The following is a 115,343-nucleotide window of genomic DNA, read 5'->3' as shown; positions in this document are numbered from 1 at the left end:
TGTTCGCGGGTATCGCTGTGTGGGGGGGCAGATTTATTCATAGGGCGAGATTAATAGACCAGTCGGTCCAGGTCAACCGTCACCGGCGATATTTGGCGCTAATTTCCTCTTTGTGAACGAAAGATGGCACATATTGATAAATGCGGTATAAAATATAGGCAATTGCTGCGCGTTTGTTACGTGCTTAATCGTGAATACGGAGAATTTTTTGGCTCAGCAGCTTGAGTTTTTCGAGATCCCCAGCCCATGCCGTGGTATTTGCCAGTCTGGGCCCAACGGCTACTGTCACGGTTGCTTTCGCAGCCGTGAAGAGCGTTTTGGCTGGTTGAACATGAGCGATGTCGAAAAAAGGCAGGTATTGAGACTGTGTCATCAGCGTTTCTTGCGTTTGAAACGTGCCGCCAAACCGTCAGACGATCCCCTTCCTGAGCAGCCCTCACTGTTTTGATCTTGCCTAGTGCGTTAATCTTGTGGCATTTGCTGATTTGGCATCAATGAAAATCTTTGGCAACAAGCTATGCTGGCCACAATAAAATAACGAGATAAGGAAACAGTAAATGGAACAACGCACGCGTATTTCAGCCCAGGGTCCGGAATTTTCTTCCATGATTTGTGGGTACTGGCGTTTGATGGAGTGGCAGATGACACCACAGCAGCTGTTGGCGTTTATGCAACAGCATGTGGAATTAGGCATCACCACGGCCGATCATGCGGATATTTATGGTGGCTATCAATGTGAAGCGGCCTTTGGCCAGGCGTTGCGTCTGAAACCCGCGCTGCGCCAGCAAATGCAACTGGTCAGCAAATGCGGTATTGCCACCATGGCGGCGTCTGGTAACACTATCGGTCATTATATTACTGATAAAGACTATATTATTGCCCAAACCGAACGTTCTTTGCGCAATATGTATACCGACCATCTCGACCTGTTACTGATCCATCGTCCTGACCCGTTAATGGATGCCGATAATACCGCCGAAGCCTTTATTGCTCTGCATCAAAGCGGCAAAGTGAAACATTTTGGTGTTTCCAACTTTACCCCCTCACAGTTCAGCCTGCTGCAATCGCGATTGCCTTTTGCGCTGGTGACCAATCAGGTAGAAATTTCGCCGGTGCATCAACCTGCGTTACTTGATGGCACGCTGGATCAGTGCCAGCAGCTGCGAATGAAACCGATGGCCTGGTCTTGTCTTGGCGGTGGTAGTCTGTTTAGCGAGGCTCAATACCAGCCGCTGCGCGAAGAGCTGCAGCAGGTGGCACAAGAGATCGGCGCAGAAAACATCGAACAGGTGGTTTACGCCTGGATTATGCGTCTGCCGTCACAACCGTTACCTATTATTGGTTCCGGTAAAATTGAACGGGTGGCGTCGGCCTGGCAGGCTCTGTCGTTAAATCTCAACCGTCAGCAATGGTTCCGCATTCGCAAGGCGGCGCTCGGCTACGACGTGCCTTAATTCAGGCAGATTTTTCGCCTGCGGGCGGGGGATCCTCAATATTGATGGCGGACTGTAACTGCGATAACGAACAGTACAGACGCCAGATCACCCCGGCCAACTGGCGTGCCGAAGGATCCGGATGCCGCGCCAGCGACTCACTGATACGCAGCAGTTCGCTTAGTGTGGCATCCAGTTTCGGGTGGCTTACCCCGCGCTCGGTCATAATGCCGCGCAGGCAATGAATGCAGATATCACGTACTTTCGCCAGCGGATTTGAACCGGTTTCCCAGTCGCGCAGCTGCCAGACAATATGGCTACAGTTGAGCAACACCACACCCCAGCGCAGTAACCAGGTGCGGGAAAGCTGATCTTTACTCTGATTAAGCTGGTTGATGCGGTAATAGATCAGCGACTCAAATTGCAAATGTGTCAGCTGTGGCTTGCGGCTGAGCTGGTCGATAAAATCCCGGCGCAGGGCGTGGATCAGGCGACGGCTTTTGCGTTGGTCAGAGCTGGGGCGCAACACCTGAAAGGCAATACCCGCCAACATGATACCGGCAATTTTTGCCAGTCCGTCATTGATAAAAGATTGATAGTCATAGCTTGGCGGATTAGTGATCGCCAAAAATGACCCACCAAATACAATCAATTGTCCCCACAGGCTGGCATAGCGCTTAAATTGCAGCTTAAACAATTGCATAGTGGTTAACATTGGCAGCAGCAGGGCGCAAAACAGCCAAAAATCATTGATCCGTACCATCAGGCCAAATTTCAAAACATAGCAGCCAATGAACAACAGGATCAGCGATTTGGTCAACAGGGTAATGCTGTTGATTGGCGACGCGGTCGATGAATAAAGCACACAGCCTATCGCAGCCAGAGTCACGCCTGCTGCCCCTGAATCCCACTGAGTGTTGATCCAGTAAGCACAGGCCAACACAATACAGATAAAAGTGCGCAGGCCACTGTAGGCCGCCTCATAGCTGTCAGCATGGTGGGTCAGCCGACTGACTCGCGGTGCCTGTATCTGTTCCATCGCCACCAGATTGGCATTTTCAACCCGTTGCAGCAGGCGCTCGGTGCGCAGATATAACCAGCAAAAATCGCGCAGGCGTTGCCAAAAGGCCTGATGACGAAAGTCGGCCAGGTCACGGGGGCGGATCAGGTTAAGGGTTTGGGCTAACTGGTATTTGCTGATCTGCGGATTTCTCAGCTGTTCGAGCAGCAGGTTGAGCACCTGATTAAGTTGCTCCGGGGGATCTGGCCAATTGAGCAGCATTCTGCGCAGGCTGGAGATATAGCTGGTCATGCGCAGCTGTTGATGCAGCAGGAAATTAAGCAAATTATTCTGTTGCCGTAGACGATAGTGGCTCCAGAAGGCCTGGATGCGCAGTAGATTAAGGGTGAGGATTTGGCTGATCACCCCTTCATGGGAGACGCGGATCTGGTTGCTGACTTCACTGCGCCACAGCAACTGGGCATGTTCCAGCAACTGACTGTGCATTTTTCGCAGCGAAGTCAGTAGCGCATCGCCGTCTGAGGTGCTGGGCAGCACCATCATCATAAAGCCGCCGCATAAAATACCACTGATCACTTCGCAGACCCTGGCCTGGGCAATGTCAAAAATGGTCACCGTATCGGTAACGTTCACCGTCGAGAAGGCGATAATTGCCGCCGTATAACCAGCCAAGGCAAAAGCGTAGGAAACGTTATTCTGATAGAGATTGGCGGCGTAAGTGCAAATACCTAACCATGAGGCAATGGCCAGGGTAAACAGCCAGGGGTCGTTAAGGCAGTGTCCTGCAATAAGCACCGCCGCTGAGGCACCCAGCAGACTGCCAAACACCCGGCCAATACTTTTACTGATCACCCCGCCGACGGTAGGAAAACTCACTACTGCCGCCGAGGTCATGGCCCAGTAGGGTTCATCAAGCTGCAGCACAAAGGCCAGCCACAGTGCCAGACACATGGCAATGGCATTACGCAGCGCATAACGCCACTGGCCGGAGGTTGCCTTCCCCCAGGGGGTATTTTTCCACTCCAGCCACGAAAAATTCACGGTATGTCCTTAATAGTGAATAGCAATCGTGCAACTGGTACCGGCGACCAGCACCAAATTTTGCGGTATATGATCGAGGCTGATGCGTACCGGTACGCGTTGGGCTAATCGGACCCAGGGAACATTGGGTTTTACATCCAATAATAAACCGCCAGAGGTTTCGACACTCTGGTCATATATTGCCCGACCAATACTTTCGACTTGTCCTTTCAAGGGAACATTGCCGTTGTACAAAATAATATCGGCCTGGCTGCCAATATTAATATGTTTAAGTTTTGTTTCTTCAAAATAACCTAAAACATAAAATGAATGGGCATCGATCAGTGCCACCAACGGTGTTCCGGTGGTGGCATAGTTGCCTTTGCGCGCCTGAAGATTTGTTATATAGCCATCGGTGGGCGCGACAATGGCGGTTTTGCTTAAATTCCAGCGCGCCTGATTGAGGTTGGCTTTAGCTGCTTCAAATGCGGCCTGCATCGATCGCGCTTCCAGATTGGCCTGATCGAGAGATTCGCTGGAAATCACATTCCGACCCAGGGCGCGTCGGCGCTGCGCTTCATGATTGGCTTTGTCGAGATCGGCCGCCGCTTTATCCACTGAGGCTTGGGCGTTATCGACGGCAATTTTAAAAGGCTCCGGGTCAAGATTAAACAGTACCTCACCATTTTTGACATATTGATTGTCATGAACCGCAATGTCGGTGATCCTTCCCGACACTTCGGGGGTGATGTTGACCAGCTCTGCTCGTACTTTTCCATCGCGAGTCCAGGGCGACTGCATGTAATAGTTCCACATCCACCATCCTGCGCATAAAGCAATCGCCAGGACAAATACCGTTGAGAAATACTTAAGTGTCTTGAATTTCATGTTTTTACTCATTGACGATCAGTAACAAGGCACCACATATTGAGATGACAAAGAGAGATAAATCCATAAGTGCAGGATGCCAGATTTCACCCGAATAAATCCGGTCGCGTAGCAGGTGGTGGATCAGTAACCAAATAAACAGTCCAAGTAAAAATGCTTTAAAGATAGGAGGGAAATATAGCGAAGCACCCAGAACCAAATCCTGGAGAAGGGGGCCTGAATGGAACATTTGGCTAATCACAATATTAATCTCTGCATCAGGTTGTGTTATAAATAACCGGGCTTCTGGGTGCATTTTGGCATTTAGGGCATCAGATCTCAGATTAATTGTATTACGTATTCTGCGGATATTTGTAATTTTACGATTAAATCCACGAGAACTAAGCTAAACTCTGGGGAGTTATCTTAGCATGCTAATTATAAGGAGGGGGCATTGGAATCGAACCTAGGGTCAGATCTCGCACGATTAGTTCGTGTCTGGCGTGCATTGATCGACGATCGGCTTAAGCCATTAGAGCTCACGCAGACGCATTGGGTGACGTTACACAACATCAATATTTTGCCACCTGAACAGTCGCAAATTCAGCTTGCAAAAGCGATTGGTATTGAACAACCATCATTGGTCAGAACCCTTGACCAACTGGAAGAAAAAAAGCTGATAACCCGTCAAACCTGCGCCAGCGATCGTCGTGCAAAACGCATTAAACTGACGGAAGAGGCAGCACCAATCATCCATCAGATGGAAACGGTGATCGATGATACTCGTCAGGAAATTTTATCGGGAATGTCTTCTGAAGATATCCAACTGTTGCTGAACATGCTGGCAAGATTAGAAAAAAACATTGCGTCATTGCACAATAAATCTTAATGAATGACCGTCGTGCCCATTCCTGATAAAACCGGAACCCTGTTGCCAGGCGTTCCGGTTTTTTTATAAGACGAAGGTGGCGGTTATACGCCTGGAGAGACAGTGACGGTACTGCCGCTGCTGGCCAAACTGACACGCTGACCTACGTAGTAATGGGTATTGCTGTCGGCTTTTTGCACTACCATGATGGTATTGCCGTCATCTTTGCGGATTTGCAGCTCTACGCCGTTAGAGCGGTTCATCGCGCTGGACACACCCTGTCCAGCCACGGCACCGGCAACGGCACCGCCTGCGGTTGCCAGACTGCGTCCGGTACCGCGGCCAATGGTGTTACCGAGGAACCCGCCTAACACTGCGCCACCGATGGCGCCAATCACATTGTTTTCATCGCCACCTTGAATTTGTACCGGGCGTACAGACACCAAAGTACCATAAGTCACGTATTGAACCTGTTTCGCCTGTGAAGCCGAATAGACATTACCTGACAAGGTATTATCGCTGACACAACCCACCAGGGTGGTGCCAACCAGTGCAACGATGAGAATACGCTTAATCATAAAAAACTCCTGTTTAATGACACACCGATCTTGCCTGCGTCGTTCGCGCGTCCAGATGCCAAAGGCGCTAACCATCCCTCTCAGGCACTTAACGCAAGCGCATGAGTACGGACTGAGTTGCTGCCAACCTGGATCCGGAAGGCTTTTGGGTAGACTCGTTCAGTGTTGTAAATCGGGACACATTTCACATCAGGGTAGGCAGTGCCAGCTATTATCATAACGCAAACTGGCGAATATCTTATAGACACACCCATCAACTAATACTAAACATTGGTTTAATTTTGCCTCAGTCGCAAGGGATCGTTGTTAAGTAAGGCACTTTTCATACTGCTTTACGTGGTGAAATTATTGAAAAAATCAGGTTCGTCCTCACACCTTTAAAAAAAGATAAACTAAAACAGAGCCTTGCCTTGATAATTTTGTTTTATAACCGTCATACTTCAAACTGTATCCTTACTGGCTGCTTCCGGTCACTGCGTGAGCGATGTGCCTGGGGATTGCTGTTGTTACCGCCATGGGGCAACGCAAATTATTTTGGATATAGTGAATTTTTATTCTTTCCGGTTCGATAAGGGAGCTAAAAAAGATGCTATCGATGAAGTCAGGTCGCTACATTGGCGTGATGTCAGGCACCAGTCTTGATGGTGTTGATGTCGTATTGGCCGCGATAGACGAACGTATGGTTGCGCAGCAGGCGAGTTATTCGCATCCCATCCCGCAAGCCATTAAACAGGCGATACTCGGCATGTGCCAGGGACAGGCCGTGACGCTGGCTCAGGTAGGAGAGCTGGATGCACAGCTTGGCACCCTGTTTGCCGAAGCCGTTCTGGGTTTGTTGGCGCAGTCGGGGGTGGCCGCCGAAGAGGTGACGGCTATTGGCTGTCACGGGCAGACTGTCTGGCATCAGCCGCAGGGCGAGACGACTTTTTCTATGCAGCTTGGTGATAATAACCGTATTGCCGCAATGACCGGTATTACTACTATTGGTGATTTTCGTCGTCGGGATATGGCCTGGGGGGGGCAGGGTGCACCGCTGGTTCCGGCTTTTCATCAGGCACTACTTGCCCATCCCTCCGAGCGACGGATGATCCTTAATATCGGCGGTATTGCCAATCTGTCACTTTTGCTGCCCGGTCAGCCTATTCGCGGCTATGACACCGGGCCGGGAAACATGCTGATGGATGCCTGGATCTGGCGGCACCGGACCCTGCCTTATGATAAAGGGGCGCAATGGGCAATGCAGGGCAAGGTCAATGCCTTGCTGCTGCAGCAAATGCTGGCTGACCCTTATTTTGCCATGCCCGCTCCCAAAAGTACCGGACGCGAGTATTTCAATCATGCCTGGCTTGAACGTCAATTGTCGCGTAATGAACCCCTGCCACCAGAAGATGTCCAGGCTACCCTCGCCGAGCTGACGGCTACCACTATTGTCAACCAGGTAAAACTGGCCGGGGGCTGTGAACGTTTGCTGGTCTGTGGCGGCGGGGCGCGTAATCCGCTGATCATGGCTCGGATGTCGGCAATGTTGCCGGGAATTGAAGTCAGCCCAACCGATCTGTTTGGCGTCAGTGGCGACGATATGGAAGCGCTGGCCTTTGCCTGGCTGGCATTTCGCACTCTGTCAGGACAGCCGGGAAATCTGCCTTCGGTCACCGGTGCCAGCAGAGAAACAGTGCTAGGTGCGATTTATCCGGTTTTTTCAACGGTCAACCAGCAGTAGGCTAAGATGACTGACGGTAATATTGCCTCACCACAGGGAAAAAAAATGAAACACGTGATGATTGTTGTGGCCGGTATTGCTCTGGCAGGTTGTAGCCAAATAGCCCATAAGCCAGCCGAGCCTGTGCAACTACACTATCAGTGTGGTACCACGCCATTGACCGTGACCCTCGACAAACCGGCGCAGCGGGTAGATATGCTGCTTGACGGTGTTCAGTTGCATCTGCCACAGGTGCAGGCCGCGTCGGGTACCCGCTATAGCGATGGTCACTACACCTTTTGGTCGAAAGGGACCACTGCCAAGGTTCAACGGGGTGATGATGTGATTATTGATGATTGCCAGTTGCGTTAATTCTCACCGACAGCGCTGCCAGGGTAAGCCGCTGATTGAGAAAAGAGATCGATGATGGAGAGGATTGTTATCCCGCCAACTCTGGCGCAGAATAACCCTGGTCGTATTTGATGCGCTGCGGCCTTTGTGCAAACGCTCCCCCGAGGCCTTTGTACAAAGGGATTGCACCGTGCAGCCGCACTGTCAAATACTGTTGGGTATAGATCCCCCCATTACATTCTGCGTATTGAACTTATATGACTGAAAAAAATCAATTTGATGTCGCGGACCTGCGGCGTGAATATACCCGTGGCGGATTACGCCGCAAAGATCTGACCGCCGAACCACTGGCGCTGTTTGAGCAGTGGCTCAAACAGGCTTGCGAGGCAAAATTACCTGATCCGACGGCGATGTGTGTCGCTACCGTCGATGAAAATGGTCAGCCTTATCAACGCATTGTGTTACTTAAACATTACGATGAACATGGTATGGTGTTTTTCACCAACCTCGGCAGCCGTAAAGCGCAGCAACTGGCGCTTAATCCACGCATCAGCCTGCTGTTTCCTTGGCATATGCTCGACCGCCAGGTGATTGTCCTCGGCCAGGCCGAACGCCTGCCAACCTTCGATGTTATGAAATACTTCACCAGCCGTCCCAAAGACAGCCAGATCGGTGCCTGGGTCTCCCAGCAGTCGACTCGGATCTCAGCGCGCGGCATCCTGGAGAGCAAATTCCTTGAGCTTAAGCAGAAATTTAGCCAGGGCGAAGTGCCGTTGCCGAGTTTCTGGGGAGGATTTCGCGTTAAATTTGACTCCATGGAGTTTTGGCAAGGGGGCGAACATCGCCTCCATGACCGCTTTATTTACCAGCGGGAAGAAGCATCGGCGGCCAGTAGCCCGACAAGCGGTTGGAAAATAGACCGATTGGCCCCTTAAGCGGGTAAAAATTGTCTGAAAACCTAGCGCTTGCCTCGCGAGCGCTTTATTCTATGGCTCTTACAATTTCCTGTTCTGTCGCCGCCGGTAAATTTCAGCGGGCAGGGCTAAGATATTTGTATTCCTTAAAGTGCCCGGCGTGCTGAAACCGACCCTGGTCCGGATGTTCAGGCGTTGCGGGTGCTTATTAAATATCGATAAACGATTTCGCAGAATTGACGGAGTTTTTGATGGCAAGCAGCAACTTGATTCAACAATTGCAGGAGCGGGGGCTGATTGCCCAGGTGACGGACGAAAAAGCGTTAGCAGAGCGACTGGCGCAAGGGCCAATTGCACTCTATTGCGGTTTCGATCCTACCGCTGATAGCCTGCATTTGGGCCATCTGGTGCCATTGCTCTGCCTGAAACGCTTCCAGTTGAACGGTCATAAACCCGTTGCGCTGGTGGGCGGTGCCACCGGTTTGATTGGTGATCCGAGTTTTAAAGCTACCGAACGCAAATTGAATACCAGTGAAACCGTCAATGAATGGGTTGAGAAAATCCGTAATCAGGTTTCGCCTTTCCTCGATTTTGACTGCGGCGAAAACAGCGCGATAACGGCCAATAACTACGACTGGTTTGGCAATATGAACGTGCTGACTTTCCTGCGCGATATTGGCAAGCATTTTTCTGTTAATCAGATGATTAACAAGGAAGCGGTCAAGCAACGCCTTAATCGTGATGACAGCGGTATCTCCTTTACCGAGTTCTCCTACAACCTGTTGCAGGGCTACGATTTCGCTTCACTGTACGACCTGCATCAGGTGGAACTGGAAATTGGTGGCTCGGATCAATGGGGTAATATTACTTCCGGTATCGATCTGACCCGTCGCCTGCATCAAAAACAGGTGTTTGGTTTGACTGTTCCTTTGATCACCAAGGCTGACGGCACCAAATTCGGTAAAACCGAGGGCGGCGCTGTCTGGCTGGATCCGAAGAAAACCAGCCCATATAAATTCTATCAGTTCTGGATCAATACCGCGGATGCCGACGTTTACCGCTTCCTGAAATTCTTTACCTTTATGAGTATTGAAGAGATCAATGCGCTGGAAGAAGAAGACAAAAACAGCGGTAAAGCACCTCGTGCGCAGTATGTTCTGGCGGAACTGGTCACCGGTATGGTTCACGGGGAAGAAGGTCTGGCCGCGGCACGTCGTATCACCGCCAGCCTGTTCTCCGGCGCAGTGAGCGATATGACCGAAGCGGATTTTGCCCAACTGGCGCAGGACGGTATGCCGACTCTGGAGCTGGATGGTGATGCCGACTTGCAGCAGGCGCTGGTGAGCGCTGAGCTGGTGCCTTCACGTGGGCAGGCTCGTACCATGATTGCCTCTAATGCCATCAACCTTAACGGTGAAAAGCAGGCTGATGCGGAATACCGCTTTAGTGACAGCGACCGTTTGTTTGGCCGCTACACGCTGCTGCGTCGTGGTAAAAAGCACTACTGTCTGATCACCTGGAAATAATCTGAACCGCCGGCAAGCACCGTCCAACCTGACTTGCCGGCTTTCTCTCCCCCCGTTGCGCCATCTTGGCTGATGACGTTGGCATCGGACCCCAGCATGAAAAATATTCTCTCCATTCAATCCCATACTGTTTTTGGTCACGCGGGTAACAGCGCGGCAGAGTTTCCTATGCGTCGTATGGGCGCAAACGTTTGGCCACTCAATACAGTGCAGTTTTCCAACCATACTCAGTATGGTCATTGGACGGGTTGTGTTATGCCCGCCAACCATTTGACCGAGATTGTGCAGGGCATTGCCGATATTCATCGTTTAAAAGACTGTAACGCCGTACTTAGTGGCTATATCGGTTCTGCAGAACAGGGTGAACATATCCTGCAGATTGTCAGTCAGGTGAAAGCCGCCAATCCTGATGCCTGGTATTTTTGCGATCCGGTGATGGGTCATCCGGAAAAGGGCTGTATTGTCGCCCCGGGTGTTGCCGAGTTTCACTGCAAACAGGCGCTGATCAACTGCGATATTATGGCACCCAATTTGCTGGAGCTGGAAATGCTCAGCGGTCATGCCATTGGCAATGTGCAGGAAGCGGTAAGCAGGGCTCGCGAACTCTGTGCCAAAGGACCAAAAGTAATATTGGTCAAGCATTTAAGCCGCGCCGGATATCATAGCGATCGTTTTGAAATGCTATTGGTGACTGCCGAAGAGGCATGGCATATTCATCGTCCGCTGGTGGATTTTGGTGTACGTCAACCGGTAGGCGTTGGCGATCTGACCAGCGGGCTATTACTGGTGAATCTGCTAAAAGGCGAAGCGTTGGATAAAGCACTGGAGCATGTTACAGCGGCAGTTTATGAGGTGATGTTGACTACTCATGCCATGGGGGAATATGAACTGCAGATCGTTGCCGCCCAAGATAAAATCGTTAAGCCCGAGCACCATTTTACCGCAGTAAAGTTATGACATTAATGCAGTAACCAGGCACCGCTATCGGTGCCTCAGACTTCGATCGAAGCGGCATCATTCTCATCAGGTTTTTGTAAGCCGAGAAGAACCCGCGTGCATTCCTGAACGTTGCTCAAGTTCGGCATCAGGCTGCCAGTTTCGATAACTGCGCTGCGGTCTGGCACTCTCGACAAGCATTTTTTGCAGTCTTTCCGGTGACAAGCTGCGAGCCTGGCTGGAAATGGCCATCTTGAGCATCTGTGTTTCAACAAATTCTCTAATGGCAGCGCCGGGTCTGGATGAGTCATCCCCATAGAGGATATTGTTATTATTTACGAAGTCTAAAACTTTTCTATATTCCGGCCGAAGGATATCCGCAGACAGGCTGCATTTCATTGCTACTGTCTCCGGCATATGATTATTTGCGAGGCTAACGTCTGTGCTGGCAAAAGGTGTGGGAACACGTCTGTTTTTGAGCGTGTCAGGATAGTTTTTTTTAACCATATACCCTCCCCAAAAGGCGAATTAATAGCAAAACATTACCACGGCGGGTTATAAAACGTCCATTTTGTGATTAAAGCTTTTTGACCAGCGAGTTAGCGCGAATTTTACAGTTACGCCTTTCCCGTTGCAGATCAGCATCATTGAGTTCATATCCAAAACTTCGATAATATTTAATTAAATGTCTTTCCGGTCGGCATACCATGACTTGATATGCACCGTAGGAAACGGCAAAACTCTCGGCGATAATAAGGCCAACGGGGATAACTTTACCCGACAGCGGATGGCAATAAGGATTCGACTCGAGATATCGCAATGCGACGTTAATACTTTTTCTGGATAATTTGGCCAGAAAAAGCCCGCATAAAACTCCCTGTGACCAGATGCTGACATCTAGCTTATCGCGTCTTTTATTGCGGTGTGCCAACCAGTTAAATTCAATTTTTAGGCCTTTGCGTACCGGATGTCTGCGTCACGCATGGCGAACAAGTACCCACTCTGTCTCTTTTATTCTTTCAAAATTAATATTAATAAGCTGCAATTGGATGGCTATTTGCGTTGTTGCGAGAGTCAATGCTTCCTCTCTTATCGCGAAGTGTTCTCTGGGTGTGCGCATACATTTCCCTCGCGATTGCCAAGAATGAATAGTGGCCTTTGTTGGCACCATAAGGGAGGAGGGACCATTTCAAATGGGGATTGCAGTAGGGCGGTTTGTTTTAACATGGCAGTCAGTCCGTTAAGTGCACTGACCTTATTAGGACAAAGTCCCGGCTTTTCGGCCAGGACTTTGTCTGCAGTTTGGGAGATGTCTTCCGACCTTCTTATACCTGCAAGGGCATTACTTCAGGCCTTCGGCCACCAATGCTGCATCCACCGCAGGACGCGCGGCAACGCGTGCCAGCCAGGCGTTAAGATCGACAAATGCCGACAGATCAAACTTCAGCGCTTGTGCCCAACGCATTACGGTAAACAAGTAGGCATCGGCGACGCTAAAGTGGCTGCCGAGCAGAAAGTTTTTGTCTTTTAATGATGCATTGACATAGGCAAACTTTTTGCTGAGTGCTTCACGCATCAACGATTTAAACTCATCCGGGGCTTTAGGGTTGAACAGTGGGCTAAAACCTTTGTGCAGCTCAGTGGCAATATAGTTAAGCCATTCCAGGGCATGATAACGCGCCAGCGTACCTACTTCTGGCATCAACTGACGATCGGGTTTTTGATCGGCAATATACTGCACGATAGCCACGCCTTCGGTCAAAAGTGTGCCGTCATCAAGCAGCAGGGTTGGGATTTGGCCTTTGGGATTGATCTTGAAGAAGTCATCACCTTCTTCGGTTTTTTTGCTGCTCAAATCGACTTTTTCAATGCTGAAATCGACGCCGGCTTCACGCAAAACGATGTGTGGAGAAAGGGAACAGGCACCCGCTTTGTAATAAAGTTTCATACGCACTCCGTCAGATAATGTCGTCCCATCCACAGGATGGGCGAGGAAATGTCAGTAGCTAAAATAATATCGCTGCTTATTATAAGCTATCTGCTTAACGTATTGAGATAATTAACGATCGCCGTTTCCACTTCAGCCGGTGCCGCCAGCAGCGGGGCGCGAAGCTCGTTAACCATCAAGCCGTTCAACGAGAGGGCGTACTTGATTGCCGCCGGGTTTGGCGCAGAGAACATTAAACGGATCAACGGCAGCAGTTGATAGAAATTTTTCCGTGCCAGCGGTAAATCTCCGGCCTGAACCTGTTTGACCAATTGCACAAATTTATCGGTGAAAAGATGGGCCGAGGCGGCGATAGCACCGCTGCCACCCATACATAGCGTCGAAAGAATTTGCCCATCTTCGCCGCAGAGTACGTCCAGCTCACCATCGGCAATCAGCGAGTAGGTGAGGTCATTACTGCCGCCACAGTCCTTGATTGCCACAATGCGCGGATGTTTGGCCAGATTACGCAATGTCTGTAGCTCAAGATGGATGCCGCTGCGGTAAGGGACGTTATAGACAATAATCGGTATATGAGAACGATTGGCGATGTCGGTAAACCAGGCTTCGAGTGCGGCCTGAGACGGCCGAATATAGTATGGGGCAGGCAGCAAAATGCCAGCCACGTCGCGCAGGGTAATCGCCGCCAGCATGGACAGCACGCTTGGCATATGCGTGCCGGAAAGGCCCATCATCACCTGACTGGCTGGCACCACCTGTAGCACGGCGTCGAGCACTTGCAACTGCTCTTCTTTAGACAGCATTGGAGCTTCACCGGTAGTACCGCAAACAACAACGCCGTCAACCCCTTGCTGCATCACATGATGACAGAGGGCGGTTAATGCTGGAAAGTCGATCTCGCCTTGTTTAAAAGGCGTGACCAGTGGAACCCAAATACCTGAAAATGTAGACATGTTTAAACCCGAACACCCGTTTGGCGATCAAAAAATTGGCAGAGAAAGGCAACTAATAAACCATTCATAATTGGCGGCATTTACGCTTGTTATAGTCTGCGGTAAAAATCTCGTGCCGGCTAATGGTATGATTTAATAAGCCGGCTAGCATTATTGATATCGCTAATGTCAGGCATTAAGTTTGTGATCCTGATCTAATAACGAAAGCAGTATGTCGATTGTTACCGGACGTGAGAACAGATAACCCTGCAAGTGTGAGCAGCCAGCCGAGATCAGAAACGCTTTTTGCAGTTGGTTTTCTACCCCCTCGGCAATCACGTTAAGCTTCATTTTATTGCCCAACTGTGACACCGCCGAAACAATCGCTGCCGTATCATTGACTTCGGTCACGTATTGCACAAAGGAGCGGTCAATTTTCACACTATCAACCGAAATATCTTTCAGCAGGCTAAGGCTGGAGTAACCGGTACCAAAGTCATCCAGAGAGACTTTGACGCCTAACTGCCGCAGTCGTGACAAATGCGTCAGGCTGGTGGCATTGGCGTTCATCACCGAGGTTTCCGTCAGCTCAAGTTCCAGTCGGGTGAAAGGGAAATCCTCTTCGTTGAGCAACGAGATAATACGATCGGCAAAGTTGGCTTCGCCCAGTTGTACCGCGGAAACATTGATTGCCAGATTCAATGTATTAATGTCCTTAATTTCCCGGCACGCCTGACGCAGGATAATCTCTCCGAGTTGGATAACCAACCCGGTCTCTTCAGCAAGGGCGATAAACTGCACCGGGGAGACGGCACCCAGCACCCCGTGGGTCCAGCGCGCCAGCGCTTCGACGCAGACCACTTTTTCATCATGGCTGCGTAAAATGGGCTGATAAACGCAGCTCAGATCGCCTTCTTTAACCAGCGATTCCGCCAGTGCCTTGACCATGATCCTTTTGCTGACGCTGCTGGCATCCAATAACTCTGAATAGAATGAAAAAACGTTCTTCCCTCGCTGCTTGGCTTCCAGCAGCGCAGTGTTACCCCGGCGCATGATCTCTCCGGCGGTAATATTTTCAGAACCAAACATCACAATGCCAAAGGAGAGGGTCACCAGTGGATTGGCGCGGGTAAGGGTAAAAGGCTGGCGCATCATAATCAGAATTTCCAGCGCCAGATTATGCACGGTTTCCTGGGTCGGGTTATTACGCAGAATAATGGAAAATTCATCACCACCGATGCGCGAGACGGTACCGGAACCATTGACTTCATTACGTAAACGCTGACCAAACTCACAAAGAATCGCGTCCCCGGCCTGATAGCCGTAGGTATCATTGAGATAGTTAAAGTCATTCAGGTTTAACAGGATCAAGGCGTGGGGTTCAGGGTTATACATCCTTTGGGCGGCGATTTGGCTAAGATCTTCATTAAGCGCCGTGCGGTTAGGCAAACCGGTCAGCACGTCGTGACGGGCCAGATAGCGTATCTGCGCCTCTGAGCTGCGTAGCAGGGAGATATCCATGATTGAGGTTAGAATATAATTCTTGTTTTCCAGTACCAGCAACGTCTTACGAACCAGCACGTTACGGCGCTTGCCGCTAGCATCAATCAATGTCTCTTCATAGACACATTTTGTTCCGGTGGCCAATACCTCATTATCCCGATCGCGTTGCCGAGCGGCCTGATCGCCATCGTTAAAAAAAGAATACTCCTTACCGATCAATTCCTCCCGTGGACGGCCATACAGCTCACAGGCTTTTTGATTGATAAAAATCAGTTTACGCTCATCGTCTTTCAGAACCGTCGCTTCTGTAAGCGCATCTAAAACTGCCTGGCATACCCTAAGATCATTCAACATTTTTATTTAATACCCTGAGCAGAATATGAGTGCAAGCAGGTGCCCTTTGCCACGGCACGGAGTCAAAATTTGAATTACCATCGTCTTTGATTCTAATTATTACCCAGATTGTATCGAGAATATTATAGTTGTTTTTAAATTTGCTAATTCATTGAGTTATCTGGTCTTAAGTCTGGTTATCGATATATTATCCGCATGAATAATCATCAATTGAGCTCGATACGATTTTTACCTGAAGATTTCGCCTGATAAAGTGCCGTATCAGCTTTTACCAGCAGGCTGGAAAGCGTGTCCTGCAATGGCTGGCTGGCGGTCAGCCCAATACTGACGGTCATCGCAATCGCCACCTGCGATTCCTGCTCAACCTGCTGCCTGATGGTTTCCGCCAGGTTTAATGCCTGAGGCAGCGTACTCGGTGTCAGACATGCAAACTCTTCGCCGCCAATACGGGCAAAAATCTCCGGGCCTTTTAAACATCTTTCGACAATATGACAGAAATGTATCAAGGCACTGTCACCACCGTGGTGGCCAAATTTGTCATTAATTATTTTGAAATTATCCAAATCAAATAATATAAGTGTCAGTGGTCGCTGATCGCGGGACTGACGCTGTAATTGAATTTCACTTTGTTGAACAAAGGCGCGACGGTTAGCCATTCCGGTCAATGGATCGAGCAAAGACGCTTGCTTATAGCTTAACTGATCGCGTTCATACACCATGGATAAAATAATAAAAGACAGACAGACCGCGTAAAGAATGGCTTCAAAAATCAGCACCGAAAAAAAACCGCTGCTGTGACCGCCAGCCACTTCGGCATAGGGCACGCCATTATCAAAAAATGGCCGGATGGCATAAAACAAACCGTGCAAAACAATCAACGGCATGGCGGGCAGGAAGGTGACATGCAACTGCTTGCGTGCCCGCCAAAGTTCAAAACTGGTTAATGCGGTAAAGGTAATAACCAGGATTGAGTTAAGTTGAATACGTAAGGCCAGTGTCTGCATAAAAGTGGGCCAAAGACAAAACAGCGCCCATATCAGCGGACCGATTGCTACCCACTGCCACTTGGCCTTTCTGGCGGCAAACATCCGTATTGCATTCCATAATATGGCATAACAAAGAATGTTAAGCATATTTCCCAATAAAATAGGAATAAGCGGATTCGCGTTACGCATGCTGCCCAGCAGCGTACAAAGTGCACCGAGGGCCAGCATAATAGCGGTCAAACCCAGCGTGGGATCACGTCGACCACCAAGCCAGGCACACATCATGACTACCGTGAGCAGAACGAGAATAAAAAGCTCAAAAATATATAACGTATAGACGTTCAGATGCATAAATGTTGGTTACGTTTGCTATTGCGCGTTTAATATTCCGCCTGATAGATAAAACAGGCCATCCAGGTTTCTTTGCTATAAAAAACTCACTGACTTACTGGTTTACCGTCTTTACCCGCAGACTCCTGGGCTGCGGGTGGCGGTGCCGGGTCTTTGGCATACTTTTCCCGGTATTCGCGGCGGTAGGCACGAGAGCGCATGCGGCCTTTGAACCACAGATAAGTGCAGACCAGACAAACACCGCCAGAAAACACAATGTTGCGCATATCCCTGTCGTAGAAAAAAACCAGCACACAATCCAACGCTGCCACAATGGCAAACCATTTATGTACATGCGAGAGTTTTCTCGTTTCGGCATTCAGGCGTTTTAACTGACGTCCTTCATCCAGGACTTTTCTTTTTTCCATTTGTTCATCCTGGTGATAGGGGGGAACTGCCGTTATGCATGTCTGTCGAGCCATAAGCTGGCCGATTGTTTTGTGTACAGCATGCTGCTTGTACTTATGATAAATATAACAAAAACAGTATGTATTTACCGTGCGTCTATGAAAATTATTTTCATTTACTTGTTGAATTTAATGTTGCCCTTTAATGCCATCGATAAGCCTTCTCGGCAACAATCCACTGCTAACGGGGAATAATACGAGTATCTCATAAGGATTATGATTGACTCACTGACTTCCGCCAGGCAGTAATCGATTGACTTGTCGATAAAGTTTTCACTGTGATCCCCATTTTGACTGAGGATAAGCCATGAAATGTAATCAGCTCCCCCCTCTGCTAATTGATTAAAAAAACTCACCAATAAGCGCCCGGTTCTCGCCAACATCGCCATCAATTGAGTAGCGTTTTTGATTAATTCCGCTTTGTTGAAAAAATAAGCTGAAATAATACAATGCCCTGGCATAGACCAATCGCTTGAATCATAAGCCTGCTAGCTGAATGATTAAATTAATTTGTATTACCTGTGTTCGTTATGTATTGATTTGATGGGCATGAGTGATTATGGTCTAAGAATATTCTTACTAATATGGTGTGTAAATGACGGATTCTTCATCACGTAAAATTGTCGATTCAGCTAATAAGTACAACGATTTTGAAACGCGTTTTTACGAGTGGGAGGACGGGATGTCCAGTGCAGGTTTTAAACTGGAATTACCCCAACGCCATTTCGAAGAGTTTGACTGGGGCGTTACTGGCTACAATTTTGGTCGAGTAATCGGTGGCGTCCTTACTGTTAGCGAGCATGATATCGACCGGCAATACGGTAATCTGTTTGCCATGCCGGATCATATTGTGATCTTTATCGTGATCATTGGCGGTATGGATTGCCAGTGCTTTGGCAAACGCTTTCAGTTAAAGCAGGGTGATATCCTGATTCAGGATATGTCACAGCCAATCAAGATCCATGTTTTTCCTGGCGATTTGCGGCCGAGATTATGTACCTACCAGTACATAATTATGCCTAAGCACAGCTTACATTTTAATGTCGATATTGCTTCGCTACATGGCAAAACCATTCCGGCGAGTTCGCCGGTCAATATTATTTTGCGCAACCATTTTGGTACCATGGTGCAGGTGTTTGATCAAATGACCGAGCAGGAAGTGCTCAGTACCGGCGAAGGTGCGGCCAGCGTGTTTTTGCAAACCCTGCATTTGGTTGCCGGTAAAAAGGTTGAACAACCTTTTGCGCACAGTGCCCGGCTGGAGCGGATTTGCATGTTTATCGAGAACAATCTTGCGCAGGCAATCAATGTTGAACAGCTTTGCAAAGACTTTGCCATCTCACGTTCCAGTCTTTATCGACTGTTTGAGCCATTAGGCGGCATTGCACAATTTATCCGCAGCCGACGATTATTGCTCGCCAAGCGCTTGCTACGCGCCTCCAGCATGTCGGATCAAAGTCTGGCGACCATTGCCCATCAATGCGGTCTGGAGCTGAGTGCGCTGCGTCGCTACTTTCAGGAGGTATATGGGGCAACGCCGTCAGAAATGCGTACTTTGTTCCAGAAAGCCAATACAGGTCATGACATTATAGATGCAACCCACGTCAATTGGGTCAGCTCGCTATAAGCCGTCTCGCCAGACAGCGCGAGGAGATTGATGTTTCTGAAAGTTAATTTTTTTTAATGGAAATGCTAGTAAATCGCTCAGGGCTGTTACAAATAAATAACCTGTCAGTATTCTGATTTTTGACCTTCGTCAGCGGAATGTGAAGGGATTTGTCGATAAGAGCGGTAAAATGGTTGACATCATCATTGTTTCATATGAGAGCGCAATATGTTAGCACCGCATCTTGCCGCCGATGAACAGGCGCGCCAAACACTGCTGACCACGCTGGGTATCCTTGACTCTCCCCGAGTTGAAGAGCTGGACCGTATTACCCGGTTGGCGGCGCGGCACTTTCATGTCAAAGCTGTCCTGGTCTCCTTAATCGATGCAGATCGGCAATGGTTTCTCTCGTATACCGGGTTACAAATCTCCCAGTCACCGCGCGACATCTCCTTTTGTGGGCACGCCATCTTGCAGCAGGAAATTTTGGTGGTAACAGATGCGCGTCAGGATGACCGCTTCTACGATAATCCAATGGTGCTTGGTGAACCGCGGATCGTTTTTTATGCTGGCTGCCAGCTGCGCTCCAGAGAGGGGATTACGCTGGGTACACTCTGTCTGCTGGATGATAAAGCGCGCGACCTCGATACCGAGGATCAACAGGCGCTGAGTGATATGACCGCGTTGGTGCAAAGTTATATTTTCAGCCTTGAGAGACGTTTGCATACGCAAAAGGTTGAAGATGATCTGCTAAAAAGTGAACTTCTTTTTGAACAAACCTTTTCGCATGCCGCGGTAGGTTTTTCGCTGCTGGGTATGGAATGGAACTGGTTGCGTATCAACCCGCAGGTTTGCCGCATGCTCGGTTACAGTGAACTGGAGCTACAGGATAAATCAGTGCGCGATCTGGTGCATCCCCAGGATCGCCACGAAGAAACACCGTTATTGCCGCAGCTTTTAAGCGGTGAGATCGACAGTTTTACGGTAGAAAAACTGTTGATCAAAAAAGATGGCGAACCGATATGGACCAGTGTCACCGCCTCGCTGGTGCGCACCGTACAGGGTGAGCCGCACCACTATATTGTGGTGCTTAACGACATTACGGAACGTAAAAGGATAGAGCAGAGCCTGTACCAGCTGCAGCAGGATCTCGAGCAGCGAGTGATTGCCCGTACCCATGAGCTGCAGGTGGCCATTGAGCTACTGCACCAGGAAATGTCCCAGCGAATGACGCGGGAACGAGAACTGACCGAGAGCAAAAATCGCCTGCGAGCTATCACCGATAATATGCCGGCGTTAATCTGTCATGTGAATGCTGACCAGCGCTACACCTTTATCAATCAGTTTCATACCGACTGGTTTGGTATCCCGGAGCAGCAAATCACGCAAATGACCGTGCAGCAGGTGCTGGGTCAGGATAACTATCTGTTTGCCGAACCGCTGATTGAGCAGGTATTAAAGGGCAAGTCGGTGAGTTATGAAATTGAAATTCCTCGTAATCCCGAGACCGGACAGGGCGGCATCCTGCATACCACCCTGATCCCTTGCGACAATCCACAGGATGGATTCTATGGACTCTCTACCGATATTACTGAAATCAAAGAGCTGCAGGCGCAGCTGGAATATGAAGCCAATCACGACTCGCTGACCGGTTTACCTAACCGTCGCGCCTTTCAGCATATATTGAATGATATTGCCCGCCAGCAAGAGTACGCCGTTCAGGATGTTGCCCTGCTATTTTTGGATATCGATAATTTCAAAGGATACAACGATCGCTACGGTCATGAATTTGGCGATTTAGTGCTTAAGTGTTTTGGCCGGACGCTGCGTGATAACGTGCGTTCGCAGGATATCGTTGCTCGCCTGGCAGGGGATGAGTTTGTTATTCTGCTTAATCATATTGAGGCTGCCGAACGAGACGTCCCGGCCATTTGTCGTGGGCTGCTGATGGCATTGAGTGAGAATGACCGCATTGCGGGTGTGCCAATCACGCTGTCGGCAAGTATTGGCGTCGCTTACGGACATGCTCAGCATTCGATGTTACCAGATTCCATAATGGCGCGCGCCGATGCGGCAATGTATCAGGCAAAACAGACAGGGAAAGGGCGTTATATTGTCGAGGAAGGTTTGCGGATTAGCCGCCAGGGATAAAAAAACGCCCCGAGGGGCGTTTCAGACTGCTGACAAAGTCCGTTATTAGGGAGAGTGCACCGTTGGGGTCGTAGCGGGCTTGCCCGCCGGAGCGCCCCTGGGTGTGCTATGCCCGGGTATCTCGATCATCAAGACGACTTTGTCATCAAACTCAAACGCCCCGAGGGGCGTTTTATAGCATCAAGCCAGGGTGATCACGTCGAAGTCAGCTTCGGCGCTAACATCCGCATCGTAGTCAACGCCGTTAAGGCCAAAACCAAACAGACGCAGGAACTCGGTTTTGTAGCCCTGATAGTCAGTCAGTTCATAGATATTGTCATCGTTCAACTGAGACCAGATCTCGCCGCAGGTTTTTTGTACTTCATCACGCAGCTCCCAGTCATCCAGACGCAGGCGATTTTTATCGTCGGTATCCGGCACTGAGTCGTTATAAAGTTTAGTAGCGAACAGGCGCTGGATTTGTTCGATACAGCCTTCGTGGATCCCTTGCGCTTTCATGATCTTGAAAGCAATAGAGATGTACAGTGGCATAACCGGAATGGCAGCAGAAGCCTGGGTTACTACAGATTTCAGTACCGCGACATTCGCTGAGCCGCCTTTGGCTTTCAGCTTGCTGTCAATGGCCTGCGCCGCGCGATCGAGGTCTTCTTTCGCCTTACCCAGCGTACCGTGCCAATAGATTGGCCAGGTTAGCTCAGTACCGATATAAGAATAGGCGACGGACTTGGCGTTATCGGCCAGCACACCCGCATCAGCCAGCGCGTTCATCCACAGTTCCCAGTCCTGACCACCCATTACTTTGATGGTGTCGGCAATTTCTTGCTCGTTGGCCGGTTCTACTACGGCACTGACCAGTTTGTCTTTATTGGTGTCCAGGGCAGTCGACTGGTAAGGTGCGCCGATAGGCTTCAGAGCCGAACGAACCACTTCACCCGAGTCAGGCAGTTTACGCACCGGCGAGGCCAGGGAATAAACCACCAGGTCGATTTGACCCAGATCCTGTTTAATCAGATCGATAACGGTATCGCGGCATTCATTGGAGAATGCATCACCGTTGATGCTTTTGGAATACAAGCCTTCTTCTTTTGCCGCTTTATCAAAAGCCGCAGAGTTATACCAGCCAGCGGAACCCGTCTTGCTTTCGCTACCCGGTTTTTCGAAGAACACCCCAATGGTGGCAGCATCTGCACCAAAAGCGGCGTTAATTCTTGAGGCAAGCCCATAACCAGTGGAGGCACCGATGACCAGGACGCGTTTTGGTCCGTCTTTCAGTTTGCCTTGCGCTTTCACGTATGCAATTTGCTCACGCACGTTGGCTTCGCAGCCGATCGGGTGAGTGGTCGTACAGATAAAACCACGAATTTTAGGTTTGATAATCATGACAAGGCTTATCTTGGTTGCTTATAAAAGGAGGGTAATATTACCTTATTTTTGCGACATACTTAAGACTCTGCTTTTGCATGTTGGCAAAATGTGGGCAATAAATTGCAGCGAAGGTAACAAAAGAAACAAAAAGTGGCGGTTAAACCGCCACTTCAGGATGCCTGACATCGCCAACGACGTTGGCGAAAATTCACCCGCTGCGACGATATAAATCGTTCAGCAGGTGGCTTGCATTAGCAGATCAGGCTTTTGCCGCCACAATTTGCGGCTGTTTCTCATCGTTGGCCTGATCCAGCGTCATACGATGCAGTTTTGGCGCCGTCAGCAGCATCAACAGGGCAATCACCGCAGTGACAATACCAATCTGCATAAAGACATGGCTGTAGATGGCCAGTGAGGCGTGAGCATCGTTGATTTCCGCAGGCACTGCAGTCAACGCGGCCACTTTCCCGGCGATAATCGCTGCCGCAGCGGTGGTCAGGAACCATGAACCCATAATAAAGCCCATCAGACGCTGAGGGACCAACTGTGCAACCATCGCCAGACCCAGACCGGAGATCATCAGCTCACCAATACTTTGCAAGGCATAGCTGAAAATCAACCAGTTGACCGACACAATCCCGGCATCGCTGGCAAAACGAGCGCCCCACGGCAGGATCAGGAAGGCACAGGAGCAGAGCACCATACCGATGGCAAACTTGTGTGGCATCGGCATACGGTCACCCATCTTGGCGTAAATGGCGGCCAGAATCGGGCTGGCGACCATGATCCAGAATGGATTCAGCGCCTGATACTGCTCAGGCTGAAAGTCCCAGCCAAACAGTTGATGATTCACGTTATGGATGGCAAAGAAGTTGAGGGATGTCGGCATTTGGCTGTAAAGCACAAAGAACACCACCGCTTCGAGCATCAGCAGGAAGGCAACGATCATTTTACGGCGTGCAATGCCTTTTAAGGCGAAGGTCTCTTTGGTAAATACCAGAATAATACCCAGAGAAATAATGGCTAACGCCCAGCGGGCAATCGACTGGTTGTGCAGCAGGAAGCTGGAGATCGCCACCAACGCAGCAACGGCAATCAATACCATCAGCAGTTTGCCGTAATTCAGTGGCTGGAAATCGGGTTTTGAACCCTGACGCTTCACCCAACGGCGGCAGAACATAAAGTTCACCAGGGTAAGCAGCATACCGACAACGCTCAGCGAGAAAGCCACGCTCCAGCCATATTTGTCCGCCAGCCAAGGGGTTGCCAACATGGAGAAGAAGGAACCGATATTCACCGACATATAATACATGGTGAAAGCACCATCGAGACGCGGGTCATCTTTTTCATAGCAGGTTGACAGCAAAGAAGAGGGGTTGGCTTTAAACAGGCCATTACCCACGGCAATGGTTGCCATCCCCATATAGACCCAGAACAGATCATGTCCTGAATAGGCAACCTGGGCATAACCCAGCGCCAGCACAATGGCACCCAGTACGATAACGCGTTTGGAGCCTAATACTTTATCCCCCAGCCAACCGCCAATGGCAACAAAGCCATAAACCAAGGCACTAAAGGAGGAGAAAAGCGTAATGGATTCGGCCTCGGTCAGGCCAAGCATTTTGACCAGATAGACGGCCATAATCCCCTGCAGACCGTAGTAACCAAATCTTTCCCATAATTCGATGGAGAAAATAAGGTAGAAGGCCCGAGGTTGTTTGAAAGCGTTCATGCTGACGCTTTCCTGTGATGTGGTGTTTGAGTTTACTTTTGACACTGATACCTCTGTTTATCTCTTCCCGACACCAGGTCGGGCAGCACTTAAGTCGCGCAACCAGCCACGCTCAGCATTGTTATAGGATGTATGACGGCGGCTAATGTTCACTATCTTGCGCGCGGAGGCAAGCTTTGTGAAATATTCGGTTACAGTTATCCTTTCCCTGCTAGTTACGCTATACGCTATTTGTTATGCAGAATTAAAAATTATGTTTAGCATTTTTATTGAATTTTAATTCTGATGAATATTTAATCAGTCATTTTCTGGTGAAAGTAGCTGGTATGCAGGAGTAATGCAGTTTGAATGCATGAGCTGGTGGCGCATAATTGGGGCTATATGCTGCATAAGGTGTTTTTATTGGAATTTTATAAATCTATAAGATGGGCGATTTTGCAAGGGGATTTTCCATCGAGATTGTAATGCGATATTCGGCAATTTTTAACACTAAATTTTAGATAGGAAAAAAGATAATTAGAAACTCAACGGGTAGGTAACCAGAGGGATGACCAGGAAATGGTCATTGCAAAGTGATTTACCCTGGAATGACCCTGTTTACCTGTCAACTTATGCCAATCGGGTATCACCCAATGTTTGCACCAGCCGATTAACCCAGCAAAAAAGCGCACTGGCAAGCAGGATACTCACTGCCTGCTGATGATCATAGCCAGCGTCCAATAAGAGCTGCAGCGCTGCGGCATCAAATTTTTCCGGCGTCTGTGCCAGGATCTGCACGGCTTTGACCAGCGGATCCTTGTCAGTTGTCAGCCCATTACTGCCAGCCTTACCCTGAAAAAGACGCTCAATATGCCGGGATTGTCCCCCCGCTTGCAGATAGTGATGTCCATGCACCCCGGCGCAAAACAGGCAGCCATTCAGTCGTGAAGTCACCACCGCGGACCACTGTTGCAGTCGGGATTTTTCGCTGTCAGCGGGCTGCATAATTGTTGCCGCTATTGCCGACAATGCGCTTAACGAGGAGGCATCGAGCACCAATAAACGATAGAACGCCGAGTCGCGCCCGTCCTCGGCACAGTCATCAAGGATATCCAACTGTTGCTGACTGGCCTGGGCTATATCAAGCGTCGGCAAGTAGGCTTGCCAGCGGCGCGGCTGCAAAGAGAATCCCTGCGCTGAGCTCTCTTCCACATGTTGGAAACCAGGCAATACCGTGGCCGGACGCCCCGCCAGCGCATTGATAATTGCCAGCAACCGCGCCTGAAAGGTCACAAAACCAATCAGTTGTGAAAAAATAATAATATCCGTTGCGCTCAGGCCGACATCCTGCAACTGGCTTAACATTTGGCGATTGATTAAAGAAGGTTGGGTGGCGAGTAATCGGGCGTATTGGGCAAGGTGGGTTTGGCGGATATTGCTTTCGCGGGAGGCGTCGGGACAGTTCAGCGGCGCGAGACGTGCGGCGTAGTGGCTACAAAGTGGCTGGATCCCGGTGACCTGGGCGACGGTTAATGCGCTGCTCAGGCGGTCGTAAAGTGACAGTGTCTGTGTACGTGACAGCGGTACTTCCTCAGGAAACAACTGGTTATAACAGCGTTGCCCGGCGCTCAACAGGCCGCTGCGTTGAGTCAGCAAAATGCGGAATGAGGGCGCGAGCTTTTGTTCAAGGCCTAATAGAAAACTGTCAGTGGTTATTATTTGACAGGGTACTGCGGGCGTTTGCCGCTGTTGGCTGGATTGGGTTTCGTGATACCAACCATCGTGAGCGGCCCGGCGCTGTTGTTCCATGATCGAGTCCTTTGCGTAGGGCAATTTCAGACTCTATCCTTGCTGATAGTGAACGCCAGATAAAATACTGTTAAGTGATAAATCATAGCTAAAAGGAATAGCAAAACAGAAAAATAGCGAAGAAATGAACAAGGGGGGGATGGGGCTATGGCGGGTCTGGTCGTTGGTGTCCCGTTAAACGTCGGGACACCGTAGCGAATCTTCAGGTGACTTTGCCATCGCGCCGCCAGGCGTCTGCGGTCAGGGCTTCGCCAAAATGACTGGAGACCAGTCTTTTGGTCAAATCGTGCAGCGGGGCCGCCAATACTTCTGCGGTATTACCGCGTTCGACCACTTCGCCGTTGTGCATTACCAGCACCTGATCGCTGATATGTTTCATCATACCGAGATGCTGGGTGACATAAATATAAGAAATGCCGTGTTTTTCTTGCAATTCCAGCATCATGTTGATGATCTGCGACCGCATTGACATATCCAGTGCTGCCAGGGCCTCATCGGCAACAATCACTTTCGGTTGCAGGATCAGCGCTCGCGCCAACGCCACCCGTTGCACCTGACCGGAAGCCAGCATATGCGGATAATAGTTGGCGTGATCAGGTAGCAACCCCACCTGGCGCAAGGTTTGATTGATGCGCGCCTCTCGGGCTGGCGCATCCATATCGCTGGTCAGGCGCAGCGGCGATTCCAGGATCTGGCCAATGCGCTGACGCGGATTAAGCGAAGTGGACGGATCCTGAAAAATCATACGGATCATCTGACTACGCTGGCGATAATCCCCAAACACCAGGTTTTGATCGTCGACCAGAATTTCCCCGTCTGTTGGCTCTACCATGCCCGCCAGCATTTTTGCCAGCGTCGATTTACCGGAACCATTTTCACCAATAATCGCCAGCGTCTGCTTGGCTTTCAGGGTGAAATTCAGCGGTTTTACCGCTTGCAGATTCATTTTGCGAAATAGCCCGGTGCGGTAACGGAAGGTTTTGCACAGATTGCGCACTTCAAGCAGAGTCTCCGCCATTATTGCTCCTCCATATTAAGTGGGAAGTGGCAGGCATAGGCATGAGTTTTTGCCAGGCGCAGCGGCGGTGTTTCAATACATTTTCTCTGCGCATAGGGACAGCGTGGGCCAAGGCGGCAACCGATGGGCAAATGCTCAAGGGAAGGGATGGCACCTGGCAGAGTATTAAGACGGCTTTTATGCGGCAGTGAACGACCAAAATCCGGCATGGCACGGATCAGCGCCTGCGTATAAGGATGATGGGGAGCAGCCAACAGTTCCTCGCAGGTAGCGCTTTCTACGGTTTGCCCACAATAAAGCACGTTAATGCGATTAACCCATTTAGTCATCATCTGCAGATCGTGACTGATCAGCAAAATAGTGGTGTTGTTATTCTGATTCATACGCGCCAGCAAGCGAAATATCTGTGCCTGGGTGGTCGCTTCCATGGCGTTGGTCGGCTCATCGGCAATCAGTAACCGCGGCTGATTGGCCAGCGCAATGGCGATCATCACTTTCTGGCATTCGCCTTCGGTCAGTTCATAAGGGAAACTGGCCATAATATCTTTATGGTCTTTGATGCCCACGCGATGCAACAGCTCAATAGCCCGACGCTTGCGCCACATAAGACGTTGGTACCACAGACCTTTATAGGTCCAGCCGGGGATGGCCTGAATCAACTGACGACCAATGTTTTCCGAGGGGTCGAGACAGGATTGCGGCTCCTGAAAAATCATCGAAATATTATGGCCGATCAGTTTGCGACGTTCGCGCGGTGTCAGCTTGAGCAAGTCAATATCGTCAAAACGCATGCGATCGGCGGTGACGCGCCAGTTATCTTTGGTGACACCGCAGATGGCTTTGGCGATCAGGCTCTTGCCCGATCCCGACTCGCCAACCAGGCCGCGCACTTCGCCGGCAGCCAAGGTCATGCTGACGCGATCTACCGCTTTGACCGGCCCTTCGGAAGTCATAAATTCAATGGTCAGATTGCGAATATCCAGTAACGGCATTATTTGACTCCCGCGTTAATGGCGCGGCGGATACCGTCACCAAGCAGGTTGATCAGCAATACACTGATCAAAATGGCTGCGCCGGGCAGCATCACCGTCCAGGGGGCGACATACACCAGCTCCAGCGAATCACCGAGCATCGCGCCCCACTCCGGTGAAGGGAGCTGCGCGCCGAGATCGAGAAATCCCAGTGCCGCGATATCCATAATGGCCATCGACAGTGCGCGAGTGAATTCGGTCACCAGTACCGCCAGGATATTGGGCAACACGGCATAGCGCAGAATTTGCAGCGTGGTGGCACCGTCAAGGCGAACGGCGATCACATACTCTTTTTCCAGCTCATCGTGCACGGCGACATACAGCGTACGTGCCATACGTGGCAACAGTGCCATCCAAACCGCCAGCAGTGCATGTTCCAGTTTCGGGCCAATAAAGGCCACGACAACAATAGCCAGCAGCATGGAAGGGATAGCCAGCAGGGTATCAAGAATATGGTTAAGCACCGCCGAGCGCAGCCCGCGCATACTGCCCGCCAGAACGCCAATTACTACTGCAAACACCGCAGCCGCCAGTGTCACCAGGATCCCGCCACCTATTGTTGGCGCGGCACCGCTAAGAATACGGCTGAGTAAATCGCGGCCAAGATCGTCGGTACCCAAAAAGAACGACACATCGCCGTAGCGTGACCAGGAAGGAGGCAATAACTGATAGCCGAGAAACTGTTGGTCAAGTTGATAGGGGGCCAGCAGGCTGCCAAACAGGCATAAGAAAATCAGCGCAATAACGCCGTAAAAACCAATCATCGACAGGCCGTCGCGATAAAAAATGCGCCAGGTATAGAGCAACGGGCTGGCGACCTGCTTCTCAAGGTAGACGTTATCTAAGGGCATACCATTCCTTGTGTTTCAGTGGGTTCATCAATGCGCCTAAAATATCGGAGAACACATTTACCGCAATAACCAGCGAACCGGTGATCATCACACCGGCGGAAATGGCGGCGTAGTCCTGTTGGCGGATGGCGTTGATCATCCAGCGCCCCAAGCCCGGCCAGTTGAACACCACCTCGGTAATCATCGCCAGCGTCAGCATGGTAGAAAACTGCAGGCCAAGCTGCGGAATAATTGGCGGCAGGGCGTTATGCAATACGTGACGACGGATAATGGTAAAGCGCGACAACCCACGGGTGGCCGCCGCTTTAACATAGTTTTTTGACAACACTTCGTCGGTGCTGATGCGCATCAGACGGATCACTTCCGTTGTCGGAGCGACTGCCAGCGCGGCAATTGGCAGGATCAGATGTTGTACGGCGCTGACGATCATCTCATGGCGATAAGGCGAATGGGACAGCCAAGCGTCAATCACCGCAATACCGGTAACCGGCTTGAGTTGATAAAGCAGATCGATACGTCCTGACACCGGCAGCCAGCCGAGCTGCAATGAAAAGAACAGCATCAACAGCAGCGACAGCCAAAAAATGGGAATGGAAAATCCCAGCAGGGCCAGGGTGCTGATCGCCAGGTCCGGCCATTTTCCGCGCATTACCCCCGCAGTAATTCCCAGGGGAATACCGATGATCAGCGCCAGCGCAAATGCCAGAATGCACAGTTCCATGGTCGCCGGGAATACGCTGAGCAGCTGCTCGCCTATCGGCTCACCGTTAATACTCGATACGCCAAAATCGAACTGACAGAGCCCGCCAAAAAAGAAGCGGTAGGCATCCCACAGTGATGCCCCCTGCAGCGGGGCATGAGGGGTAAAATAGCTGAGGCTGAAGGCCACCAGACTGAGTAAAAACAGCGTGATAATCAGCAGCAGCAATCGACGTAAAATAAAAATAATCACGGCGCTTTCTCCTCGCTTTTAACTGGCGTCGGGGCATCATCGGTGGCACGGTAGACGCCGGCAAAAGAGGCATTGCCAAACGGACTGAGTACCAATCCTTTTATGTCATAGCGGTAGGCCTGCAGCCGCAGTGAAGAGGCCAGTGGCAAAACCGGCAACTGCTGCTCAAGAATACGTTGTGCCTGCTGATAAACGTCGATGCGCTGGGAAAGTTGTTGGGAAAGCAGCGCCTGATGCAGCAGGGCATCAAACTCTGGATCACACCAGTGAGCATAGTTGGTCTGGGAACGTATTGCCGCACAGCTCAGCACCGGGCGGAAAAAACTGTCCGGGTCGTTACTGTCGGTAGACCAGCCTGACAGCGTCAGATCGTGGTTCATCTCCATCAGACGCGCTTCCTGGAAGCGTCCTTCGACGGGGACAATAATGACTTTGATGCCCACCTGGGCCAGATCGGCCTGGATCAGTTCGGCCGTTTTCAGCGGGCTGGGATTATAGGATTGCGAAATACTTGGTACCCACAGATGCAGTACCAAATCCCCTTTACCAAGGCTGGCCAGCAATTCCCGCGCTTTATCGGGATTATATTCGGTGACCCTGGCATTGCTGTCATAGGCCCAGGAGGCGCGAGGCAGCACCGAGGCGGCAGTTTCTGCCGTACCGTAATAGATTGACTGCATTAAACGCTGGTTGTTGATCGCCAGGGCAATGGCCCGTCGTACGCGAGGGTCGTCAAGGGGCGCTTTACTGGTGTTAAATGCCAGATAAGCGACATTCATGCCCGGGCGCAGAGTCAGTCGCAGGCGCGGATCATCACGCAGAATCGACAACTGGCTGGCGGCGGGATAGGCGAGGACATCACACTCTCCGGTCAGCAGTTTTGATAGCCGCCCGGTCCCGCCAACGCCGAGATCAATCACCACTTGCTGCATACGCGGCACACCTTTCCAATATTGACCATTACGGGCCAGACGGACATATTGCCCGGCGCGATAATTGTCTAACTGGAACGGACCTGTGCCTATTGGCTGACGGTCAATCTGTTCTTCACTGCCGGTTTTTTGCAAGCTGGCGGCGTACTCTGCCGAAAGCACTGGCGCATAATGGGTCGCCAGGTGCCACAGGAAGGACGCATCCGGGTTATTGAGCGTGAACTCAACGGTGGAGTCATCAATCTTTTTGATGCTTTTAACCGTCTTGGAAAACTGCAAACTGTCAAAGTAGGGATAATCGCTGCCGTTGACGCTGTGATAGTGGTTATGCTCATCGATTACCCGCTCAAAACTGAATACCACATCGTCGGCGTTCATCATTCGCGTTGGGGTAAACCAGGAGGAGGTCTGGAAAGGCACGTCTTTGCGCAGATGGAAAACATAGGTGGCGCCGTTATCCAGCACCTCCCAATTTTGCGCCAGCTCCGGGATCAAGCGATAGGTATAGGGATCCACGTCCAGCAGGCGGTCATAAATCTGGGCGGCAAGGGTATCGATCACCAGCCCGCTGCTGGCTTTCTGCGGATTGAAATTGTTCACCATGCCGTTGACGCAGTAAACGAAGCCGGTTTGGCGGATATCGCTGACGGCCACAGGCAAGGGAGCAGAATGCGGTTTTTCGCTGACCGGAGGGGCAGCAAAACAGGCCGACGCAAGCCCGGTAAGTAACAGCATCCAAAGGGTTAAACAACGCATAAGGGCTTCAAATGTAAGTAAGCAATAGCCTAAGTGTACCGCACTCTGCCATACACCCCAATCCATTGCGTGAAACAATATTTACCGCTATTCCTCGGCATTGACCTGTATCCCCTGTTTTTTCAACATGCCGCGCAATTGATGATAAGTCAGCCCCAGCAGATCGGCCGCCCGGCGTTGATTATATTTTGCCTGTCTTAGCGCCTGTTCAATTAGCGCCTTCTCCACGCTATTAAGCCAGTTTTTACTGTCTACCGGCAATGGCGGTAAAGCCAGACCCTGCAATGAAGAGGCTGGTGCTACGGCAAGAGCTGTGGTTTCACGACGAAATGGATTTAACACAATATGGTGCAAGGGATAATCGCTGTTGCCGTGGCGGTACATCGACCGTTCTACGACGTTTTTTAACTCCCTGACATTGCCCGGCCATTGATAGTCGAGCAGTGTCTGCCTGGCCTGCGGGGTAAAACCGGGAAATAACGGCAGCGAAAGCTCGCGGCACATTTGAATGGCGAAGTGTTCGGCCAATAACATGATGTCCTGCTGACGTTCGCGTAGCGGCGGTAACTGGATAACGTCGAATGCCAATCTGTCGAGCAGATCGGCGCGAAACTTGCCCGCTGCCGCCAGTGCAGGCAGATCGTCATTGGTGGCGCAGACTAGCCGCACATCCACCTGCAAAGGCTGGCTGCCGCCCACGCGCTCTAAATGACCATATTCAATGACTCGTAATAGTTTTTCTTGCACCAGCATCGGGGCGGTGGCCAATTCGTCGAGAAACAGGGTACCGCCATCGGCTCGCTCAAAACGTCCGAGATGGCGTTTTTGCGCGCCGGTAAAAGCCCCAGCCTCATGGCCAAACAGCTCTGAGTCGAGCAGGCTTTCGTTAAGAGCCGCGCAGTTGAGGGAAATAAAGGGGCCCTGCCAGCGGCCTGACAAATAATGTAAACGGTGGGCAATCAGCTCCTTGCCGGTACCGCGTTCGCCGGTAACCAATACCGGTTTATTGAGTCTGGCAAGTTGCGAGACCTGTTCCAAGACTTCAATAAATGAATTGGCTTCGCCGAGCAGATTATCTTTGTTGACGGTCATGGTGAAATTTACCAACCCTTGGTTAATTTAATCATTCTATTTTAAGCCTAGCAGAAGACGAAATAAAAAAGCTGTTTTTATTCAGCTGGATAATAAAAATTAAAAGTTGGCACGGGTCTTGAAATAGTCTCTGCAGTGCATACAGCGCGCAGCGTTATTCAGACGCTGTCACGCTAGCGTCGTGCCAGTAGTTATTCCGTGGCAGCAAGGTGCCGGGGCGCTGACTCCGCCAGCTGATCCAACGAGTAAAACAAGTTAAAGAGGAATCGTAAAAATGGGTATTTTTTCGCGTTTTGCCGACATTGTGAATGCCAATATCAATAACCTGCTGGATAAAGCCGAAGATCCACAAAAGCTGGTTCGTCTAATGATTCAGGAAATGGAAGACACGCTGGTGGAAGTTCGCTCCACGTCTGCCCGCGCCCTGGCAGAAAAAAAACAGCTCAAACGCCGTATTGAACAGGGCGAGGCGCAACAGCAAGAGTGGCAAGAAAAAGCCGAACTGGCATTGCGTAAAGATAAAGACGATTTGGCCCGGTCGGCACTGATCGAAAAACAAAAACTGGCGGAACTGGTCACCACATTAAAAAATGAAGTGGCCGCCGTAGAAGAAACGCTGGATCGTATGAAGTCGGAAATTGGTGAACTGGAAAGCAAACTGACCGAGACCCGCGCCCGTCAGCAGGCGTTAACCTTGCGTCACCAGGCGGCTTCTTCTTCACGCGATGTGCGTCGCCAGCTCGACAGCGGCAAACTCGATGAAGCCATGGCGCGTTTTGAGCAGTTTGAACGCCGTATAGATCATATGGAAGCCGAAGCGGAAACCGTTGGCATTGGTAAAAAGAAAAGCCTCGATCAGCAGTTTGCCGAATTGAAGGCCGATGATGAAATCAGCGCCCAGATCGCCGCGCTCAAAGCTAAAATGCAGGGCAATAAGGACGCCTGATAACAGGTTAGTCCTCACCTGCAATAAAATATCTTACAGGAGTTGCCATGAGCGTTCTTTTTTTAGCCATCCCGCTGACAATATTTGTGTTATTTGTCGCACCGATCTGGCTGTGGCTGCACTACAGCAATAGGTCACAAAATGGCAGTCAGTTGAGTCAACATGAACTGCAAAATTTACAGCAGCTCACCCGCGAAGCGCAGCGCATGCGCGAACGGATCCAGGCGCTGGAAGAGATCCTTGATGCTGAACATCCCGGCTGGAGGCAATCCTGATGTCAACGACACTGTCACAAAGAAAACTCTACCGCGTTCCGGAAGAGGGTGTGTTTAAAGGGGTTTGCGCCGGGCTGGCACACTATCTGGGCGTGCCGGTCAAACTGTTGCGACTGATTGTGGTGCTGTCGCTGTTTTTCGGGCTATTTATGTTTACCGTGGTGGGCTACTTCCTGTTGGCCTGGCTGCTGGAGCCGGTACCATCACAACGTTTTGATGATGAACAGGGGCCCTCGGCTCATGAACTGCTGGCCGAGGCCGACCGCCAACTACGCGCCAGTGAACTGCAATTAAGAGAGGTGGAGCGCTATGTCACCTCGGAAACCTTTGGCGTGCGCAGCCGCTTTCGCGCGCTGTAACTCGGTGCTTGCCTGTCTCCCGGCACCTGCTGTGGTTTAACCGGCTTTGATGCAAGAGGAGCGCGTTATGCATTATGCTTTACCGGCGGCAACGTCGACAAAAAGTGGTCTGCTAAAGCGGGCGACTAAATTGACCATCATGCTGTTATTAACCTTTGCACCGGCCGGGGTGGCTGCCCGTGTGCTGGCGATGCTGGGTAAGGGGCCGCTGCGCTTTATGTTGGCCCTTGTACTGGAGCCTTTGCTTAAAAGGCTATTAACCGCGCTATTTGGGCGCTATGCCAGGGAGAGCAATGAAAAGACTGCAAAATGAATTTACCTCAATGGTTAATCGGGGTTTGGACCGTCATTTACGTCTGGCCGTTACCGGCTTAAGCCGCAGCGGCAAAACGGCTTTTATCACCTCGCTGGTCAATCAATTGCTCAATGTTCACAGCGGCGCGCGTTTGCCGCTGTTTTCTGCCGTGCGTGAAGAACGTCTGCTGGGCATCAAGCGCGTTCCACAGCGGGATTTGGGGGTGTCGCGCTTTAGCTACGATGAGGGTATTGCCCAGCTCTATGGCTCGCCACCCTCCTGGCCGACACCCACTCGCGGGGTTAGCGAAATTCGCCTGGCGCTGCGTTTCCGCTCCCAAGATTCGCTGCTGCGTCATTTTAAAGATACCTCCACGCTTTTCCTGGAGATTGTCGACTATCCCGGCGAGTGGCTGCTGGATCTGCCAATGCTGGAACAGGATTATCTGCAATGGTCGTGGCAAATGGCAGCGCTGCTACAGGGAAAACGCGCTGAATGGGCGGCGCCCTGGCTGGCCCTGTGCCAACAGTGCGATCCGCTGGCCCCGGCAGACGAAAATCTGCTGGCTGCCATTGCCCAGGCCTATACCGATTATCTGCTGCGCTGCAAAGAAGAGGGGTTGCACTTTATTCAGCCCGGTCGCTTTGTGCTGCCAGGCGATCTTGCCGGCGCCCCTGCGCTACAGTTTTTCCCCTGGCCGAGGTTCCAGCATCTGAGCGATAGCCAGCTGGCGCAGGCCGATAAACACAGCAATCTCGGTATGCTGCGGCAACGCTTTGCTTATTACTGCGCCCATATTGTGAAGGGTTTTTATAAAGAGCATTTTGTCCGTTTTGATCGTCAGATTGTGCTGGTCGACTGCCTTTCGCCGCTAAACAGCGGACCGCAGGCGTTTAACGATATGCGCCTGGCGCTGACTCAACTGATGCAGAGTTTCCACTACGGTAAACGCACGCTATTTCGCCGCTTGTTTGCCCCCTGCATCGACAAATTGATGTTTGCCGCCAGCAAGGCCGATCATATTACCGGTGACCAGCATGCCAACCTGGTCTCTTTGTTGCAGCAACTGGTACAGGAGGCCTGGCGCAATGCAGCGTTTGAAGGCATCAGCATGGATTGTGCCGGTCTGGCGTCGATCCAGGCTACCGAAAGCGGACTGGTGGATTTTCAGGGGCAGGCGATCCCGGCTGTTAAAGGTAATCGGCTACAAGATGGCAAAGCGTTGACGGTTTACCCTGGCGAGGTGCCTGCCCGCCTGCCGGAAAATGACTTTTGGCAGCAGCAGGGGTTCCATTTTGACGCCTTTCGACCAAGGCAGATGCAGGTTGACGGACCCTTGCCCCATATCCGTATGGATGCCGTGATGGAGTTTTTATTGGGAGATAAAATGCGATGAGCGAGCCACTTAAACCGCGTATCGACTTTGAGCAAGGGATCGCCTCGCCGCCGGAGCCGACATTACGCGCCGCGCAGACCTTTGATGATCTTCAGGCCGAGCACTTTCTGGCGCTGCCACAACAGGACCCGGATCAACCTGAGGATGGACAGGCTGAGGCTGTTGTCAGCCGCGTACTTAAGCCGCGCCGCAGCCTGTGGAGTAAAATGGTGCGACTCGGTGCCGCCGTATTAACCCTGAGTGTTATCGGTCAGGGCATGCAGTGGTTGCATCAGGCCTGGCTGCAGCAGGATTGGGTGGCATTAGGGGCATGTACCGCCGGTGGCTTGATGATTCTGGCCGGGGCGGGATCGCTATTAACGGAATGGCGCCGCTTATATCGTCTGCGGCAACGGGCCGACGAGCGCGACATGGCCAGTGACTTATTGCATAGTCATGCGTTGGGGCAGGGACGGGCCTTTTGCGAAAAACTGGCGCGACAGGCCGGTCTCGATCAGGGACATCCGGCATTGCAGCGTTGGCAGGCATCGCTGCATGACACCCATAGCGACCGGGAAGTGGTCGCCCTTTATGCCCGTCTGGTGCAGCCGGTACTGGACAGCCAGGCCCGACGTGAAATCAGCCATTCTGCGGCGGAGTCTGCCTTGATGATCGCCGTCAGCCCTCTGGCGCTGGTAGATATGGCCTTTATCGCCTGGCGTAATCTGCGGTTGGTCAACCGTATTGCCAGCCTGTATGGCATTGAACTGGGCTATTACAGCCGCCTGCGCCTGTTTCGCCTGGTGCTGTTAAATATTGCTTTCGCTGGCGCTTCCGAACTGGTGCGTGAAGTGGGAATGGATTGGCTTTCGCAAGATTTGGCGGCAAGACTCTCCGCTCGCGCCGCACAGGGGATTGGCGCTGGATTACTGACCGCCCGTCTGGGAATTAAAACCATGGAGCTTTGTCGCCCTTTGCCCTGGCTGGAAGGGGATAAACCGCGTCTTGGCGATTTTCGCCGCGAACTGATTGGCAGGCTAAAAACCACGTTAAGCAAAGGCAATAAACCCGCTTGATAATGGCTGGCGAAGGACTACAAGCAGATTACTGGCGAAGCCGGTATTCAGGGAGAGATCAACCTTGGGTTTGGGCTTGACCACCGTAGCGTCCCGTGGTGGGTTGTGCGCGGTTATCTCGATAATCGAATAAATGGGTTATTAAACTAAAATGGCCCTCACCGAAGTGAGGGCCATGGGCAACTAAATTCCTGTGACACATTGACGATTAGGTATTTAGCCAGTTAGAAGCTTTGTCTAACGAGTTATTAATTTGACCGTTAGCTTTGTTGATAGCGTTACTGATATCGCCTAGTGTGTCGTTGGCGTTATCCTGGAAGCGGTTCACTAAATCTGACAGACCCGCACCATTTACCATTTCGATATCTTGCTCAGTTAACTGTTTCATATTAATCGTCCTCATATTTGTTTCACATAGTCTCATTTATGAGCGGCATTAGGATTATCCAGAAACATTATCCTTAAGGAAATCCTAATACGCTTCTAGCCTAGTTCAATCGCGTTGCGAAAAAAACCGCTGGTGGGGTTTTATTTTCTAAAAAATAGTATCTTATTGTTTTTACTTGTGATTTATTTTTTAATATTAGGAATATTCTATTTAAATGGCGTTTTTATATGTCCGGCAGGGCATTTTTTGATATTTTACGGCGGGCGGTAACCTTGTGGTTTATATTGTTATATCGTTATGCGGAAATATGCTTTGGCAAAATTAATAAGTGTTTTTGTGTTTGTTATACTGGTTTTCTTTAAGATTATTCGTGGTTGAAAACATTTCAAAGCCTCACTATCTTTCATTGATTAATATTTTGAGGTTCAATGACATGCATATTGAGGTTTGCGGCTATGCTCTTTCGTAAAGAGGTCAATGAGCATCAAAAAAATCAGTGGGCAGGGAAGGCCTTGCTGCTTGCCGGATGGCCGCTATGGGCAGTGATTAGCCTGAGCAGCTGTTTTATTATCGCCTTATTGGCTTTTTTGATCTTCAGTCAATATACCCGGCGCATTAACGTTAGCGGAGAAGTGATCACTCAGCCCCATAGCGTCAATTTATTTAGCCCGGAACAGGGGGTGATTACCCATCTCTATGTTAATAGCAATCAAATCGTCAATAAGGGACAACCGCTATATGAAGTAGATGTCGGTAGAGTGACTCGCTCCGGCAGCGTCAGCACCACCACACTGGGTGCTATTGAAAAACAGCGTGCGCAGATTGATGCCATTATTGCCCAGCTTGAAAACAACAAACGTGCCACCTTGCAAAATTTGCAGCAACAGCTGGAACAGTATCAGCAGGCCCATGAAAAAACCCAGGCGATGGTCGACTCCTCGCAGCAGGGACTGGATGCGATGCGCCAGAGTATGGATTCCTATAAAAAGTATCAAAGTCGCGGCCTGATTAATTCTGATCAGCTTAATAATCAGCGTTACCTGTTTTATCAACAGCAAGGCGCTTTTCAGAGTCTGAACACCCAGGCGATTCAGGAAACGCTGCAAATCACCAATTTGCGCAGTGAACTGGTTACCCGGGCCGCAGAGTTTGATAATCAGATATCGCAATACGGCTACCAGCGTAACGATCTTGAGCGTCAATTGGCCCAGGCAGATGCCAAAGGCAGTTTGTTAATCACCGCGCCTACGGACGGGAAAATTTCCTCACTGAGCGTTACGCCGGGGCAGATGGTTAATGCCGGTGATAGCCTGGCGCAACTTGTACCTGCCAAAGATTCGAATTTCTATCTGGTTGCCTGGCTGCCCAACAATAGCGTGCCTTACGTCAAGCCGGGCGGTGAGATCAATATCCGCTATGCGGCTTTCCCCTATGAAAAATATGGGCAGTTCCCCGGTAAGATCGTTTCCATCTCCTCAGCTGCCGTGGCCGAAAAGGAGTTGGCCTCTTATGACAGCGCGCCAAAGGATAGTCATGGCGCGGTGAGCGGCCCCTACTTTAAGGTGATTGTCGCCCTGGATCAAAACAGCATGCAATGGCATGGCGAACACTTGTCATTATCCAGCGGTATGCAGGCGGAATCGACCCTGTTCCTTGAGCGACGCCCACTGTATCAGTGGATGCTCTCACCCTATTACAGTATGAAAAAAAGCGTGGTGGGCCCGATAAATGAATCCAGATAACCTGCGTGGTCTGGCTGACCGCCTGCATTTTAATTTACGTAAAAAAGTCCCCCAGGTGATCCAGACCGAAGCGGCGGAATGTGGCCTGGCCTCACTGGCCATGGTGTGCGGTTATTATGGCAAACATGTTGATTTACTCAGTCTGCGTCAGCAGTTTGGTATCTCCTCTCGTGGGGCCACGTTACGTTCATTAATGGATATTGCCCGCGCCAATGAGCTGCAATCGCGGGCACTAAAACTCGATATTGATGAGCTCAAATCGTTAAAACTGCCCTGTATCTTGCATTGGGATCTCAATCACTTTGTGGTGTTGGTCGCGGTAAAGGGCAGTGGCGTGGTGATCCATGACCCAGCCTTTGGTCGCCGTTCGCTTGGCATGCATGAAGTCTCGGACCACTTCACCGGTGTGGCGCTTGAGCTGTGGCCAGACGCCGAGTTCAAGGCGCAAAAGCCCAAAGTTCGCCTTAATCTGCGCACACTGATGGGCAATGTCGACGGACTCTTTGCCACGCTGGCAAAAATTTTCTGTTTTTCCATTATGATTGAGTCGGTCAATTTGCTATTGCCGGTAGGCTTGCAACTGGTGATGGACCATGTGATCCCGGCCAAGGATGCGGACTTGCTGACCCTGATCTGTCTTGGTTTGCTATTTTTTATTATTTTTCGCACCGGCGTCAGTATGGTTCGCGCCTGGAGCTCGCTGGTGATGAGCACTCTTATCGACGTACAGTGGAAAGCACGGCTGTTTGACCACCTGCTGAAGCTGCCGCTCGATTATTTTGAAAAGCGCAAATTGGGAGATATTCAATCGCGCTTTACCTCACTCGATACCCTGCGGACCACTTTAACCAGCAATGTGGTCAACAGCATTATTGATGGCATCATGTCCATTGGCCTGATTGTGATGATGGTATTGTACGGAGGTTGGTTAATCTGGGTGATTTTGGCATTTACCGCGCTGTATATCCTCTTTCGTCTAACCACCTACCAGGCTTATCTACAGGTTTCGGAAGAGCAGATCGTCAAGCAGGCCCGTGCCGGGTCGCATTTTATGGAAACGCTGTATGGCATCAGTACCCTAAAGGCGCTGGGATTATCCTCGGCGAGAGCTAATTTCTGGCTGAATATGAATGTTGACAGCGCCAATGCAACGGTAAGAAAAACCCGCTTTGATCTGATGTTCAGCGGCGGTAATACCCTGATTGCCACCCTCGATCAGATCCTGTTGCTATGGCTGGGGGCGACCCAGGTGATTGATGGTCATATGACGCTGGGGATGTTTGTGGCCTTTAACACTTATCGCGGCCAATTTTCCGAGCGGGCGGCCAATCTGCTGAATATGGCGCTGCAGCTACGCATGTTGTCATTACATATTTCGCGCATTGCCGACGTGGCGCTGACGGAAACCGAGAAAACCCTGCCGCAGCGTGCCTTGGTGCCCACCGGACAGCCAGCCTCACTTGAAGTAAAAGATCTCTATTTCCAATATGACAACTTATCGACACCGATTATCGCCGGCCTGGCATTAAAAGTCGCCGCTGGCGAGAGCGTCGCCATCACCGGGCCTTCGGGCCAGGGAAAAACCACGTTGATGAAGATCATGACCGGGCTGCTGTCGCCCGCCGAGGGGCGGATTTTGATTAACGGTATGGATATTAATACTGCCGGGCTTAACAACTATCGCGCCTGCATTGCCTGCGTACTGCAGGACGATACATTGTTCGCCGGATCGATTGCGGAAAATATTGCCAGTTTTGATCAGCAAAAGGATATTGAGCGCATTTATGATTGCGCCAGGCGTTGCAATATTCATGAGGATATCCAGCGCATGCCAATGGGCTATGAAACGCTGATCAGCGAACTGGGGGGCAGTCTTTCGGGGGGCCAAAAACAGCGTCTGTTAATCGCCCGGGCGCTCTATCGGCAGCCGAGCATTCTGTTTCTGGATGAAGCAACTAGCCATCTGGATCTTGAGAATGAAACGCGCATTAACCAGGCCATTGCCGAACTGGCTATCACCCGCATATTTATCGCTCATCGGCCATCGACCATTGCATCAGCGGACAGAGTGATTGAATTGGGGGGATAAAGTGTATCCAGATTGGGTAATACAGGAAGTAAAGCAAGATGGTGGTGGGGGAAGGATTCGAACCTTCGAAGTCGATGACGGCAGATTTACAGTCTGCTCCCTTTGGCCGCTCGGGAACCCCACCACGAAATTCGTGGATTTCGAATTATATACTCGGTAATCACTTGCCGCCTGGCTGTTGCGGTAAGCGGGGCGCATCATATCAAATGAAACGCTGCTGTAAAGCCTTGAAACAGAGAAAATAGTTTGATTGCCGTTTTTTTGTGCTCGGGGGCGTTTTACTGAACGAAAACGCCCCCTGACGATTATAAAATAACCGTACGATTACCGTAGACAAACACCCGCTGGGCCAGCACTTTATATATGGCGCGGCTAAGCACGTTTTTTTCCACATCCCGTCCAGCACGCATCATATCGTCGGCCGTGTAGGTATGGTCAACGTTGATCACGTCCTGCATGATGATTGGGCCTTCATCCAGACTGTCGTTTACATAGTGCGCCGTAGCGCCGATGATTTTGACCCCGCGCTCGTAGGCCTGATGGTAAGGACGCGCACCAATAAATGCTGGCAGGAACGAATGGTGAATATTAATCACCTGATGCGGATAATGTTGCACAAACCCCGGCGTTAACACGCGCATATACTTGGCCAACACCACGTAATCCGGCTGATACTGGTCAATCTGTGCCATCATGGCAGCGTCGTGCTGTTCGCGCGTCAGGCCTTCATGGCTGACCAGATGGAACGGAATATCAAAACGTTCTACCAGGGTTTGCAGCGTTTCGTGGTTGCCGATAACCGCGGCGATTTCAACGTCTAAGCCACCGTAAGCCGCTTTCATCAACAGGTCACCGAGGCAGTGCGCCTCTTTGGTCACCAAAATCACAATGCGTCGACGACCGGTACTTTGCAGTTCACGAATAGAACCTTTTGGCAAGGCGCTGTCGAGATCGGCTAATAAGGTGCTGTCATTGAAAATGCCTTCGAGTTCGGTACGCATAAAAAAACGTCCGGTACGATGATCAACATACTCATTGTTTTGCACGATATTCAGTTCATGCTTGTAACAAATATTGGTGATTTTGGCGATCAGCCCCTTCGCATCAGGGCATATCGTGCGTAAAACTTTGGTTTGTACATTCAGTTGTGACATTAGGGGCAAAATCCTGTCTTCCCTTATTTTTCTCGTTGCCGCCGGGCGTATCACCCGTTCATCACCGTATCGCCTGCGGGGTGAACGTCTTGCCTGACTGCTCGTAAAATTTTTCGGGGTAAAGTTAATTATGGGTCTCAATGATTGGCGCACATTATGCCGACTTATCTGGCACAGCACTTCTTATATTTTTTGCCTGAACCGCAGGGACAGGGGTCATTTCTGCCCACCTGCGGTGTAACGCCATCAATATAATACCAGTGTTCTTTTATCCGAAGAAAGCGCGAACGTTCGTGGATCATTACCGTCTCGGGATTATCCTGGTCGCGATAGCGGGCGGCAAACTCCACAAAGCCTTCATTGGGATCTTTTCCGGCTTGCGTGGTGATAATCTGTAGGCCCAACCAACTGGTGGTCGCGAAACCGGCCAGCAGCGCCTGGCGAAATTCAGACGCATTGCAGTCGGCATGCCAGCTGGCAATAAGGTAATCTGCATTGCCGGTAACATAGGCACTGTAGCGCGAACGCATTAATGCTTCCGGTGTTGCCGCCGGGTGCGTCCCGGTGATCGCCGGTTGGCAACACTGTTCAAAGTCGATCCCGCTGCCACAAGGGCATAGATTTTTCACATTAACTCCGCAGTCTGGCTACGCGTAGCCTGCACTATTGAATGCTCCAGTGGGATATGTTACCTAACAACGTCACCGGGTGACAACGCGCAAACAACGTTCAGCATGCGTTTATCGCGCCGAGATAGGAATAATAATGACACCACAGTTGAAAATTGGCTTGGCTCTGGGTTCTGGAGCCGCAAAGGGTTGGGCGCATATTGGCGTTATTAATGCGCTACATGATATGGGTATTGATGTTGATATTGTCGCCGGTTGTTCAGTGGGGGCGCTGGTGGGTGCAGCCTATGCCAGCGGTCGCCTGCCGGTGATGGAGGCCTGGGTCAGGTCTTTTAGCTACTGGGATGTGCTGCGATTGATGGATTTTTCCTGGCAACGAGGCGGATTGTTACGCGGCGAGAAGGTGTTTAATGCCGTCTCGCAGCTGTTGAAAATTGACGATTTTGCGCAGTGTCAGCGCAAGTTTGGTACGGTAACCACCAACCTCAGTACCGGCAGAGAGCTGTGGCTGACCAAAGGGGATATCAACCAGGCGCTGCGCGCTTCCTGTAGCATGCCGGGCTTGCTGGCCCCGGTATGGTTTAACGGTTACTGGCTGGTGGACGGTGCGGTGGTCAATCCGGTGCCGGTATCACTGACGCGCGCGCTTGGCGCGGATGTGGTTATCGCCGTCGATCTGCATCATGACGCGCATCTGGTGCAGCAAGACCTGCTGTCGGTACAGGCCGACCCCGCCAACCTCAAGGATACCAAAGAGGTCAACTGGCGTGACAAAATCCGTCAGAAACTTTCCCGCCCACTGGCGCAGCATAATAGCCAGACGCCAACGGCGATGGAAATTATGTCGACTTCAATACAGGTGCTGGAGAATCGCCTGAAACGTTATCGCATGGCGGGCGATCCGCCGGACGTGATCGTGCAACCTTATTGCCCGCAGATCTCTACCCTTGATTTTCATCGTGCTGAAGAAGCGATAGAAGCCGGGCGATTAGCGGTTGAAAAGCAGAGAGATCAACTGTTACCGCTGGTTAAAAACAATCAGTTCTGAACGGTTTAGCAACATTCATCCCTGATTATGGTAATTCTGATGGGCAAAGAAGCTCATTATAGGCCACTATTAGGGGTAATAAATCCTGGGAGGCCCTGATGGACAAGCCACTTACAAGCAAGCATATCCTGATCGTCGAAGACGAAGCCGTTTTCCGGTCGGTACTTGCGGGTTTCGTGAGTTCACTGGGTGCAACCTTCACCGAAGCGGTCAATGGCCTCGAAGCTCTGACCCTGGTTGAAACCTTTCCGCCGGATTTGATCCTTTGCGACCTGGTGATGCCAGAAATGGGCGGTATCGAGTTTGTGGAGCATCTGCGTTTGCAGGGTAATAAAATACCGGTATTGGTTATTTCGGCCACCGACAAAATGACTGATGTTGCCACCATGCTGCGTCTGGGCGTTGAAGACGTGCTGCTAAAACCGGTCAACGATCTTAATCGACTCAGAGAAGCGCTGTTAACCTGCCTTTATCCCAAGCTTTTTACTTCGCAGGCCATGGAGAAGAGCGATCTTATCCAGGACTGGGAAGCGCTGTGCCGCAACCCCCACGAAGCAGCCAGGCTGTTGCAGGAGTTGCAGCCGCCGGTGCAACAAAATTTGGCCCATTGTCGTATCAACTACCGGCAGCTGACCATGGCGCAAAATGCTGGCCTGGTGCTGGATATTGCCGCCTTGTCTCCCAAGGACCTGGGTTTTTACTGCCTTGATGTGACCCGCGCCAACGAAAATGGCGTTTTGGCGGCACTGTTACTGCGCGCTATTTTTAATGGGCTTTTGCGCGAGCATTTAAGCAACCAGAATCAGCGTTTACCGCAAATGTCGACCTTGCTTAAAGAGATTAACCTGCTGTTTAAACAGGCACGTCTCGAAGGACAGTTCCCCTTGTTGATGGGGTACTACAACGCCGAGCAGAAAAATCTTATTCTGGTTTCTGCCGGCTTGCATGCCAATATCAATACCGGTTCCAGCCAGATCCAACTGAGCAATGGGGTGCCGCTGGGTACACTGGGCTCATCCTATTCCAATCAAATCAGCCAGCGTTGTGAAGCCTGGCAATGTCAGGTCTGGGGGGCAGGAGGGCGCCTTAGATTAATGCTATCGGCGGAATAAACATTTGCCGTATAACGGTTGGATCCTCTTCGACGGTGGCTAAGCCTATTTAGCTATTGTTTTATATGTCTATTTATTTCAGATAAATCCCAGACGTTATTCCATGTCAGCCGAATGATCTGAGGCGCTAAACCCTTTTAAACTGCTATACTGCGGCCCAATAATTAACTTCGCCCTGTAGCTGGCTGTCAGGGACGCGGCTGTATTGGCGAATAGCTTGATAGTCCTATAAATTTTCGATATTGGGGAGATCCTAATGAAAGTAACCGTTTTTGGCATTGGCTATGTTGGTTTGGTGCAGGCGGCAGTGTTAGCGGAAGTTGGACATGAAGTGCTGTGCATTGATGTTGACGCTAAAAAAGTTGAGAACTTGAAAAATGGACAAATCCCGATTTTTGAACCGGGTCTTACCCCACTTGTTCAGGAAAACTTTGCCTCAGGTCGTCTGATGTTCAGTACCAATGCCGAAGAAGGCGTTGCGCATGCCCAGGTGCAATTTATTGCCGTAGGGACACCGCCAGACGAAGACGGTTCTGCGGATTTGAAATACGTCACCGCTGTTGCCCGCACTATTGCGCAGTATATGACCGAACATAAGATCGTAATTGATAAATCCACCGTTCCTGTTGGTACGGCAGATAAAGTGCGTCAGGTGATGAATGAGACCCTGGCCAAGCGCAATCTTTCGCTGCCTTTCGAAGTCATTTCCAATCCCGAGTTTTTAAAAGAAGGTGCGGCAGTAGCCGACTGTATGCGTCCTGAACGTATTGTGATTGGTACCGATAACCCTGATGGTATCGAGCCGATCCGTGAGCTGTATGAGCCTTTCAATCGTAACCACGACCGGATGATCCTGATGGATATCCGCAGTGCCGAACTGACAAAATATGCCGCGAACTGCATGTTGGCGACCAAAATCAGTTTTATGAATGAAATGTCAAATCTGGCCGAAATGCTCGGTGCCGATATTGAAAAAGTTCGTCAGGGTATTGGTTCGGATCAACGTATCGGTTACCACTTTATTTATCCTGGTTGTGGATATGGCGGTTCATGTTTTCCGAAAGACGTTCAGGCCCTGATCCGTACCTCTGAACAAATCGGTTACCAGCCTAAATTGCTGCAGGCGGTTGAGCAGGTCAATGCCCAGCAAAAATATAAATTGCCATCTTTTGTTGAACGGCATTTTGGCCAAAATTTGGCAGGTAAAACATTTGCGCTTTGGGGGCTGTCATTTAAACCTAATACTGATGATATGCGTGAAGCTTCCAGCCGGGTGTTAATGGATCAACTTTGGGCCGCTGGCGCCAAGGTGAAAGCTTATGATCCGGAAGCGATGAATGAAGCGCAGCGCATTTATGGTCCTCGCGATGATTTAGAACTTATGGGCACCAAAGAAGCTGCATTACAGGGTGCCGATGCGTTGATTATTTGCACCGAGTGGAAGAATTTCCGCGCGCCTGATTTTGATTTGATGAAAAGCACACTGAAAAATCCTGTTATTTTTGATGGCCGCAATTTGTATGACCCGGAGCGTCTGGAAAAGCGGGGCTTCACCTATTATGCTATCGGGCGCGGTGCTTCCGTGAAGCCAGTACTGTAAAGGAGAAAATATGACTTATTTAGTGACAGGTGCTGCGGGATTCATCGGTTATTACGCTTGCCTGCGCTTACTGGCCGAAGGACATCAGGTAGTCGGACTGGATAACCTTAATGATTACTACGATGTAAATTTGAAGTTGGCGCGCGTCGCGCAACTTGAGAGTAAACCGGGTTTCCGCTTTGTCAAAATGGATCTGGCGGATCGTTCAGGTATGGCAGCACTGTTTGTCGAGAATAAGTTTGAGCGCGTGATTCATTTAGGCGCTCAGGCCGGCGTACGCTATTCAATTGATAATCCGTTGGCTTATATTGATGCTAATTTAGTCGGTTTTGTAAACGTGCTGGAAGGGTGTCGCCATAATAAGGTGCAACATTTACTTTATGCGTCTTCCAGTTCCGTCTACGGAATGAACCATAAGCAGCCTTTCGCCACCGGGGATAATGTTGACCATCCCATCTCCCTTTACGCGGCAACCAAAAAAGCCAATGAGTTGATGGCTCACACCTATTCTCATCTTTATGGCCTGCCTACTACCGGGATGCGGTTCTTTACGGTCTATGGCCCCTGGGGGCGTCCTGATATGGCATTGTTCAAGTTCACCCGTGCCATGCTCGCCAATGAAAATATCGATGTATATAATCGCGGTGAAATGTGCCGTGATTTTACTTATATTGACGATGTTGCCGAAGCAATTATGCGTTTGAAAGACATTATTCCGCAGCCTAATCCTGATTGGACGGTGGAGACAGGGGATGCGTCAGCCAGCTCTGCGCCCTATATCCTCTACAATGTCGGTAACAGCAATCCGGTGCAACTAATGGACTATATTAAGGCACTGGAGATTGCGCTCGGCATTGAGGCGAAGAAAAACATGCTGCCTGTTCAGCCCGGCGATGTGCTTGAAACCAGCTCGGACAGCATGCCGTTATATAACGCCACAGGTTTTAAACCGCAGACATCTGTGCTGCAGGGAGTAAAAAGCTTTGTGGATTGGTATAAGGATTTTTATCGCTGTTAATGGCCGGCATGCATAAATCTGGTGAATAAAATAGAGGCTGCGCTTGCAGCCTTTTTTTTACGCGCAGGGTGGGGTGATAGCGCGTAAATGGTTAATTATTGTTCAGCACATGCAATAAAAAAACCACCGCTTGCGCAGTGGTTTTGAAGCATTATCTTGAGACTGGGATACAGCCGATAAAACTTACAGCAAGAAATCATCCAGCTGTTTGCCTTCTTCTTCGATAGCTTTCTTGATTACTGCTGGAGTACGGCCCTGGCCAGTCCAGGTTTTGCTTTCGCCATTCTCATCGATGTATTTGTATTTAGCAGGACGAGCAGCGCGTTTGGTTTTGCCCGTTGCTTTGGTTGCTGCCATTGTTTGCAGCAATTCATTTGGATCGATACCGTCTGCAATCAGCATTTCACGGTATTGTTGCAGTTTACGAGTGCGTTCTTCAATTTCCGCTGCAGCCTGGGAATCTTCTTCGCGGCGCTCATTAACAACAACTTCTAATTTCTCAAGCATCTCTACAAGAGTTTCCAGAGTACATTCACGAGCCTGGGCGCGGAGAGTACGGATGTTGTTCAGAATTTTTAATGCTTCGCTCATTATACTAGTCTCAATTTATATTGGTGGGGGGCGTTGCGCTAATAATAGAATGCTCTTCTGTATTCTGCAATAGCGAATTTGTTATGTTGACCGGAATTTACCATTTATAACCGATAATATTTGTCTGGCAAAAATATAACCCGGATTAAACGGTCTATTAATCTTAGGGCTATAAGGCAAATTGATGAGCCTTTTGTGCGGTGTATCCCACTCGGCAAATCGTTCCTTTTATAACCTTGGTCTGCCTGGAGACTATATCAATAGCCATCGCGTATATGTGATGGCCTACTGATACAGATAAGATTCTACCCCGCTTTAGCAATATGTGCGCCAGCGGCGATTACCCCCTGGCAGGCACCCATCGAGTTTATAAGAGGCTAAAAATACTTCAATACTTAATAATTGATTTTCTCACCAGGTTTTATGTGAGCTGACGCGGATTTCGATCGTTACTTTAACTAATTAGGATGAAGAGTAATGGCAATAACTGTTTGTAAGTATCTGTGATTTTCTTAACACATTATTGATGTGCTCATCCTCTCGCGATGGTGCCTGGAGCATGCCAATAGACGCCAAGCCTGTGATACAATTGAAACTATCAAATCTTATCGGAATTCTTTATACAGTGGAGTTGCGGGCTCATGGCTCAACTTTATTTTTATTATTCAGCGATGAACGCTGGAAAATCTACATCCTTGTTACAATCTTCTTATAATTACCAGGAACGGGGGATGCGCACGCTGGTACTTACTGCTGCCATCGATCACCGCTTTGGCGTCGGCAAGGTCAGTTCACGTATAGGCTTGACCTCACAGGCCGAGCTTTACAATGAAGAAACCGACTTGCTTAGCCTGATCGGCGAAGAACACCGTGCGCAAACGCTGCACTGCGTGTTGATTGATGAAAGCCAATTCCTTACCCGGGTTCAGGTGGAGCAATTGACTGACGTGGTCGACAGGCTCGATATTCCGGTATTGTGCTATGGGTTACGCACGGACTTTCGCGGCGAGTTGTTTGTGGGCAGCCAATATCTGCTGGCGTGGGCCGATAAGCTGGTTGAGCTTAAAACCATCTGCCATTGCGGCCGTAAAGCAAACCAGACCCTTAGGCTGGATGAGCAGGGCAAAGCCCTTCACGATGGTGCACAGGTCGTTATAGGTGGTAATGAGCGTTACGTTTCCGTCTGTCGCAAGCATTACAAAGAAGCCATGACCAGGTAAATCACCTTTTACACCGGCCTGATAAGCATCGCATTATTTTATATGAGTGATAGCCAGGCTAAAATATTAAAAAAATTAATGTTTAAATAATAAAAAAACCCGCCATTTGGCGGGTTTTTTCAGTCAGAGGAGAGACTGATTATTTTTTGCTTTTTTTGATACCAGGCGCTTTGGCTGCGGCAGCAACTTTGGTCACTGCTTCATCCTGCTCTTCTACGACAGTCAGCGGTAATTCTTCGCTGTATTTATTACCGTAGTAGGTATCCATCAGAATCTGTTTCAATTCTGCAATCAGCGGATAACGTGGGTTAGCACCGGTACATTGGTCATCAAACGCATCTTCTGACAGTTTGTCGACTTTCGCCAGGAAGTCAGCTTCCTGAACGCCTGCTTCGCGAATTGAAGCCGGGATACCAAGGTCAGCCTTGATTTCGTCTAACCATGCCAGCAGTTTTTCAATTTTCTGCGCGGTACGGTCACCGACTGCACTCAGGCCAAGGTGGTCAGCAATTTCTGCATAACGACGACGTGCCTGTGGACGGTCATACTGGCTGAATGCGGTTTGCTTGGTTGGGTTGTCATTCGCGTTATAGCGGATAACGTTGGAGATCAACATTGCATTGGCCAGGCCATGTGGAATGTGGAACTCTGAACCCAATTTGTGCGCCATTGAGTGACAGACACCCAGGAAGGCGTTGGCAAAAGCGATACCAGCGATAGTTGCTGCATTGTGCACACGTTCACGTGCTACCGGGTTTTTAGAACCTTCGTGGTAGCTTGCTGGCAGGAATTCTTTCAGCAGTTTCAGTGCTTGCAATGCCTGACCATCAGAGAATTCATTGGCCAGTACAGAAACGTAAGCTTCCAGCGCATGGGTCACTGCATCCAGACCACCGAAGGCACACAGTGATTTAGGCATGCTCATAACCAAGTTGGCATCGACAATCGCCATATCCGGAGTTAATGCATAGTCTGCCAACGGATATTTCTGGCCAGTCGCATCGTCGGTAACAACGGCGAATGGGGTGACTTCTGAACCTGTACCTGAAGTGGTGGTGATGGCGATCATCTTCGCTTTCACGCCCATTTTCGGGAACTTGTAGATACGTTTACGGATGTCCATAAAGCGCAATGCCAGGTCTTCGAAGTGAGTTTCTGGATGTTCGTACAGAACCCACATGATTTTGGCAGCATCCATCGGTGAACCACCACCCAGCGCGATAACAACGTCTGGTTTGAAGGAGTTCATCTGCGCAGCACCCTTACGCACGATTGTCAGCGTAGGGTCAGCTTCAACTTCAAAGAACACTTCTGTTTCAATACCGTGGCTTTTCAGAACGCTGGTGATCTGGTCAGCATAACCGTTGTTGAACAGGTAACGGTCGGTCACGATGAAGGCGCGTTTTGCACCGTCAGTTGCCACTTCTTCAAGCGCAATCGGCAGTGAACCGCGACGGAAGTAGATTGATTTTGGAAGTTTATGCCACAACATGTTTTCTGCTCGCTTCGCTACAGTTTTCTTGTTGATCAAGTGTTTTGGACCGACGTTTTCAGAGATGGAGTTACCACCCCATGAACCGCAACCCAGCGTCAGAGAAGGGGCAAGTTTAAAGTTGTACAGGTCACCGATACCACCCTGTGAAGCCGGGGTGTTGATCAGAATACGTGCGGTCTTCATTTTGTCGCCGAAGTAACGTACGCGTTCTGGTTGGTTGTCCTGGTCGGTATAAAGGCAAGAGGTATGACCGATACCACCCATGGTAACCAGTTTTTCTGCTTTATCGACAGCGTCTTCGAAATCTTTGGCACGATACATGGCCAGCGTTGGTGACAGTTTTTCATGAGCGAATGGTTCAGATTCGTCAACTTTGGTCACTTCGCCGATCAGTACTTTGGTAGTCGCAGGAACGGTAATGCCAGCCATTTCGGCAATTTTGGTCGCCGGTTGACCAACGATATCGGCATTCAGCCCACCGTTTTTCAGGATAATGTCCTGAACTGCTTTCAATTCTTTACCTGCCAGCAGGTAGCCGCCGTGAGATTTGAAACGTGCTCTTACCGCTTCATAGGCAGAGTCAACGACAATCACAGACTGCTCAGAAGCACAGATTACGCCGTTATCGAAGGTTTTTGACATCAGGATAGATGCAACAACACGTTTGATATCAGCAGTTTCATCTACAACAACCGGTGTATTACCCGCACCAACGCCGATAGCTGGTTTACCAGAGCTGTATGCAGCTTTAACCATGCCTGGACCACCGGTCGCAAGGATCAGGTTAAGGTCTGGATGGTGCATCAGTTCGTTGGACAAAGGTACGCTTGGCGCGTCAATCCAGCCGATAATATCTTTAGGTGCGCCAGCTTTGATGGCAGCCTGCAGCACGATATTTGCAGCGGCGATAGTTGCTTTGGCAGCACGTGGGTGTGGAGAGAAGATAATACCGTTACGCGTTTTCAGAGAAATCAATGCTTTGAAAATCGCAGTAGAGGTTGGGTTGGTAGTTGGTACGATGCCGCAAATAATGCCGATAGGTTCAGCGATGGTGATGGTGCCGTAGGTTTCGTCTTCAGCAACGACGCCACAGGTTTTCTCATCTTTATATGCGTTGAAAATATACTCAGAAGCGAAGTGGTTTTTGATCACTTTATCTTCCACAATACCCATACCAGATTCTTCAACGGCAAGTTTTGCCAGAGGAATACGGGCATCGGCAGCAGCCAGAGCGGCAGCGCGGAAAATTTTATCGACCTGTTCTTGTGTGAACTCTGCATACTCACGCTGTGCTTTTTTTACACGAGCAACAAGCTCGTTGAGTTCAGCGACGTTTGTTACAGCCATAATGTTCTCCTGGATAATGTTAAACTTTTTTAGAAAATAGCAGGGCCAGTGACCTAGTATAGCCGGGGCAGGTAAACCTGCCGTAACAAATAAAATCGACTATTATTCAATTGGTTATCTGGTTCTTTTCTTTATTTTCTCAAAAAGCTTTCTTAACTTACCAACACCACAGGACATAACTTGCTAATTTCAGAAGGGATTCAACTTTAACTTTGTTGTACCGCATCTGTGTATCTTTGCTATGAAAGAAGCTTACCTATTAATGGGGAGGCCAAATATGATCTGGATCATAAAACACCTTAATGCTGACACCATTCAGCCCTTAACTTGTTAATTTTTATAATTTAATTTTTCCAAAATGTAAAGAAATTTTGTACATCATGGGTCGTCAGGTTTAATTTGTTCCTTTAGTAGTTTTAATAACTGCTTTATTGGAAAAAGCTGGTGATACGTGCTGAACAACTTCGTAGCTTACGGACACTAATTCCAGTACATTAGCGCCCACAAATCACTTCTATCGCACTACTTATGCGGAGTTCTGCGTGAGCCAGACACTTTTGGATTTTTCAGGTTATATCAAGTTTTTCGTAGGCTTATTTGCTTTGGTTAACCCCATCGGCATCCTGCCGGTATTTATCAGCATGACCAGCTACCAGGCTGCAGCGGGTCGCGACAAGATTAATATGACCGCCAATCTGTCGGTGGCCATTATCCTGTGTACTTCGCTGTTTCTAGGGGATGCTATTCTTCATATCTTTGGCATTTCTATCGATTCATTCCGTATTGCCGGCGGAATACTGGTGGTGACCATTGCCATGTCGATGATTAGCGGCAAGCTCGGCGAAGATAAACAGAACAAACAGGAAAAATCAGAAACAGCGATCCGTGAAAACGTTGGCGTCGTGCCGCTGGCATTGCCGCTGATGGCCGGACCCGGTGCCATCAGTTCCACCATTGTGTGGAGCTCAAAGTATCATGGCTGGGAAAACTTGCTCGGTTTTACGGTGGCTATCGCCTTCTTCTCTTTTTGCTGCTGGATACTGTTTCGTGCGGCACCATTAGTGATGAAATTACTCGGGCAAACCGGTATTAACGTCATTACCCGTATTATGGGGCTGTTGCTGATGTCACTGGGGATCGAGTTTATTGTCACCGGTGTCAGGGCTGCTTTCCCCGGCCTGCTTTAAGAAGTTGCAAACTTGGCTCAGGTGAAAAGAGCGCGTCTTTTTGCCTGAGTATTACCTTCTCTTATATTGTCTCGCCTTATAATAGTGCATCTAATGTGCCGTTAATGTGCCATTGCACCGCTTTGTAGCATAAAGTCGCCTTCTGCTGACTATTTCCATTCAAGCATCTATTTATCCCGCTTTTCCTCCCTGTTTTTGTCACTTTTACTGTCTTTTATTGCCCGTTTTGACGTTATATTAATCACATCATTCTGTAGGGCTTGTACATGGAGTATCGAGATGTTATTAGTGTTTACCGGGCACTTAACAGGGGTTTATTCTTAAAAGTAAACGAATGTTAATGTAATGTATTTGCTTTGTTTTTAAGCAAGAAAATGACTTATTTTTTGCCTGGAATTTACAGAAAGTCAATTAAAACAATGTGTTGTAAGTTTTTTTAGGCTGGATGCCTATTTTCCCCTTAGTGGTTAGCGGGTAATAAAAGCGGATGGCTTAACATTTCAGTAAAATTTATTGGCGCGCGTTACAGGCTTCTGATAATTTTCAGACGGTCGCTAAACGAAAATATATTTCGCCGCATCCATAGAACGAGGATGGTTCTTGCCAGGTTTTTTGCGTGAGAGAAAGCACCTGGTGCAGCCATTTTTATTTTTCGGGAAAGCGGGAGAGTAAACAATCTGCATGCCACTAACGCTTTGCTGCCCGCTGAAAGGGCTATTCCTCAGTGGCGTTGCTGGTTGGAATAAATCATAATTTTTGTCCATATAATCAGTAGGTTTACTTATTTAATGTGCTGCTGAATCTACCGCTGTCCGCCAACTTTTTTATCGGGAGTTGCGGTGCCTATGCACATTTTCAGCATTAAAATGTGCATAAAAGCGATAGTCAGCCACTATTTATCGAGGTATTGATCGCTGTATTTGGCGATGGCATTCACTATTAATTGGGTGATCCCGTAGGACAGATGTCAACTTGGTTAACCTGTTTAACCGCCTGACTTTTTTATCCTGGTGAATGTCGCAACAGGCAGTAACAGGGGAGGGTCAACCGTTGTGGATTGACCGACTACTTGTCGTTTTTGCGTGGGCAATTCGTTCCTGTCCGCAATAAAACCAGACCCAAATGATTTCAAGGTGCAGCAAAGGGTGATACCGACCACTCTCGACGGACGTAGACAGTGAAGTCCAAGAGGTAAGTTCAGTATCCCATCGGCCTGTGGTTTGGAAGATGAAGGGGATAACCCGAAAGGGGTTAGCTTGCGCCTGACGCGCAGGTAAATAATAACAATCGGAGTTGATAGTAATGACCAACATCACAAAAAAACACCTTCTTGCTGCCGGTATCCTGGTTGCTTTAGGTGCGGTAACATCCGTAAGCAGCTTTGCCGCTGCCGTTCCTGCTGGCGTTGAACTGGCGGCCAAACAAGAGTTGGTGCGTAATAACGGCTCGGAAGTACAGTCACTTGACCCGCATAAAGTGGAAGGGGTTCCGGAATCCAACGTGATCCGTGACCTGCTGGAAGGCCTGGTAAATACCTCACCGAAAGATGGTAGCGTTATTCCTGGTGTGGCACTGAGCTGGGAAAACAAAGACTTTAAAGTCTGGACCTTCCATCTGCGTCCAGATGCCAAATGGTCCAATGGCCAACCGGTTACCGCCGCTGATTTCGTTTATAGCTGGCAGCGCCTGGCAGATCCTAAAACCGGGTCTCCTTATGAAAGCTACCTGCAATACGGCCACATTGTAAATATCGACGATATTATCGCCGGTAAGAAAAGCCCGGACACCCTTGGTGTGAAAGCTATTGATGACCACACTCTGGAAGTCACCATGAGCGAACCGGTGCCTTATTTCGTTAAAATGCTGTCCCATACCGCCATGAAGCCGGTATATAAGCCAGCCGTAGAGAAGTTCGGTGACAAATGGACCCAGCCTGAGAACTATGTCAGCAACGGGGCCTTTAAACTGAAAACCTGGACAGTAAACGAACGTATTGTCCTGGAACGTAATCCTCAGTACTGGGATAACGCCAAGACCGTGCTGACTCAGGTTACCTTCCTGCCAATTTCTTCCGAAGTTTCTGACGTTAACCGCTACCGCAGCGGTGAAATCGACATGACCTACAACAATATGCCGATTGAACTCTTCCAGAAACTGAAATCCGATATTCCGAAAGAAGTCCACGTTGACCCATACCTGTGTACTTACTATTACGAAATCAACAACCAGAAAGCGCCATTTACCGATAACCGCGTACGTACTGCCCTGAAACTGGGTCTGGACCGCGATATTATCGTTAATAAAGTCAAAGCCCAAGGCGATCTGCCGGCTTATGGCTTTACTCCTCCGTACACCGATGGTACTGGCGGCAAACTGACGGCACCTGCCTGGTTTAAAGAAACCCAGGAACAGCGTAATGCCGAAGGCAGAAAACTGCTGGCCGAAGCGGGCTATACCGCTGACAAGCCACTGACCTTCAGCCTGTTGTATAACTCTTCCGACCTGCATAAGAAACTGGCTATTGCCGCCGCTGCCATCTGGAAGAAAAACCTGGGTGTCGAAGTGAAACTCGAAAACCAGGAATGGAAAACCTTCCTTGAAACTCGCCATCAGGGCAACTTTGATGTGTCGCGTGCCGGCTGGTGTTCTGACTACAACGAACCGACGTCATTCCTTAACATCATGCTGTCAAACAGCAGCAACAACACCGCGCACTATAAGAGCCCGGCGTTTGACAAGCTGATTGCCGATGCATTGCAAGTTAAAACCGATGCAGAACGTGCTGCGTTTTACCAACAGGCTGAACAGCAGTTGGATAAAGACTCGGCTATCGTCCCGGTTTATTACTATGTTAACGCCCGTCTGGTGAAACAGTACGTGGGTGGATACACCGGTAAAGATCCGCAGGATAACGTGTTCGATAAAGATCTGTATATTATCAAGCACTAATACTGTTAAAAAGCAGGGCTTGCGCGAGCGGCCCTGCTTTTATTTATGCCGCGATCTTTTGCAAGCAATGTATGTTCAGGGTTGAGTTATCAGCCACCGTGTCGGTGTGAAAAGCAATGATTTTCAGATCCTGACACGATTAAAGCCAAAACTATCAAGCTGTAATGACAGGCTGAGAAAACAGGTACGGGCAATGTTAAAGTTTATTTTACGCCGCTGTCTGGAAGCGATTCCGACGCTTTTCATTCTTATCACCATCTCGTTTTTTATGATGCGTCTCGCCCCCGGTAGCCCATTTACCGGCGAGCGTAATCTTCCTCCAGAAGTCATGGCCAACATTGAGGCGAAATATCATCTCAATGATCCCATGTATAAACAGTACTTTCATTACCTGGAACAGCTGGCCAAAGGCGATTTTGGTCCATCGTTCAAATATAAAGATTATAGCGTCAATGATCTGGTCGCCACCTCCTTTCCGGTATCGGCAAAGTTGGGATTGGCCGCCTTTTTGTTGGCGATTGTTCTGGGGGTAACGGCGGGGGTGATCGCCGCGCTTAATCAGAACTCCAGATGGGACTATACGGTAATGGGCATTGCCATGACCGGGGTGGTGATACCCAGCTTTGTTGTCGCACCTCTGCTGGTACTGATTTTCTCCATTCTGTTGAAATGGTTACCCGGCGGTGGCTGGCACGGCGGTGGCCTCAAATATATGGTGCTGCCGATGGTGGCGCTCTCGCTGGCTTATATCGCCAGTATTGCGCGTATCACTCGTGGCTCGATGATTGAAGTGCTGCATTCCAACTTTATTCGTACCGCGCGTGCCAAGGGTTTGCCGCTGCGTAGCATTATTCTGCGTCATGCGCTGAAACCGGCTTTATTACCGGTGATCTCCTATATGGGGCCCGCTTTCGTGGGGATCATTACCGGTTCAATGGTGATCGAGAGCATTTATGGATTACCGGGAATTGGCCAGCTGTTTGTTAACGGCGCATTGAACCGTGACTATTCGCTGGTGCTTAGCCTGACCATACTGGTCGGTGCCTTGACTATCCTGTTTAACGCGATCGTCGACGTGCTCTACGCCGTTATTGATCCAAAAATTCGTTATTAATGCTGGAGCACGCCAAAGATGTTAACTAAGAAAAACAGCGCAGCTCTGGAAAGCTTTACCGAGCAGCTTGAGATAGAAGGGCGCAGCCTGTGGCAAGATGCTCGCCGACGCTTTATCCATAACCGTGCGGCGATCATCAGTCTGATTATTCTGGCGTTGATTGCGCTTTTCGTTACTTTCGCTCCGATGCTGGCGCAGTTTCGTTATGACGACACCGACTGGAATATGATGTCTGCCGCACCGGATCTCGCTTCCGGACACTATTTCGGCACCGACTCATCGGGCCGTGATCTGCTGGTTCGCGTCGCCATTGGTGGCCGCATCTCATTGATGGTGGGTGTCTCTGCCGCCTTTGTGGCGGTGATCCTCGGCACACTATATGGTTCACTCTCCGGCTATCTGGGCGGGAAAACCGACTCGGCAATGATGCGTTTGCTGGAAATCCTCAACTCTTTTCCGTTTATGTTCTTTGTGATCCTGCTGGTCACCTTCTTTGGACAGAATATCTTCCTGATTTTTGTCGCCATCGGCATGGTTTCCTGGCTGGATATGGCGCGTATTGTCCGCGGTCAGACCCTTAGCCTGAAACGTAAAGAGTTTATTGAAGCGGCGCTGGTCAGCGGAGTGTCGACCCGCAATATCGTGCTGCGCCATATCGTGCCTAATGTGTTGGGGGTGGTAGTGGTATATGCCTCGCTGCTGGTGCCAAGCATGATCCTGTTTGAATCTTTCCTCAGCTTTCTGGGATTGGGTACGCAAGAACCCTTAAGTAGTTGGGGGGCACTGCTTAGCGACGGCGCCAACTCAATGGAAGTTTCTCCCTGGTTACTGATGTTCCCGGCAGGTTTCCTGGTGGTAACGCTGTTTTGTTTCAACTTTATCGGCGACGGGCTGCGTGATGCGCTCGATCCGAAAGATCGTTAAGGAGTGTCATATGAGCACCATTAAAACGGACAATAGCACTCCTGCTGCGCCTATTTTGCTTGACGTCAAAGACCTGCGGGTCACCTTTGAGACGCCCGATGGCGATGTCACGGCGGTCAATGATTTGAATTTTGACCTGCGCGCGGGTGAAACCCTGGGTATCGTTGGCGAATCAGGTTCGGGCAAATCACAAACCGCCTTTGCGTTAATGGGCCTGTTGGCCAGCAACGGACGGATTGGTGGCTCGGCAAAATTTAACGGCAGTGAGATCCTCAACCTGCCGCAAAAGCAGCTGAATAAACTGCGCGCCGAGCAGATTTCGATGATCTTCCAGGACCCGATGACCTCGCTGAACCCTTATATGAAAGTCGGTGAGCAGCTGATGGAAGTGCTGATGCTGCACAAGCATATGAGCCGTTCCGAGGCGTTTGACGGATCGGTGCGCATGCTGGACGCGGTTAAAATGCCGGAAGCACGCAAGCGCATGAAAATGTACCCGCATGAGTTTTCAGGTGGCATGCGCCAGCGTGTGATGATTGCCATGGCGCTGTTGTGTAGCCCTAAATTGCTGATCGCCGATGAACCGACCACCGCTTTGGATGTGACCGTCCAGGCGCAGATCATGACTCTGCTTAACGAGCTTAAAGCCGAGTTCAATACTGCCATTATTATGATCACCCATGACCTGGGCGTAGTGGCAGGGATTTGTGACAAGGTGCTGGTGATGTATGCCGGACGCACCATGGAATACGGCCAGGCGCGCGATGTGTTTTATCAGCCAAGCCATCCTTATTCTATCGGGCTGCTGAACGCCGTACCGCGTCTGGATGCCGAAGGTGGCGCGTTATTGACTATTCCGGGAAATCCACCCAACTTGCTGCGTTTACCCAAAGGCTGTCCTTTCCAACCTCGTTGTCCGTTTGCCATGGAAATTTGTGCCACAGCGCCACCGCTGGAGCGCTTTGGTGATGGCCGCCTGCGCGCCTGCTTCAAGCCTGTGGAGGAGTTAGTATGAGTGAAGTGATTGAGGTAATACCTCCAGCGCCTGAAAAGAAAGTGTTGCTCGAAATTGCCGATTTGAAAGTGCACTTTAATATCAAAGATGGCAAACAGTGGTTTTGGCAGCCGTCCAAAACGCTGAAAGCGGTAGACGGTGTCACCCTGCGCCTGTATGAAGGGGAAACCCTGGGCGTCGTTGGCGAGTCCGGATGCGGGAAATCCACCTTTGCCCGTGCCATTATTGGCCTGGTGAAAGCCACCGACGGGCGTGTTGCCTGGCTGGGCAAAGACCTGCTGAATATGTCCGATGGCGAGTGGCGCAAGACGCGCAGCGATATTCAGATGATTTTCCAGGATCCGCTGGCGTCATTAAACCCGCGTATGACCATCGGTGAAATTATTGCCGAGCCGTTACGTACCTATAATCCTAAAATGCCCAAGCTGCAGGTCAAGGAGAAGGTCAAGGCGATGATGTTAAAGGTCGGGCTGCTGCCTAACCTGATCAACCGTTATCCCCACGAATTTTCCGGTGGCCAGTGCCAGCGTATTGGTATTGCCCGCGCGCTGATCCTCGAACCCAAGCTGGTGATCTGTGATGAACCGGTGTCGGCGCTGGATGTGTCGATTCAGGCGCAGGTGGTCAATTTGCTGCAGCAACTGCAACGGGAAATGGGCCTGTCGCTGATTTTTATTGCCCACGATCTGGCGGTGGTCAAGCATATCTCCGACCGTGTGCTGGTCATGTATCTCGGGCATTCAGTGGAATTGGGCACTTATGACGAGGTGTACAATAATCCGCTACACCCTTATACCCGGGCGTTGATGTCAGCGGTGCCGGTGCCGGATCCGGATAAAGAGCGCAACAAGACCATCCAATTGCTGGAAGGGGAGTTGCCCTCGCCGATTAACCCGCCATCAGGCTGCGTGTTCCGTACGCGTTGCCCGATTGCCGGGCCGGAATGTGCCCAAACGCGGCCATTACTGGAAGGCAGTTTCCGCCACGCGGTATCCTGCCTGAAAGTCGATCCGCTGTAAGTGCGTGGCTGCTGACGTGATGTCATAAAAAACCCCGCAAGTGTTAATGCGGGGTCAGACTGCTGACAAAGTCCATTATTAGGGAGAGTGCACCGTTGGGGTCGTAGCGGGCTTGCCCGCCGGAGCGCCCCTAGGTGTGCTATGCCCGGGTATCTCGCTCATCAAGACGACTTTGCCATCAAACTCACCCCGCAAGTGTTAATGCGGGGTTTTTTTATCACTGGCAGTCAACTCACTGCTTATTCTTTCCACAGGATATGGCACAGCTTGTGATCTTTTTCACGACACAGCAATACGCGCGCAAAAACGTCATTGATCGGCTCGCCGTCGGCGTCTGCCAGGCCAATGACCACTTCGGCAAAAAAGTCGGGATTCAGATCGAAATCCACATGCTCAACCCAGTCTTCTGCCGGATCGTATAGCTCGGCGCCGCCACGCTCTTCAAATTGCAGATTAAAGATCAGGATATCCGCAGGATCCAGATTATCTCCCGCCAGTTCGAGGAAGATATCGTAGGCTTGTTCAAGGGTTTCGTCTTCTGTCAGGCGATTATTCAGATCCATAGTCATCTCGTTTAATAGTTTTTGGTGCGATAAGCAAAAAGGCGGCGTGGGATTATATAAACACGCCCGGCACTTACGACATAGCCTATTAAAACACTCTCGCCGCGGCTTTTACAGTAACGGACTGAAAAAGTAAAAAAGACGTTCGACGATACGATGCCAAAATGGCCGTTTAAGCCAGACTTTGGTATCAAGCAGATGCGAGCGGGCAAGATAGTCTTCTTGTACCACCGCCAGATCGCTGCCGAAACCGGCGTCGTCAATCACCAGGGTGATTTCAAAATTGAGCCACAGACTGCGCATATCCAGATTAACCGTACCGACCAGGCTAAGCTGACCATCCACCAAAATACTTTTGGTGTGCAGCAGACCGCCTTCGAACTGGTAAATTTTCACCCCGGCTTCCAGCAGCTCATTGTAGAAAGCGCGACTGGCCCAGCCGACCATCATCGAATCATTTTTCAACGGCATAATGATACTGACATCGACGCCGCGCTGAGCCGCAGTGCAAATGGCATGCAACAAGTCATCGCTGGGCACGAAGTAGGGGGTGGTCATCACCAACTGTTCCCGCGCAGAATAGGAGGCGGTCAGCAGTGCCTGATGGATCATATCTTCAGGGAAACCGGGACCGGAGGCAATCACCTGGATAGTATGACCGCTTTCCTGCTCAAAGGGCATTTGGTTGACTTCCGGCTCTGGCGGCAGAATACGCTTGCCGGTTTCGATCTCCCAGTCACAGGAGTAGACAATGCCCATGGTGGTGGCCACCGGTCCTTCCATACGGGCCATAAGATCCACCCACTGACCGACACCGGCATCCTGTTTAAACAGCGCCGGATCGACCATATTCATGCTGCCGGTATAGGCGACAAAGTTATCGATCAGTACCACCTTGCGGTGCTGACGCAGGTCCATACGGCGCAGGAACACGCGGAACAGATTAACTTTTAGCGCCTCGACCACTTCAATACCGGCATTACGCATCATCGATGGATAGGGACTGCGAAAAAACTGCAGACTACCGGCTGAGTCAAGCATCAGACGGCAGTGAACGCCGCGGCGCGAAGCGGCCATCAGCGATTCGGCAACCTGGTCCACCAGACCGCCGGGTTGCCAGATATAGAACACCATCTCGATATTATGACGGGCCAGTTCAATATCGCGCATGATCGATTTCAGTGTGTCGTCGCTGGTCGTCAGTAGCTGCAACTGATTGCCTTTTACTCCGGCAATCCCCTGGCGACGTTCGCACAACTGGAACAGCGATTTGGCAATCTCACTGTTTTCGGTGGCGAAAATGCGATGGCAGCCCTTGAGTTCATTGAGCCAGCGTGCCGTAGAAGGCCACATCGCCTTGGCGCGTTCGGCGCGCCTTTTACCCAAATGCAGCTCACCAAAGGAGAGATAGGCAATAATCCCCACCAAAGGGATGATATAGATAACCAGTAACCAGGCCATGGCAGAAGGTACGGCGCGGCGTTTCATCAAAATGCGCAAGGTTACACCAGCAATCAGTAACCAATAGCCAAAGATGAGAAACCAACTGATTAACGTGTAAAATGTTGTCATAGGGGCGAAAAATCCTGTTCGCGAGCAATCCGGTGAGTTTTCTCAGGGCAGCAGAAGGTAAAGCCCTGCCAACCCTTCATCGTTCAAGTTGCCGTCGCCCTGGCGGCATTCACTTTGCTGTGCAAAGTGTCGGGCGGCGTGGTCTGGCTGACTTCCCGCAGCAAGGACTTGCGTGGTATAACCAATTTTACGCTATTTTTCAATCAGCTAGCTCTTAATGAATTGTCTGTAAAGGTAAATTTTCTCTCTGACCTGTCATTAAGCGTAGCTATAACTCTCAATAACAGACATAGGATCATCAGGTTATCAGTGCAAACTCTGCATATTGCCAACTTTTGGGTATATAATGTCGGCCTTGTTTAAACAGAGAACCCTTTTCAGGAAGATTTGTTGTATGAAACATAGCAGGAATGAAGTTGGCCGCTGGCGCATGCTGCGTCAGGCTCAAAGGCGCAAGAGCCGCTGGCTGGAAGGCCAGTCTCGACGTTACCGCCATATATACCGTATTCGAGAGATCCATTCTCTGCAACATCAACGTCTTTGTTTATACTCGGTAATCAACGAATGGTGGTAATACCTGGACTGGGCGCTTGATGCGCCTTTTTTACGTTGATATCAAACCACTTTAGCGGTTGTCTTCGTTCTTGCGAAAAAGCGCGCCGCATTTAGGACACACCAGGGTAGCGTTTTTACGCACCTTGCTGCTGATCTGCTCAGTCGTTGCCTGACATTGCGGACAAACGACCTTGGTGGTTTGACTGGTCAAAAACTTCAATCCGTCGAAGAATGACATAGTGGTAACCTCTGTGTTGGGGTAACCAGTCTACCACGTAAGCCTGAAGTTAGCTTGAGCTGTTAATTGTCTCCATTATGCCACCTGGGTGACAAATTAACCCCGGCCGGACGAGACGGCTTGCTGACATCTCGTCCGACACGCTGTGGTCAGATGGTTTTTTTAAAAGGTTTAACGGTAACTTTTTGATAAACCCCGGCCAGCATATAAGGATCGACATCGGCCCAGCGGGTGGCTTCTGCCAGACTTTCGAACTCGGCAATCACCAGCGAACCGGTCATACCGGCATCACCGGGTTCTTCGCTGTCAATGGCTGGAAACGGTCCTGCGAGCAGCACGCGCCCTTGTTCTTTCAAGGCTTGCAGGCGTTCAATATGGGCAGGACGAGCCTGGCGTCTTTTTTCCAATGAGTTCGGAATATCTTCTGAATAGATAACGTAAAGCATGGTTCACCTTGTTAATGGTTGTCAAAATAGCTAATCAGACCCAGCAATAGCGTCCAGTCACGTGCAATTATTTACCATATCGGAAGCCTGAGCTAAGGGAAAGTGTCCTGAATCAATCAAAAGTGCAGTATTTGAGAATAGTTTTCATCTGATTGTTGAATATGATTGCTATTTGCATTTAAACTTGATGGTTCACGGAGAATTGAAACACTATGCAGCCAAGAACGATGCCGTTAACCAATGCTATGCCGTTAAACAAATATTCTTTCATTCGCAAAGTCACCTTGCCCGCCATGGTATCTGTCGGCATCCATGGTGCCGTTATTGCGGCGTTACTCTATGTCACCATTACCGATGTGACTGAAACGCCCAGACAACAACAGCAGGTGATGAGCGTCACTATGGTTAATCCAGCGACCTTTGCTCCGCCACCACCTCCGCAGCCTGTCGTACAACCCCAGCCGGAACCTGAGCCAGAAATCAAACCTGAGCCTGTGCCAGAGCCGGTGGCTGTACCTTTGCCTGAACCCAAACCGCTGCCCAAGCCAAAGCCGAAACCGGAGAAAAAACCGGTTGAGAAACCCAAACTGCAGCCGCAGCCGAAACTGTTTGAAAAAACTCAGGATGTCACCAAAGCCGAGACTTCACCATTAAGTTCACAAAAAGCACCGCTGGCACCGGCGCCAAAACCTGAGGCACAAACCGCAGGCAGCAGCAGTGGGCCACGCCCGCTTGATCGCGACAAACCACAATATCCGGCCCGCGCGTTTGCGCTGCGTATTGAAGGGCGCGTTAAGGTACAGTTTGATGTGAATAGTGATGGCAGTGTAGATAACGTCAGAATTTTGTCCGCAGAGCCGCGCAATATGTTTGAGCGTGAGGTGAAAACGGCAATGCGTAAATGGCGCTATGAACCTAAAGAAGCCAAAAATCTGACAGTGACATTGGTGTTTAAAATTAACGGCGGCGGTGGCGTCGAAGAGTAATAAAAATCAGGTTCAAAGCACACCACAACTGAGGAAAACCTCAAGCTTTGGCAACGAGCATTTATTCGCGGTCACTCTGCCCGACCGCGAATACTCTCAGGCTGTTGCGCTCAGATTTTTATAACCTCGATCACTCGGCCAGCGAACTGCCGTCCTCGACGCTAAAATTACTGCGACCATCAGGCAGTTTACGAGATTTACCTGCGTCATCCACGGCGACATAGGTAAATACTGCCTCGGTGGCGATATAGCGCTGACCGATTGGCTCCGAGGAAACCTTCTTCACCCAGACTTCCACGTTAATGGTGATCGAGCTATTACCGGTCTTGATACAGCGCGCATAGCAGCAAACCACATCACCCACGGCAACCGGCTTAAGAAAAGTCATACCGTCAACGCGCACGGTGACTACGCGGCCTTTAGCGATTTCCTTTGCCTGAATTGCGCCTCCCATATCCATTTGTGACATCAACCAGCCGCCGAAGATATCGCCATTGGCATTAGTGTCTGCAGGCATGGCCAGGGTGCGTAACACCATTTCGCCATTGGGTAACTTATGTTTTTCGTTCATATCGATGGGCTTCACATTGAAAATCGAAATTCAGGCTCACATCCTGACAGTGGGTAGAAAGCGGATTAGCAGCCGTCTGACTACACCCTTTACCTGTTTGCGGAACATCCGTGAGCCTACGTCAGAATCAAGACTATTTTTTTTCTTCTTCCGGCATATGTCTAAAAATATAAATGCCGCTTAACAGCGTAAATAGCAGGGTCAGAACCGTCAGGCCGAAAACTTTAAAATTGACCCAGACATTTTCGGGTAACCAGAAAGCCACATAGATATTGGCCAGGCCACAAAGTAAAAAGAAGATGGCCCAGGCGATATTCAGTTTGCCCCAGACGCTTTCAGGCAGTGTCAGCTCCTTGCCCAGCATACGCTGAATCAAGGGTTTCTTTAAAACCAACTGACTAACCAGCAGGGCACCGGAGAACAACACGTAAATCACCGTGACTTTCCATTTAATAAACAGATTGTCATGGAAAACCAGGGTCAGGGTACCGAATATCGCCACCATAGCAAAGGTGACCAAGGTCATTTTTTCTACTTTGCGGTATTTGAGCCAGGTGAGGATCAATGCCACTGCAGTGGCGGCAATCAGTGCGCCTGAGGCAACGTAAATGTCGTAAAGCTTATAAAAAACAAAAAAAACAATCAGGGGAAGAAAATCAAGAAGCTGCTTCATACTTCATTCCATATTATTGATAAGCTCTGACTATACCGGATCCTGTCACTGGCTTCATCTGGCAAACTTTAGCCGCTGGTCTGGACGATGACAGGGAAAGGCGGAGACTGTTTAAGTCCGGTGGATTTACCAGGCATTTTATCAAACAAAGGGGCCTCACTGCGCCCCTTTATCTCTTCTCAACGATCAGCTGCGCAGTTTGCTATATAAACGGAACAGATAGATCAGCAAGTAAGCTGAAATCAGATTACTGACTGCGCTCAACACAATAGTGGCCACTTCAGGTCCGAGAAATTTCAGGTGACTTACCGCCAACAGCACCAGCATTTTGGCTGCCAGCCACAGCATGATGGCGGGAACGATCAGTCGCGTGTTGGCAAACGCCAGTTTGGCACTGAGTTTGATTGAGCGGAAGATGCCGACTTTTTCGCTGGCCGTAATGACCGGTGCGAGAGAAACGGCAATGGCAATCACGATACCAGGCACAATAAACAACGTCAGACCCAACTGCACCACGATAGTACACAGCAGCATCAATAGCAGCAGGCGGGGCAAAATGGGTGCCGCGCTGCCAATGGAGCGCAGTGCGCTGGTGCGCACACCCTGGGACACCTGCTGGATAAGCATCAGCATGCCGCCCACCAATAGTACATTGCCGATCAATGCAGAAAAGGTGGCCGCTGCAGAGACTTTTAACAGCACCATTTGTTGTTCCGGGGTCATCTGTTGGATGATTTGCTGAATACTCATCCCCGTGGTATCAGAAAGGGCATCGTTGCCGCTGCTAAGCAAGCTAATTTGATCGCTGCCCGGTGTAAAAGCATGATTAAGTATGACGGTAATAAATGCGGTCAACAGGGCTAGCAGCAAAATGCTGCCGAGTTGATTGCGCAAAAAATTGAAACTGTCACGGTACAACGAACTGGCCGTGATAGGCATGAAGGCTCCTTGGCAAAATCGAGTGGCGAAAGACTACTTTTTCGAATCGGGATTGTACCCTGTAATTGACTCGCTGACACGCCGCTAATCATCACAAGCTGTTTTCTGTTTAACTCATGCGGCGGGGTTGCCTTCTGGCGATGAGATTAGCGCTTTATAGCAGATTAATAAGTGGATTTTTAAGCAATAGATCAACAGACAATGGCTTTCGCCAATAATTCCCCTGGTATTTAAATAAATGAAAAACCGCTATTTTTGCGTAAAGAGACTTGATTGTTTTTTTTTGTAAATCTAGGATGCAGTCTGTTTAGTTATCTTAGCAGCGATTATGAAAATTCTATTAATTCGACGTGATAATATTGGTGACTTGATCCTCACTACGCCGCTTATTGCTACACTTGCCGGGCAAAAAAACACCAGCGTCGATTTGCTGGTCAATACCTATAATAAAGATGTGCTAGAGGGCAACCCGCATATTGGTAAAGTTCACCTCTATTGCAAATCACACCATCGTAAACCCGGGCAAACCCTGGTTGGCGTCTATCTGCAACGGTTAAAAACCATTTTGTCCATTCGTCTGGCGCGTTACGATGTGGCCATTGTTGGCAGCTCAGATAAACGTCCACTGCTATGGGCTAAACTGTCAGGTGCCAAACGCATCATTGCCATCGGCAACGAGTCTCCCGAGTGCGTTACCGACCAGGTGCTGCCACTCAAGAATGTGCACATCGTAGAATCGCTGAATGCACTTGCTACGCCGCTGGGGATCAATGAGACCCCCGGGCCGCTGGAACTCTATGTTTCCGAGCATGAAGTAGCGCAGATGGCCGCCAAATACCCGCTCAAAAAAGATCTGCCGGTCTACGGCCTGCAAATTAGCGCGCGTAAACCGAAGCAGCGCTGGCAAATCGATAAGTTTATCGAGTTGGCACATCGTCTTTGCGCCCGTGAAGCCTGCCAGCTGGTGTTGTTCTGGTCCCCGGGGGCTTCAGACAATCCGGAGCATCCCGGTGATGACCTTAATGCCCAACGCATTATCAGTGCTTGCGAAGATATCAACCTTACGGCAATCCCCACGCGCAGCATCCGTGAGCTGATGGCAGCGATGTCGCTCTGCGACCAGATTATTACCAGTGACGGCGGTGCCTTGCATATTGCCGCCGGCGTGCATAAGCCGGTGGTGGCACTGTTTGGCAATAGCGATGCCTGTTACTGGGGGCCATGGCAGGTTCCTTGTGCGGTCATTAAGGCCCCAGAGGAAAATGTTGGCCTGTTGGAGGTCGATGACGTTTGTCGCCAGTTTATCGAACTGCGCGAAAAAGTGCTGACCCCAGCGTAATAGTTCGCACCTGGCCTGCGCCATCAACAATGCCGGATCACTCCGGCATTGTTGTTTCTACCCCTCCTGTTTTGCCAGCGATATCAGCGGCGGCAAGCCGTAATGTGCGCGAGCACGATCGCAGGCTTCATTGCTGACACCGTCCAAACCTGATGGATCAAATTCCCGACAAGTACCAGGCCGGTTGAGATAAATAGAACAGCTTACCGACTTACCTATCTCACCTTCTAACGCCACGCAGCGCGGTACACGCGCGTTGGTTCCTTGCATACAGCTCAGAAAGGGCGTGACCTGCTCGGTCAACGCCAGCGGCACCTTGCCGCCAGCCTCTGCACATTCAGCCCAATAAAATGAAACGCGGAAAAAGGCGCAACAGGCGCCACAGGAGATACAGGGATTATCAATCTTGTTCATCTTGGATAGTGACCGTAAACGGAAAGAACAAACCAAAACCAACAGTGAGTAGGCAAAATACCCGTTTCATTTCTTCTCTGCAACGGATAGCTGTAGACGCCAAGAGCAGGGTAAAAGTGCCTTTTTTGATTTAGATCAATTCCTTTGTTTTTAGTTGGTTAGGTTGAATTTAACGAAGTGCATTTACATCAATTTTCATATAAAAATTTGATCTCACCACAACCAATTTTTTATCAAATGTGGCTATATACGCATAAATAACCACAGTAAAGGAATGGATAATGAAAGCAGCATATTGGGCGCTTCTCGCCGCCGCCGTTTTGCCAACGGTAGCCAGTGCTAATCAGGCAGGGGATGTCATTGTTCGCGCCGGGACCGCCACCGTTCGGCCTACCGCAAATTCACCAAGTGTGTTGGGATCGCTGGGATCCTTTGATGTCAGCAATAACACGCAACTTGGTCTGACATTAGGCTATATGTGGACCGATAACATCGGTATGGAATTGCTGGCGGCGACGCCGTTCAAGCATAAAATCGGTCTTAACGGCATTGGCGATATTGCCAGCGTTAAACAGCTGCCACCTTCGCTGATGGCGCAGTATTATTTTGGAAATAAAGAAGACAAACTGCGGCCTTACCTGGGGCTGGGCGTAAACTACACCACTTTCTATGATGCGCATTTTAATCAAACGGGATCTGACGCCAACTTAACCGATCTCAGTCTGAAACACTCATGGGGGCTGGCAACGCAGGCAGGGCTGGACTACAACCTGAATAAAGACTGGTTGCTGAATGCGTCGGTATGGTGGCTGGATATTAATACTACCGCGAGATTTAAAGCCGATGGCGAACAGCAAAGCGTAAAAACCCAGATCAATCCGTGGGTGTTTATGTTCTCCGTGGGTTATAAGTTTTAAGCTTTATCGGGCAGACAGTGTCACTCAATCTGCGGGTAATGATAAAAGGCGCCATATTGACGCCTTTTATCTTGCGCGATCGTTACTTGATACGCATATCGTTTTCAACGGAACGAACACCCGCTACACCCTGGGTGACGCTTACTGCACGATATTGTTCGGCTTTCGAAGAGACAAATCCGCTTAGCTGTACACGGCCTTTAAAAGTTTCCACGCCAATTTCCCGCGACTTGATGGTTTTATCTGCCAGCAGAGCCGATTTCACTTTGGTGGTCACCACGGTATCGTCAAGATAGCCACCCGTCCCTTCCTGTTTGGCTGTCGGCGCACAGGCTGCAAGTGTTGAAACCACAACGACCGCCATACACATAGCTGAAAGACTTTTTAATAGCTTCATAGCTTACTCTCCTTGCCACTTGTTATCAGAAACTAAGATGTCAGAGAACAATATTCTTCTTATTCTCAAATACGACGACGCACTGATTAAGAATAATTAATAATCAGCGCGTTAATTGTGGTTCAAAAGGACGGGATATACAATTTTGGCCGTTAAAAAAATGTAAATGGCCTAAAAAAATAAAGCCTCAGTCACAGAATGTCTGAGGCTTTTGTGTTGCTAAAATGAAAATGGGGTTTGCTATCAGCTTATTAGCTACGGGTAGCGGCTTTCATCTCACTCACAAAGCGTGAGAGCTGCGCCAGCATTTCAGCTGGCTGATGCTGGTTATTTTCAATAATGCGCACAATTGCCGACCCTGAAATCGCTCCGGCTGCGCCCGCAGCCAGCGACTCTTTCACCTGTGCCGGTTCGGAAATACCAAAACCCTGCAACGGTGGCGCTGCGTGGTATTCTTTCAGCTTGGCGGTCAGATGATTAAGCGGCGTAACGGCGCGCGTCTCGGTACCGGTAACACCGGCACGAGAGACCAGGTAGGTGTAACCACGGCCATGAGAGGCAATTTCGCGCAGCAGATCGTCGCTGGCGTTTGGCGGACAGATAAAAATCGGTGCCACGCCGTGACGCATCGCTGCGGCCCGGAACGGAGCGGACTCTTCCAGCGGCACATCGGCAACCAGCACCGAATCGACGCCCACTTCCGCACAGCGCTGATAGAAGTTATCGATGCCATTATGAAACACCAGATTAGCGTACATCAGCAGGCCAATGGGAATATCGGCATGTTTTTCGCGGATCCGTGCCAGCATGGTAAAGCACTGCGTCGGCGTTACCCCGGCGGCAAAGGCGCGCAGGTTGGCGTTTTGAATGGTCGGGCCATCTGCCAGCGGATCGGAGAAGGGAATACCCAGTTCCAAAGCATCGGCACCGGCTTCGATCAGCGTGTCAATAATCGCCAGCGACAGCTCGGGGTTGGGATCGCCAAGGGTGACGAAAGGCACGAATGCACCGGCTTTTTCACTCTCCAGACGTTTGAACAGTTGTTGATAACGTTCCATCAGATTTCTCCCCGTGCAGTCAGGATGTCATGTACGGTAAAGATATCTTTATCGCCGCGACCAGAAAGGTTTACCACCAGGATCTGCTCCTTGTTGGGTTCTTCTTTAATCATTTTTAATGCATAGGCCAGGGCGTGGGAGGATTCCAGTGCAGGAATAATCCCCTCGTGGCGAGACAGCTCTTTAAAGGCTTCCAACGCTTCATCATCGGTGATCGACACGTATTCTGCGCGGCCAATGCTGTTCAGGTAGGCGTGCTGCGGACCCACGGACGGAAAGTCGAGACCGGCAGAGATTGAATAGGACTCTTCAATCTGTCCTTCGGAAGTTTGCATCATCGGCGCTTTCATACCGAAATAGATGCCCACTGGCGCATGTTTAAGCGGAGCACCGTGCTGGCCGGTTTCGATCCCCAGCCCTGCTGGCTCAACGCCAATCAGTCTGACGGAGGTGTTGTCAATAAAATCGGCAAACATGCCAATGGCGTTGGATCCGCCACCAACGCAGGCAATCACCGCATCAGGCAGGCAGCCTTCGCGTTCTTGCATCTGGGCCTTGGTTTCTTCGCCAATCATGCGCTGGAATTCGCGCACAATGGTCGGGTAAGGGTGCGGACCTGCCGCCGTCCCCAGCATATAGTGCGATGTCTCATAGCTGCCAGACCAGTCGCGCAGCGCTTCGTTACAGGCATCTTTCAGTGTCGCCGAGCCGCTATGAACCGGGATCACTTCCGCGCCCATCAGGCGCATACGGAAGACGTTGGGAGACTGACGCTCAATGTCTTTGGCTCCCATATAAATGCGGCATTTCAGCCCGAGCAGGGCGCAGGCCAGGGCCGAGGCAACACCGTGTTGACCGGCACCGGTTTCGGCGATGATTTCGGTTTTACCCATGCGCTTGGCCAACAGTGCCTGACCTAAAACCTGGTTGGTTTTATGCGCGCCGCCGTGCAGCAAATCTTCACGTTTCAGGTAAAGTTTGGTTTTGCTGCCTGCGGTGAGATTGCGGCACAGGGTCAAGGCCGTAGGACGACCGGCATAATTTTTCAGCAGATCGATAAACTCAGCCTGAAACTCAGGGTCACTCTGGGCATTGACAAAGGCTTCTTCCAGCTGCACCAGCGCTGGCATCAGAATTTGCGGTACATACATACCGCCAAATTCGCCGAAGTAGGGGTTAAGTAAAGTCATAGTCTCTCTTCCTGTCTAACCAAGTAAGGCGCTGCAATACCGCGGAGGATTGCTGGCTGTTGCGGCCTGGCGGCAACAGCCAGCATGGGTATCAGCTCGATTTAATAAGCGCGCAGCGTCTGGAATACTGCGGTAATTTTATCCGCATCTTTAATGCCGGGTTCGCGCTCGACGCCAGAGTTAAAATCCAGCCCGGCGCAACCCAGCTGTGCAGCCTCAACGCAGTTATCTGCGCCCAGTCCGCCAGCCAGCAGCACGTTGTCGAGCTTTTCACCCTGTAACGTGCTCCAGTCAAAACGCTGACCGGTGCCGCCTTTGCCATTATCAAGCACATAGCGGGTGACATGCTGCAGATCTCGCAGCGGCATAGTCTCGGTCACGCTCAGGGCTTTCCAGATCTGGCAGTCCGCTGGCAATTGTTCCCGCAGCGCGTTGATATAGGCCTGATCTTCATCGCCATGCAGTTGCACGGCAAACAGGTGCAGGGCGCTGGCCTTGTCAGCCACGGCTTCGATCGGCGCATTGCGAAATACCCCGACGTATTTTAGCGGGGCGCCACTTTGTACCAGTCGCGCCTGGGTGCTATCAATAAAGCGCGGTGAACCTTCAACGAAAATCAGTCCGCCGTACAGCGCACCGGAGTGATAGGCGACATTGGCATCCTGTGGACGGGTTAGACCGCAGATTTTATTTTCACCCAGCAGCACGCGACGCACTGCGCTGGTGAGATCGGGTTCCGACATCAGCGCACTGCCAATCAGGAAACCATTGGCAAAGCGACTAAGCTCACGGATATGAGCATAATCGTTAATCCCTGACTCACTGATCACCGTGACCCCATGTGGCACGCGCGGTGCCAACTGGCGAGTACGATTGAGATCGATAGACAGATCGCGCAGGTCGCGGTTATTGATCCCGACGACTTTGGCATTGAGTTTAATCGCCCGCTCCAGCTCTTCTTCGTTGCTGGCTTCGGTCAAAATTCCCATATTCAGGCTGTGCGCCACGGCGGCCAACTGTACATACTGCTCGTCATTCAACACCGACAACATCAGCAAAATGGCATCGGCCTGATAGTAGCGCGCCAGATGGATCTGGTAAGGATCGATAATAAAATCTTTGCACAACACCGGCTGGGTTACCGTTTGGCTGACCAGCGGCAGAAAATCAAAGCTGCCCTGGAAATATTTTTCGTCAGTCAGTACCGAGATAGCAGAGGCATAATCTTTATATACCTTGGCGATGGCGACCGGATCAAAGTTATCGCGAATGGTGCCTTTTGACGGTGATGCTTTTTTGCATTCAAGAATAAAGGCGGTTCTGGCCCCTTGCAACGCGTCATAAAAACTGCGCTGACTCTGGTGGATCTCATTTTGAAAACTGGCCAGGGGCTGCTGTTCTTTTCGCGCCGCGACCCAGACTTCTTTGTCACGAACAATCTTGTGGAGCACGGTTTCCTGCTGCATCACTTATCCTCTTGCTGCCAATGCGCGAACGCGTTGGTAGGGTTCACCACTGCGCATTGCTGCCAACGCTTGTTGGGCATTTTGTTTTAAATCTTCCTGACCGAAAAGGCGCAGTAACATGGCCACGTTGGCCGCTACCGCAGCTTCATGGGCCGGGTCGCCTTTACCTTGTAACAAGCGTGCCAGAATGTCACGATTTTCTTCAGGTTCGCCGCCGAGCAGTGCCGACAGCGGATAGTTGTCCAAACCAAAGTCCTGCGGCGTCAGCTCAAAGGTGGTGATCTCGCCATCTTTCAGCTCCGCCACCTGGGTCGGGGCGTGGATCGCTACTTCATCCATGCCGCCGCCGTGTACTACGGCCGCGCGTTGATAACCCAGGGTGCGCAGCGTTTCGGCAATGGGTTTCACCAGTTCCGGGCTGTAGACGCCAATCAGCGCCAACGGCGGTCTTGCCGGATTAATCAACGGACCCAGCACGTTAAACAGCGTACGGGTTTTCAGCGCTTTGCGTACCGGCATCGCATGGCGAAAACCGGTGTGATATTGCGGTGCAAACAGAAAACACACCCCTAACTCATCCAGCGCCGCCCGTGAGGCTTCGGCTGGCATATCCAGACGAATGCCAAAGGCGGCCAGTAAATCGGACGACCCCGAGCGACTGGAAACACTGCGGTTGCCATGTTTGGCTACGCTGGCACCACAGCACGCAGCAACAAAGGCGCTGGCGGTAGAAATATTAATGCTGTTGGTGCCATCGCCGCCGGTACCGACAATATCGGCAAACGGATAATCGGGGCGCGGAAAAGGCTCGGCATCCGCCAGCAGCGCCTGGGCAGCTCCGGCAATTTCTGCCGGTTGTTCACCGCGTACTTTCATGCTGATAAGAGCGGCTGCCAGTTGTGCAGGCTCCAGTTCACCTTTGACAATGGCACTAAACAGCAGTTGACTCTGTTGCTGGGTCATCGTTTGGGCCTGGTAAAGGTTTTCCAGAATACCTGCAATATTTTGCGTTTCCATGACGGTTCCTCTTACGCCAAAGCCCAGGCCAGGGTCTGTTCTAACAGACGGGCGCCCTGAGACGTTAAAATGGATTCGGGATGAAACTGGAAGCCGCAAACGCGGTCCCGATCGTGGCGTACGGCCATTACCATGTCACCAAAGCGAGCATTGACGGTCAGACCCGACGGGATCTGACTGCCGACCAGAGAATGGTAACGGGCAACGGGCAGCGGGTTAGGCATACCGGCAAACATCGCTTGTTGGTCATGGGTGATAGAAGAGGCTTTACCATGCAGGATCTCGCCCGCCTGACCGACATGACCACCATAGGCTTCGACAATTGCCTGATGACCAAGGCAGATACCGATAATCGGCAACTGGCCACGTAAACGTTGCAACAGCTCTGGCATGCAGCCCGCTTGTGACGGGGTCCCCGGTCCTGGCGAGAGCAGCAGCACCGGATTTTCCAGCTGGCTGAGCTTTTCAACAATAATGTCCGCCGGGATCTGATTGCGGTAAATCACCACGTTATGGCCGCTGGCGCGCAGTTGGTCCACCAGGTTGTAGGTAAAAGAATCGACGTTATCGATCAGTAAAATGTCGGCCATCTTAAAACACCTCTTTGGCATGATGGGCTGTGGCAATGGCGCGCAGCACAGCACGGGCTTTATTGCGAGTTTCATCGGCTTCAGACTGCGGTACGGAGTCCAGCACTACGCCGCCACCTGCTTGAACGGTGGCAATGCCATCTTCAACGTAAGCCGAGCGGATCACGATGCAGGTATCCAGGTCGCCATGGGCGGTGAAGTAACCCACTGCGCCGCCGTAACTGCCGCGGCGTGTGCCTTCCGAGGCGGCAATCAGCTGCATGGCGCGTACTTTCGGTGCTCCGGTGAGGGTACCCATATTCATTACCGCCTGATAAGCATGCAGCACATCGAGATCGGCGCGCAGTGTGCCCACCACGCGGGAAACCAAATGCATAACAAAGGAGTAACGGTCAACTTTGGTCAGGTCGGCGACATAACGGCTTCCCGGCTCGCAGATACGTGCCAAATCGTTGCGCGCCAGGTCAACCAGCATCAGATGCTCAGCCAGCTCTTTATGATCGGTACGCATTTCCAGTTCAATACGGCTGTCGAGATCGGCATCCAGTGAACCATCGGCGCGACGTCCGCGCGGGCGGGTACCGGCAATCGGGTAAATTTCAATCTGACGATTGCTGGCCTGATATTTCAGTGCGCTTTCCGGTGATGCGCCAAACAGAGTGAAATCGTTATCCTGCATAAAGAACATATAGGGGCTGGGATTATTGTTTTTCAGCGTTTCATACGCTGCCAGCGGAGCAGGGCACGGCAGTGAGAAGCGGCGCGATGGCACCACCTGGAAAATTTCACCGGCGCGGATGGCTTCTTTCATCTTTTCAACCACGGCACCAAAGACTTCATCACTTTGATTGCAGCTTAACTGCATATCGCTCACGCTTTGCTGCGGGATAGCGTGCAGTGGCTGCTGCAGTTGATGTTGCAGTTGTTCCAGGCGAGCCTGCAGGCGCTGTTTCTCTTGTTGTGAAGGGGTAAACAGACTGGCCTGCAAACGGCTGCTGCGCTGCTGGTGGTCGAGCACCAGCAAGGTTTCTGCCAGATAGAAACAGAAATCAGGGCAGCGTTGCTGGGCGCTGAGCTGCGGCAGGTCTTCAAATCCGGCCACCAGGTCGTAGGCAAACAGACCGCCAAGGAACATGGCTTCACGTTCATCGGCCGGGGACTCTACCAGTTGGAGGACGTTACGCAGCGCGTCGAATACTGAACGCGAACGCAGGCGGGCATCTTCGTCCTGCATGCTGTCAATCAGCGGGAAAGTCAGTTCACGACCGTTGGGGCGCACGACATTGATGACATCGGCGGGCAGTGAGGCATCGAGCAGCGGCAGCAGTGACGCCCCGTTGGCGGTCAGTGCCGCAATGGTCACCACGCGGCCCATGGCGGTAATGCGCAGGGCGCTGTCGATGATCAACAGGCTTTTCAGGCTCTCTTTGGTATTGATTTCTGCGCTTTCCAGCAACAGCGTTGCCGGACGTGCGCCGCACAGTTGGTGAAAAATCGCCGTTGGATCGCCACGGTAACTTCCTTGCGCGGTCAACAGTTCCAATTTTTGTTGTTGATTACTCATGATTTTTCCTGATTCTGTCGCCCCAAAGGCGTGATATTCAATAAAGTTTTACCCTTTAACTGCCACCGGGTAAATGCCGATCTTTGCCCACAAAAAAGCCCGCATTGTGCGGGCCTGGGGTATCTGCAGCGTCTGATGACAGCTATGCGCGATTACACCGCCCGCAAAGGGGAAGCGCGCCACCAGCTGTTAACAGAAGTCATGTTAATTTTCATCATCAGTCGCTCTTGTTGATACCCATATTGCCGAGGGGTAGTGACAGTAAGTAGTGCTTGCCTTGAATTCGCTTGCCACGTTGCCCTGTGAACTTGCGTACTAGTTAACTAGTTCACCACCCTAAAGTCAACCACCTTTTACTGATTATTTTCACCTCCGTGGCCATGGCTGTCCGCCTGACTACGCTTTGCTTAAAAGCTGTACAATCCGCGGACAAAGCGGAGATAGCGGTAACTCGCCGACAGGTTACGGGTTATGATACCGGCAGTTTTTTTACAGAGCCTTTCTATAATTATTATGACAGCAAGTTTATCTGATTCACCTGCCTTCACCCTTTACGATCTGCATAGCCATACTACCGCCTCCGACGGTTATCTGACGCCCGAAGCGCTGGTCGCTCGTGCGGTGGAGATGCGCGTTGGCGTGCTGGCCATTACCGACCACGACAGCACCGAAGGATTGGCGCGCGCGGCGGCGGCCATTGCGGATCAACAGTTACCGCTGCAACTGATTAACGGTGTGGAAATTTCGACACTGTGGGAAAACCATGAGATTCATATTGTCGGGCTGCGTATCGATCCGCAGCATCCGGCGATGGTCGGCCTGCTTGAGCGTCAGGCTCAATTGCGGGTGGAACGGGCGCAGGAGATTGGCCGCCGCCTGGCCAAGGCCCGTATTGAAGGGGCCTATGAAGGTGCGCTGCGTCTGGCGCAGGGCGGGGCGGTAACCCGCGCGCACTTTGCCCGTTATCTGGTGGAAATCGGCATCGCGGACAATATCGCCAAGGTATTTAAAAAATATCTCGCCAAGGGCAATACCGGTTATGTTCCGCCACAGTGGTGTACAATAGAAGAAGCCGTTGATGTTATTCACCAATCTGGTGGTCAGGCCGTGGTCGCCCATCCCGGACGCTATGATTTATCCGCCAAATGGTTAAAAAGGTTATTGGCTTATTTTGCCGAACATGGCGGCGATGCCATGGAAGTGGCGCAGTGTCAGCAGTCGCCCGATGAGCGCACGCAACACGCCGTATTGGCCCGTGACTATAATTTACTGGCATCGCAGGGGTCGGACTTTCATCTCCCCTGTTCGTGGATCGAGCTGGGGCGCAAACTTTGGCTACCGGCCAACGTACAGGCCGTCTGGCAGGACTGGCCACAGTCGCGATAAACACAGTCCCGCAAGCGGATTAAAGCAAGAGATACCCGTCGGGAACATAGTTTCCCCGGTACTTTCTGCTGGCAGACAAGACGGTCTGCAAACGATAGAGAGGAATTAACATGAGTCAGTACTTTTATATCCATCCTGAAAATCCGCAACCGCGGTTGATCAACCAGGCTGTGGATATGCTGCGCAAAGGATGCGTGATCGTCTATCCAACGGATTCGGGCTATGCCTTGGGTTGTCGCCTGGAAGATAAAAATTCAATGGAGCGTATTTGTCGCATTCGGCAACTGGATGGCAACCATAACTTCACTCTGGTTTGCCGCGATCTTTCCGAGCTTTCGACCTATGCCTATGTGGATAACTCGGCCTTCCGTTTAATGAAAAATAATACGCCGGGTAATTACACGTTTATTCTTAAAGCCACCAAAGAAGTACCGCGTCGCCTGATGAGCGAGAAACGTAAAACCATTGGTATGCGCGTTCCCTCCAATCCTATCGCGCTGGCACTGCTCGACGTGCTGGGTGAACCGCTGATGTCCACCACCCTGATGTTGCCGGGCAATGACTTTGCGGAATCCGATCCTGAAGAGATCAAAGAGAGCATCGGCAAGCTGGTGGATTTGATTATTGACGGGGGTTCTCTGGGACAACAGCCGACGACGGTTATCGATTTGACCGACTCGATCCCGGAAGTGGTCCGCGAAGGTGCCGGCGATCCGACGCCTTTCCGTTAATCTGCGGCCATTTTGCAGGTAAAGGTAATGGATAAAATTTAAGCGTTTTATCCACAATCATCGGTACATAGTGGCTATAACTGTGTATAATGGAGGGCTGACTTTTTCGTAAGTCACTGTTTTCTCGCAGACAGACAATCTTTCAGGTTGCGCTGTCTGCTCCCCCCGACGCCTGTGAAGGCGACAAATGAGGCTGCTCAATGAGCGAGAAGTTTAATTCCAGTAAGCAAAAAAACGATAAGTTTTCCTCTGATAAGCCGCGTTTCCAGCGTGCCGAAGCAGATAAGCCGCGCGGCAAAAAGCCCGGCGCAGACAAATCTCGGATAGAAAAAGCCCGTGGCGGTAAAGTCGCTGCGGAGAACATCGGCGCGGATAAACCCCGTGCGGACAGACCTCGTACTGAAAAACCACGCATGGATCAACCACGTAATGGAAAGCCGCAGGGTGATAAACCCCGTAGCACCAAGCCACGTGCTGAGACCCTGTTGGTGAAAAAAGTCAGTGACGACGAAGCAGAAGAAGCGCCGAAATACGAAAAGCCAAAGAACGCGCTGGACGAAGGCGAAGGTCTGCAAAGTGAAAAACTGCAAAAAGTATTAGCCCGCGCCGGTCACGGTTCGCGTCGCGAAGTAGAAGCGATGATCCAGCAAGGTCGTATCAGTGTAGACGGTAAAATCTCTACCCTGGGCGATCGCGTTGAGTTGACTGCCGGCACCAAGATCCGTCTTGATGGTCATGTGCTGTCCATTCTCGAAGCGCAGGATACTGTCTGTCGCGTACTGGCTTACTACAAGCCGGAAGGTGAACTTTGTACGCGCAGCGACCCTGAAGGCCGTCCTACCGTGTTCGATCGTCTGCCTAAAATGCGTGGCTCACGCTGGGTGGCGGTTGGCCGTCTCGACGTCAATACCTCGGGTCTGTTGCTGTTTACCACTGACGGTGAACTGGCTAACCGCCTGATGCACCCAAGTCGTGAAGTTGAACGTGAATACGCGGTGCGTGTTTTCGGTCAGATCGACGACGAGAAAATCAAACAGCTGAGCCGTGGCGTTCAGTTGGAAGACGGCCCAGCCGCTTTCCGCACCATTAAATATCAGGGTGGGGAAGGGATTAACCAGTGGTACAACGTAACCTTGACTGAAGGGCGTAACCGCGAAGTTCGTCGCCTGTGGGAAGCCGTCGGTGTGCAAGTCAGCCGTCTGATCCGTGTACGTTACGGCGATCTTAATCTGCCGAAAGGCCTGCCGCGTGGCGGCTATAAAGAGCTGGATCTTCCGGATATCAACTACCTGCGTCAATTGGTAGAGATGAACGAAGAAACTGTCAGCAAGATGCCGGTTGAGCGCGATCGTCGTCGGGTCAAGGCCAACCAGATCCGTCGTGCCGTCAAGCGTCATACTCAGGTTGCCCCTGTGCGTCGCAGCAGTGGTTCAGCCAAGCACTAAGCTGCCGATCTGGTATTAAAAAACGCAGCCTTAGTGCTGCGTAGAGTTTGATGACCAAGTCGTCTTGATGATCGAGATACCCGGGCATAGCACACCTAGGGGCGCTCCGGCGGGCAAGCCCGCTACGACCCCAACGGTGTACTCTCCCTAATAACGAACTTTGTCAGCCGTCTGAACGCAGCCTTAGTGCTGCGTTTTTTTTTGCACTACCTGGCTTTTACCAGTCAATGCCCTGTTGCGCCATAATGCCGGCGTCAAAGGCGTGTTTTACCGGGCGTAATTCGCTGACAGTGTCAGCCATTTCCAGCAGATCGCGATGACAGCCACGACCGGTGATAATCACTGTTTGATGGGCCGGGCGCGCAGTTAAGGCGTCGATCACCTCCTGCAAATCCAGATAGGCAAAGCTGAGCATATAAGTCAGCTCATCAAGCACCACCAGATCAAGCGAGGGGTCGGCCAGCATACGTTTGCCATGTTGCCACACTGCCTGACAGGCCTGGGTATCGGTTTCTTTATTCTGCGTCTCCCAGGTAAAACCGGTTGCCATTACCTGAAATTCAACGCCGTGAGGTTCCAACAGATTGCGTTCCCCATTTGGCCATTCTCCTTTAATAAACTGGATCACCCCGGCGCGCTGACCGTGTCCTACTGCGCGGGTGACGGTGCCAAACGCACCGGTGGTTTTGCCTTTACCGTTGCCGGTGAGGATAATCAGGATCCCGCGGGCCTGGGTGGCGGCTTCAATACGGGCATCGACCTGCTGTTTTAATTTTTGCTGGCGTTGCTGGTGGCGATCTGTGGTCATGGAGTGTGCTCGATTTATTCAGCTGGACCGGCTTTACGGCCGGGCTGGGCATCAAAACTGATGCCGGTTTTGCGACGACTGTCATCCCCCATCAGATAAAGATATAACGGCATAATATCGGCAGGGGTTTTTAGCTTCTGGCTATCTTCATCCGGGAAAGCAGATGCCCGCATACTGGTGCGCGTTCCCCCCGGATTGATGCAGTTAACCCGCAAGTTAGTCTGTTTATATTCATCGGCCAGTACCTGCATCAGCCCTTCGGTAGCAAACTTGGATACCGCATAGGCACCCCAGCCGCTGCGGCCTTCACGCCCAACGCTGGAGCTGGTAAAGACCAGCGAAGCACTGGCCGATTTTAGCAATAGCGGCAGCAACGCCTGGGTCAGCATAAAGGTGGCATTGACGTTCACCTGCATCACATCCAGCCAGTCTTGCAACTTGATATCGGCTACCGGCACAATTTCGCTAAGTAGCCCGGCATTGTGCAGTACGCCGTCGAGACGCGGCACCCATTGAGTGATTTGCCCGGCAACCTGCTGGCAATCTTCTGCCGTTGCAGTAAGCAAATCGAGGACGATGGACTGTGCAGGCAAGCCCCCGGCGCGGGTGATTTCCTGTTGTACCGCCAACAGTTTGCTTTCGGTTCGTCCCAGTAAAATAACCTGGGCACCAAAGCGGGCGTAGGTGAGGGCGGCTTCGCGGCCAATGCCGTCACCGGCACCGGTGACCAGAATAATACGTTGGCGGAGTAAGTCTGATTTTGGATGATAATGCACAGAATAATCCTCGCAATAGGGTCGGGATGCGGTGGCAAAGGCCAGCAACGCATCAGAGCCGCTTGTTTGCCGGGAGAAGGAACCTCAACCATAGTCAAACAAGCCGCCAGTATAGGGTGTCGACACCGCTGAATAACGGGTTTTATATGCCATTAAATAAAGGAGGCTTTCAATAAATAACGCCATAACGACGGGATCATTTGTAACAAAAATGAATCACAGACGCATCATGTTTAACGCTTTTATCGCAAAATCGGCGGTTATCATCTTGAATCGCCGGACGATAAGGGTTAACAAGACTGCTGTTATGGGCAACATGCTTTCCTGCAAGACTCATTGACGCCGATTGTCTAGAATGGGTCAGTATCTTATCAGCAAGTTAAAAGGCGGTATTTGTGGATTTACTCTCTCTGTATGGGCTGTTCCTGGCCAAAGTTGTCACCCTGGTGGTCGCCATCGGTGCCCTGGTGGTGTTGTTTGTAGGATTACGCCAGCGTAAATCAGCGGGCAAAGGCGAACTGCGTCTGACCGATTTGGGGGAGGAATACCGGGAAATGCAACGTGAGATGCGTAATGCGCGTCTCAACCCGGCAGAACAGAAGTTGAGTATCAAGGCATTTAAAAAGCAGGAAAAGGCCGAGGGCAAAGCCAAAAAACTGCAGGCGAAAAACGGGGCGACAAAAAATAAATCCTGTCTCTACGTACTTGATTTTAAAGGTAGCATGGATGCCCATGAGGTCACTTCACTGCGTGAGGAAATCTCGGCAGTATTGGCTGTCGCCACCCCGCAGGATGAAGTGCTGCTGCGACTGGAAAGCCCGGGCGGTGTGGTGCATGGCTACGGTCTGGCAGCGTCACAGTTGGCCCGCCTGCGTCAGGGCGGTATTCGACTGACTGTTGCAGTAGATAAAGTAGCAGCCAGCGGCGGTTATATGATGGCCTGTGTGGCCGACCGCATTGTTGCCGCACCATTTGCCATTATCGGCTCCATTGGCGTTGTGGCGCAGATCCCCAACTTTAGTCGCCTGTTAAAGAAAAACGACATTGATGTCGAGTTGCATACTGCCGGTCAGTTTAAACGCACACTGACCTTGTTTGGTGAAAACACCGAAGAAGGACGTGAAAAATTCCGCGAAGATCTTAACGAAACGCATCAGTTATTCAAACAATTTGTCGGTGAGCATCGCCCGTCATTGGATATTGATGCTGTAGCCACCGGTGAACACTGGTTTGGCACTCAGGCACGTGAGAAAGGCCTGATTGACGCTATCGGTACCAGCGATGATCTACTGATTGCCGAGATGCAAAATCATGAAGTTATTGCGGTGCATTACAGTCGTCGCAAACGCATGATGGACAGGTTTACCGGCAGCGCGGCCGAGAGTGTCGATCGTCTGTTTTTACGTTGGCTACAGCGTAGTGAAAAGCCGCTGCTATAAGCGGGTTAAAAGGGACTGCGGTCCCTTTTATATTAAAATAACCGCCAGTAAAGCGGACGGTTATTTTAACCCATCGACCTGCGATTACGGTTAAAAAATGTTCTAATCTTCCAGGTGGTATTTATCTGAAAAAAGATGGGCCAAGTGTTTAAACATATTAAATACGGCTGTGGTTTTGCGGGTAGGTAATCCCTGTTCATCAAGGAAAAAGTCGCCACGAAAAACCAGTACGCCGCCTTTTTGTTCTACGCTGGTGGCCACCATTCCCTGAAGATAAGCTTCATGTTGGCGGATAACATTATTTGCTTCTATAAGTAAAGCTTCAGAACTTATTGCCGATGTCTTGGTGTACATAAAAAAATCCCCACGATAATCTCTGGCGTTATTGTAATCCTGCGTCGGACAAAACCGCAATCACCCAGTGGGCAGCGGCCTTGACCTGGAGCATATAATGTTCAACCTGGCAGAAACCGGGTTTAGGTGCTAATTAGGTTGCGTGGCAATTTTTATCAGGTAGAGTGTGGGATTTTCTGCCGTAAGGTGGAATGATTTGTTTACGTTTGCGCATTGTTTTATGCCATGATGGCAACTTGTTCACCTCGGTCTGAGTTATAAAAGCACAGAATTTCATTGGGTTGTCCCTGTTAAAGGGCGGCTGGCGAGGGTGGAGAAAAAAAACAGTTGATCTCCCGACTCACTGCTGCAATATAAAAAAAGACATTAAATGTGCCGCGGCATAACAAGACAAAATCTTCTTTTCGAGAAGAATAATTTAGGTAAAAGGTAATTATGGGCAAAGCTCTTGTAATAGTTGAGTCCCCGGCAAAAGCCAAAACGATTAATAAATATTTAGGAAATGACTACGTGGTTAAGTCCAGCGTCGGTCATATCCGCGATCTGCCAACCAGTGGCTCAGCCGCTAAAAAAAGCGCCGACTCAACCGAAGAAAAAACAAAGAAAAAAGTAAAAAAGGATGAGAAAACCGCGCTGGTTAATCGTATGGGCGTTGACCCTTTCCACGGTTGGGAAGCGCAATACGAAATACTGCCTGGCAAAGAGAAGGTGGTGGCCGAGTTAAAAGCGCTGGCGGAAAAAGCTGACCACATCTATCTCGCAACCGACCTTGACCGCGAAGGAGAGGCGATTGCCTGGCATTTGCGGGAAGTGATTGGTGGTGATGAAAAACGTTTTAGCCGCGTTGTTTTTAACGAAATAACCAAAAATGCCATCCAGCAGGCGTTTAACCAACCGGGCGAATTAAATATCGACCGGGTCAATGCTCAACAGGCGCGTCGCTTTATGGACCGCGTGGTGGGCTATATGGTTTCTCCGCTGCTGTGGAAAAAAATTGCCCGTGGCCTGTCGGCCGGACGCGTGCAGTCGGTGGCGGTACGTCTGGTGGTTGAGCGCGAAAAAGAGATCAAGGCGTTCGTTCCCGAAGAATATTGGGAACTGCATGCCGATCTGCAATCGAAAGATCAGATTTCGCTGCAAATGGAGGTAACCCATCACCTCGAAAAAGCCTTTAAACCGGTCAATCGTGAACAGACCCATGCTGCGGTGGCGCTGCTTGAAAAAGCCCGTTACGACGTGGTGGATCGCGAAGACAAACCGACCAGCAGCAAGCCGGGTGCACCTTTTATTACCTCCACGTTGCAACAGGCGGCCAGTACCCGTCTGAGCTTTGGCGTGAAGAAAACCATGATGATGGCGCAGCGTCTGTATGAAGCCGGTCATATCACCTACATGCGTACTGACTCCACTAATCTGAGTCAGGATGCGGTTGAGATGGTGCGTGGTTATATCGGTGATAATTTTGGCGAAAAATATTTGCCGAAAGCCGCCAATCAGTACAGCAACAAAGAGAATTCTCAGGAAGCGCACGAAGCCATTCGTCCTTCTGATGTCAAGGTGCTGGCTGAAGAACTGAAAGATATGGAAGCCGACGCGCAGAAACTGTATCAGCTGATCTGGCGTCAGTTTGTCGCCTGTCAGATGATGCCTGCCCAGTACGACTCCACCACCCTGACGGTGAAAGCGGGCGATTACTCGCTGCGCGCCAAGGGCCGTACCTTGCGCTTTGACGGTTGGACTCGCGTAATGCCGGCATTGCGCAAAGGTGACGAAGATCGCACGCTGCCACCTATTGAAGTGGGCACTACCCTTGAGCTGCAACAGCTGCTGCCTACCCAGCACTTTACCAAGCCACCGGCTCGTTTTAGTGAAGCCTCGCTGGTTAAAGAACTGGAAAAACGCGGTATCGGCCGACCTTCCACCTATGCGTCGATCATTTCGACCATTCAGGATCGCGGCTATGTCCATGTTGAAAACCGCCGTTTTTACGCCGAGAAAATGGGCGAAATCGTCACCGATCGTCTGGAAGAAAACTTCCGCGAACTGATGAACTATGATTTCACCGCGCGAATGGAAGATGGGCTGGACCAGGTGGCCAACAACAAGGCGGAATGGAAAGGGGTGCTCGATGACTTCTTCGTCCAGTTCAGCCAGCAGTTGGAAATTGCCGAGAAAGATCCGCAAGAAGGCGGTATGCGGCCTAATCAGATGGTGATGACCACTATCGACTGTCCGACCTGTGGCCGCGAAATGGGCATTCGTACGGCGACTACCGGGGTATTCCTCGGTTGCTCGGGCTATGCGTTACCGCCGAAAGAGCGTTGCAAAACCACCATTAACCTGGTGCCGGAAGCGGAAGTGCTTAACATCCTCGAAGGTGACGAAGCCGAAACCAATGCCCTGCGTGCACGTCGCCGCTGTGAAAAGTGTGGCACGGCCATGGACAGCTATCTGATCGATAACCAGCGTAAACTGCATGTCTGTGGTAACAACCCGGCCTGCGACGGTTATGAGATCGAAGAGGGCGAGTTCCGCATTAAGGGCTATGACGGCCCGATCGTTGAGTGCGAAAAATGTGGCTCCGAAATGCACCTGAAAATGGGGCGTTTTGGTAAATACATGGGCTGTACCAACGAAGAGTGCAAAAATACCCGCAAGATTTTGCGTAACGGCGACGTGGCGCCACCAAAAGAAGATCCGGTGCCATTGCCTGAGTTGGCTTGCGAAAAATCGGATGCCTATTTTGTGTTGCGTGATGGTGCAGCCGGGGTCTTCCTGGCGGCCAATACCTTCCCGAAATCTCGCGAAACCCGTGCGCCTTTGGTTGAAGAACTGCTGCGTTTCAAAGATCGTTTACCTGAAAAGTTGAGCTATCTGGCCGATGCGCCGGTTGCTGATCCTGAAGGTAACAAAGCGATGGTGCGTTTCAGCCGCAAGACCAAACAGCAATATGTCTCCTCTGAGAAAGAGGGCAAAGCTACCGGCTGGACGGCGTTCTTTGTTGATGGCAAGTGGGTCGAAGGCAAAAAGTAAATAATTTGCTGCGTTAACCCCCAGTAAAGGTTAAAAACCAGCCACCATGGCTGGTTTTTTTATGCAATACAGGTCAATGCCGATTAGAATTTACAGTCAGCTATTGTGCGACAATGACGCGTTTTGGCGAAATAGTGATTTACTTTCCTGCGTCATGCGTTAAAAATGATTGAAAAAATAGACTGTTGTTATATAAAATATTTTTTTATGCATTATTTGAATTAAGCAGCTCACACCATAAATAATAGCTATTCCTTGCTGCCCGCAACGGCAGGATGAGAGTGGACAGGGTTTCAAACTAGGATGGTATAAGATATGAAATTGCAGCAGCTGCGTTACATCGTAGAAGTTGTTAATCACAATCTGAACGTCTCTTCGACGGCAGAAGGCCTTTACACCTCACAGCCAGGCATCAGCAAACAAGTGCGCATGCTGGAAGACGAGCTGGGGATCCAGATCTTTGCCCGCAGCGGCAAGCATCTTACCCAGGTCACGCCTGCGGGCCAGGAAATTATTCGCATCGCCCGTGAAGTGCTGTCAAAGGTGGATGCGATTAAAGCCGTAGCCGGAGAACATACCTATCCTGATAAAGGCTCGCTGTATGTTGCTACCACGCACACCCAGGCGCGCTACGCCTTGCCTAACGTCATCAAAGGCTTTATCGAGCGTTACCCAAGGGTATCCCTGCATATGCATCAAGGATCGCCTACGCAAATCGCTGAGGCCGTTTCCAAGGGCAATGCCGACTTTGCCATTGCCACCGAGGCGCTACATCTTTACGAAGATCTGATTATGCTGCCTTGCTACCACTGGAATCGCGCCGTGGTGGTGCAGCCCGACCATCCGCTGGCGGGTAAAGATAAAGTCACCATTGAAGAGTTGGCCGCCTATCCGATAGTCACTTACACCTTTGGTTTTACCGGTCGCTCAGAGCTGGATACGGCGTTTAACCGTGCTGGCCTGACGCCGCGTATCGTGTTTACTGCCACCGATGCCGATGTGATTAAAACCTATGTTCGTCTCGGACTGGGCGTAGGGGTGATTGCCAGTATGGCGGTAGACCCGGTGCAGGATCCGGATCTGGTTATCGTCGATGCCAGCGATATTTTCACCCACAGCACCACCAAAATCGGCTTCCGACGCAGTACCTTCCTGCGCAGCTATATGTATGACTTTATTCAGCGCTTTGCACCACACCTCACCCGTGACGTGGTCGACAGCGCCATTGCCCTGCGCTCCAATGAAGATATTGAAGTGCTGTTCAAAGATATTAAACTTCCCTATAAATAACCGGCTATTTTCCGCCAGGTCGCCATTCAGCGGCGACCTGGCGCGCAAGCCTCACGCCTGTCTTCCTCTCTTGTTGTGTCCCTCTGTGACCCCTTTTTGCCCACTGCCGCTTGCTACTGGCACAGCAGGTTGCCAGATCGTCCGTTAGCTACGCGTGTTGTTATAAAAAGGTTAATTAAATTTTGTGTTATGTTTATAAGAACACTTACCCTCTGCTGGGTCTTTGCCCGCAATACCCGGGTAGGTCGCCTGATAACACAATAAAAGCGTTAACAAGGAGAAGCTATGTCGTCCGATCTTCGCAAGAATAGTCAGGATAAGCTGGCAAACCTCGATAGGGAATATCACTTTTACAGCTTACCCAAGGCCGCCGCGCGGCTGGGCAATATTGACCGCTTGCCCAAATCCCTGAAAGTGCTACTGGAAAACCTGCTGCGTAACCTGGACGGTGAAACCGTCACCGAGGCTGACCTGCAGGCGATTGTCGACTGGCAAAAAAACGGCCATGCCGAGCGCGAAATAGCCTATCGCCCGGCGCGAGTGCTGATGCAGGACTTTACCGGTGTACCGGCCGTGGTTGACCTTGCTGCCATGCGACAGGCGGTAGAGCGCCTGGGCGGGGATGTGAATCAGGTTAATCCGCTGTCGCCGGTGGACCTGGTGATCGACCACTCGGTTACCGTCGATGCCTTTGGTGACCAGGAGGCTTTTGCCGAGAACGTCAAGCTGGAGATGGCTCGCAACCATGAGCGTTATCTCTTTCTGCGTTGGGGACAAAAAGCTTTTAACCGTTTTCGCGTGGTGCCACCGGGTACCGGTATTTGTCATCAGGTCAACCTTGAGTATCTCGGCCAGACTGTATGGCATGAACAGCAAAACGGCCAGGAGGTTGCCTATCCCGATACGCTGGTGGGCACCGACTCGCATACCACCATGATTAACGGCCTTGGCGTGTTGGGCTGGGGCGTCGGCGGCATAGAAGCCGAGGCGGCGATGCTGGGACAACCGGTCTCGATGCTGATCCCCGACGTAGTGGGTTTTAAGCTGACCGGCAAACTTGGCGAAGGGATCACCGCCACCGACCTGGTCTTGACCGTGACGCAGATGCTGCGCCAGCATGGTGTGGTCGGTAAATTTGTTGAGTTCTACGGCGACGGACTGGCTGATCTGCCGCTGGCGGATCGGGCGACGATCGCCAATATGTCGCCAGAATTTGGTGCCACCTGCGGATTCTTCCCGGTGGATGAAGTGACGTTGAGCTATATGAAACTCAGCGGCCGCAGCGATGAACAGATTGCACTGGTACAAGCCTACAGTGAGGCGCAGGGGCTGTGGCGCTCTCCGGGGGATGAGCCGATTTTTACCAGCACATTAGCGCTGGATATGGCCCTGGTGGAGTCAAGCCTTGCCGGGCCGAAACGGCCACAGGACCGGGTGGCATTAGGCCAGGTACCGCAGGCGTTTAACGCCGCCACCGAGCTGGATCTGGGCGGCAGTTCATCCCGCCACCAGGAGAGCGTCGAGTTTAACTATCAGGGGCATCAACATCAGTTGACCACCGGGGCGGTGGTGATTGCAGCCATCACTTCCTGTACCAACACCTCCAACCCTAGCGTACTGATGGCCGCCGGACTGCTGGCGAAAAATGCGGCAGCCAAAGGGTTGCAAAGCAAGCCCTGGGTGAAAACCTCGCTGGCCCCTGGATCGAAAGTGGTGACCGAGTATCTCAATGCTGCCGGATTGATGCCGGAATTGGAAAAACTGGGGTTCAATCTGGTAGGTTACGGCTGTACTACCTGTATTGGTAACTCCGGACCGCTTCCGGCACCGATTGAAGCGGCGATCAAGCAGGGGGATCTCACCGTCGGCGCGGTGCTGTCCGGTAACCGTAATTTTGAGGGGCGTATTCATCCGTTGATTAAAACCAACTGGCTGGCGTCGCCACCGCTGGTGGTGGCCTACGCGCTGGCCGGCAATATGCGGGTAGATTTGACGCATGATGCGCTGGGTGAAGACCGCGAGGGCAATCCGGTCTATCTGCGTGATATCTGGCCGTCCGCCAATGAAATTGCCAAAGCGGTAGAGCAGGTGAAAACCGCGATGTTCCATAAAGAATACGCCGAGGTGTTCAACGGGGATAAAAACTGGCAGAGCATCCAGGTGGCGGGGACGCCAACCTATGCCTGGCAGCAAGACTCCACCTATATTCGTCATCCGCCTTTTTTTAGCGACATGAAGGCTGAGCCCGATGCCCTGGTGGATATCAAAGACGCCCGTATCCTGGCCATTCTTGCCGATTCGGTGACCACCGACCATATCTCTCCGGCAGGGAATATCAAAACCGACAGCCCGGCAGGACGTTATCTCAGTGAGCACGGCGTGACACCCGACGACTTTAACTCTTACGGGTCAAGACGCGGTAACCACGAGGTGATGATGCGCGGTACCTTTGCCAATATTCGTATTCGCAACGAGATGGTACCCGGCGTGGAAGGCGGCGTGACCCGGCATATTCCTTCTCAGGAACGCCTGGCTATCTACGACGCGGCCATGCGCTATCAGCGTGAAGGGGTACCGTTGGCGGTGATTGCCGGTAAAGAGTACGGGTCCGGTTCCAGCCGTGACTGGGCGGCGAAAGGGCCAAGGCTGCTTGGCGTGCGGGTGGTGATTGCCGAATCTTTTGAACGGATCCATCGCTCAAATCTTATCGGCATGGGCATCTTGCCGTTGGAGTTCCCGGCTGGCACTACGCGGAAAACTCTCGGGCTGCAAGGGGATGAAACCCTGAGCGTCAGCGGTTTGCAGTCGCTGCAACCGGGTCAACAGGTCGCGGTGCATATTACCTATGCCGACGGTAAAAAACAGGTGATCCAGGCGCGTTGTCGCATTGATACCGGCACCGAGCTAACCTATTTTGAAAACGGTGGTATTTTACACTATGTGATCCGCAAGATGCTGTAGACGAAAAACAGCCATCTGTTGGCATAAAAAAAGCACCGGGAGGCCGGTGCTCAGACTGCTGACAAAGTCCATTATTAGGGAGAGTGCACCGTTGGGGTCGTAGCGGGCTTGCCCGCCGGAGCGCCCCTAGGTGTGCTATGCCCGGGTATCTCGATCATCAAGACGACTTTGTCATCAAACTCAGCACCGGGAGGCCGGTGCTTCTGATGGTCATCAAACCCACAGCACTTACTTATCCAACAGATGACCCATTTTGGCCGCTTTGGTGGCCAGATAGCGTTCATTTTTTGGATTGCGGCCAACGATTAACGGGACTCGCTCTATAATGTTGATCCCGGCTTCTGACAGAATTTCGACCTTTTTCGGGTTATTGGTCAGTAGTCGCACGGCGTCAACACCCAACAGTTTAAACATGTCGGCACAGAGGGTGAAATCACGCTCATCGGCAGCAAAGCCCAATTGATGATTGGCCTCGACAGTATCATAGCCCTTATCCTGCAAGGCATAAGCGCGGATTTTATTGAGCAGGCCGATATTACGCCCTTCCTGACGGTGGTACATCAGGATGCCACGTCCCTCTTCAGCGATATGGTTCATTGCTGCTTCCAGCTGAAATCCGCAATCACAGCGCAGGCTGAACAATGCATCCCCTGTCAAACATTCAGAGTGCACGCGTGCAAGCACAGGCGTATCGCCGGTAATATCACCAAAAAGCAGAGCCAGGTGATCGTGCCCGGTTGCCAATTCTTCAAAACCTACCATCAGGAAGTCGCCCCAAGGCGTTGGCAGTTTGGCTTCTGCCACCCGTTTCAGCTGCATGTTACTCTCCAAAACCTACATATTTTTTAATTCTTGTGGCGCATCCTACGTAGAGAGGAACAGGTTGACCAGCAAAACCGGTGCCTTTCTGAACCCTTCTTGTGAGGCTGTGATGATATTGCCATAAAAATCCTCGGCGGATAGTCTGGCAATTATTCTAAATAATGATAACTAATAAGATAATGATAACTAAGAAACATTATTTACAACGATAACATTCACGTCTGGACGGCACTGCCAAGCGTTGCTTAGAATGCTCTATTATACCTGTGATTGTTGCCAAACTTTAGATATTAGGGTCATTTCATGTTTCAAATTACTAAAAGGACTAGCAGTGCTGCTTTGCTCCTGTTGCTGATGCCGGCAGGAGTATGGATCAGCGGTTGGCTATGGACACCCGGCATGAGCGATCTGATATTACGCCCATTATACTGGATAACCGAGACAGTAAGTGCTCCCTGGGGGATACTGACCAACACCTTGTTGTGTATCTGGTTTCTGTGGTGTCTGCGTTTTCGCATCAAACCGGCGATAGGTCTGGTGGTGATCCTGATTGCCGCCGTATTGCTGGGGCAGGGGGTGAAGACCTATGTCAAGAATCAGGTACAGGAACCGCGTCCCTATGTCCAGTGGCTGGGTACCAGCCAGCAGATGGACGTGACAGCTTTTTATCAGCAGAAAAGTAAACTGCGCAGCAAGCAGGTCAGGCAGGAGCTGGAAAACAGTACGCTGATCCCGCAGTGGCTGAGTAAAAGCTGGCAGAATGATACCGGTTTTGCTTTTCCTTCCGGTCATACCATGTTTGCTGCCAGTTGGGCACTGCTGGGCGTCGGGTTGCTGTGGCCACGCAGGCACTACAAAACCGTCGCCGTGTTGATGGTTTGGGCAGTGTTGGTGATGGGCAGCCGCTTGCTGCTGGGCATGCATTGGCCCAGAGATCTGCTGGCTTCAGTGGCCATCAGTTGGTTACTGGTCACCCTGTCATGCTGGTTGACGCAACGACTGTGCGGTCCTTTGACGATCCCGCCGCAGGAGCAACAGGAGATCACCGAGCGCGAAGTGGAATAAGCCTGGCAGACTTTGTTTTGCAGTTATCACCCCCATATCCTGTTTAGGCCTGTTGCGTTGCGCTTGGCGGTTGTATGAACTTTCTGCAATCCAGACAATATCCGGTCTCAAAATTTCCCAGCTGCGGTGGGAAATGCTAACTTATTAGGTCAGGACGTCAGTTTTTGGCATAATTTATCCGGACTCTCCGGCGTTACAGGAATGAATGTGAAATATTTGCTGATTTTTTTGTTCGTACTGGTCATCGTCGTGATTTCAATCACTCTGGGTGCCCACAACGATCAGGTTGTGACCTTCAATTATTTGCTGGCGCAAGGCGATTACCGCGTTTCCACACTGTTGGCGGTACTGTTTGCCACCGGTTTTGTGCTGGGATGGATTATCTGCGGTCTGTTTTATTTACGCGTACGTCTGTCCCTTAGCCGTGCACAGCGTAAAATCAAACGTCTTGAACAACAAATTGCTCCGGCAACGGCCGGGCCTGACGTGCAGCCTGCAGTCAGTAAGGAATAATCCCCTATGTTAGAACTGCTGTTTCTGTTATTGCCCGTCGCCGCCGCTTATGGCTGGTATATGGGGCGCAGAAGCTCACAACAGGATAAACAGCAGAACGCCAACCGTTTATCGCGCGAATACGTGGCAGGGGTAAACTTTTTACTCTCCAATCAGCAAGATAAAGCGGTGGACCTGTTTCTCGACATGTTGAAAGAGGACAGTAACACCGTTGAAGCGCATCTGACCCTCGGTAACCTTTTCCGTTCCCGTGGTGAGGTTGATCGCGCCATTCGCATTCATCAGTCATTGATGGAAAGCGCCTCGCTGACCTTTGAACAGCGGTTGTTGGCGGTTCAGCAACTCGGACGCGACTATATGGCCGCCGGGTTTTATGACCGTGCAGAAGATATGTTTAATCAGTTGCTTAAAGAGCAGGACTTCCAGTTGTTTGCCTTGCAGCAACTGCTGATTATTCACCAGGCGACCAGCGATTGGCAGAGCGCTATCGATGTCGCCGAAAAACTGGTCAAACTGGGTAAAGATAATAAGCGTCAGGAGATTGCCCACTTTTACTGTGAACTGGCGCTGCAGGCGATGTCCAGTGACGATCTCGACAAGGCCAGCAACTTGCTGAAAAAGGCGGCCTCGGCGGATAAACTTTGTGCTCGCGTTTCTATTATGCAAGGGCGCATTCTCTTGGCGCAGGGCGAGTACAGCAAAGCCGCCGATGCCCTTAAGCGAGTACTTGAGCAAGATAAAGAGGTGGTGAGTGAAACTCTGCCCATGTTGCAGGAGTGCTATCAACACCTTAATAACCAACTGGAATGGGCCGAATTTCTTAAACGCTGCGTTGATGAGAATACCGGAGCAACGGCAGAGTTGATGCTGGCCGAGATTTTACAGCAGGAAGAAGGGCGGGAAGTGGCACAACTGTATATCAACCGGCAGTTGCAGCGGCATCCTACCATGCGCGTTTTCCATCATCTTATGGACTACCACCTGGCGGATGCAGAAGAAGGGCGTGCAAAAGAGAGTCTGGTATTACTGCGTGACATGGTGGGGGAACAGATCCGCACCAAGCCACGCTACCGTTGCCATAAATGTGGCTTTACGGCGCATTCGCTTTATTGGCACTGTCCATCATGCCGGGCATGGGCGACAGTAAAACCTATTCGCGGCCTCGATGGACAATAATAGGTCCGTCTTATTTCTTTTTACTCTGGCTTTTATTCAGCAATAAGCGCAGTTTTTTCAGCTCTTTTTGCGTCAGGGCCGGTTCGATGTTTTCGCTCAAGTGCTGGTTATCGACTTCTGATTCAGTGGCCTTGGCTTCTTTTTTCTCTTTTTTATCTTTGGTGACGGCAAAGCTATGTTCAAGGCGTGCACAGACTTCCACACTGAGTGAATGTTCTGCAGCAAGCGCAGCTTCGCGGATTTGCTCTTTCAGCACCAGAGGGATTTTAATAGTAAGTGTAGATATCTCGCTCATTTTTAAGCTTTCCTTTAGATAAAACATCAAGCTATGCCAGCCAGCGTAGACTGTCTAGCCATTCATAAAAAATTCATCAAACTGTCACATCATCCACGGCTGGGCTTTATGGCTTGTGCCATGTAGAATGCGGGCGTCAAAAATTTTACTCTGGTCACAATCTGTCAGCTTAGTGCAGCCTTGACTGCTCGGCGGTGGCCAGTGTTTCCCGGTCTTATTGCATAAAACATACAAAAGGTTGAAGAAATGAAGTCAGAAAATAATCCCGATAACAACGACTTGAAATCATCACCAATTGTAGTCGCCCTTGATTACGCCGACAAATCCGCCGCGCTGGCTTTTGTTGATCGTATCGATCCCCGTGACTGCCGTCTCAAAATCGGCAAAGAAATGTTCACTTTGTTTGGACCGCAGTTGGTCAGAGATCTGCAATCGCGGGATTTTGATGTCTTTCTCGATCTGAAATTCCATGATATTCCCAATACCGTGGCACATGCCATTGCCGCCGCCGCCGATCTGGGCGTATGGATGGTCAATGTTCACGCCAGCGGCGGCGCGCGAATGATGCGCGCCGCCAAAGAAGCGCTGCAACCTTTTGGTAAAGAAGCTCCTTTGCTGATCGCTGTCACCGTACTGACCAGCATGGAAGCCAGTGACCTGGCGGAGTTGGGCATCAATTTGAGTCCGGCTGATTATGCACTGCGCCTGGCAACCCTGACCCGTGACTGTGGTCTTGACGGTGTAGTCTGTTCCGCCCAGGAAGCGGTTGGTTTTAAAAGCCAGTTAGGCCAGGCATTTAAACTGGTGACGCCGGGTATTCGTCCTGCCGGCAGCGCCGCCGATGACCAACGTCGGGTGATGACGCCGTTGCAGGCGCAACAGGCCGGGGTGGATTATATGGTGATTGGACGTCCTATTACTCAGTCGGCTAATCCCGCACAAACGCTGCGCGATATCCGTGCATCACTGCTGTAAGGAAAATTGCCGATGAACAATGATAATAACAGCCGTTTGGTCTATTCCACCGACAGTGGCCGCATTGATGAACCTAAAGCCAAGGTAGAGCGGCCAAAAGGTGACGGTATTGTGCGTATCCAACGCCAGACCAGCGGCCGTAAAGGCAAGGGGGTTTGTCTGATCAGCGGACTCGATCTGGATGATGCCGCGCTGGATAAGCTGGCCGCCGAGCTGAAGAAAAAGTGTGGCTGTGGCGGATCTGTCAAAGAGGGTGTTATTGAGATCCAGGGGGATAAGCGCGATTTGCTTAAGCAGTTGCTTGAGGTTGCAGGGTATAAGGTCAAACTTGCCGGCGGCTAACCCCCCCCTGCGTCCTTGACCCTGTAGCTGTGTTGGCTGCACTTGTTCGCCCGAATCACTGACTGGTGTCAGCTCATCGGGACTCGCTCGTTTGCCGCCTTGCTACAGCGCCAATGACTTTGGGGTAGCCTGCGTCCTTGACCCTGTAGCTGTGTTGGCTGCACTTGTTCGCCCGAATCACTGTAGCCTTGGCTCTATTTATTGCGGGGTTGACTCAAAGATATCGGCGGTAAAAAATAAAAAACAATCTGCTGCCATATTTATTAATAAGCAGCAGATTGCTAATAATTACGCGATTATTTTTGCGATTCTATTTATTAATTTTAAACAGAACCCGGGTCTTCAGAAAATAAATGACTGAATATTTTAGCGGCAAATTTATCAGCACAAACATGATGACTGATAATACCGCTAAAATGAGCATATTTTATCTGCTTACCTGATGGCCAATGATGCCACCTACGGCAGCACCACCGACGGTGCCCAAGGCACTACCATTGGTTAGCACTGCGCCGCCCAGGGCACCGGCACCGGCACCAATTGCCGTATTGCGATCGCGGTGAGACCAGTTACCACAGGCGCTCAGAGACAGAGTCAGGGCAAACACCAGTCCAATACTGGCGATACGTTTATTTAATTGCATGGTCGTGCTCCTCGGAAAGGATCTTACTTAAACCTTATCAGTATAGATAATAACTGCCATTTCAGCGGAATTGTTTTCCGCTGCTAGCTGCGTTTTATCCTGGAAGTTGCAGCTGTGTTAGTGCTTCTGTTGATCTATCTGGCTACAACGCCAATGACGTTGGATTAAATTATTTAGAACTTACGGATTTTTAATCTCATCCGATAACACTAAATTACGGCGAATAGTTGCCGACGAACAGGTAAATAGTCTTAATTACTGGTGAAGCATGCCATGTTTCTGACAACTGGCGTTATTTCAGCCGTCGATCATCGAATTGGCTGCAAGGTGTTGCCGACCTTGAGTGGCAATATGTCGCCTGGTGGACATTTTTGCCATCGCAGCAGAACCGCACGTACTCTTTAGCCATTTTCCCCATACCCTCACCAGCCAAGGACTCCGAGAATAGATCAACGCTGTAAAACAGGACAATCCCATGCTTAAGCAATTGAAAGAACAGGTTCTCGAAGCCAATCTGGCCCTGCCGCGTCACAATCTGGTGACCTTTACCTGGGGCAATGTCAGCGCTGTTGATCGCCAGCAAGGTCTGATGGTGATCAAACCCTCCGGCGTTGAATACCAGCATATGGGGCTGGAGGATATGGTGGTGGTGGAACTGGAAACCGGCAGAGTGGTGGAAGGGAGCAAAAAACCATCATCAGACACCGATACCCATCGCGTGCTGTACCTTAATTTTGCCGAAGTGGGCGGGATTGTGCATACCCATTCCCGCCATGCCACCATCTGGGCGCAGGCCGGCCTGGATATCCCGGCCTGGGGTACCACCCATGCCGATTACTTTTATGGTGCCATTCCTTGCACCCGTAAAATGACCGAGCAGGAAATTACCGATCGCTATGAATGGCAAACCGGTGAGGTGATCGTTGAAACCTTTATCGAACGTCAGCTGAAGCCAGATGCCATTCCGGCGGTGCTGGTGCACTCGCATGGTCCTTTTGCCTGGGGCAAAGATGCTGAAACGGCGGTGCACAATGCGGTGGTGCTGGAAGAGATTGCCTATATGGGAATATTCTCCCGACAATTAACGCCAAATCTGGAAACTATGCAGCAGGTTCTGCTCGATAAACACTATCTGCGCAAGCATGGTAAGACTGCTTATTACGGACAATAAATTTTTGACCGCCAACGCATGAATAAAATCTAATCATCTCTTTGTTCTTAATAAAGAAATACCCTCGATAGGCGCCATTGTTGCGCCGTGAACTCACCCGCATCGCCTGGCATGCGGGTTTTTTTTGTCCTCATCACAGAATAGAAACAGTAGATCTTAAAAATAGAAACAGCGTTTCATTTATATGTGGTTGATCACTTTTATCCTGTAAAGAAATGGTTAACTTAGCGTTCATCAGCGATGAGATTGTCGCTTTTCGGCCGTGAAATCGGCGAGTAAACCTCTATTGATGCTCTACAGACCAGGTGGGTACAACATGCAAATTAAACGCGCAATTGAAAAAATCCCCGGTGGGATGATGCTGGTACCGCTTTTTATTGGTGCGATCTGTCACACCTTTGCGCCGGATGCCGGCAAATATTTTGGCTCCTTTAGTAACGGCCTGATTTCCGGCACCGTGCCGATTCTTGCGGTGTGGTTTTTCTGTATGGGGGCGTCCATTAAGTTAAGCGCTACCGGCACCGTTTTACGTAAGTCAGGAACGCTGGTGATCACCAAAATCGCCGTTGCCTGGGTCGTGGCCGCGTTGGCATCACGGTTTATCCCGCAACATGGTGTAGAAATCGGTTTCTTTGCCGGAGTCTCGACGCTGGCGCTGGTGGCCTCGATGGATATGACCAACGGCGGTTTGTATGCCTCGATCATGCAACAATATGGCACCAAAGAAGAGGCAGGGGCCTTTGTGCTGATGTCTCTGGAATCGGGTCCGCTAATGACCATGATCATCTTGGGCACCGCCGGTATTGCCTCTTTCGAACCTCATGTCTTTGTCGGTGCGGTGCTGCCATTCCTGGTGGGTTTTGCGTTGGGTAATCTCGACCCCGAACTGCGTGAGTTCTTTGGCAAAGCGGTGCAGACGCTGATCCCATTTTTTGCTTTTGCCCTGGGCAATACCATTAACCTGAGCGTGATTGCACAAACCGGTGCCCTGGGCGTGCTGCTGGGGGTAGCGGTGATTATTGTTACCGGTATCCCGCTGATTTTGGCCGATAAGTTTATTGGCGGCGGCGACGGTACTGCCGGGTTGGCAGCCTCAAGCTCAGCCGGTGCTGCGGTGGCAACGCCAGTGCTGATTGCCGAAATGGTGCCAGAGTTTAAAGCGGTAGCACCTGCTGCCACGGCCCTGGTGGCCACCTCGGTGATTGTCACTTCAATATTGGTACCGATCCTGACCGCCATGTGGTCGCGTCGGATCAAGAACCGCGCAATTCGTGGCAAAGTGAATATTGAGGACCAAATGGCACGCATCAAATAACGTTGCTGCCGGTTAAGCGGGTAAATTCGTCAGCGGATTTACCCTTTTTTATATCTGATGCATCAGGATGTGCAGGGGTGTTGCCCCGCCACCAACAGGCGGTGGGGCAAGGGAGGAGGGGTTAGCAGGGACATTTCCCCAGTTTGCCCGCTTCGCTGGGAAAGCGGGCATTGAGGCAGTAGCGGTGAAACTCTTTCTCGGTCATTGGTGGTTGCTGCGGATGATGCAACTGCATATGACGCACATAAGTCGGGTAATCCTGAACGCCGACCATCAAACGACAACTCTGAGCGATGCCTTTGGCAATATAGATTAGCCACTGACGCAGACCCACAGGTCGCTGGGTTACGCTAAACAGCGGATGGCAGCGCAGAATAGTGAATGTTGCGGGTGTTACCCCACGATAGGGCAAACCGTATTCAGACATGACGGGCCTCCCGAGATGCCAGAGGACTGGTTTCATGCATCGTAGGCTTCGGCGATTTTAACGCCCGGCGGATCACAAAACAGGCTGAAACCAGCATGGTTACGGCCACCAACATAAAGAAGCCACAGAGTGCCGCATTGATCTGATTGTTGATGACAATAGTGTGCATATCAGCCAGCGTTTTCGCTGGTTTAATGATTTCACCGCTGTCGATCCCCGCTGAGAATTTTTTCGCCTGGGCCAGAAAACCAATAGAGGGTTTCTCATGGAAAATCTTTTGCCAGCCAGCAGTCATTGAGGTGATAAACAGCCAGGCAGTCGGCAACATAGTCACCCAGGCATAGCGCTGTTTCTTCATTTTAAACAGCACCACAGTGCCGAGGATCAGCGCCATCGAAGCCAGCATCTGGTTACCGATACCGAACAGCGGCCACAGGGTATTGATACCGCCAAGGGGATCGACGACTCCCTGATAAACAAAGAAGCCCCAACCGGCAACGGCGACACCCGTACCGGCAAAGGTACCGATCCACGAACGGTTACTGGCCAGTGACGGGATAACTACCCCCACCAGATCCTGCACCATAAAACGACAGGCACGGGTACCGGCATCTACCGCCGTCAGAATAAACATTGCTTCAAATAAAATGGCAAAGTGATACCAAAAAGCCATCAGCGCCCGGCTGTTAAAGACGTCGCTGATAATATGCGCCATACCAACCGCAAAGGTCGGTGCTCCCCCGGCGCGGGATAAGATGGAATGTTCGCCAACATCTTTGGCAATCATCAGCAGCGTATCGGGGGTAACCACAAATCCCCAGCTGTTGATCGCCAGCGACGCGCTTTCTACTGTGCTACCAATCAGTGCCGCCGGTGAGTTCATGGCAAAATAGACGCCAGGGTCAATTACCGAAGCACAAATCAACGCCATAATGGCGACAAAAGATTCCATCAGCATGGCACCGTAACCGATAAAGCGGATATGGCTCTCTTTTTCGATCAGTTTTGGGGTCGTACCGCTGGCGACCAGCGCATGGAAGCCCGAAATCGAGCCGCAGGCGATGGTAATAAACAGGAACGGAAACAGGCTACCGGAGAAAACCGGACCGCTACCATCAATAAAACGTGTAACCGCCGGCATTTTCATTTCCGGCATGGCGAAAACAATCCCCACCGCCAGACCCAAAATGACGCCGATTTTCAAAAAGGTCGACAGATAGTCGCGCGGTGCCAGCAGTAACCACACCGGTAATACCGAAGCGACAAAGCCGTAAATTACCAATACCCAGGTCAACGTGGTGCCATGTAAGGTAAAAAACGGCCCCCAATAGGGGTCGGCAGCAATATTGCCACCATAAATAATTGCCAGCATCATCAGCACAAAACCGATCAGCGAGACTTCGGCAATTTTCCCAGGACGCAAGAAGCGCATGTAAATCCCCATAAACAGCGCAATGGGGATGGTGGTGGCGATGGTAAATAATCCCCATGGGCTGTCGGCCAGTGCTTTAACCACCACCAGCGCCAGCGCCGAAAGGATAATAATCATCACCCCCAGAGCTCCGAGCATGGTGACTACACCGGCAAAATTACCCAGTTCCTGCTTGGCCATCTCACCCAGCGAACGACCATCGCGGCGGGTTGAGATAAACAGGATCAGAAAATCCTGCACCGCACCGGCGAGCATAACGCCCACCAGGATCCAGATGGTGCCCGGTAAAAAGCCCATCTGTGCAGCGAGTATTGGCCCTACCAGTGGGCCGGCACCGGCAATAGCTGCAAAATGGTGACCAAACAGCACCCATTTATTGGTTGGCACATAGTCCAGACCATCATTTTTACGCAAAGCAGGGGTGGTGCGGCGGTCGTCGAGACCAAAGACTTTTTCCGCAATAAACAGACTATAAAAACGATAAGCGATGCTGTAGCAGGCGATCGCTGCTATCACCAACCACACTGCGTTTACATGTTCGCCGCGGCTAAGTGCCAGCATACCAAATGCCAAGGCCCCCACTAACGCCACTAGCAGCCAGATAATTCCGGACTTGACGTTTGTCATGATTAACAGCTCCTTCAATGTGTGACCTTTTCGGCCACTACGGTTTAGATTTAAGTAGGTTTAGAAACAGAGATCATCATTTTCTTTCAGAGGTAACTTATTGCCGACATTGAAGATTACAGCTCAAAAACGCCGGTTTCACCGCGATATGCTGCAACGGAAAAGCAGAAATGTGATCCAGACAGGATCCCGCAGGTATCCAGATAATGGCTTTGCATAAAGGTGGGGGCTAACAGAGGTAATAAGGGAGATAGCGGTCGAGCGGGGGACAAAAAAAAACCGGCCAGAGTGGCCGGTTTCAGACTGCTGACAAAGTCCGTTATTAGGGAGAGTGCACCGTTGGGGTCGTAGCGGGCTTGCCCGCCGGAGCGCCCCTAGGTGTGCTATGCCCGAGTATCTCGATCATCAAGACGACTTTGTCATCAAGCTCAAACCGGCCAGAGTGGCCGGTTGGTCATGTTATTTCACGTGGGTTCAGGCAGCAGGCTTCGCTTCGTCTGCTTTATGATGGCGAGGTTCGGCCATTTTTTCTGCACGTTTCTGATAGTTTTCGTTAAATTGTTTCTTCTGCTCTGGGGTCAGCAGGTTATACATTTTGTTCTCGACTTTGGCGCGTTCCAGCATACGGGCTGATTGTGCCTGGGTAATTTGGTCGATTTGGCTCTTCACCTTAGCTTCATCGAAACTGTCGTTGGCGACCAGGCCATGCAGCGTATCCATCTGTTTTTTCATTTCGCCACGATCGAAACGAGGTCCGGAATCTTTCATCAACGCTTTCATTTGGGTGCGTTGTTGCTCAGTGAGATTTAGTTCGGCAAACGGGTTGCCATGGTGAGGGCCTTTATGGTCCATCATCTTGCCATGAGACTGCATCGGTGCATCAGTCGCAGGTGTGGTTTCGGCGGCAAAGGCAAAAGAAGCCGAGCTCAGAGCCAGAGTGGATGCCAAAACCATTGCGGTAACTTTGCGCATAATGTAAATCCTCATTGTTCTGTTATAGCCAGATTCTCTCTAGGCTGCTTGTTCAGCAGGGGATTAGCCTGTCTGACTTGACGAAATACAGTCTAACGCACGGAATGAATAGTAGTGCGAGTTAGTGTAAAAGTGTGAAAGCAGAAATGTCATATTTTGCGCAATGATGGAGAAAATGTTCGGAAAGTGTAAGGGGGGGCGGCAAGGTTGCTGAAAAATAAGCCGGATTTTTTGGCCGCAGGCTGTAGACAAGAACCTTCACCCTCTGCCAGGGAGGAAATCTTCACTGTCACCGTGGTGGTTATGTTGCCGAGTCGTTAAGCCGCGTGAAAACGTGTAATCTTGTCATTTGGCGGATCCTGACTATAACAGTAAGCGACAAACTTATGACCGTAACGCGTTATCAACAGCTGGCGCAGACCCTGCGTCGTCAAATCGATGCCCAGGTGTGGCTACCGGGGGATAAACTGCCTTCGCTGCGCGAGAGTTGTAAACAGTCGGGACTGAGTCTGATGACCGTGCTGCAAGCCTATCAACTTCTGGAAAGTCAGGGCATCCTCTTTGCCCGTCCCCAGTCGGGTTACTATGTTGCGCCGCGCCAGCCGGTGGCTGCCCCCAATGCCCTGCATACGCTGCACGCGGCGGAACAGATTGACGTTAATGACGCCATTTTCGATATCCTGAAAGCCGGACAGGATCCGCATATCGTGCCTTTTGGCTCGGCGTTTCCCGACCCAACACTATTTCCGCAGCCGCGACTGGCACGTTCTCTGGCCAGCGCAGTTCGCCGCATGTCACCGCATAGCGCCATTGCCAATTTACCTCCGGGGAATGAAGAACTGCGCCGCAATATTGCCCAGCGTTATGCCCAGCAGGGCATTGAGGTAACGCCGGATGAGATTGTGATTACTTCCGGAGCGATGGAGTCGCTGGGGCTGAGTCTGCAGGTTGTTACCCAGCCCGGAGACTGGGTCGCCATAGAGTCACCGGCGTTTTATGGTGTATTGCAGGCCATTGAACGACGCAAGCTTAAAGCCGTAGCCATCCCGATGGATAGCCAACAGGGCATGGATTTGGATGCCCTGGAACAGGCGTTGCACACCTATCCCATTAAAGCCTGCTGGCTGATGTCCAACTTTCAAAATCCGCTGGGTTGCACGATGAGTGTGCAAAAGAAACAGCGTCTGGTCTCTATTCTACAGGCGCACCAGGTGGTGCTGATTGAAGACGACGTTTACGCCGAGCTCTATTTCAATGGCGAAAGACCGCTGCCGCTAAAAATGTCCTTATACCGGCAACAGATCCTGCACTGCTCGTCTTTTTCCAAGTGCCTGGCACCCGGTTTTCGCGTGGGGTGGGTCGCTGCGGGAAAGTATGCCGAACGCATACAGCGTTTGCAGTTAATGAGTACCCTGTCGGCCAGCGTGCCTATGCAGCTGGCGCTCGCCGACTTCCTGCATCAGGGCGGCTACGATCAGCATTTGCGCCGCCTGCGTCGCCAGCTTGAGCTGCGGCAAATTGTGATGCGCAATGCGATTATTAACACCTTCCCGGCGGGAACCACGGTCAGCCAGCCAGAGGGTGGCTATTTTCTATGGCTAGATCTCGGCGAAGGCGTCTCTGCGGCCAAAATCTATCAACAGGCGTTAGCTCAGGGCATTAGCGTGGCACCCGGCACCATGTTCGCGGTGGAAGAGCGTTATCTGCACTGTCTGCGCCTGAACACGTCTTATGTCTGGGATGCGCGGGCAGAAAAGGCGCTGAAGACACTGGCCGAGCTGGTGATGGCAGAAAAAACTGCCAACAGCCGCCAATAAGTTGCTGTGCCAGCTCCAGGACATCCATCCCCGCGATCCGCTTTTATTGCCTTTGTCGACTCGGCTGTTTAGGAAAATAAAAAGCAACGGTTGTGGTCATATATTTTCTCAAAATAACCCAATTTCAAATAAGGTTTCAGAGGAAAAGATTTAATTCCATGCACTTATTTGGTGCTATTGCGCCCTTAAAGGGTGCGTTACTTATTTGTCACCTGCTGACTATTGGCGAGAGATCACAGTTACAGGAGAAAAATTAAAAATATTTACGCTGCATAGCCATGCTTTCAGAATAATGATGGCAAAGGAGTTTTTCATAAATATTCAGTTTTTATGCAATCAAAGTGAATAGTAACGAGTTTTAACTTATTGTTTTTTCGTTCATGCACCGTTTCTATTCATTTTCCCGCTTTGCTGGCACGATGTCTGCAATCTATTATCACTATAGCAAGTAGGCCGTTTGCTGCTTTTTGAGTAACGTGGCTGGTAATCTGGTGAGTGGCTATTTTACCTGTTTTTTCTGCCCGTTATTTGTGCAAGTAAATTTTTGGCATAACGGCATTAATCAAAAAAATGTATTTCTTCCCTCTGCGCAGAGGGGAAGGGAGCCTGCACCCCTAATTCAGCAAATTAAAAGTCAAATGTCGGTCAAATAGCTGACTTGACGTCAATGAAAATAATGATGAGGTTGATATGGAACAGCTTGTAACCCGCCAACAATTTAATGACTGGATGGTACCGGTATACGCCCCCGCCGATTTTATTCCGGTACATGGTGCCGGTTCGTGGTTATGGGATCAGGCAGGCAAAGATTACGTCGACTTTGCCGGAGGGATTGCCGTTAATGCACTTGGACATCGTCATCCACAGATTTTACAGGCGCTGATTGAGCAGGCGAATAAAGTCTGGCATCTGGGTAATGGTTATACCAATGAACCTGTACTGCATCTGGCAAAAAAACTGATTGATGCCACCTTTGCCGATAAGGCGTTTTTCTGTAACTCGGGGGCCGAGGCCAACGAAGCCGCCCTCAAGCTGGCCCGCCTGGTTGGTCACAGTAAGCAGCCCGATCAGAAAAACGAAATTATCGCCTTCAATAATGCCTTCCACGGCCGCACGCTGTTTACCGTCAGCGCTGGCGGGCAACCTAAATATTCGCAGGATTTTGCCCCGCTACCCCAGGCGATCACCCATCTGCCATTCAATGATTTAGCCGCCGTTGCGCAGCATATTTCCGCGCGCACCTGTGCGGTGATCGTGGAACCCATCCAGGGAGAGGGGGGCGTGGTACCGGCGGATCCTGCCTTTCTGCAAGGTCTGCGCGAGCTTTGTGACCAGCATGATGCCGTACTGATTTTTGATGAAGTGCAGACTGGCGTCGGCCGCACCGGCGAGTTGTATGCCTATCAGGCTTACGGCGTGGTGCCGGATATTCTTACCACCGCCAAAGCCCTCGGCGGCGGTTTCCCGATCGGTGCCATGCTCACTATCGACCGTCTGGCCAGCCATTTCCAACCGGGTACCCATGGCACTACTTACGGTGGTAATCCGCTGGCAACGGCGGTAGCGGGCAAAGTGTTGGACCTGATTAACACCCCGCAGGTATTGCAGGGGGTCACACTGCGCCACCAATGGTTTATCGACCGTCTTAATAAGATCAACGATCAGTATCAGGTATTTTCCGAGATCCGTGGTAAGGGGTTGCTGCTAGGCGCGGTGATGGCTGCACGTTTTGCCGGTCAGGCCAAACAACTGAACCAACTGGCGGCGCAAGAGGGGTTGATTGCTCTGATTGCCGGACCGGATGTACTGCGTTTTGCCCCGTCGCTGATTATCCCGGAGACGGATGTTGAGGAAGGTCTCAATCGCCTGGAGCGAGCCGTTCAACGGCTGGTGAGGTAATAATCATGATGTTGATACGTCCTGTGCGGCTCGGCGATCTCGCCGATATACTGCAGTTGTCAGGCAAAACGGGTATCGGTTTAACCTCGTTGCCAAAAGATGAAGTCCATCTGCGCGAGCGCATCCAGCGTTCTATCGATACCTGGCAGGGGTTGCGTGATAAATCCGAGCAAGGCTACCTGTTTGTGTTGGAAGATCTTCTCGCACAGCAAGTGGTCGGCGTTAGCGCCCTTGAGGTTGGCGTCGGACTCAGCGAACCCTGGTATAACTTCCGCCTGGGGACCCTGGTGCATGCCTCAAAAAGCCTGAATATCTATAAGCCGGTCCCGACGCTGTTTTTAAGCAACGACCACACTGGCTATAGCGAACTCTGTACGCTGTTTCTCGATCCGACTTATCGCCACGGTAAAAATGGACAGCTATTATCCAAAGCCCGTTTTCTGTTTATGGCAGCGTTTCGTGACAAATTTGCTCATAAGGTGATTGCCGAAATGCGCGGGGTCTCCGACGACAGCGGCCATTCGCCGTTCTGGAACAGCCTGGGTCATCATTTTTTTGGTATGGAGTTTGCCGAAGCCGATCGTCTTACCGGTATGGGGCAGAAATCCTTTATCGCCGAGCTGATGCCCAAGCATCCACTGTATACCGATCTGCTTAGCACCGAGGCCCGTGAGGTGATTGGTCAGGTACACCCACAGACCGCGCCAGCCCGCGCCTTGCTGGAAAGTGAAGGACTAAGTTATCAGGGCTATGTCGATATTTTTGACGGCGGCCCGACGTTGGAAGGTGAAATCAACCAGTTGCGCGCGGTGAAAGAGAGCCAACTTTTGCCTGCCATTATCGCCAGTGGCGAAGCAATGACCGATCAAACCTATTATCTGGTGAGCAATGAAAACTACGGCGCCTTCCGTGCTCTGTTGGTTACTGGCCCGCAAGATATGGCGCAATTGACCCTCGATCCCCTTAGCGCCGAGGCGCTGGGTGTTATCGCCGGCGATATTCTGCGCGCCGTGCCGCTGTTTAACACAGCCACTGCTGCAGACACCTCCACCCGACAATTATCACAAGCGAGTGAATCATGACCCATCCAGCACTTTTTATTCAAGGACAATGGCGCAGCGGACAGGGCGTGCTGCTGGAAAAATGTAATCCGGTGAGCCATGAACTGCTCTGGTCGGCGCTTAGCGCCAGCCCGCAAGACGTGGATGCCGCCTGTCAGGCGGCGCGTGATGCATTTCCTGATTGGGCGCGCACTCCGTATGCCCGGCGGGTGGAGACTATTCAACGTTTTGCCGCGCTGCTGACCGAGAACAAAATCCAGCTGGCGCAGACCATCAGTCAGGAAACCAGCAAGCCGCGCTGGGAGACGCTGACCGAAGTCCAGGCGATGATCGGCAAAATCGCCATCTCGCTGGAGGCCCAGCAGCAGCGCACTGGCGAAAAACATACGCCGATGCCCGAGGGAGAAGCGGTGCTGCGCCATCGTCCCCATGGCGTTCTGGCGGTATTTGGTCCTTATAATTTTCCGGGACATCTGCCCAATGGCCATATTGTTCCGGCACTGCTGGCTGGTAATACTCTGGTGTTTAAACCCAGCGAACTGACTCCGGCCACCGCCGAAGCTACGCTCAAGCTTTGGCAACAGGCCGGACTGCCAGCGGGCGTGCTTAATCTGGTGCAGGGCGGTCGCAGCACCGGTGAGGCCCTGGCGGCGTCACCGGTGCTTGACGGCTTGCTGTTTACCGGCAGCGCTGGCACGGGCTATCAGTTGCATCGTCAACTGGCGGGACAACCAGAAAAAATTCTTGCCCTGGAAATGGGCGGTAATAATGCATTGATTGTTGAACCTGTTGCCGATATTGATGCTGCCGTCAATCTGACCATTCAGTCTGCCTTTATTTCTGCCGGTCAACGTTGCACCTGCGCCCGACGTTTGCTGGTCAAACAGGGACCCGCGGGCGATGCCTTTTTGCAACGTCTGGTGGAGGTCACCGCTGCGCTGCGGGTGGGGGCCTGGGATGATGAGCCTCAACCATTTATTGGTGGCGTGATTTCCGATACTGCCGCGCGCAACCTGCTCAGTGCCCAGCAACAGTTGCTGGCGTTAGGCGGACAGCCACTGCTGAAAATGACCCGTCCCAATCTGACCAGCACCTTACTGACCCCAGGTATTATCGATTTGACGGATGTAGCGGGGGTGCCGGACGAAGAGCATTTCGGTCCGCTGTTAAGCGTGCTGCGCTACCAGGATTTTGACCAGGCCATTGCGCTTGCCAACCAGACGCGATTTGGTCTGGCAACCGGGCTTATCTCCGAACAACGTTCGCAGTTTGATCGTCTGCTGCTGGAAGCCAGAGCGGGGATCGTCAACTGGAACAAGCCGCTGACTGGCGCGTCGAGCAATGCTCCCTTTGGGGGTATTGGTGCTTCCGGCAACCATCGCCCCAGCGCCTATTATGCGGCGGATTATTGTGCCTGGCCGATGGCCTCGCTGGAGAGCGATCGTCTGGAATTGCCCGCCGTGCTGTCGCCGGGAATTGCCTTTGAACAGCAGAAGTAACGGCGTGAACCGTTAAGGAAAATAGCATGTCTGGATATGAAGCGAATTTTGATGGCCTGGTTGGTTTGACTCATCATTACGCCGGTCTGTCTTTTGGTAATGAAGCCTCGACCCGCAATCAGCGCGCTGTCGCCAATCCCAGGCTGGCTGCCAAACAGGGCTTGCTGAAAATGCACCAGTTGGCTGCGCTCGGTTTTAAACAGGGCGTATTGCCGCCACATGAGCGGCCTCATCTGGCCACACTGCGGCAAATGGGATTCCACGGTGGCGATGCGGCGGTGCTGGCGCAGGCTAATGCCTATTCGCCGCATTTGTTGTCGACGCTGAGTTCTGCCTCGGCCATGTGGGTGGCCAATGCCGCCACGGTTTCTCCTTCGGCGGACAGCGCCGACGGGCGGGTGCATTTCACCGTGGCCAATCTCAATAACAAATTTCATCGGGCAATTGAAGCCCCGACCACCAGTGCCATCCTGCGCGCTACTTTTGCCGATCGGCAACACTTTGTACACCATGCGGCACTGCCGCAGGTTGCCAGCCTGGGGGATGAAGGGGCGGCCAACCATAACCGTTTTTGTGCTGCCTATGATCGCCCCGGCGTGCAGCTATTTGTCTATGGCCGCGAGGGTTTGACCGCTGGTGAGCATGAACCGGTTCGCTACCCGGCGCGGCAAACGCGCCTGGCCAGTGAGGCGGTGGCGCGTTTACATCAACTTGATGCCACTCGTACGCTGTTTGTTCAGCAAAACCCCGAGGCTATCGACCGCGGCGTTTTTCATAATGATGTGATTGCCGTCAGTAACGGTCCGGTGTTGTTTCATCATCAGCAGGCTTTTGTTAATCAGGCGGCAGTATTTGACGATCTTCGTCGCAAACTGGCCGATCTGGAGTGTGAATTTCAGCCGATAGAAGTACCCCAGTCTCGGGTCTCTCTCGATGATGCTGTTGCAACCTATCTGTTTAACAGCCAGCTATTAAGTCGCACCGACGGCAAGATGACCATTGTGGTACCGGAAGAGTCACGTCAGCACGCGGCAGTCTGGCACTATCTGGAGGAGCTGCGCGACAGCGGGGGACCGATCGATGAGATAGCGGTTTTCGATCTGCGCGAAAGTATGCGCAACGGCGGTGGCCCGGCCTGCCTGCGTTTGCGCGTGGCGTTAAATGAACAGGAATTGTCGGCGGTGAATCAGGCGTCATTAATGGATGACAAGCTGTTTAGACGTTTAAATCTCTGGGTCGACAAACATTATCGTGATCGCATGCAGCAAGAAGATTTAGCCGATCCGCAACTGTTGATCGAAGTCCGGCAGGCATTGGATGAGTTGACGCAGATCCTGCAACTGGGTTCTGTCTACCCGTTCCAGCAATAGCCGAAAACAAGGAGCCTGTGCATGTTTGATCTCTTGACACTTACTCTGGCGGCGACGCCACCTCCGCTGCCTTCGGGACAGACGGCCACTATTGACTGGCAGTGGTTGGCCGAAGGGGTACTGGAACTATCCCCGCGTCACCCCTGCGATAGCGCGGTGGTGATTTCTGCCGGCATCCATGGCAACGAAACCGCCCCCATTGAGTTGCTCAATCAATTGGTTAGTGAGCTGCTTGCCGGTGCACGTCCGCTGAATGTCCGTTTGCTGGTGGTGCTGGGTAACCCGCCAGCGATGCGCAGCAATCAGCGTTATGTGCATGCCGATATGAACCGCATGTTTGGTGGTCGTCATGCCCGCTTTAGCGACAGCGATGAAACCCGGCGGGCGCAGCAGTTGGAACAGCTATTGGCGCAGTTCTACCGCACTGCCACTGCCGCCGGTGCCACGCAGCGTCTGCATTACGATCTGCATACCGCCATTCGCGGCTCCAGGCATTTGCGCTTTGGTCTACTGCCCTGGCAATCTCGTCCGCATGCCCGGTCGATGTTGCAATGGCTGGAGCAAGCGGGGCTTGATGCGCTGGTTTATCATCGTTCTCCCGGCGGCACCTTTACCCATTTTAGCAGCGAGGTGTTTACCGCCGACAGTTGCACGTTGGAACTGGGTAAAGCACGTCCTTTTGGCGACAATGATTTGCAGCAGTTTAGTCAGATACGGCAGGCGCTGGAGGCGCTGGTCAGTGATTTGCCTGCTCCGGCGAGAGAAGGGCCACCGCTGAAGCACTACCGGGTGGTACAGGAGCTGATACGTGAGCATCAAGACTTTATCCTGCATATTCCGGCTGATGCGTTAAATTTTACCCCTTATCCGCAAGGTTATGTGCTGGCCGAGCAGAACGGCAAGATTTACCGGGTAGAGCAGGCGGAGGAAGTGATCTTGTTTCCGAATCCCAATGTGGCTATCGGGTTGCGGGCGGGGTTGTTATTAGAGTTTTGTTTTTAATTGCAAATTTTGCTTTTAAATTCAAGATCAAGGTCAACTGCATTCGCTACGCTCACTGGGCGGCGGCCCAGACCGCCCAAAGGAGGCGAAGGCGCGCCTCCTTTGGAATCCTGCGCCTTGTCCAAATTGAACAGTGTCGTGCCCTCGGTTGTAGTTCTTTCCAGTGACCCCGGCGCGTGGCCTAAACCACGCCGCTTCGCGGTCCCTTCACTCGGTCGCGAGCCAAAAGCGTCTCGCTCCACGTCGTTCAGCGTAGGTTTTGAATCGGCCAGGAGACATTTACTGCAAAACCGGCAACATTAAAGGTCAACGGCGAAAGATAAAAAGATAAAAAGACGAAAAATCTTTGTCTGAAACGGTACGGTGTAGATAGTTTGCTGGCACATTCAGAGACGGCGCCGCGCGAAGCGGAGGGAGACGTTTTTGGCTCCCGACCGAGCAAGGGGACTGCGCAGCAGCGCGGCTCGTGCCACGCTGGGAGTCGCTGGAACATAGCCGGTAATAGGCAGCAGACGAATCAAAGACACCAAAAGGCCCAGGATTGTTAAGGAGCGGGCCAGCGCTCCTTAACTCGGTTCGGCACAGCGGGTTAAGTGGCCACTGCAATGATAAAACCGAAACAACTCCTCATAGCCAATTGGCTTTAAGACAACAATTGCCATTTAAGACATGCTTGCTGGCACATTCAGAGACGGCGCCGCGCGAAGCGGAGGGAGACGTTTTTGGCTCCCGACCGAGCAAGGGGACTGCGTAGCAGCGCGGCTCGTGCCACGCTGGGAGTGACTGGAACATAGCCGGTAATAGGCAGAAGACGAATCAAAGACACCAAAAGGCCAAGGATTGTTAAGGAGCGGGCCAGCGCTCCTTAACTCGGTTCGGCACAGCGGGTTAAGTGGCCACCGCTATTATAAAACCGAAACAACTCCTCATAGCCAATTGGCTTTAAGACAACAATTGCCATTTAAGACATGCTTGCTGGCACATTCAGAGGCGGCGCCGCGCGAAGAGGAGGGAGACGCTTTTGGCTCCCGACCGAGCAAGGGGACTGCGCAGCAGCGCGGCTCGTGCCACGCTCGGAGTCACTGAAACATAGCCGGTAATAGGCAGCAGACGCATCCAAGACACCAAAAGGCCCAGGATTGTTAAGGAGCGGGCCAGCGCTCCTTAACTCGGTTCGGCACAGCGGGTTAAGTGACCACCGCTATTATAAAACCGAAACAACTCCTCATAGCCCATTGACTTTAAATCACAAATTGCCATTTAAGCCCAACCCGAAACAACTCCTCATAGCCCATTGACTTTAAAACACAAATTGCCATTTAAGCTAAAACCGAAACAATTCTGCTAAAGCCAATTGATTTAAAAAAAAGAAAATTGCCAGTTAAGCCCCCCTTATAAGGACGGCGGATAAATCCTGTGGTTATACACATAAATCACCGTATCCAGATATTGCAATTGCTCATCCGGTTTCCCCAATTGCTCTGTCACAGCATCCAGACAAGGCTGAAGTTCAGCACACTGCTCGGCGTTTCTGGCGGTGGTAAAGGCCACAAATTGCCGTCCTGGGGATTGTGCAATAAACGGGTCGCGCAGCCATGACTTCATGGTCTGTGAACGGATAGAACCAAAATCGATGCGATGCGTCTGCTGATCGAACAGAATCGAATTGATATGGATTTTACCTGCGGATAGCCAATTGACATTATTGGCGACCATCCAATAGCTGCCATAGCCAAAGCTCAGATTATGTTGCTGCAGAAAATCCATATATGACAGCGTTTCCTGCCTACGATCCGCCAAAGGCGGCTGGTCCTGCGTATAGGAATAGAGCGAAGAGGCGCAAAACAGCAACAACACCGCGATCAGTATCGGATTGCGCTGTAACGACAAACTCAGTACGCAAAGGGCAATGCCAAAGCTGGTGGCGTTAACAAAGAAACGGGCACTGGAATAATCCGCACTGTCATAGCTGATAATAAATGACGAGATGATCCCGGCTATGGTTAGCAGGCTGAAGAGGGCAAAAAAACGGGTTTCCCGCTGTTGTTTAACACAGATGAAAAAGGCGTAAATAATCAGTACTGCCCAGATGATAAAAGAAGTAATGGCAGTCAGGCTGTTATCGATAAAAAATAGATTCATACTGCGACCGACCAGCAGCAATACCCATTTGGCATTGGCAAGCCACATATCCATGGGCAGTAGTTCAAAGTGCTGAATCGGCCAATGCATCCAGCGGGGGATAGCATTATTCATCGCCAGTAAAAAGAAAACCCCATAAAGTATCGGGATTTTTTTCTCAATTACTTTTTGCCATGCATAATAGATCTGCACCAGCAATAGTGGCAGGAAGTAACATACTTTAAACCAAGGGTCCGAGACCGCCGCGAGCAGTGACAGCAGCGTAGCAATAGCAGCTAAACCAAAGGAGTTCTTTTTTAAATTGTATAAACATAAAGCAAAAACCAGGACACCAAAAAAATGGGTGGAATAATGAGAAAAGGGATGCGCCAGAAAGCCGTGTACATAAGAGTAGGCAGGAAGCAGCGTCAGGCACGCTGCCGCGAGCCACGCGCTGTTGCTATGTTTGATGTTATAGATAACCCCGGAGAGGATCAGCGCGGATAAGCCGACAAATAACGCTGTTGACAGTACCAGCGGCAGTTGGCCATCATTCCCGGTCAAGATAAAAAAGATAAAGTTAATCGGATAGACTGTGAAGTACCAGCTGTCAGGTGTGGGTTTCCAGTCGGTTAATACCGAAAAACCTTCACTTAGAAATCCGCGCCATACTAATGGACTGTTGGCGACGTCGGGTTCAAATGGAAAGTATCGTGAAGTTAAAAAATAGGCGACAGCTAAAACAATAACGGTGATCAAAGTAAGGGAAACAACTTTCGTTGTTGACAGATTTTTCACGTGCCGACAATCTCATCATATAAGCGGGTTCTGTTTATTGTTTGCGAATATCTTGGTTAAATCAATACTGGAGTGACTTTTTGTCTAATATTGGTTGGGTTTAAATGGCAATCTTTTATTTTAACTTTCATTTTAAGGTTAACTTCAGGGTCAGGGTCAAGGTCAAGGTCAAGGTCAAGGTCAAGGTCAAGGTCAACTGCATTCGCTACGCTCACTGGGCGGCGGCCCAGACCGCCCAAAGGAGGCGAAGGCGCGCCTCCTTTGGAATCCTGCGCCTTGTCCAAATTGAACAGTGTCGTGCCCTCGGTT

Annotated in this window: 102 protein-coding genes, 1 tRNA gene, 1 pseudogene and 1 other annotated feature (1 of these 105 running past the window's edge); of the genes and pseudogenes, 53 read left to right on the top strand and 51 right to left on the bottom strand. The window is 51.0% G+C overall.

What is annotated here, in order from left to right; translation table 11 throughout:
* Window positions 1-41, bottom strand: the 5' end (the start) of a protein-coding gene (locus tag GW590_RS18245; protein ID WP_169404510.1) for a TetR/AcrR family transcriptional regulator. 568 nt of this gene lie to the left of the window's left edge; 41 of the gene's 609 nt are visible here — the first part of the coding sequence; the start codon lies at window positions 39-41; its stop codon lies beyond the left edge, outside the window.
* A gap of 167 nt (window positions 42-208) precedes the next feature.
* Here GW590_RS18245 and GW590_RS18240 point away from each other — a divergent pair, with 167 nt between their 5' ends.
* Entirely contained in the window at window positions 209-448 is a 240-nt protein-coding gene (locus GW590_RS18240; protein ID WP_169404509.1) for a DUF1289 domain-containing protein, read from the top strand.
* Between the two features lie 109 nt (window positions 449-557).
* Window positions 558-1,454, top strand: coding sequence for an aldo/keto reductase (locus GW590_RS18235; protein ID WP_169404508.1), 897 nt, complete (start codon window positions 558-560; stop codon window positions 1,452-1,454).
* A 1-nt stretch (window position 1,455) separates the two neighbouring features.
* On the opposite strand, the gene GW590_RS18230 is transcribed toward GW590_RS18235, so the two are convergent.
* From GW590_RS18230 to GW590_RS18220, 3 genes are read right to left on the bottom strand one after another with little or no spacing between them, the layout of a single operon-like run.
* Entirely contained in the window at window positions 1,456-3,495 is a 2,040-nt protein-coding gene (locus GW590_RS18230; RefSeq protein ID WP_169404507.1) for an FUSC family protein, read from the bottom strand.
* Between the two features lie 9 nt (window positions 3,496-3,504).
* Window positions 3,505-4,362: an efflux RND transporter periplasmic adaptor subunit gene (locus GW590_RS18225; RefSeq protein ID WP_169404506.1), complete on the bottom strand. Its 858-nt coding sequence runs from the start codon at window positions 4,360-4,362 to the stop codon at window positions 3,505-3,507.
* Window positions 4,363-4,366: 4 nt separating this feature from the next.
* Entirely contained in the window at window positions 4,367-4,603 is a 237-nt protein-coding gene (locus tag GW590_RS18220; RefSeq protein ID WP_169404600.1) for a DUF1656 domain-containing protein, read from the bottom strand.
* A gap of 192 nt (window positions 4,604-4,795) precedes the next feature.
* Between GW590_RS18220 and slyA the strand changes: the two genes are divergently transcribed.
* Entirely contained in the window at window positions 4,796-5,230 is a 435-nt protein-coding gene (gene slyA / locus GW590_RS18215) for a transcriptional regulator SlyA (RefSeq protein ID WP_169404505.1), read from the top strand.
* Between the two features lie 83 nt (window positions 5,231-5,313).
* Here the strand turns inward: slyA and GW590_RS18210 are convergent, their stop codons facing one another.
* The gene (locus GW590_RS18210; protein ID WP_169404504.1) at window positions 5,314-5,787 is read right to left on the bottom strand and encodes an outer membrane lipoprotein; all 474 of its coding nucleotides are present in this window, start codon (window positions 5,785-5,787) and stop codon (window positions 5,314-5,316) included.
* 595 nt (window positions 5,788-6,382) lie between these two features.
* On the opposite strand from GW590_RS18210, the gene anmK reads away from it, so the two are divergent.
* The 5 genes from anmK (at window position 6,383) to pdxY (ending at window position 11,234) form a co-directional block, all read left to right on the top strand.
* On the top strand, window positions 6,383-7,507 hold the full coding sequence (gene anmK / locus GW590_RS18205; protein WP_169404503.1) for an anhydro-N-acetylmuramic acid kinase: 1,125 nt from the start codon (window positions 6,383-6,385) through the stop codon (window positions 7,505-7,507).
* 45 nt (window positions 7,508-7,552) lie between these two features.
* Entirely contained in the window at window positions 7,553-7,858 is a 306-nt protein-coding gene (locus tag GW590_RS18200) for an MliC family protein (RefSeq protein WP_169404599.1), read from the top strand.
* Between the two features lie 236 nt (window positions 7,859-8,094).
* On the top strand, window positions 8,095-8,772 hold the full coding sequence (gene pdxH / locus GW590_RS18195; RefSeq protein ID WP_169404502.1) for a pyridoxamine 5'-phosphate oxidase: 678 nt from the start codon (window positions 8,095-8,097) through the stop codon (window positions 8,770-8,772).
* A 230-nt stretch (window positions 8,773-9,002) separates the two neighbouring features.
* Window positions 9,003-10,277, top strand: coding sequence for a tyrosine--tRNA ligase (gene tyrS, locus GW590_RS18190; protein ID WP_169404501.1), 1,275 nt, complete (start codon window positions 9,003-9,005; stop codon window positions 10,275-10,277).
* Window positions 10,278-10,373: 96 nt separating this feature from the next.
* Window positions 10,374-11,234: a pyridoxal kinase PdxY gene (gene pdxY, locus GW590_RS18185; protein ID WP_169404500.1), complete on the top strand. Its 861-nt coding sequence runs from the start codon at window positions 10,374-10,376 to the stop codon at window positions 11,232-11,234.
* A gap of 66 nt (window positions 11,235-11,300) precedes the next feature.
* On the opposite strand, the gene GW590_RS18180 is transcribed toward pdxY, so the two are convergent.
* From GW590_RS18180 to GW590_RS18155, 6 genes are all read right to left on the bottom strand, one after another.
* Window positions 11,301-11,720, bottom strand: coding sequence for a hypothetical protein (locus tag GW590_RS18180; protein WP_169404499.1), 420 nt, complete (start codon window positions 11,718-11,720; stop codon window positions 11,301-11,303).
* A gap of 835 nt (window positions 11,721-12,555) precedes the next feature.
* Window positions 12,556-13,161: a glutathione transferase GstA gene (gene gstA / locus GW590_RS18175; RefSeq protein WP_169404498.1), complete on the bottom strand. Its 606-nt coding sequence runs from the start codon at window positions 13,159-13,161 to the stop codon at window positions 12,556-12,558.
* A gap of 86 nt (window positions 13,162-13,247) precedes the next feature.
* A complete protein-coding gene (dapA, locus tag GW590_RS18170) occupies window positions 13,248-14,114 on the bottom strand; it encodes a 4-hydroxy-tetrahydrodipicolinate synthase (protein ID WP_169404497.1) in 867 nt (288 codons plus the stop codon).
* A gap of 168 nt (window positions 14,115-14,282) precedes the next feature.
* Window positions 14,283-15,950, bottom strand: a complete 1,668-nt coding sequence (locus GW590_RS18165) for a sensor domain-containing protein (RefSeq protein WP_169404496.1) — start codon at window positions 15,948-15,950, stop codon at window positions 14,283-14,285.
* A 206-nt stretch (window positions 15,951-16,156) separates the two neighbouring features.
* Window positions 16,157-17,287: a GGDEF domain-containing protein gene (locus GW590_RS18160; protein WP_169404495.1), complete on the bottom strand. Its 1,131-nt coding sequence runs from the start codon at window positions 17,285-17,287 to the stop codon at window positions 16,157-16,159.
* Window positions 17,288-17,373: 86 nt separating this feature from the next.
* The gene (locus GW590_RS18155) at window positions 17,374-17,694 is read right to left on the bottom strand and encodes a hypothetical protein (RefSeq protein ID WP_169404494.1); all 321 of its coding nucleotides are present in this window, start codon (window positions 17,692-17,694) and stop codon (window positions 17,374-17,376) included.
* Between the two features lie 634 nt (window positions 17,695-18,328).
* Between GW590_RS18155 and GW590_RS18150 the strand changes: the two genes are divergently transcribed.
* Window positions 18,329-19,360 carry an AraC family transcriptional regulator gene (locus GW590_RS18150; RefSeq protein ID WP_169404493.1) on the top strand — a complete coding sequence of 344 codons (1,032 nt, stop codon included), beginning with the start codon at window positions 18,329-18,331 and terminating at the stop codon, window positions 19,358-19,360.
* Window positions 19,361-19,567: 207 nt separating this feature from the next.
* Complete coding sequence (locus GW590_RS18145) at window positions 19,568-21,490, top strand: diguanylate cyclase domain-containing protein (protein WP_169404492.1); 1,923 nt, start codon at window positions 19,568-19,570, stop codon at window positions 21,488-21,490.
* A gap of 180 nt (window positions 21,491-21,670) precedes the next feature.
* Here GW590_RS18145 and fabV read toward each other — a convergent pair whose 3' ends face one another.
* From fabV to pspF, 9 genes are all read right to left on the bottom strand, one after another.
* Window positions 21,671-22,870, bottom strand: coding sequence for an enoyl-ACP reductase FabV (fabV, locus tag GW590_RS18140; RefSeq protein WP_169404491.1), 1,200 nt, complete (start codon window positions 22,868-22,870; stop codon window positions 21,671-21,673).
* A 244-nt stretch (window positions 22,871-23,114) separates the two neighbouring features.
* Window positions 23,115-24,632 (bottom strand): dipeptide/tripeptide permease DtpA, encoded by a 1,518-nt coding sequence (dtpA, locus tag GW590_RS18135; protein WP_169404490.1) that lies wholly within the window; start codon window positions 24,630-24,632, stop codon window positions 23,115-23,117.
* A gap of 564 nt (window positions 24,633-25,196) precedes the next feature.
* A complete protein-coding gene (locus GW590_RS18130; RefSeq protein WP_169404489.1) occupies window positions 25,197-26,375 on the bottom strand; it encodes a CMD domain-containing protein in 1,179 nt (392 codons plus the stop codon).
* 202 nt (window positions 26,376-26,577) lie between these two features.
* A complete protein-coding gene (sapF, locus tag GW590_RS18125) occupies window positions 26,578-27,393 on the bottom strand; it encodes a putrescine export ABC transporter ATP-binding protein SapF (protein ID WP_169404488.1) in 816 nt (271 codons plus the stop codon).
* Window positions 27,393-28,385, bottom strand: coding sequence for a putrescine export ABC transporter ATP-binding protein SapD (gene sapD / locus GW590_RS18120; RefSeq protein WP_169404487.1), 993 nt, complete (start codon window positions 28,383-28,385; stop codon window positions 27,393-27,395). The genes sapF and sapD overlap by 1 nt, the downstream gene beginning before the upstream one ends.
* Window positions 28,385-29,275 carry a putrescine export ABC transporter permease SapC gene (gene sapC, locus GW590_RS18115; protein ID WP_169404486.1) on the bottom strand — a complete coding sequence of 297 codons (891 nt, stop codon included), beginning with the start codon at window positions 29,273-29,275 and terminating at the stop codon, window positions 28,385-28,387. Before sapC ends, sapD begins: the two co-directional genes overlap by 1 nt.
* Window positions 29,262-30,227, bottom strand: a complete 966-nt coding sequence (gene sapB / locus GW590_RS18110; protein ID WP_169404485.1) for a putrescine export ABC transporter permease SapB — start codon at window positions 30,225-30,227, stop codon at window positions 29,262-29,264. Before sapB ends, sapC begins: the two co-directional genes overlap by 14 nt.
* Window positions 30,224-31,915 (bottom strand): ABC transporter substrate-binding protein SapA, encoded by a 1,692-nt coding sequence (gene sapA, locus GW590_RS18105; protein ID WP_169404484.1) that lies wholly within the window; start codon window positions 31,913-31,915, stop codon window positions 30,224-30,226. The genes sapB and sapA overlap by 4 nt, the downstream gene beginning before the upstream one ends.
* 87 nt (window positions 31,916-32,002) lie before the next feature.
* Entirely contained in the window at window positions 32,003-33,007 is a 1,005-nt protein-coding gene (gene pspF, locus GW590_RS18100) for a phage shock protein operon transcriptional activator (protein ID WP_169404483.1), read from the bottom strand.
* A gap of 274 nt (window positions 33,008-33,281) precedes the next feature.
* On the opposite strand from pspF, the gene pspA reads away from it, so the two are divergent.
* The 6 genes from pspA (at window position 33,282) to GW590_RS18070 (ending at window position 37,333) form a co-directional block, all read left to right on the top strand.
* Window positions 33,282-33,953: a phage shock protein PspA gene (gene pspA, locus GW590_RS18095; protein ID WP_169404482.1), complete on the top strand. Its 672-nt coding sequence runs from the start codon at window positions 33,282-33,284 to the stop codon at window positions 33,951-33,953.
* Window positions 33,954-34,000: 47 nt separating this feature from the next.
* Window positions 34,001-34,228, top strand: a complete 228-nt coding sequence (gene pspB / locus GW590_RS18090; RefSeq protein WP_169404481.1) for an envelope stress response membrane protein PspB — start codon at window positions 34,001-34,003, stop codon at window positions 34,226-34,228.
* Window positions 34,228-34,587, top strand: coding sequence for an envelope stress response membrane protein PspC (pspC, locus tag GW590_RS18085; RefSeq protein WP_169404480.1), 360 nt, complete (start codon window positions 34,228-34,230; stop codon window positions 34,585-34,587). Before pspB ends, pspC begins: the two co-directional genes overlap by 1 nt.
* Window positions 34,588-34,654: 67 nt before the next feature.
* Window positions 34,655-34,900 carry a phage shock protein PspD gene (locus tag GW590_RS18080; protein WP_169404479.1) on the top strand — a complete coding sequence of 82 codons (246 nt, stop codon included), beginning with the start codon at window positions 34,655-34,657 and terminating at the stop codon, window positions 34,898-34,900.
* On the top strand, window positions 34,881-36,278 hold the full coding sequence (locus GW590_RS18075; protein ID WP_169404478.1) for a YcjX family GTP-binding protein: 1,398 nt from the start codon (window positions 34,881-34,883) through the stop codon (window positions 36,276-36,278). The genes GW590_RS18080 and GW590_RS18075 overlap by 20 nt, the downstream gene beginning before the upstream one ends.
* On the top strand, window positions 36,275-37,333 hold the full coding sequence (locus tag GW590_RS18070) for a TIGR01620 family protein (protein WP_169404477.1): 1,059 nt from the start codon (window positions 36,275-36,277) through the stop codon (window positions 37,331-37,333). The genes GW590_RS18075 and GW590_RS18070 overlap by 4 nt, the downstream gene beginning before the upstream one ends.
* Before the next feature lie 208 nt (window positions 37,334-37,541).
* Here the strand turns inward: GW590_RS18070 and GW590_RS18065 are convergent, their stop codons facing one another.
* Window positions 37,542-37,721: a chemotaxis protein gene (locus tag GW590_RS18065; protein ID WP_169404476.1), complete on the bottom strand. Its 180-nt coding sequence runs from the start codon at window positions 37,719-37,721 to the stop codon at window positions 37,542-37,544.
* Window positions 37,722-38,176: 455 nt separating this feature from the next.
* On the opposite strand from GW590_RS18065, the gene GW590_RS18060 reads away from it, so the two are divergent.
* Window positions 38,177-39,463, top strand: a complete 1,287-nt coding sequence (locus GW590_RS18060; RefSeq protein WP_169404475.1) for an HlyD family secretion protein — start codon at window positions 38,177-38,179, stop codon at window positions 39,461-39,463.
* Entirely contained in the window at window positions 39,450-41,552 is a 2,103-nt protein-coding gene (locus GW590_RS18055; RefSeq protein ID WP_169404474.1) for a peptidase domain-containing ABC transporter, read from the top strand. The genes GW590_RS18060 and GW590_RS18055 overlap by 14 nt, the downstream gene beginning before the upstream one ends.
* Before the next feature lie 39 nt (window positions 41,553-41,591).
* On the opposite strand, the gene GW590_RS18050 is transcribed toward GW590_RS18055, so the two are convergent.
* The 3 genes from GW590_RS18050 to GW590_RS18040 form a co-directional block, all read right to left on the bottom strand.
* Window positions 41,592-41,676: transfer RNA gene (locus GW590_RS18050), tRNA-Tyr, on the bottom strand.
* A gap of 181 nt (window positions 41,677-41,857) precedes the next feature.
* Window positions 41,858-42,706, bottom strand: a complete 849-nt coding sequence (gene purU / locus GW590_RS18045) for a formyltetrahydrofolate deformylase (RefSeq protein WP_169404473.1) — start codon at window positions 42,704-42,706, stop codon at window positions 41,858-41,860.
* Window positions 42,707-42,870: 164 nt separating this feature from the next.
* Window positions 42,871-43,335 carry a YchJ family protein gene (locus tag GW590_RS18040; RefSeq protein WP_169404472.1) on the bottom strand — a complete coding sequence of 155 codons (465 nt, stop codon included), beginning with the start codon at window positions 43,333-43,335 and terminating at the stop codon, window positions 42,871-42,873.
* A 136-nt stretch (window positions 43,336-43,471) separates the two neighbouring features.
* On the opposite strand from GW590_RS18040, the gene rssA reads away from it, so the two are divergent.
* The 4 genes from rssA to GW590_RS18020 all read left to right on the top strand — a co-directional run bounded on the left by rssA (window position 43,472) and on the right by GW590_RS18020 (window position 48,113).
* Window positions 43,472-44,383: a patatin-like phospholipase RssA gene (gene rssA, locus GW590_RS18035; protein ID WP_169404471.1), complete on the top strand. Its 912-nt coding sequence runs from the start codon at window positions 43,472-43,474 to the stop codon at window positions 44,381-44,383.
* Between the two features lie 98 nt (window positions 44,384-44,481).
* Window positions 44,482-45,495 (top strand): two-component system response regulator RssB, encoded by a 1,014-nt coding sequence (gene rssB / locus GW590_RS18030; RefSeq protein WP_169404470.1) that lies wholly within the window; start codon window positions 44,482-44,484, stop codon window positions 45,493-45,495.
* Between the two features lie 256 nt (window positions 45,496-45,751).
* A complete protein-coding gene (locus tag GW590_RS18025) occupies window positions 45,752-47,095 on the top strand; it encodes a UDP-glucose dehydrogenase family protein (RefSeq protein ID WP_169404469.1) in 1,344 nt (447 codons plus the stop codon).
* 10 nt (window positions 47,096-47,105) lie between these two features.
* Window positions 47,106-48,113, top strand: coding sequence for an NAD-dependent epimerase (locus GW590_RS18020; protein WP_169404468.1), 1,008 nt, complete (start codon window positions 47,106-47,108; stop codon window positions 48,111-48,113).
* A 183-nt stretch (window positions 48,114-48,296) separates the two neighbouring features.
* Here the strand turns inward: GW590_RS18020 and hns are convergent, their stop codons facing one another.
* A complete protein-coding gene (hns, locus tag GW590_RS18015; RefSeq protein ID WP_169404467.1) occupies window positions 48,297-48,704 on the bottom strand; it encodes a histone-like nucleoid-structuring protein H-NS in 408 nt (135 codons plus the stop codon).
* 641 nt (window positions 48,705-49,345) lie between these two features.
* Between hns and GW590_RS18010 the strand changes: the two genes are divergently transcribed.
* Window positions 49,346-49,924 carry a thymidine kinase gene (locus GW590_RS18010; RefSeq protein WP_169404466.1) on the top strand — a complete coding sequence of 193 codons (579 nt, stop codon included), beginning with the start codon at window positions 49,346-49,348 and terminating at the stop codon, window positions 49,922-49,924.
* Window positions 49,925-50,063: 139 nt separating this feature from the next.
* On the opposite strand, the gene adhE is transcribed toward GW590_RS18010, so the two are convergent.
* On the bottom strand, window positions 50,064-52,766 hold the full coding sequence (adhE, locus tag GW590_RS18005; protein WP_169404465.1) for a bifunctional acetaldehyde-CoA/alcohol dehydrogenase: 2,703 nt from the start codon (window positions 52,764-52,766) through the stop codon (window positions 50,064-50,066).
* Window positions 52,767-53,308: 542 nt separating this feature from the next.
* Between adhE and GW590_RS18000 the strand changes: the two genes are divergently transcribed.
* The 6 genes from GW590_RS18000 to oppF all read left to right on the top strand — a co-directional run bounded on the left by GW590_RS18000 (window position 53,309) and on the right by oppF (window position 60,974).
* Entirely contained in the window at window positions 53,309-53,953 is a 645-nt protein-coding gene (locus tag GW590_RS18000; RefSeq protein ID WP_169404464.1) for a YchE family NAAT transporter, read from the top strand.
* 1,302 nt (window positions 53,954-55,255) lie between these two features.
* Complete coding sequence (oppA, locus tag GW590_RS17995; RefSeq protein WP_169404463.1) at window positions 55,256-56,902, top strand: oligopeptide ABC transporter substrate-binding protein OppA; 1,647 nt, start codon at window positions 55,256-55,258, stop codon at window positions 56,900-56,902.
* A 193-nt stretch (window positions 56,903-57,095) separates the two neighbouring features.
* Complete coding sequence (oppB, locus tag GW590_RS17990; RefSeq protein ID WP_169404462.1) at window positions 57,096-58,016, top strand: oligopeptide ABC transporter permease OppB; 921 nt, start codon at window positions 57,096-57,098, stop codon at window positions 58,014-58,016.
* Window positions 58,017-58,034: 18 nt separating this feature from the next.
* Entirely contained in the window at window positions 58,035-58,940 is a 906-nt protein-coding gene (gene oppC, locus GW590_RS17985) for an oligopeptide ABC transporter permease OppC (RefSeq protein WP_169404461.1), read from the top strand.
* Between the two features lie 10 nt (window positions 58,941-58,950).
* On the top strand, window positions 58,951-59,955 hold the full coding sequence (gene oppD / locus GW590_RS17980) for an ABC transporter ATP-binding protein (RefSeq protein ID WP_169404460.1): 1,005 nt from the start codon (window positions 58,951-58,953) through the stop codon (window positions 59,953-59,955).
* The gene (gene oppF, locus GW590_RS17975; protein WP_169404459.1) at window positions 59,952-60,974 is read left to right on the top strand and encodes a murein tripeptide/oligopeptide ABC transporter ATP binding protein OppF; all 1,023 of its coding nucleotides are present in this window, start codon (window positions 59,952-59,954) and stop codon (window positions 60,972-60,974) included. Before oppD ends, oppF begins: the two co-directional genes overlap by 4 nt.
* Before the next feature lie 239 nt (window positions 60,975-61,213).
* On the opposite strand, the gene GW590_RS17970 is transcribed toward oppF, so the two are convergent.
* Both GW590_RS17970 and cls read right to left on the bottom strand, forming a co-directional pair.
* Window positions 61,214-61,543, bottom strand: coding sequence for an HI1450 family dsDNA-mimic protein (locus GW590_RS17970; RefSeq protein ID WP_211186826.1), 330 nt, complete (start codon window positions 61,541-61,543; stop codon window positions 61,214-61,216).
* A 105-nt stretch (window positions 61,544-61,648) separates the two neighbouring features.
* Window positions 61,649-63,109, bottom strand: coding sequence for a cardiolipin synthase (gene cls / locus GW590_RS17965; protein ID WP_169404458.1), 1,461 nt, complete (start codon window positions 63,107-63,109; stop codon window positions 61,649-61,651).
* 394 nt (window positions 63,110-63,503) lie between these two features.
* On the opposite strand from cls, the gene GW590_RS17960 reads away from it, so the two are divergent.
* Window positions 63,504-63,683 (top strand): YciY family protein, encoded by a 180-nt coding sequence (locus tag GW590_RS17960; protein ID WP_169404457.1) that lies wholly within the window; start codon window positions 63,504-63,506, stop codon window positions 63,681-63,683.
* A 51-nt stretch (window positions 63,684-63,734) separates the two neighbouring features.
* Here GW590_RS17960 and GW590_RS17955 read toward each other — a convergent pair whose 3' ends face one another.
* Both GW590_RS17955 and GW590_RS17950 read right to left on the bottom strand, forming a co-directional pair.
* Window positions 63,735-63,902, bottom strand: a complete 168-nt coding sequence (locus GW590_RS17955; RefSeq protein WP_169404456.1) for a YnfU family zinc-binding protein — start codon at window positions 63,900-63,902, stop codon at window positions 63,735-63,737.
* A 149-nt stretch (window positions 63,903-64,051) separates the two neighbouring features.
* Window positions 64,052-64,348, bottom strand: a complete 297-nt coding sequence (locus tag GW590_RS17950; RefSeq protein WP_169404455.1) for a YciI family protein — start codon at window positions 64,346-64,348, stop codon at window positions 64,052-64,054.
* A gap of 245 nt (window positions 64,349-64,593) precedes the next feature.
* Between GW590_RS17950 and GW590_RS17945 the strand changes: the two genes are divergently transcribed.
* On the top strand, window positions 64,594-65,334 hold the full coding sequence (locus GW590_RS17945; protein ID WP_169404598.1) for an energy transducer TonB: 741 nt from the start codon (window positions 64,594-64,596) through the stop codon (window positions 65,332-65,334).
* Between the two features lie 130 nt (window positions 65,335-65,464).
* On the opposite strand, the gene yciA is transcribed toward GW590_RS17945, so the two are convergent.
* From yciA to GW590_RS17930, 3 genes are all read right to left on the bottom strand, one after another.
* Window positions 65,465-65,905 (bottom strand): acyl-CoA thioester hydrolase YciA, encoded by a 441-nt coding sequence (yciA, locus tag GW590_RS17940; RefSeq protein WP_169404454.1) that lies wholly within the window; start codon window positions 65,903-65,905, stop codon window positions 65,465-65,467.
* A gap of 133 nt (window positions 65,906-66,038) precedes the next feature.
* A complete protein-coding gene (locus GW590_RS17935) occupies window positions 66,039-66,578 on the bottom strand; it encodes a septation protein A (RefSeq protein ID WP_169404453.1) in 540 nt (179 codons plus the stop codon).
* 186 nt (window positions 66,579-66,764) lie between these two features.
* Window positions 66,765-67,517 carry a YciC family protein gene (locus GW590_RS17930; protein WP_169404452.1) on the bottom strand — a complete coding sequence of 251 codons (753 nt, stop codon included), beginning with the start codon at window positions 67,515-67,517 and terminating at the stop codon, window positions 66,765-66,767.
* 328 nt (window positions 67,518-67,845) lie between these two features.
* Between GW590_RS17930 and GW590_RS17925 the strand changes: the two genes are divergently transcribed.
* Entirely contained in the window at window positions 67,846-68,856 is a 1,011-nt protein-coding gene (locus tag GW590_RS17925) for a glycosyltransferase family 9 protein (RefSeq protein ID WP_169404451.1), read from the top strand.
* A 57-nt stretch (window positions 68,857-68,913) separates the two neighbouring features.
* On the opposite strand, the gene GW590_RS17920 is transcribed toward GW590_RS17925, so the two are convergent.
* The gene (locus GW590_RS17920) at window positions 68,914-69,270 is read right to left on the bottom strand and encodes a YkgJ family cysteine cluster protein (protein WP_169404450.1); all 357 of its coding nucleotides are present in this window, start codon (window positions 69,268-69,270) and stop codon (window positions 68,914-68,916) included.
* A 281-nt stretch (window positions 69,271-69,551) separates the two neighbouring features.
* Here GW590_RS17920 and ompW point away from each other — a divergent pair, with 281 nt between their 5' ends.
* A complete protein-coding gene (ompW, locus tag GW590_RS17915; RefSeq protein WP_169404449.1) occupies window positions 69,552-70,187 on the top strand; it encodes an outer membrane protein OmpW in 636 nt (211 codons plus the stop codon).
* An 82-nt stretch (window positions 70,188-70,269) separates the two neighbouring features.
* Here ompW and GW590_RS17910 read toward each other — a convergent pair whose 3' ends face one another.
* From GW590_RS17910 to GW590_RS17880, 6 genes and pseudogenes are all read right to left on the bottom strand, one after another.
* Window positions 70,270-70,584: a BON domain-containing protein gene (locus tag GW590_RS17910; RefSeq protein WP_169404448.1), complete on the bottom strand. Its 315-nt coding sequence runs from the start codon at window positions 70,582-70,584 to the stop codon at window positions 70,270-70,272.
* 251 nt (window positions 70,585-70,835) lie between these two features.
* Complete coding sequence (gene trpA / locus GW590_RS17905) at window positions 70,836-71,642, bottom strand: tryptophan synthase subunit alpha (RefSeq protein ID WP_169404447.1); 807 nt, start codon at window positions 71,640-71,642, stop codon at window positions 70,836-70,838.
* A complete protein-coding gene (trpB, locus tag GW590_RS17900) occupies window positions 71,642-72,832 on the bottom strand; it encodes a tryptophan synthase subunit beta (RefSeq protein WP_169404446.1) in 1,191 nt (396 codons plus the stop codon). The genes trpA and trpB overlap by 1 nt, the downstream gene beginning before the upstream one ends.
* A gap of 101 nt (window positions 72,833-72,933) precedes the next feature.
* On the bottom strand, window positions 72,934-74,298 hold the full coding sequence (gene trpCF / locus GW590_RS17895) for a bifunctional indole-3-glycerol-phosphate synthase TrpC/phosphoribosylanthranilate isomerase TrpF (protein ID WP_169404445.1): 1,365 nt from the start codon (window positions 74,296-74,298) through the stop codon (window positions 72,934-72,936).
* A 3-nt stretch (window positions 74,299-74,301) separates the two neighbouring features.
* Window positions 74,302-75,905: pseudogene (gene trpD / locus GW590_RS24420) on the bottom strand (bifunctional anthranilate synthase glutamate amidotransferase component TrpG/anthranilate phosphoribosyltransferase TrpD).
* A 1-nt stretch (window position 75,906) separates the two neighbouring features.
* On the bottom strand, window positions 75,907-77,469 hold the full coding sequence (locus GW590_RS17880; protein ID WP_169404443.1) for an anthranilate synthase component 1: 1,563 nt from the start codon (window positions 77,467-77,469) through the stop codon (window positions 75,907-75,909).
* Window positions 77,470-77,558: 89 nt separating this feature from the next.
* Window positions 77,559-77,660: a sequence feature (Trp leader region), on the bottom strand.
* A 322-nt stretch (window positions 77,661-77,982) separates the two neighbouring features.
* Between GW590_RS17880 and rnm the strand changes: the two genes are divergently transcribed.
* From rnm to rluB, 3 genes are all read left to right on the top strand, one after another.
* Window positions 77,983-78,855, top strand: a complete 873-nt coding sequence (rnm, locus tag GW590_RS17875; RefSeq protein ID WP_169404442.1) for an RNase RNM — start codon at window positions 77,983-77,985, stop codon at window positions 78,853-78,855.
* A 110-nt stretch (window positions 78,856-78,965) separates the two neighbouring features.
* Window positions 78,966-79,586, top strand: coding sequence for an L-threonylcarbamoyladenylate synthase (locus GW590_RS17870; RefSeq protein WP_169404441.1), 621 nt, complete (start codon window positions 78,966-78,968; stop codon window positions 79,584-79,586).
* A 551-nt stretch (window positions 79,587-80,137) separates the two neighbouring features.
* Window positions 80,138-81,031 (top strand): 23S rRNA pseudouridine(2605) synthase RluB, encoded by an 894-nt coding sequence (gene rluB, locus GW590_RS17865; RefSeq protein WP_235955988.1) that lies wholly within the window; start codon window positions 80,138-80,140, stop codon window positions 81,029-81,031.
* Between the two features lie 217 nt (window positions 81,032-81,248).
* Here rluB and cobO read toward each other — a convergent pair whose 3' ends face one another.
* Window positions 81,249-81,839, bottom strand: coding sequence for a cob(I)yrinic acid a,c-diamide adenosyltransferase (cobO, locus tag GW590_RS17860; RefSeq protein WP_169404439.1), 591 nt, complete (start codon window positions 81,837-81,839; stop codon window positions 81,249-81,251).
* 14 nt (window positions 81,840-81,853) lie between these two features.
* Window positions 81,854-82,615 carry a YciK family oxidoreductase gene (locus GW590_RS17855; RefSeq protein ID WP_169404438.1) on the bottom strand — a complete coding sequence of 254 codons (762 nt, stop codon included), beginning with the start codon at window positions 82,613-82,615 and terminating at the stop codon, window positions 81,854-81,856.
* Window positions 82,616-83,010: 395 nt separating this feature from the next.
* Between GW590_RS17855 and sohB the strand changes: the two genes are divergently transcribed.
* Complete coding sequence (gene sohB / locus GW590_RS17850; protein ID WP_169404437.1) at window positions 83,011-84,054, top strand: protease SohB; 1,044 nt, start codon at window positions 83,011-83,013, stop codon at window positions 84,052-84,054.
* 102 nt (window positions 84,055-84,156) lie between these two features.
* Here sohB and GW590_RS17845 read toward each other — a convergent pair whose 3' ends face one another.
* Window positions 84,157-84,408: a YciN family protein gene (locus GW590_RS17845; protein ID WP_169404436.1), complete on the bottom strand. Its 252-nt coding sequence runs from the start codon at window positions 84,406-84,408 to the stop codon at window positions 84,157-84,159.
* Between the two features lie 435 nt (window positions 84,409-84,843).
* On the opposite strand from GW590_RS17845, the gene topA reads away from it, so the two are divergent.
* From topA to acnA, 3 genes are all read left to right on the top strand, one after another.
* Window positions 84,844-87,441, top strand: coding sequence for a type I DNA topoisomerase (topA, locus tag GW590_RS17840; protein WP_169404435.1), 2,598 nt, complete (start codon window positions 84,844-84,846; stop codon window positions 87,439-87,441).
* A 315-nt stretch (window positions 87,442-87,756) separates the two neighbouring features.
* A complete protein-coding gene (cysB, locus tag GW590_RS17835) occupies window positions 87,757-88,731 on the top strand; it encodes an HTH-type transcriptional regulator CysB (protein WP_169404434.1) in 975 nt (324 codons plus the stop codon).
* 285 nt (window positions 88,732-89,016) lie between these two features.
* Entirely contained in the window at window positions 89,017-91,692 is a 2,676-nt protein-coding gene (gene acnA / locus GW590_RS17830; protein WP_169404433.1) for an aconitate hydratase AcnA, read from the top strand.
* A 228-nt stretch (window positions 91,693-91,920) separates the two neighbouring features.
* On the opposite strand, the gene ribA is transcribed toward acnA, so the two are convergent.
* Window positions 91,921-92,511 carry a GTP cyclohydrolase II gene (gene ribA / locus GW590_RS17825; protein WP_169404432.1) on the bottom strand — a complete coding sequence of 197 codons (591 nt, stop codon included), beginning with the start codon at window positions 92,509-92,511 and terminating at the stop codon, window positions 91,921-91,923.
* Window positions 92,512-92,817: 306 nt separating this feature from the next.
* Between ribA and pgpB the strand changes: the two genes are divergently transcribed.
* The 3 genes from pgpB to lapB all read left to right on the top strand — a co-directional run bounded on the left by pgpB (window position 92,818) and on the right by lapB (window position 95,268).
* The gene (pgpB, locus tag GW590_RS17820) at window positions 92,818-93,579 is read left to right on the top strand and encodes a phosphatidylglycerophosphatase B (RefSeq protein ID WP_169404431.1); all 762 of its coding nucleotides are present in this window, start codon (window positions 92,818-92,820) and stop codon (window positions 93,577-93,579) included.
* A gap of 207 nt (window positions 93,580-93,786) precedes the next feature.
* Window positions 93,787-94,092, top strand: coding sequence for a LapA family protein (locus tag GW590_RS17815; RefSeq protein ID WP_169404430.1), 306 nt, complete (start codon window positions 93,787-93,789; stop codon window positions 94,090-94,092).
* Between the two features lie 6 nt (window positions 94,093-94,098).
* Complete coding sequence (lapB, locus tag GW590_RS17810) at window positions 94,099-95,268, top strand: lipopolysaccharide assembly protein LapB (RefSeq protein ID WP_169404429.1); 1,170 nt, start codon at window positions 94,099-94,101, stop codon at window positions 95,266-95,268.
* 10 nt (window positions 95,269-95,278) lie between these two features.
* Here lapB and GW590_RS17805 read toward each other — a convergent pair whose 3' ends face one another.
* A complete protein-coding gene (locus GW590_RS17805; protein WP_169404428.1) occupies window positions 95,279-95,563 on the bottom strand; it encodes a hypothetical protein in 285 nt (94 codons plus the stop codon).
* Window positions 95,564-95,809: 246 nt separating this feature from the next.
* Here GW590_RS17805 and pyrF point away from each other — a divergent pair, with 246 nt between their 5' ends.
* The gene (gene pyrF / locus GW590_RS17800; RefSeq protein ID WP_169404427.1) at window positions 95,810-96,538 is read left to right on the top strand and encodes an orotidine-5'-phosphate decarboxylase; all 729 of its coding nucleotides are present in this window, start codon (window positions 95,810-95,812) and stop codon (window positions 96,536-96,538) included.
* 12 nt (window positions 96,539-96,550) lie between these two features.
* On the top strand, window positions 96,551-96,880 hold the full coding sequence (yciH, locus tag GW590_RS17795; RefSeq protein WP_169404426.1) for a stress response translation initiation inhibitor YciH: 330 nt from the start codon (window positions 96,551-96,553) through the stop codon (window positions 96,878-96,880).
* Window positions 96,881-97,307: 427 nt separating this feature from the next.
* On the opposite strand, the gene osmB is transcribed toward yciH, so the two are convergent.
* On the bottom strand, window positions 97,308-97,523 hold the full coding sequence (gene osmB, locus GW590_RS17790; protein WP_169404425.1) for an osmotically-inducible lipoprotein OsmB: 216 nt from the start codon (window positions 97,521-97,523) through the stop codon (window positions 97,308-97,310).
* A gap of 475 nt (window positions 97,524-97,998) precedes the next feature.
* Between osmB and araD the strand changes: the two genes are divergently transcribed.
* Entirely contained in the window at window positions 97,999-98,694 is a 696-nt protein-coding gene (gene araD, locus GW590_RS17785) for an L-ribulose-5-phosphate 4-epimerase (RefSeq protein WP_169404424.1), read from the top strand.
* Window positions 98,695-99,010: 316 nt separating this feature from the next.
* Entirely contained in the window at window positions 99,011-100,009 is a 999-nt protein-coding gene (gene kdgT / locus GW590_RS17780; protein ID WP_169404423.1) for a 2-keto-3-deoxygluconate transporter, read from the top strand.
* Window positions 100,010-100,130: 121 nt separating this feature from the next.
* On the opposite strand, the gene GW590_RS17775 is transcribed toward kdgT, so the two are convergent.
* The 3 genes from GW590_RS17775 to spy form a co-directional block, all read right to left on the bottom strand.
* A complete protein-coding gene (locus GW590_RS17775; protein WP_169404422.1) occupies window positions 100,131-100,436 on the bottom strand; it encodes a YbdD/YjiX family protein in 306 nt (101 codons plus the stop codon).
* Window positions 100,429-102,495 carry a carbon starvation CstA family protein gene (locus tag GW590_RS17770; RefSeq protein ID WP_169404421.1) on the bottom strand — a complete coding sequence of 689 codons (2,067 nt, stop codon included), beginning with the start codon at window positions 102,493-102,495 and terminating at the stop codon, window positions 100,429-100,431. Before GW590_RS17770 ends, GW590_RS17775 begins: the two co-directional genes overlap by 8 nt.
* A 474-nt stretch (window positions 102,496-102,969) precedes the next feature.
* Window positions 102,970-103,467: an ATP-independent periplasmic protein-refolding chaperone Spy gene (gene spy, locus GW590_RS17765; protein WP_169404420.1), complete on the bottom strand. Its 498-nt coding sequence runs from the start codon at window positions 103,465-103,467 to the stop codon at window positions 102,970-102,972.
* A gap of 386 nt (window positions 103,468-103,853) precedes the next feature.
* Here spy and GW590_RS17760 point away from each other — a divergent pair, with 386 nt between their 5' ends.
* From GW590_RS17760 to astE, 6 genes are all read left to right on the top strand, one after another.
* A complete protein-coding gene (locus GW590_RS17760; RefSeq protein ID WP_169404419.1) occupies window positions 103,854-105,284 on the top strand; it encodes an aminotransferase-like domain-containing protein in 1,431 nt (476 codons plus the stop codon).
* 690 nt (window positions 105,285-105,974) lie between these two features.
* Window positions 105,975-107,183: an aspartate aminotransferase family protein gene (locus GW590_RS17755; protein ID WP_169404418.1), complete on the top strand. Its 1,209-nt coding sequence runs from the start codon at window positions 105,975-105,977 to the stop codon at window positions 107,181-107,183.
* Between the two features lie 5 nt (window positions 107,184-107,188).
* A complete protein-coding gene (gene astA, locus GW590_RS17750) occupies window positions 107,189-108,265 on the top strand; it encodes an arginine N-succinyltransferase (RefSeq protein WP_169404417.1) in 1,077 nt (358 codons plus the stop codon).
* A complete protein-coding gene (gene astD, locus GW590_RS17745) occupies window positions 108,262-109,743 on the top strand; it encodes a succinylglutamate-semialdehyde dehydrogenase (RefSeq protein ID WP_169404416.1) in 1,482 nt (493 codons plus the stop codon). The genes astA and astD overlap by 4 nt, the downstream gene beginning before the upstream one ends.
* A gap of 26 nt (window positions 109,744-109,769) precedes the next feature.
* A complete protein-coding gene (astB, locus tag GW590_RS17740) occupies window positions 109,770-111,113 on the top strand; it encodes an N-succinylarginine dihydrolase (protein WP_169404415.1) in 1,344 nt (447 codons plus the stop codon).
* 21 nt (window positions 111,114-111,134) lie between these two features.
* Window positions 111,135-112,115, top strand: a complete 981-nt coding sequence (astE, locus tag GW590_RS17735) for a succinylglutamate desuccinylase (protein ID WP_169404414.1) — start codon at window positions 111,135-111,137, stop codon at window positions 112,113-112,115.
* A 1,392-nt stretch (window positions 112,116-113,507) separates the two neighbouring features.
* Here the strand turns inward: astE and GW590_RS17730 are convergent.
* Window positions 113,508-115,034, bottom strand: coding sequence for a hypothetical protein (locus GW590_RS17730; RefSeq protein WP_169404413.1), 1,527 nt, complete (start codon window positions 115,032-115,034; stop codon window positions 113,508-113,510).
* Window positions 115,035-115,090: 56 nt separating this feature from the next.
* Window positions 115,091-115,343: hypothetical protein (locus GW590_RS24220; RefSeq protein ID WP_211186823.1), on the bottom strand; the 253-nt coding region annotated here is incomplete at its 5' end.

Source organism: Rouxiella aceris (assembly GCF_012933545.1).
Classification (GTDB): Bacteria; Pseudomonadota; Gammaproteobacteria; order Enterobacterales; family Enterobacteriaceae; genus Rouxiella; species Rouxiella aceris.
The sequence above is the reverse complement of the archived record's forward strand: the minus strand, read 5'-3'. Positions and strand labels throughout refer to the sequence as shown.

What these genes read in the sequence shown, in the direction of transcription:
- GW590_RS18025 (WP_169404469.1), top strand. Translation starts at nt 45,752, where the DNA reads ATGAAAGTAACCGTTTTTGGCATTGGCTATGTTGGTTTGGTGCAGGCG.
- GW590_RS17760 (WP_169404419.1), top strand. Translation starts at nt 103,854, where the DNA reads ATGACCGTAACGCGTTATCAACAGCTGGCGCAGACCCTGCGTCGTCAA.
- oppF (WP_169404459.1), top strand. Translation starts at nt 59,952, where the DNA reads ATGAGTGAAGTGATTGAGGTAATACCTCCAGCGCCTGAAAAGAAAGTG.
- astE (WP_169404414.1), top strand. Translation starts at nt 111,135, where the DNA reads ATGTTTGATCTCTTGACACTTACTCTGGCGGCGACGCCACCTCCGCTG.
- astD (WP_169404416.1), top strand. Translation starts at nt 108,262, where the DNA reads ATGACCCATCCAGCACTTTTTATTCAAGGACAATGGCGCAGCGGACAG.
- trpA (WP_169404447.1), bottom strand. Translation starts at nt 71,642, where the DNA reads ATGGAACGTTATCAACAACTGTTCAAACGTCTGGAGAGTGAAAAAGCC.
- sapF (WP_169404488.1), bottom strand. Translation starts at nt 27,393, where the DNA reads ATGGCGGAGACTCTGCTTGAAGTGCGCAATCTGTGCAAAACCTTCCGT.
- ompW (WP_169404449.1), top strand. Translation starts at nt 69,552, where the DNA reads ATGAAAGCAGCATATTGGGCGCTTCTCGCCGCCGCCGTTTTGCCAACG.
- GW590_RS17950 (WP_169404455.1), bottom strand. Translation starts at nt 64,348, where the DNA reads ATGCTTTACGTTATCTATTCAGAAGATATTCCGAACTCATTGGAAAAA.
- GW590_RS18130 (WP_169404489.1), bottom strand. Translation starts at nt 26,375, where the DNA reads ATGGAACAACAGCGCCGGGCCGCTCACGATGGTTGGTATCACGAAACC.
- pyrF (WP_169404427.1), top strand. Translation starts at nt 95,810, where the DNA reads ATGAAGTCAGAAAATAATCCCGATAACAACGACTTGAAATCATCACCA.
- GW590_RS18065 (WP_169404476.1), bottom strand. Translation starts at nt 37,721, where the DNA reads ATGAAACAGTTAACTGAGCAAGATATCGAAATGGTAAATGGTGCGGGT.
- GW590_RS18225 (WP_169404506.1), bottom strand. Translation starts at nt 4,362, where the DNA reads ATGAAATTCAAGACACTTAAGTATTTCTCAACGGTATTTGTCCTGGCG.
- GW590_RS17935 (WP_169404453.1), bottom strand. Translation starts at nt 66,578, where the DNA reads ATGAAGCAGCTTCTTGATTTTCTTCCCCTGATTGTTTTTTTTGTTTTT.
- kdgT (WP_169404423.1), top strand. Translation starts at nt 99,011, where the DNA reads ATGCAAATTAAACGCGCAATTGAAAAAATCCCCGGTGGGATGATGCTG.
- rssB (WP_169404470.1), top strand. Translation starts at nt 44,482, where the DNA reads ATGGACAAGCCACTTACAAGCAAGCATATCCTGATCGTCGAAGACGAA.
- trpCF (WP_169404445.1), bottom strand. Translation starts at nt 74,298, where the DNA reads ATGCAGCAGGAAACCGTGCTCCACAAGATTGTTCGTGACAAAGAAGTC.
- sapC (WP_169404486.1), bottom strand. Translation starts at nt 29,275, where the DNA reads ATGCCCTTAGATAACGTCTACCTTGAGAAGCAGGTCGCCAGCCCGTTG.
- tyrS (WP_169404501.1), top strand. Translation starts at nt 9,003, where the DNA reads ATGGCAAGCAGCAACTTGATTCAACAATTGCAGGAGCGGGGGCTGATT.
- araD (WP_169404424.1), top strand. Translation starts at nt 97,999, where the DNA reads ATGCTTAAGCAATTGAAAGAACAGGTTCTCGAAGCCAATCTGGCCCTG.
- oppD (WP_169404460.1), top strand. Translation starts at nt 58,951, where the DNA reads ATGAGCACCATTAAAACGGACAATAGCACTCCTGCTGCGCCTATTTTG.
- pgpB (WP_169404431.1), top strand. Translation starts at nt 92,818, where the DNA reads ATGTTTCAAATTACTAAAAGGACTAGCAGTGCTGCTTTGCTCCTGTTG.
- sapA (WP_169404484.1), bottom strand. Translation starts at nt 31,915, where the DNA reads ATGCGTTGTTTAACCCTTTGGATGCTGTTACTTACCGGGCTTGCGTCG.
- astA (WP_169404417.1), top strand. Translation starts at nt 107,189, where the DNA reads ATGATGTTGATACGTCCTGTGCGGCTCGGCGATCTCGCCGATATACTG.
- sapD (WP_169404487.1), bottom strand. Translation starts at nt 28,385, where the DNA reads ATGCCGTTACTGGATATTCGCAATCTGACCATTGAATTTATGACTTCC.
- rnm (WP_169404442.1), top strand. Translation starts at nt 77,983, where the DNA reads ATGACAGCAAGTTTATCTGATTCACCTGCCTTCACCCTTTACGATCTG.
- GW590_RS17925 (WP_169404451.1), top strand. Translation starts at nt 67,846, where the DNA reads ATGAAAATTCTATTAATTCGACGTGATAATATTGGTGACTTGATCCTC.
- GW590_RS17930 (WP_169404452.1), bottom strand. Translation starts at nt 67,517, where the DNA reads ATGCCTATCACGGCCAGTTCGTTGTACCGTGACAGTTTCAATTTTTTG.
- GW590_RS18060 (WP_169404475.1), top strand. Translation starts at nt 38,177, where the DNA reads ATGCTCTTTCGTAAAGAGGTCAATGAGCATCAAAAAAATCAGTGGGCA.
- acnA (WP_169404433.1), top strand. Translation starts at nt 89,017, where the DNA reads ATGTCGTCCGATCTTCGCAAGAATAGTCAGGATAAGCTGGCAAACCTC.
- GW590_RS17870 (WP_169404441.1), top strand. Translation starts at nt 78,966, where the DNA reads ATGAGTCAGTACTTTTATATCCATCCTGAAAATCCGCAACCGCGGTTG.
- oppA (WP_169404463.1), top strand. Translation starts at nt 55,256, where the DNA reads ATGACCAACATCACAAAAAAACACCTTCTTGCTGCCGGTATCCTGGTT.
- GW590_RS17945 (WP_169404598.1), top strand. Translation starts at nt 64,594, where the DNA reads ATGCCGTTAAACAAATATTCTTTCATTCGCAAAGTCACCTTGCCCGCC.
- pspA (WP_169404482.1), top strand. Translation starts at nt 33,282, where the DNA reads ATGGGTATTTTTTCGCGTTTTGCCGACATTGTGAATGCCAATATCAAT.
- GW590_RS17910 (WP_169404448.1), bottom strand. Translation starts at nt 70,584, where the DNA reads ATGAAGCTATTAAAAAGTCTTTCAGCTATGTGTATGGCGGTCGTTGTG.
- GW590_RS17775 (WP_169404422.1), bottom strand. Translation starts at nt 100,436, where the DNA reads ATGTCTGAATACGGTTTGCCCTATCGTGGGGTAACACCCGCAACATTC.
- cobO (WP_169404439.1), bottom strand. Translation starts at nt 81,839, where the DNA reads ATGACCACAGATCGCCACCAGCAACGCCAGCAAAAATTAAAACAGCAG.
- fabV (WP_169404491.1), bottom strand. Translation starts at nt 22,870, where the DNA reads ATGATTATCAAACCTAAAATTCGTGGTTTTATCTGTACGACCACTCAC.
- GW590_RS18210 (WP_169404504.1), bottom strand. Translation starts at nt 5,787, where the DNA reads ATGATTAAGCGTATTCTCATCGTTGCACTGGTTGGCACCACCCTGGTG.
- pspF (WP_169404483.1), bottom strand. Translation starts at nt 33,007, where the DNA reads ATGACCGTCAACAAAGATAATCTGCTCGGCGAAGCCAATTCATTTATT.
- cysB (WP_169404434.1), top strand. Translation starts at nt 87,757, where the DNA reads ATGAAATTGCAGCAGCTGCGTTACATCGTAGAAGTTGTTAATCACAAT.
- anmK (WP_169404503.1), top strand. Translation starts at nt 6,383, where the DNA reads ATGAAGTCAGGTCGCTACATTGGCGTGATGTCAGGCACCAGTCTTGAT.
- topA (WP_169404435.1), top strand. Translation starts at nt 84,844, where the DNA reads ATGGGCAAAGCTCTTGTAATAGTTGAGTCCCCGGCAAAAGCCAAAACG.
- pdxH (WP_169404502.1), top strand. Translation starts at nt 8,095, where the DNA reads ATGACTGAAAAAAATCAATTTGATGTCGCGGACCTGCGGCGTGAATAT.
- spy (WP_169404420.1), bottom strand. Translation starts at nt 103,467, where the DNA reads ATGCGCAAAGTTACCGCAATGGTTTTGGCATCCACTCTGGCTCTGAGC.
- GW590_RS18010 (WP_169404466.1), top strand. Translation starts at nt 49,346, where the DNA reads ATGGCTCAACTTTATTTTTATTATTCAGCGATGAACGCTGGAAAATCT.
- GW590_RS17845 (WP_169404436.1), bottom strand. Translation starts at nt 84,408, where the DNA reads ATGTACACCAAGACATCGGCAATAAGTTCTGAAGCTTTACTTATAGAA.
- GW590_RS18180 (WP_169404499.1), bottom strand. Translation starts at nt 11,720, where the DNA reads ATGGTTAAAAAAAACTATCCTGACACGCTCAAAAACAGACGTGTTCCC.
- GW590_RS17805 (WP_169404428.1), bottom strand. Translation starts at nt 95,563, where the DNA reads ATGAGCGAGATATCTACACTTACTATTAAAATCCCTCTGGTGCTGAAA.
- pdxY (WP_169404500.1), top strand. Translation starts at nt 10,374, where the DNA reads ATGAAAAATATTCTCTCCATTCAATCCCATACTGTTTTTGGTCACGCG.
- GW590_RS17970 (WP_211186826.1), bottom strand. Translation starts at nt 61,543, where the DNA reads ATGACTATGGATCTGAATAATCGCCTGACAGAAGACGAAACCCTTGAA.
- astB (WP_169404415.1), top strand. Translation starts at nt 109,770, where the DNA reads ATGTCTGGATATGAAGCGAATTTTGATGGCCTGGTTGGTTTGACTCAT.
- GW590_RS18160 (WP_169404495.1), bottom strand. Translation starts at nt 17,287, where the DNA reads ATGCATCTGAACGTCTATACGTTATATATTTTTGAGCTTTTTATTCTC.
- GW590_RS18020 (WP_169404468.1), top strand. Translation starts at nt 47,106, where the DNA reads ATGACTTATTTAGTGACAGGTGCTGCGGGATTCATCGGTTATTACGCT.
- cls (WP_169404458.1), bottom strand. Translation starts at nt 63,109, where the DNA reads ATGACAACATTTTACACGTTAATCAGTTGGTTTCTCATCTTTGGCTAT.
- GW590_RS18075 (WP_169404478.1), top strand. Translation starts at nt 34,881, where the DNA reads ATGAAAAGACTGCAAAATGAATTTACCTCAATGGTTAATCGGGGTTTG.
- GW590_RS17920 (WP_169404450.1), bottom strand. Translation starts at nt 69,270, where the DNA reads ATGAACAAGATTGATAATCCCTGTATCTCCTGTGGCGCCTGTTGCGCC.
- GW590_RS18155 (WP_169404494.1), bottom strand. Translation starts at nt 17,694, where the DNA reads ATGGAAAAAAGAAAAGTCCTGGATGAAGGACGTCAGTTAAAACGCCTG.
- purU (WP_169404473.1), bottom strand. Translation starts at nt 42,706, where the DNA reads ATGTCACAACTGAATGTACAAACCAAAGTTTTACGCACGATATGCCCT.
- GW590_RS17880 (WP_169404443.1), bottom strand. Translation starts at nt 77,469, where the DNA reads ATGAGTAATCAACAACAAAAATTGGAACTGTTGACCGCGCAAGGAAGT.
- gstA (WP_169404498.1), bottom strand. Translation starts at nt 13,161, where the DNA reads ATGAAACTTTATTACAAAGCGGGTGCCTGTTCCCTTTCTCCACACATC.
- ribA (WP_169404432.1), bottom strand. Translation starts at nt 92,511, where the DNA reads ATGCAGCTGAAACGGGTGGCAGAAGCCAAACTGCCAACGCCTTGGGGC.
- GW590_RS17960 (WP_169404457.1), top strand. Translation starts at nt 63,504, where the DNA reads ATGAAACATAGCAGGAATGAAGTTGGCCGCTGGCGCATGCTGCGTCAG.
- oppB (WP_169404462.1), top strand. Translation starts at nt 57,096, where the DNA reads ATGTTAAAGTTTATTTTACGCCGCTGTCTGGAAGCGATTCCGACGCTT.
- GW590_RS18165 (WP_169404496.1), bottom strand. Translation starts at nt 15,950, where the DNA reads ATGTTGAATGATCTTAGGGTATGCCAGGCAGTTTTAGATGCGCTTACA.
- GW590_RS18145 (WP_169404492.1), top strand. Translation starts at nt 19,568, where the DNA reads ATGTTAGCACCGCATCTTGCCGCCGATGAACAGGCGCGCCAAACACTG.
- rssA (WP_169404471.1), top strand. Translation starts at nt 43,472, where the DNA reads ATGACACCACAGTTGAAAATTGGCTTGGCTCTGGGTTCTGGAGCCGCA.
- pspC (WP_169404480.1), top strand. Translation starts at nt 34,228, where the DNA reads ATGTCAACGACACTGTCACAAAGAAAACTCTACCGCGTTCCGGAAGAG.
- dapA (WP_169404497.1), bottom strand. Translation starts at nt 14,114, where the DNA reads ATGTCTACATTTTCAGGTATTTGGGTTCCACTGGTCACGCCTTTTAAA.
- yciA (WP_169404454.1), bottom strand. Translation starts at nt 65,905, where the DNA reads ATGAACGAAAAACATAAGTTACCCAATGGCGAAATGGTGTTACGCACC.
- GW590_RS18200 (WP_169404599.1), top strand. Translation starts at nt 7,553, where the DNA reads ATGAAACACGTGATGATTGTTGTGGCCGGTATTGCTCTGGCAGGTTGT.
- adhE (WP_169404465.1), bottom strand. Translation starts at nt 52,766, where the DNA reads ATGGCTGTAACAAACGTCGCTGAACTCAACGAGCTTGTTGCTCGTGTA.
- trpB (WP_169404446.1), bottom strand. Translation starts at nt 72,832, where the DNA reads ATGACTTTACTTAACCCCTACTTCGGCGAATTTGGCGGTATGTATGTA.
- GW590_RS18235 (WP_169404508.1), top strand. Translation starts at nt 558, where the DNA reads ATGGAACAACGCACGCGTATTTCAGCCCAGGGTCCGGAATTTTCTTCC.
- GW590_RS18055 (WP_169404474.1), top strand. Translation starts at nt 39,450, where the DNA reads ATGAATCCAGATAACCTGCGTGGTCTGGCTGACCGCCTGCATTTTAAT.
- GW590_RS18070 (WP_169404477.1), top strand. Translation starts at nt 36,275, where the DNA reads ATGAGCGAGCCACTTAAACCGCGTATCGACTTTGAGCAAGGGATCGCC.
- lapB (WP_169404429.1), top strand. Translation starts at nt 94,099, where the DNA reads ATGTTAGAACTGCTGTTTCTGTTATTGCCCGTCGCCGCCGCTTATGGC.
- hns (WP_169404467.1), bottom strand. Translation starts at nt 48,704, where the DNA reads ATGAGCGAAGCATTAAAAATTCTGAACAACATCCGTACTCTCCGCGCC.
- GW590_RS18080 (WP_169404479.1), top strand. Translation starts at nt 34,655, where the DNA reads ATGCATTATGCTTTACCGGCGGCAACGTCGACAAAAAGTGGTCTGCTA.
- pspB (WP_169404481.1), top strand. Translation starts at nt 34,001, where the DNA reads ATGAGCGTTCTTTTTTTAGCCATCCCGCTGACAATATTTGTGTTATTT.
- GW590_RS17770 (WP_169404421.1), bottom strand. Translation starts at nt 102,495, where the DNA reads ATGACAAACGTCAAGTCCGGAATTATCTGGCTGCTAGTGGCGTTAGTG.
- oppC (WP_169404461.1), top strand. Translation starts at nt 58,035, where the DNA reads ATGTTAACTAAGAAAAACAGCGCAGCTCTGGAAAGCTTTACCGAGCAG.
- GW590_RS17955 (WP_169404456.1), bottom strand. Translation starts at nt 63,902, where the DNA reads ATGTCATTCTTCGACGGATTGAAGTTTTTGACCAGTCAAACCACCAAG.
- GW590_RS17755 (WP_169404418.1), top strand. Translation starts at nt 105,975, where the DNA reads ATGGAACAGCTTGTAACCCGCCAACAATTTAATGACTGGATGGTACCG.
- yciH (WP_169404426.1), top strand. Translation starts at nt 96,551, where the DNA reads ATGAACAATGATAATAACAGCCGTTTGGTCTATTCCACCGACAGTGGC.
- GW590_RS18150 (WP_169404493.1), top strand. Translation starts at nt 18,329, where the DNA reads ATGACGGATTCTTCATCACGTAAAATTGTCGATTCAGCTAATAAGTAC.
- osmB (WP_169404425.1), bottom strand. Translation starts at nt 97,523, where the DNA reads ATGCAATTAAATAAACGTATCGCCAGTATTGGACTGGTGTTTGCCCTG.